108 protein-coding genes, 1 tRNA gene, 1 pseudogene and 2 riboswitches (2 of these 112 cut by a window edge) are annotated in these 110,749 nt (G+C 71.3%); of the genes and pseudogenes, 72 read left to right on the top strand and 38 right to left on the bottom strand.

Going from position 1 to position 110,749, the window contains the following annotated elements; translation table 11 throughout:
- Both J8J14_RS01295 and J8J14_RS01290 read left to right on the top strand, forming a co-directional pair.
- Positions 1-181, top strand: partial view of a hypothetical protein gene (locus J8J14_RS01295; protein ID WP_209377595.1) — the 3' portion only. It extends 23 nt beyond the left edge of the window; 181 of the gene's 204 nt are visible here — the last part of the coding sequence; its start codon lies beyond the left edge, outside the window; the stop codon is at positions 179-181.
- 3 nt (positions 182-184) lie between these two features.
- On the top strand, positions 185-400 hold the full coding sequence (locus J8J14_RS01290) for a hypothetical protein (protein ID WP_209377594.1): 216 nt from the start codon (positions 185-187) through the stop codon (positions 398-400).
- Between the two features lie 104 nt (positions 401-504).
- Here the strand turns inward: J8J14_RS01290 and J8J14_RS01285 are convergent, their stop codons facing one another.
- Both J8J14_RS01285 and hemF read right to left on the bottom strand, forming a co-directional pair.
- Positions 505-1,479 (bottom strand): Bug family tripartite tricarboxylate transporter substrate binding protein, encoded by a 975-nt coding sequence (locus J8J14_RS01285; RefSeq protein ID WP_209377593.1) that lies wholly within the window; start codon positions 1,477-1,479, stop codon positions 505-507.
- A 77-nt stretch (positions 1,480-1,556) separates the two neighbouring features.
- Complete coding sequence (hemF, locus tag J8J14_RS01280) at positions 1,557-2,477, bottom strand: oxygen-dependent coproporphyrinogen oxidase (RefSeq protein ID WP_209377592.1); 921 nt, start codon at positions 2,475-2,477, stop codon at positions 1,557-1,559.
- A 222-nt stretch (positions 2,478-2,699) separates the two neighbouring features.
- Here hemF and petA point away from each other — a divergent pair, with 222 nt between their 5' ends.
- Genes petA through J8J14_RS01265 form a run of 3 tightly spaced genes read left to right on the top strand, consistent with a single transcriptional unit; the run spans position 2,700 to position 5,464 of the window.
- Complete coding sequence (gene petA, locus J8J14_RS01275) at positions 2,700-3,299, top strand: ubiquinol-cytochrome c reductase iron-sulfur subunit (protein WP_209377591.1); 600 nt, start codon at positions 2,700-2,702, stop codon at positions 3,297-3,299.
- Positions 3,300-3,311: 12 nt separating this feature from the next.
- Positions 3,312-4,637, top strand: coding sequence for a cytochrome b (locus tag J8J14_RS01270; protein WP_209377590.1), 1,326 nt, complete (start codon positions 3,312-3,314; stop codon positions 4,635-4,637).
- Complete coding sequence (locus J8J14_RS01265; RefSeq protein ID WP_245215232.1) at positions 4,637-5,464, top strand: cytochrome c1; 828 nt, start codon at positions 4,637-4,639, stop codon at positions 5,462-5,464. Before J8J14_RS01270 ends, J8J14_RS01265 begins: the two co-directional genes overlap by 1 nt.
- A 108-nt stretch (positions 5,465-5,572) precedes the next feature.
- Here J8J14_RS01265 and J8J14_RS01260 read toward each other — a convergent pair whose 3' ends face one another.
- The gene (locus tag J8J14_RS01260) at positions 5,573-7,396 is read right to left on the bottom strand and encodes a putative bifunctional diguanylate cyclase/phosphodiesterase (protein ID WP_209377589.1); all 1,824 of its coding nucleotides are present in this window, start codon (positions 7,394-7,396) and stop codon (positions 5,573-5,575) included.
- Between the two features lie 165 nt (positions 7,397-7,561).
- Between J8J14_RS01260 and J8J14_RS01255 the strand changes: the two genes are divergently transcribed.
- Complete coding sequence (locus J8J14_RS01255; RefSeq protein WP_209377588.1) at positions 7,562-8,449, top strand: S-methyl-5'-thioadenosine phosphorylase; 888 nt, start codon at positions 7,562-7,564, stop codon at positions 8,447-8,449.
- 67 nt (positions 8,450-8,516) lie between these two features.
- On the opposite strand, the gene J8J14_RS01250 is transcribed toward J8J14_RS01255, so the two are convergent.
- Both J8J14_RS01250 and J8J14_RS01245 read right to left on the bottom strand, forming a co-directional pair.
- Positions 8,517-8,708 (bottom strand): hypothetical protein, encoded by a 192-nt coding sequence (locus J8J14_RS01250; protein ID WP_209377587.1) that lies wholly within the window; start codon positions 8,706-8,708, stop codon positions 8,517-8,519.
- A gap of 12 nt (positions 8,709-8,720) precedes the next feature.
- Positions 8,721-9,383, bottom strand: coding sequence for a dienelactone hydrolase family protein (locus tag J8J14_RS01245; RefSeq protein ID WP_209377586.1), 663 nt, complete (start codon positions 9,381-9,383; stop codon positions 8,721-8,723).
- Between the two features lie 38 nt (positions 9,384-9,421).
- Here J8J14_RS01245 and J8J14_RS01240 point away from each other — a divergent pair, with 38 nt between their 5' ends.
- A complete protein-coding gene (locus tag J8J14_RS01240) occupies positions 9,422-9,610 on the top strand; it encodes a DUF4169 family protein (protein ID WP_209377585.1) in 189 nt (62 codons plus the stop codon).
- Between the two features lie 7 nt (positions 9,611-9,617).
- Here J8J14_RS01240 and J8J14_RS01235 read toward each other — a convergent pair whose 3' ends face one another.
- The 6 genes from J8J14_RS01235 to J8J14_RS01210 all read right to left on the bottom strand — a co-directional run bounded on the left by J8J14_RS01235 (position 9,618) and on the right by J8J14_RS01210 (position 14,270).
- A complete protein-coding gene (locus J8J14_RS01235; RefSeq protein ID WP_245215231.1) occupies positions 9,618-10,049 on the bottom strand; it encodes a phasin family protein in 432 nt (143 codons plus the stop codon).
- 87 nt (positions 10,050-10,136) lie between these two features.
- Positions 10,137-10,898, bottom strand: coding sequence for a TetR family transcriptional regulator (locus J8J14_RS01230; protein WP_209377584.1), 762 nt, complete (start codon positions 10,896-10,898; stop codon positions 10,137-10,139).
- A gap of 31 nt (positions 10,899-10,929) precedes the next feature.
- A complete protein-coding gene (locus J8J14_RS01225) occupies positions 10,930-12,165 on the bottom strand; it encodes an MFS transporter (RefSeq protein WP_209377583.1) in 1,236 nt (411 codons plus the stop codon).
- 180 nt (positions 12,166-12,345) lie between these two features.
- Entirely contained in the window at positions 12,346-13,158 is an 813-nt protein-coding gene (gene proC / locus J8J14_RS01220) for a pyrroline-5-carboxylate reductase (RefSeq protein ID WP_209377582.1), read from the bottom strand.
- 56 nt (positions 13,159-13,214) lie between these two features.
- Complete coding sequence (locus J8J14_RS01215) at positions 13,215-13,718, bottom strand: type III secretion system chaperone family protein (protein ID WP_209377581.1); 504 nt, start codon at positions 13,716-13,718, stop codon at positions 13,215-13,217.
- 138 nt (positions 13,719-13,856) lie between these two features.
- Positions 13,857-14,270 (bottom strand): accessory factor UbiK family protein, encoded by a 414-nt coding sequence (locus J8J14_RS01210; protein ID WP_209377580.1) that lies wholly within the window; start codon positions 14,268-14,270, stop codon positions 13,857-13,859.
- Positions 14,271-14,437: 167 nt separating this feature from the next.
- On the opposite strand from J8J14_RS01210, the gene rfaD reads away from it, so the two are divergent.
- From rfaD to J8J14_RS01175, 7 genes are all read left to right on the top strand, one after another.
- Positions 14,438-15,415 carry an ADP-glyceromanno-heptose 6-epimerase gene (gene rfaD, locus J8J14_RS01205; protein WP_209377579.1) on the top strand — a complete coding sequence of 326 codons (978 nt, stop codon included), beginning with the start codon at positions 14,438-14,440 and terminating at the stop codon, positions 15,413-15,415.
- A complete protein-coding gene (gene lgt / locus J8J14_RS01200; RefSeq protein WP_209377578.1) occupies positions 15,412-16,221 on the top strand; it encodes a prolipoprotein diacylglyceryl transferase in 810 nt (269 codons plus the stop codon). Before rfaD ends, lgt begins: the two co-directional genes overlap by 4 nt.
- A 5-nt stretch (positions 16,222-16,226) precedes the next feature.
- Positions 16,227-17,216: a class I SAM-dependent methyltransferase gene (locus tag J8J14_RS01195; protein ID WP_342452367.1), complete on the top strand. Its 990-nt coding sequence runs from the start codon at positions 16,227-16,229 to the stop codon at positions 17,214-17,216.
- The gene (pgeF, locus tag J8J14_RS01190) at positions 17,213-17,980 is read left to right on the top strand and encodes a peptidoglycan editing factor PgeF (RefSeq protein WP_209377577.1); all 768 of its coding nucleotides are present in this window, start codon (positions 17,213-17,215) and stop codon (positions 17,978-17,980) included. The genes J8J14_RS01195 and pgeF overlap by 4 nt, the downstream gene beginning before the upstream one ends.
- 146 nt (positions 17,981-18,126) lie before the next feature.
- Entirely contained in the window at positions 18,127-19,077 is a 951-nt protein-coding gene (locus J8J14_RS01185) for a hypothetical protein (RefSeq protein WP_209377576.1), read from the top strand.
- 172 nt (positions 19,078-19,249) lie between these two features.
- Entirely contained in the window at positions 19,250-20,182 is a 933-nt protein-coding gene (locus tag J8J14_RS01180) for a ribose-phosphate pyrophosphokinase (RefSeq protein ID WP_209377575.1), read from the top strand.
- 153 nt (positions 20,183-20,335) lie between these two features.
- Positions 20,336-21,499 (top strand): ABC transporter substrate-binding protein, encoded by a 1,164-nt coding sequence (locus tag J8J14_RS01175; protein WP_245215230.1) that lies wholly within the window; start codon positions 20,336-20,338, stop codon positions 21,497-21,499.
- A gap of 63 nt (positions 21,500-21,562) precedes the next feature.
- On the opposite strand, the gene rnhA is transcribed toward J8J14_RS01175, so the two are convergent.
- From rnhA to ispH, 3 genes are read right to left on the bottom strand one after another with little or no spacing between them, the layout of a single operon-like run.
- Positions 21,563-22,030: a ribonuclease HI gene (rnhA, locus tag J8J14_RS01170; RefSeq protein WP_209377574.1), complete on the bottom strand. Its 468-nt coding sequence runs from the start codon at positions 22,028-22,030 to the stop codon at positions 21,563-21,565.
- The gene (locus J8J14_RS01165; RefSeq protein WP_209377573.1) at positions 22,020-22,994 is read right to left on the bottom strand and encodes a homoserine kinase; all 975 of its coding nucleotides are present in this window, start codon (positions 22,992-22,994) and stop codon (positions 22,020-22,022) included. Before J8J14_RS01165 ends, rnhA begins: the two co-directional genes overlap by 11 nt.
- A gap of 58 nt (positions 22,995-23,052) precedes the next feature.
- The gene (ispH, locus tag J8J14_RS01160) at positions 23,053-24,060 is read right to left on the bottom strand and encodes a 4-hydroxy-3-methylbut-2-enyl diphosphate reductase (protein WP_245215228.1); all 1,008 of its coding nucleotides are present in this window, start codon (positions 24,058-24,060) and stop codon (positions 23,053-23,055) included.
- Between the two features lie 142 nt (positions 24,061-24,202).
- Here ispH and J8J14_RS01155 point away from each other — a divergent pair, with 142 nt between their 5' ends.
- Positions 24,203-24,760, top strand: coding sequence for a hypothetical protein (locus J8J14_RS01155; protein ID WP_209377572.1), 558 nt, complete (start codon positions 24,203-24,205; stop codon positions 24,758-24,760).
- A gap of 39 nt (positions 24,761-24,799) precedes the next feature.
- Here the strand turns inward: J8J14_RS01155 and J8J14_RS01150 are convergent, their stop codons facing one another.
- On the bottom strand, positions 24,800-25,867 hold the full coding sequence (locus J8J14_RS01150; RefSeq protein ID WP_209377571.1) for a M42 family metallopeptidase: 1,068 nt from the start codon (positions 25,865-25,867) through the stop codon (positions 24,800-24,802).
- A 214-nt stretch (positions 25,868-26,081) separates the two neighbouring features.
- A riboswitch (glycine riboswitch) is annotated at positions 26,082-26,171 on the top strand.
- A 3-nt stretch (positions 26,172-26,174) separates the two neighbouring features.
- A riboswitch (glycine riboswitch) is annotated at positions 26,175-26,265 on the top strand.
- Between the two features lie 45 nt (positions 26,266-26,310).
- Between J8J14_RS01150 and gcvT the strand changes: the two genes are divergently transcribed.
- The 10 genes from gcvT to J8J14_RS01100 all read left to right on the top strand — a co-directional run bounded on the left by gcvT (position 26,311) and on the right by J8J14_RS01100 (position 36,905).
- Complete coding sequence (gene gcvT, locus J8J14_RS01145; protein ID WP_209377570.1) at positions 26,311-27,432, top strand: glycine cleavage system aminomethyltransferase GcvT; 1,122 nt, start codon at positions 26,311-26,313, stop codon at positions 27,430-27,432.
- Positions 27,429-27,806: a glycine cleavage system protein GcvH gene (gene gcvH, locus J8J14_RS01140; protein ID WP_209377569.1), complete on the top strand. Its 378-nt coding sequence runs from the start codon at positions 27,429-27,431 to the stop codon at positions 27,804-27,806. Before gcvT ends, gcvH begins: the two co-directional genes overlap by 4 nt.
- The gene (gene gcvP, locus J8J14_RS01135) at positions 27,803-30,706 is read left to right on the top strand and encodes an aminomethyl-transferring glycine dehydrogenase (protein WP_209377568.1); all 2,904 of its coding nucleotides are present in this window, start codon (positions 27,803-27,805) and stop codon (positions 30,704-30,706) included. The genes gcvH and gcvP overlap by 4 nt, the downstream gene beginning before the upstream one ends.
- Before the next feature lie 117 nt (positions 30,707-30,823).
- A complete protein-coding gene (locus J8J14_RS01130) occupies positions 30,824-31,420 on the top strand; it encodes an NUDIX hydrolase (protein WP_209377567.1) in 597 nt (198 codons plus the stop codon).
- On the top strand, positions 31,417-31,866 hold the full coding sequence (locus J8J14_RS01125) for a GNAT family N-acetyltransferase (RefSeq protein ID WP_209377566.1): 450 nt from the start codon (positions 31,417-31,419) through the stop codon (positions 31,864-31,866). Before J8J14_RS01130 ends, J8J14_RS01125 begins: the two co-directional genes overlap by 4 nt.
- Positions 31,773-32,813 (top strand): alpha/beta hydrolase family protein, encoded by a 1,041-nt coding sequence (locus J8J14_RS01120; RefSeq protein ID WP_245215226.1) that lies wholly within the window; start codon positions 31,773-31,775, stop codon positions 32,811-32,813. Before J8J14_RS01125 ends, J8J14_RS01120 begins: the two co-directional genes overlap by 94 nt.
- 87 nt (positions 32,814-32,900) lie before the next feature.
- Positions 32,901-33,665, top strand: coding sequence for an SDR family NAD(P)-dependent oxidoreductase (locus tag J8J14_RS01115; protein ID WP_209377565.1), 765 nt, complete (start codon positions 32,901-32,903; stop codon positions 33,663-33,665).
- Positions 33,666-34,310, top strand: a complete 645-nt coding sequence (locus J8J14_RS01110; protein WP_245215225.1) for a ribonuclease HII — start codon at positions 33,666-33,668, stop codon at positions 34,308-34,310. It begins immediately after the preceding gene.
- Between the two features lie 113 nt (positions 34,311-34,423).
- Positions 34,424-35,512 (top strand): site-specific DNA-methyltransferase, encoded by a 1,089-nt coding sequence (locus tag J8J14_RS01105; protein WP_209377756.1) that lies wholly within the window; start codon positions 34,424-34,426, stop codon positions 35,510-35,512.
- Between the two features lie 76 nt (positions 35,513-35,588).
- Positions 35,589-36,905 carry a GAF domain-containing sensor histidine kinase gene (locus J8J14_RS01100; protein WP_209377564.1) on the top strand — a complete coding sequence of 439 codons (1,317 nt, stop codon included), beginning with the start codon at positions 35,589-35,591 and terminating at the stop codon, positions 36,903-36,905.
- Here the strand turns inward: J8J14_RS01100 and J8J14_RS01095 are convergent.
- Entirely contained in the window at positions 36,902-37,795 is an 894-nt protein-coding gene (locus J8J14_RS01095; RefSeq protein ID WP_209377563.1) for a LysR substrate-binding domain-containing protein, read from the bottom strand. The genes J8J14_RS01100 and J8J14_RS01095 overlap by 4 nt on opposite strands.
- Before the next feature lie 106 nt (positions 37,796-37,901).
- Here J8J14_RS01095 and J8J14_RS01090 point away from each other — a divergent pair, with 106 nt between their 5' ends.
- Positions 37,902-38,897 carry a Bug family tripartite tricarboxylate transporter substrate binding protein gene (locus J8J14_RS01090; RefSeq protein WP_245215224.1) on the top strand — a complete coding sequence of 332 codons (996 nt, stop codon included), beginning with the start codon at positions 37,902-37,904 and terminating at the stop codon, positions 38,895-38,897.
- A 110-nt stretch (positions 38,898-39,007) separates the two neighbouring features.
- Here the strand turns inward: J8J14_RS01090 and J8J14_RS01085 are convergent, their stop codons facing one another.
- The gene (locus J8J14_RS01085; RefSeq protein ID WP_209377562.1) at positions 39,008-41,188 is read right to left on the bottom strand and encodes a sensor domain-containing phosphodiesterase; all 2,181 of its coding nucleotides are present in this window, start codon (positions 41,186-41,188) and stop codon (positions 39,008-39,010) included.
- Positions 41,189-41,286: 98 nt separating this feature from the next.
- Entirely contained in the window at positions 41,287-42,291 is a 1,005-nt protein-coding gene (gene ftrA / locus J8J14_RS01080) for a transcriptional regulator FtrA (protein WP_209377561.1), read from the bottom strand.
- An 82-nt stretch (positions 42,292-42,373) separates the two neighbouring features.
- On the opposite strand from ftrA, the gene J8J14_RS01075 reads away from it, so the two are divergent.
- The gene (locus J8J14_RS01075) at positions 42,374-42,766 is read left to right on the top strand and encodes a rhodanese-like domain-containing protein (RefSeq protein WP_209377560.1); all 393 of its coding nucleotides are present in this window, start codon (positions 42,374-42,376) and stop codon (positions 42,764-42,766) included.
- A 356-nt stretch (positions 42,767-43,122) separates the two neighbouring features.
- Here J8J14_RS01075 and J8J14_RS01070 read toward each other — a convergent pair whose 3' ends face one another.
- Both J8J14_RS01070 and J8J14_RS01065 read right to left on the bottom strand, forming a co-directional pair.
- Entirely contained in the window at positions 43,123-43,644 is a 522-nt protein-coding gene (locus tag J8J14_RS01070) for a biotin transporter BioY (protein WP_209377559.1), read from the bottom strand.
- Entirely contained in the window at positions 43,641-44,774 is a 1,134-nt protein-coding gene (locus J8J14_RS01065) for an A/G-specific adenine glycosylase (RefSeq protein ID WP_245215223.1), read from the bottom strand. Before J8J14_RS01065 ends, J8J14_RS01070 begins: the two co-directional genes overlap by 4 nt.
- Between J8J14_RS01065 and J8J14_RS01060 the strand changes: the two genes are divergently transcribed.
- Genes J8J14_RS01060 through J8J14_RS01050 form a run of 3 tightly spaced genes read left to right on the top strand, consistent with a single transcriptional unit; the run spans position 44,761 to position 50,206 of the window.
- Positions 44,761-45,381, top strand: coding sequence for a DUF721 domain-containing protein (locus J8J14_RS01060; RefSeq protein WP_245215222.1), 621 nt, complete (start codon positions 44,761-44,763; stop codon positions 45,379-45,381). The genes J8J14_RS01065 and J8J14_RS01060 overlap by 14 nt on opposite strands.
- Positions 45,382-45,419: 38 nt before the next feature.
- Positions 45,420-46,028: a DsbA family protein gene (locus J8J14_RS01055; protein ID WP_209377557.1), complete on the top strand. Its 609-nt coding sequence runs from the start codon at positions 45,420-45,422 to the stop codon at positions 46,026-46,028.
- Positions 46,028-50,206, top strand: a complete 4,179-nt coding sequence (locus J8J14_RS01050) for a chromosome segregation SMC family protein (RefSeq protein ID WP_245215221.1) — start codon at positions 46,028-46,030, stop codon at positions 50,204-50,206. Before J8J14_RS01055 ends, J8J14_RS01050 begins: the two co-directional genes overlap by 1 nt.
- Before the next feature lie 149 nt (positions 50,207-50,355).
- Here the strand turns inward: J8J14_RS01050 and J8J14_RS01045 are convergent, their stop codons facing one another.
- Both J8J14_RS01045 and J8J14_RS01040 read right to left on the bottom strand, forming a co-directional pair.
- Complete coding sequence (locus tag J8J14_RS01045) at positions 50,356-50,559, bottom strand: cold-shock protein (protein ID WP_209377556.1); 204 nt, start codon at positions 50,557-50,559, stop codon at positions 50,356-50,358.
- A 306-nt stretch (positions 50,560-50,865) separates the two neighbouring features.
- Positions 50,866-51,873 (bottom strand): KpsF/GutQ family sugar-phosphate isomerase, encoded by a 1,008-nt coding sequence (locus J8J14_RS01040; RefSeq protein WP_209377555.1) that lies wholly within the window; start codon positions 51,871-51,873, stop codon positions 50,866-50,868.
- 292 nt (positions 51,874-52,165) lie between these two features.
- Between J8J14_RS01040 and upp the strand changes: the two genes are divergently transcribed.
- A complete protein-coding gene (gene upp / locus J8J14_RS01035; RefSeq protein WP_209377554.1) occupies positions 52,166-52,810 on the top strand; it encodes a uracil phosphoribosyltransferase in 645 nt (214 codons plus the stop codon).
- 50 nt (positions 52,811-52,860) lie between these two features.
- Positions 52,861-53,940, top strand: coding sequence for a YeiH family protein (locus tag J8J14_RS01030; protein ID WP_456307500.1), 1,080 nt, complete (start codon positions 52,861-52,863; stop codon positions 53,938-53,940).
- Here J8J14_RS01030 and J8J14_RS01025 read toward each other — a convergent pair.
- Positions 53,903-54,829 (bottom strand): LysR substrate-binding domain-containing protein, encoded by a 927-nt coding sequence (locus tag J8J14_RS01025; protein ID WP_209377751.1) that lies wholly within the window; start codon positions 54,827-54,829, stop codon positions 53,903-53,905. The two genes, J8J14_RS01030 and J8J14_RS01025, sit on opposite strands and share 38 nt — an antisense overlap.
- A gap of 13 nt (positions 54,830-54,842) precedes the next feature.
- Positions 54,843-55,457 carry a flavin reductase family protein gene (locus J8J14_RS01020; RefSeq protein ID WP_209377553.1) on the bottom strand — a complete coding sequence of 205 codons (615 nt, stop codon included), beginning with the start codon at positions 55,455-55,457 and terminating at the stop codon, positions 54,843-54,845.
- Positions 55,458-55,628: 171 nt separating this feature from the next.
- On the opposite strand from J8J14_RS01020, the gene J8J14_RS01015 reads away from it, so the two are divergent.
- The 9 genes from J8J14_RS01015 to J8J14_RS00975 all read left to right on the top strand — a co-directional run bounded on the left by J8J14_RS01015 (position 55,629) and on the right by J8J14_RS00975 (position 67,174).
- On the top strand, positions 55,629-56,681 hold the full coding sequence (locus tag J8J14_RS01015) for a M29 family metallopeptidase (RefSeq protein WP_209377552.1): 1,053 nt from the start codon (positions 55,629-55,631) through the stop codon (positions 56,679-56,681).
- Between the two features lie 58 nt (positions 56,682-56,739).
- Positions 56,740-57,951 (top strand): ABC transporter substrate-binding protein, encoded by a 1,212-nt coding sequence (locus J8J14_RS01010; protein WP_209377551.1) that lies wholly within the window; start codon positions 56,740-56,742, stop codon positions 57,949-57,951.
- Positions 57,952-57,981: 30 nt separating this feature from the next.
- Positions 57,982-59,823: an ABC transporter permease gene (locus J8J14_RS01005; protein ID WP_209377550.1), complete on the top strand. Its 1,842-nt coding sequence runs from the start codon at positions 57,982-57,984 to the stop codon at positions 59,821-59,823.
- Positions 59,820-60,578 (top strand): ABC transporter ATP-binding protein, encoded by a 759-nt coding sequence (locus J8J14_RS01000; protein ID WP_209377549.1) that lies wholly within the window; start codon positions 59,820-59,822, stop codon positions 60,576-60,578. Before J8J14_RS01005 ends, J8J14_RS01000 begins: the two co-directional genes overlap by 4 nt.
- Position 60,579: 1 nt before the next feature.
- Positions 60,580-61,281, top strand: a complete 702-nt coding sequence (locus J8J14_RS00995; protein ID WP_209377548.1) for an ABC transporter ATP-binding protein — start codon at positions 60,580-60,582, stop codon at positions 61,279-61,281.
- Positions 61,281-61,757: a (2Fe-2S)-binding protein gene (locus J8J14_RS00990; protein WP_209377547.1), complete on the top strand. Its 477-nt coding sequence runs from the start codon at positions 61,281-61,283 to the stop codon at positions 61,755-61,757. The genes J8J14_RS00995 and J8J14_RS00990 overlap by 1 nt, the downstream gene beginning before the upstream one ends.
- Positions 61,754-65,266 (top strand): molybdopterin cofactor-binding domain-containing protein, encoded by a 3,513-nt coding sequence (locus J8J14_RS00985; protein WP_209377546.1) that lies wholly within the window; start codon positions 61,754-61,756, stop codon positions 65,264-65,266. Before J8J14_RS00990 ends, J8J14_RS00985 begins: the two co-directional genes overlap by 4 nt.
- A gap of 64 nt (positions 65,267-65,330) precedes the next feature.
- Positions 65,331-66,482: an FAD-dependent monooxygenase gene (locus tag J8J14_RS00980; protein ID WP_245215220.1), complete on the top strand. Its 1,152-nt coding sequence runs from the start codon at positions 65,331-65,333 to the stop codon at positions 66,480-66,482.
- Positions 66,482-67,174, top strand: coding sequence for a TetR/AcrR family transcriptional regulator (locus tag J8J14_RS00975; protein ID WP_209377545.1), 693 nt, complete (start codon positions 66,482-66,484; stop codon positions 67,172-67,174). Before J8J14_RS00980 ends, J8J14_RS00975 begins: the two co-directional genes overlap by 1 nt.
- Here J8J14_RS00975 and J8J14_RS00970 read toward each other — a convergent pair.
- From J8J14_RS00970 to J8J14_RS00955, 4 genes are all read right to left on the bottom strand, one after another.
- Entirely contained in the window at positions 67,166-68,173 is a 1,008-nt protein-coding gene (locus J8J14_RS00970; protein WP_209377544.1) for an alpha/beta fold hydrolase, read from the bottom strand. The genes J8J14_RS00975 and J8J14_RS00970 overlap by 9 nt on opposite strands.
- A 67-nt stretch (positions 68,174-68,240) precedes the next feature.
- On the bottom strand, positions 68,241-69,245 hold the full coding sequence (locus J8J14_RS00965) for a Bug family tripartite tricarboxylate transporter substrate binding protein (RefSeq protein WP_209377543.1): 1,005 nt from the start codon (positions 69,243-69,245) through the stop codon (positions 68,241-68,243).
- A gap of 90 nt (positions 69,246-69,335) precedes the next feature.
- Positions 69,336-69,533, bottom strand: coding sequence for a hypothetical protein (locus tag J8J14_RS00960; protein ID WP_209377542.1), 198 nt, complete (start codon positions 69,531-69,533; stop codon positions 69,336-69,338).
- A gap of 111 nt (positions 69,534-69,644) precedes the next feature.
- Positions 69,645-70,667, bottom strand: coding sequence for a zinc-binding alcohol dehydrogenase family protein (locus J8J14_RS00955; RefSeq protein ID WP_209377541.1), 1,023 nt, complete (start codon positions 70,665-70,667; stop codon positions 69,645-69,647).
- A 100-nt stretch (positions 70,668-70,767) separates the two neighbouring features.
- On the opposite strand from J8J14_RS00955, the gene J8J14_RS00950 reads away from it, so the two are divergent.
- The 4 genes from J8J14_RS00950 (at position 70,768) to J8J14_RS00935 (ending at position 77,445) form a co-directional block, all read left to right on the top strand.
- A complete protein-coding gene (locus tag J8J14_RS00950) occupies positions 70,768-71,124 on the top strand; it encodes a winged helix-turn-helix transcriptional regulator (protein WP_209377540.1) in 357 nt (118 codons plus the stop codon).
- A gap of 56 nt (positions 71,125-71,180) precedes the next feature.
- A complete protein-coding gene (locus J8J14_RS00945; RefSeq protein WP_209377539.1) occupies positions 71,181-72,788 on the top strand; it encodes an ABC transporter substrate-binding protein in 1,608 nt (535 codons plus the stop codon).
- Positions 72,785-74,491 (top strand): gamma-glutamyltransferase family protein, encoded by a 1,707-nt coding sequence (locus tag J8J14_RS00940; protein ID WP_209377538.1) that lies wholly within the window; start codon positions 72,785-72,787, stop codon positions 74,489-74,491. Before J8J14_RS00945 ends, J8J14_RS00940 begins: the two co-directional genes overlap by 4 nt.
- 137 nt (positions 74,492-74,628) lie before the next feature.
- Positions 74,629-77,445, top strand: a complete 2,817-nt coding sequence (locus J8J14_RS00935) for a phosphoenolpyruvate carboxylase (RefSeq protein ID WP_209377537.1) — start codon at positions 74,629-74,631, stop codon at positions 77,443-77,445.
- A gap of 172 nt (positions 77,446-77,617) precedes the next feature.
- Here the strand turns inward: J8J14_RS00935 and J8J14_RS00930 are convergent, their stop codons facing one another.
- Entirely contained in the window at positions 77,618-77,815 is a 198-nt protein-coding gene (locus J8J14_RS00930) for a hypothetical protein (protein WP_209377536.1), read from the bottom strand.
- A gap of 33 nt (positions 77,816-77,848) precedes the next feature.
- Here J8J14_RS00930 and mdoH point away from each other — a divergent pair, with 33 nt between their 5' ends.
- The 4 genes from mdoH to J8J14_RS00910 all read left to right on the top strand — a co-directional run bounded on the left by mdoH (position 77,849) and on the right by J8J14_RS00910 (position 82,056).
- Positions 77,849-79,669, top strand: coding sequence for a glucans biosynthesis glucosyltransferase MdoH (gene mdoH / locus J8J14_RS00925; RefSeq protein WP_209377535.1), 1,821 nt, complete (start codon positions 77,849-77,851; stop codon positions 79,667-79,669).
- Positions 79,662-80,456: an amidohydrolase family protein gene (locus tag J8J14_RS00920; protein ID WP_209377534.1), complete on the top strand. Its 795-nt coding sequence runs from the start codon at positions 79,662-79,664 to the stop codon at positions 80,454-80,456. Before mdoH ends, J8J14_RS00920 begins: the two co-directional genes overlap by 8 nt.
- A complete protein-coding gene (locus tag J8J14_RS00915; protein WP_209377533.1) occupies positions 80,453-81,421 on the top strand; it encodes a LysR family transcriptional regulator in 969 nt (322 codons plus the stop codon). The genes J8J14_RS00920 and J8J14_RS00915 overlap by 4 nt, the downstream gene beginning before the upstream one ends.
- Before the next feature lie 98 nt (positions 81,422-81,519).
- A complete protein-coding gene (locus J8J14_RS00910; protein WP_209377532.1) occupies positions 81,520-82,056 on the top strand; it encodes a hypothetical protein in 537 nt (178 codons plus the stop codon).
- Between the two features lie 46 nt (positions 82,057-82,102).
- Here the strand turns inward: J8J14_RS00910 and J8J14_RS00905 are convergent, their stop codons facing one another.
- Positions 82,103-82,768 carry a Fe2+-dependent dioxygenase gene (locus J8J14_RS00905; RefSeq protein ID WP_209377531.1) on the bottom strand — a complete coding sequence of 222 codons (666 nt, stop codon included), beginning with the start codon at positions 82,766-82,768 and terminating at the stop codon, positions 82,103-82,105.
- 101 nt (positions 82,769-82,869) lie between these two features.
- Positions 82,870-83,589, bottom strand: a complete 720-nt coding sequence (locus J8J14_RS00900; RefSeq protein ID WP_245215219.1) for a haloacid dehalogenase type II — start codon at positions 83,587-83,589, stop codon at positions 82,870-82,872.
- A gap of 149 nt (positions 83,590-83,738) precedes the next feature.
- Between J8J14_RS00900 and J8J14_RS00895 the strand changes: the two genes are divergently transcribed.
- The 3 genes from J8J14_RS00895 (at position 83,739) to J8J14_RS00885 (ending at position 87,784) form a co-directional block, all read left to right on the top strand.
- A complete protein-coding gene (locus tag J8J14_RS00895) occupies positions 83,739-85,184 on the top strand; it encodes an O-antigen ligase family protein (RefSeq protein WP_209377530.1) in 1,446 nt (481 codons plus the stop codon).
- 132 nt (positions 85,185-85,316) lie between these two features.
- Complete coding sequence (locus J8J14_RS00890) at positions 85,317-86,417, top strand: AI-2E family transporter (protein ID WP_209377529.1); 1,101 nt, start codon at positions 85,317-85,319, stop codon at positions 86,415-86,417.
- 626 nt (positions 86,418-87,043) lie between these two features.
- Positions 87,044-87,784: a hypothetical protein gene (locus J8J14_RS00885; RefSeq protein ID WP_209377528.1), complete on the top strand. Its 741-nt coding sequence runs from the start codon at positions 87,044-87,046 to the stop codon at positions 87,782-87,784.
- Between the two features lie 58 nt (positions 87,785-87,842).
- Here the strand turns inward: J8J14_RS00885 and htpX are convergent, their stop codons facing one another.
- A complete protein-coding gene (gene htpX / locus J8J14_RS00880; protein WP_209377527.1) occupies positions 87,843-88,826 on the bottom strand; it encodes a zinc metalloprotease HtpX in 984 nt (327 codons plus the stop codon).
- A gap of 43 nt (positions 88,827-88,869) precedes the next feature.
- Here htpX and J8J14_RS00875 point away from each other — a divergent pair, with 43 nt between their 5' ends.
- Complete coding sequence (locus tag J8J14_RS00875) at positions 88,870-89,028, top strand: DUF1674 domain-containing protein (RefSeq protein ID WP_209377526.1); 159 nt, start codon at positions 88,870-88,872, stop codon at positions 89,026-89,028.
- Positions 89,029-89,360: 332 nt separating this feature from the next.
- Here the strand turns inward: J8J14_RS00875 and J8J14_RS00870 are convergent, their stop codons facing one another.
- The 6 genes and pseudogenes from J8J14_RS00870 to J8J14_RS00845 form a co-directional block, all read right to left on the bottom strand.
- Positions 89,361-90,470, bottom strand: a complete 1,110-nt coding sequence (locus J8J14_RS00870; protein ID WP_209377525.1) for a glycosyltransferase family 4 protein — start codon at positions 90,468-90,470, stop codon at positions 89,361-89,363.
- Between the two features lie 59 nt (positions 90,471-90,529).
- Complete coding sequence (locus J8J14_RS00865; RefSeq protein WP_209377524.1) at positions 90,530-91,777, bottom strand: RsmB/NOP family class I SAM-dependent RNA methyltransferase; 1,248 nt, start codon at positions 91,775-91,777, stop codon at positions 90,530-90,532.
- Positions 91,778-91,915: 138 nt separating this feature from the next.
- Positions 91,916-92,836: a DMT family transporter gene (locus J8J14_RS00860; protein WP_209377523.1), complete on the bottom strand. Its 921-nt coding sequence runs from the start codon at positions 92,834-92,836 to the stop codon at positions 91,916-91,918.
- Positions 92,833-93,078, bottom strand: coding sequence for a hypothetical protein (locus J8J14_RS00855; protein WP_209377522.1), 246 nt, complete (start codon positions 93,076-93,078; stop codon positions 92,833-92,835). Before J8J14_RS00855 ends, J8J14_RS00860 begins: the two co-directional genes overlap by 4 nt.
- 94 nt (positions 93,079-93,172) lie before the next feature.
- Positions 93,173-94,009: pseudogene (folD, locus tag J8J14_RS00850) on the bottom strand (bifunctional methylenetetrahydrofolate dehydrogenase/methenyltetrahydrofolate cyclohydrolase FolD); the annotation flags it as partial.
- Between the two features lies 1 nt (position 94,010).
- Entirely contained in the window at positions 94,011-94,313 is a 303-nt protein-coding gene (locus tag J8J14_RS00845; RefSeq protein ID WP_209377520.1) for a YggT family protein, read from the bottom strand.
- Between the two features lie 184 nt (positions 94,314-94,497).
- Here J8J14_RS00845 and J8J14_RS00840 point away from each other — a divergent pair.
- From J8J14_RS00840 to phnE (J8J14_RS00750), 19 genes are all read left to right on the top strand, one after another.
- A tRNA-Ala gene (locus tag J8J14_RS00840) sits at positions 94,498-94,573 on the top strand.
- Between the two features lie 504 nt (positions 94,574-95,077).
- Positions 95,078-95,332, top strand: coding sequence for a GlsB/YeaQ/YmgE family stress response membrane protein (locus J8J14_RS00835; RefSeq protein WP_209377519.1), 255 nt, complete (start codon positions 95,078-95,080; stop codon positions 95,330-95,332).
- A 311-nt stretch (positions 95,333-95,643) separates the two neighbouring features.
- A complete protein-coding gene (locus tag J8J14_RS00830) occupies positions 95,644-96,240 on the top strand; it encodes an HdeD family acid-resistance protein (protein ID WP_209377518.1) in 597 nt (198 codons plus the stop codon).
- A gap of 81 nt (positions 96,241-96,321) precedes the next feature.
- Positions 96,322-96,615, top strand: a complete 294-nt coding sequence (locus J8J14_RS00825) for a YciI family protein (protein WP_209377517.1) — start codon at positions 96,322-96,324, stop codon at positions 96,613-96,615.
- Positions 96,612-97,022, top strand: a complete 411-nt coding sequence (locus J8J14_RS00820) for an EVE domain-containing protein (RefSeq protein WP_209377516.1) — start codon at positions 96,612-96,614, stop codon at positions 97,020-97,022. The genes J8J14_RS00825 and J8J14_RS00820 overlap by 4 nt, the downstream gene beginning before the upstream one ends.
- Positions 97,019-97,366, top strand: coding sequence for a Rieske (2Fe-2S) protein (locus tag J8J14_RS00815; RefSeq protein WP_209377515.1), 348 nt, complete (start codon positions 97,019-97,021; stop codon positions 97,364-97,366). The genes J8J14_RS00820 and J8J14_RS00815 overlap by 4 nt, the downstream gene beginning before the upstream one ends.
- A gap of 153 nt (positions 97,367-97,519) precedes the next feature.
- Complete coding sequence (locus J8J14_RS00810) at positions 97,520-97,858, top strand: hypothetical protein (protein WP_209377514.1); 339 nt, start codon at positions 97,520-97,522, stop codon at positions 97,856-97,858.
- Between the two features lie 146 nt (positions 97,859-98,004).
- Positions 98,005-99,942, top strand: coding sequence for an acetate--CoA ligase (gene acs / locus J8J14_RS00805; RefSeq protein ID WP_209377513.1), 1,938 nt, complete (start codon positions 98,005-98,007; stop codon positions 99,940-99,942).
- Positions 99,943-100,139: 197 nt separating this feature from the next.
- On the top strand, positions 100,140-101,114 hold the full coding sequence (locus J8J14_RS00800) for a tripartite tricarboxylate transporter substrate-binding protein (protein ID WP_209377512.1): 975 nt from the start codon (positions 100,140-100,142) through the stop codon (positions 101,112-101,114).
- Between the two features lie 32 nt (positions 101,115-101,146).
- Complete coding sequence (locus J8J14_RS00795; RefSeq protein WP_209377511.1) at positions 101,147-102,418, top strand: flavin-dependent oxidoreductase; 1,272 nt, start codon at positions 101,147-101,149, stop codon at positions 102,416-102,418.
- Positions 102,419-102,475: 57 nt separating this feature from the next.
- Entirely contained in the window at positions 102,476-103,192 is a 717-nt protein-coding gene (locus J8J14_RS00790; RefSeq protein ID WP_209377510.1) for an isochorismatase family protein, read from the top strand.
- Between the two features lie 77 nt (positions 103,193-103,269).
- On the top strand, positions 103,270-104,466 hold the full coding sequence (locus J8J14_RS00785; RefSeq protein WP_209377509.1) for an MFS transporter: 1,197 nt from the start codon (positions 103,270-103,272) through the stop codon (positions 104,464-104,466).
- A gap of 351 nt (positions 104,467-104,817) precedes the next feature.
- Positions 104,818-105,981 carry a DegT/DnrJ/EryC1/StrS family aminotransferase gene (locus tag J8J14_RS00780; RefSeq protein ID WP_209377508.1) on the top strand — a complete coding sequence of 388 codons (1,164 nt, stop codon included), beginning with the start codon at positions 104,818-104,820 and terminating at the stop codon, positions 105,979-105,981.
- Positions 105,981-107,006 (top strand): DmpA family aminopeptidase, encoded by a 1,026-nt coding sequence (locus tag J8J14_RS00775; RefSeq protein ID WP_209377507.1) that lies wholly within the window; start codon positions 105,981-105,983, stop codon positions 107,004-107,006. The genes J8J14_RS00780 and J8J14_RS00775 overlap by 1 nt, the downstream gene beginning before the upstream one ends.
- Positions 107,007-107,041: 35 nt before the next feature.
- On the top strand, positions 107,042-107,830 hold the full coding sequence (gene phnC / locus J8J14_RS00770) for a phosphonate ABC transporter ATP-binding protein (protein ID WP_209377506.1): 789 nt from the start codon (positions 107,042-107,044) through the stop codon (positions 107,828-107,830).
- A gap of 11 nt (positions 107,831-107,841) precedes the next feature.
- The gene (gene phnD / locus J8J14_RS00765) at positions 107,842-108,828 is read left to right on the top strand and encodes a phosphate/phosphite/phosphonate ABC transporter substrate-binding protein (protein ID WP_209377505.1); all 987 of its coding nucleotides are present in this window, start codon (positions 107,842-107,844) and stop codon (positions 108,826-108,828) included.
- A 2-nt stretch (positions 108,829-108,830) separates the two neighbouring features.
- The gene (gene phnD / locus J8J14_RS00760) at positions 108,831-109,805 is read left to right on the top strand and encodes a phosphate/phosphite/phosphonate ABC transporter substrate-binding protein (protein ID WP_209377504.1); all 975 of its coding nucleotides are present in this window, start codon (positions 108,831-108,833) and stop codon (positions 109,803-109,805) included.
- Positions 109,802-110,689 (top strand): phosphonate ABC transporter, permease protein PhnE, encoded by an 888-nt coding sequence (gene phnE, locus J8J14_RS00755; protein WP_209377748.1) that lies wholly within the window; start codon positions 109,802-109,804, stop codon positions 110,687-110,689. Before phnD (J8J14_RS00760) ends, phnE (J8J14_RS00755) begins: the two co-directional genes overlap by 4 nt.
- A protein-coding gene (gene phnE, locus J8J14_RS00750) for a phosphonate ABC transporter, permease protein PhnE (RefSeq protein WP_245215218.1) crosses the window boundary here: on the top strand, positions 110,686-110,749 show its beginning. It continues 830 nt past the right edge of the window; only the first 64 of its 894 coding nucleotides appear in the window; its start codon is at positions 110,686-110,688; its stop codon lies beyond the right edge, outside the window. The genes phnE (J8J14_RS00755) and phnE (J8J14_RS00750) overlap by 4 nt, the downstream gene beginning before the upstream one ends.

The following is a 110,749-nucleotide window of genomic DNA, read 5'->3' as shown; positions in this document are numbered from 1 at the left end:
CGTTCCGCCCGAGAACCAGGCCCCGCATGGGGGCGGCAACACCCCGGGCCAGGGTGACGTGAACCCGAAGGAGGCCAAGAACACCGCGGCCAACCGGGGCAAGTATGATCCGGGCCAGCAGGGCATCACCGGCGGAACCGGGATCAACACCCACCACCAGGGCTACCAGCAGGATCGTTGAACCATGGTCAAGGGAACCGAGGAGAAGAGCCGCTCCGGCGGCGGGCCCGGTAGCAGCCACCAGGGCGGCAGCCATGGCGAGGCGCATCGGGAAAAGGGCAAGACGGCGCCCGGCCCGGCCACCAACAGCAGCAAGAGCCAGGTTTCGGGCGGCGGTGGCGAGCGGGACAGCCATCACACCCATGACCCGGAGCTGAAGGGCGACCGCACGGGTTATTAAGGCCCATTGGGGCCAACAGGTCCGGAAGGGGCCGGGGCGGATGATCCGCCCCGGCCCTTTTTCATCGGGCTATCCCAGGCGTGGCCCTTGTCAGGCCGCGCGGGTCAGTCCGCGCGCGCCCCGCTGATCTTCACGGCTTCCTGCCACATCGGCCGTTCCTTCCGGCCGCGCTCCGCCGCCTCCTCCGGGGTGGAGGAGATGGCCTTTGCGCCGATCTGCTGGAAGCGGTTCTTCACCGTTTCATCCTCGGCCACGGCCCGCATCGCGGCGTTCATGCGGTCGATGATCGGGCGCGGCGTGCCGGCGGGGGCGACGAAGGCCGCCCAGGAGGTGACGACGAAGTCGGGGATGCCCGCCTCCGCCATGGTCGGCACGTCCGGCATGGTCGGCACGCGCTCCGCGCTCGTCACGGCCAGGGCGCGCATGCGGCCCTCCTGGATGACGGGCACGTAGGAGGAGAGGTTGTCGAGCGCGAAGGTCACGTCGCCCGACAGCATGGCCGGGATGGTCTGCGCCGCGCCACGGAAGGGCACATGATCTGCCTGCAGTCCGGTCCGGGACGCGAAGAGCGCGCCCGACAGATGCGGCGTGGTGCCCACGCCCGGGCTGCCAAAGCTCAGGCCGCCCTGCTTCTGCTTCGCCCAGGTGACGAAATCCGAGAGCGTCCGGGACGGGACATGCTGGCTGCTGACGACCAGGGCGTTCGGCAGCTCCCAGGTCAGGGCGACGGGAACGAGGTCCTTGTCGATGTCCCAGGGCATGCGGGAATAGAGATACTGGTTGATCGAGAAATGCCCGATCGTGGCCGAGCCGAAGGTGTAGCCATCGGGCGCCGCCTTCGCCACGGCGTCGATGCCGATATTCCCGCCCGCGCCCGCCCGGTTCTCGATCACGAAGTTCTGCCCCAGCCTGGCCTGGAGGCGCTCCGCGATGATACGGGTGAGCACATCGGTCGAGCCCGCCGGCGGGTAGGGGACAATGATCCGCACCGGGCGGCTCGGCCATTCGGACTGGGCATGGGCCGGGCGGATGAAAGGCAGGGCGAGCCCTGCGCCGAGCAGGGGGCGGCGAGCGATCATGACGCTTCCTGAGCTGTTGTCGTTCCGTCCAGCCTAACCGGTCCTGCCTCCCCCCGGCCAGGGGCCAGAACCATGCGTCACGGCCAGCGCACCTCGGGCGGCATGGACATGAGGATGGCCTCCACATTGCCCCCGGTGCGCAGGCCGAAGAGCGTGCCGCGGTCATGGAGGAGGTTGAACTCCACGTAGCGGCCCCGGCGGATCAGCTGCTGCTCGCGCTGGGCCTCGGTCCAGGGCTCGTGCATCCGGGCGCGGATGATGGCGGGATAGGCCGCCAGGAAGGCCTCCCCCACGTCCCGGGTGAAGGCAAAGTGATCGGGCAGGCGCGATTCATCCGGATCGTCGCGGCCCAGCCAGTCATAGAAGATGCCGCCCAGTCCCCGGGGCTCGTTGCGGTGGGGCAGGAAGAAGTATTCGTCGCACCATTTCTTGAAGCGCGGATAGTAACCTGGGTCATGCTTCTCGCAGGCGGCCCGGAAGGCGGCGTGGAAGCCGGCGGCATCGGCCTGGGACTCCGGCGAATCGGGGAACATGGGCGTGAGGTCCCCCCCGCCGCCGAACCAGCTGCGGCGGGTGGTGATGAAGCGCGTGTTCAGATGCGCCGCCGGCACGAGGGGGGAGCGCATATGCGCCACCAGCGAGACGCCGGTGGCCAGGAAGCGCGGATCCTCCTCCGCCCCCGGGATCTGCTTGCGGAATTCCGGGCTGAACTCGCCCCAGACGGTGGAGACGTTCACTCCCACCTTCTCGAACACCCGGCCCTTCATGACCGACATCACGCCGCCCCCGCCCTCCGGGCGTTCCCAGGGGGTGCGGATGAAGCGGCCCGGGGGCAGGGCGGCATGGGGGCCCGTGGTGCCCTCGTCCTCGATGACCTCGAAAGCCCCGCAGAGGCGATCCCGCAGCCCTTCGAACCACGCCCGGGCGGGTGCCGCGAACGGATGATGGCCGGGGTGGGAGCGGTCCTCGGGCAGGCCCGAGGCTTGGCAATGTGTCATTCGTGCCCATTGGTATGTTGCGGCGCGGGGGGGCGCCGTTGCCACCCCAGGTCCCACGCCGTTATATGGCGCCATCACCGGCTTGGCACCGCGCCCGCGTGCGCCCGGCCCATGCCCCGCCTGTCCGGCGCCCGCCGGCCCCGTGGGGAAGGATGCAACGGCCTCACCTGGCGCCCCCAATCGGCGGCGGGAAAGGGGACGGAGAACAGGACGAGCGATCGAATGGCCGATGTGCTGGCTAACCTGCCGAAGACGAGCCCCTCTGGACCCGGGCCGGGCCATGTCGACCCGGCCCATGGGGAAGGGCCGGTCCGCCGCGACTTCCTGAAACTGGCTGCGGGCTCCTTCGCAGCCGTGGGCACCGTGGTGATGGCTTGGCCCTTTATCCACTCCATGAATCCCAGCCAGGACGTGCTGGCGCTGGCGAGCACAGAGGTGGACCTGACCCCGATCGCCGAGGGTCAGGCTGTGACGGTGATGTGGCGCGGCAAGCCGGTCTTCGTGCGCCGCCGCACGCCGCAGGAGATCCAGGAGGCCCGCTCGGTGCCCGTGAGCGAGCTGCGTGACCCGGCTACCGACCAGTCCCGCGTGAAGGCGGGCAAGGAGCAGTGGCTGGTCGTGCTGGGCGTCTGCACCCATCTGGGCTGCGTGCCGCTGGGTCAGAAGCCCACGGATGCGCGCGGCGATTACGGCGGCTGGTTCTGCCCCTGCCATGGCAGCCACTACGATACGGCTGGCCGTATCCGCCGCGGACCCGCGCCGACGAACCTCGCGATCCCCGATTATTCCTTTACCTCCGACACCCGCATCCGGGTCGGCTGAGGAGCGCACGACATGGCCGCAGGCCCTCACGAGCAGCACAAGCTGAGTGACCCGGACAACGACGTCCGGCACCTGCACGACTCCAAGGTGGAGAACCCGGTGCTGCGCTGGATCGACCAGCGCATGCCCGTCATCTCCATGATCCAGCTGGAGTATGGCAGCTTCCCCACTCCGCGGAACTTCAACTACTTCTGGAACTTCGGTGCGCTGGCGATGGTCACCCTCGCGATCATGATCGCGACGGGTGTCATCCTCTCCATGCAGTACACCGCCAACACGCATCTCGCCTTCGACAGCGTTGAGCGCATCATGCGCGACGTGAACTATGGCTGGCTGCTGCGCTACGCCCATTCGAACGGCGCCAGCATGTTCTTCATCGTTACTTACATCCATATGTGGCGAACGCTCTATTACGGTTCCTACAAATCGCCGCGCGAGCTGCTCTGGATGCTGGGCGTGGTCCTGTTCATCCTTATGATGGCGACGGCCTTCATGGGCTACGTGCTGCCCTGGGGCCAGATGTCCTTCTGGGGCGCCACCGTCATCACGAACCTCTTCTCCGCCCTGCCCCTCATCGGCGAGCACATCGTGACCTGGCTCTGGGGCGGCTTCTCGGTGGATAACCCCACCCTCAACCGCTTCTTCTCGCTGCACTTCCTGCTGCCGTTCCTGATCGTCGGCGTGACCTTCCTGCATGTGGTCGCGCTGCACATCACGGGCAGCAACAACCCGCTGGGCATCGAGCCGAAGACGAAGAAGGACACCATCCCCTTCCACCCATACTACACGGTGAAGGACAGCGTCGGGATCGTGGTCTACTTCATTGTCTTCGCCATCCTCGTCTTCTTCATGCCGAACTATCTCGGCCATCCGGACAACTACATCCCGGCGAACCCGCTGGTGACGCCCGCCCATATCGTGCCGGAGTGGTACTTCCTGCCCTTCTACGCGATCCTGCGCGCGGTGCCGGACAAGCTGGGTGGCGTGGCGCTGATGGGTGGCGCGCTGGTGATCCTGTTCTTCCTGCCCTGGCTCGACGGCTCGCCGGTGCGCTCCATGCGCTTCCGCCCGATCGCCAAGTGGCTCTTCCTGCTCTGGACCGTGAACTTCTTCGTCCTGGGCTGGGTGGGCGGCAAGCCGGCCGAGCAGCCCTACATCCTGATCGCCCAGATCGGCACCGCGTACTACTTCGCCTATTTCCTCGTGCTCCTGCCGCTGCTGGCGAAGTTCGAGAAGCCGCTGCCCCTGCCCGAGAGCATCGCGAGCGCGGTGCTGAAGCGCCGGGGCGGTGGGCCCCTGCCTGCCGGCGCAACTGCCAAGCCGATGGAGAAGGCGTGATGCGCCGCCCCATGTTCAACCTGATCCCGACCCTGAAGGCGGCCGCTGTCGCGGCTGCCCTCGCCCTGGCGCCGGCTGCCCTCGACACGGGCGCCCGTGCGGCGGAAGGCGGCCCTGGCTCGGGCCATGACGTGATCCGGATCCCCGACACGAAGTTCACCTTCGACGGGATCTTCGGCACCTTTGACCGCGCCTCCGTCCAGCGCGGCTTCCAGGTGTACAAGGAGGTCTGCTCCGCCTGCCATTCGCTGCGGCAGCTCTCCTATCGCCACCTGACCGGCATCGGGCTCACCCCGTCGCAGGTCGCGGCCATCTCGTCGCAGTTCCAGGTGCAGGACGGGCCGAACGACAACGGCGAGATGTTCGAGCGGCCCGCGCGCCCCTCGGACCGTTTCCGCCGCCCCTTCGCGAATGACGCGGCCGCCCGCGCGGCCAATAATGGCGCGCTGCCGCCCGACCTGTCGGTGATGGTGAAGGCGCGCGAGGGCGGCGCCGACTACATGCATGCCCTGCTCGTCGGCTATGAGGAGCCGCCCCCGGGCGTCACCGTCATGGAGGGGATGCACTACAACAAGTACTTCCCGGGCCATCAGATCGCCATGGCGCCCCCGCTGAACACGGATGGGCAGGTGACCTATGCCGATGGCACCACCGCGACGGTGGACCAGATGGCAACCGACATCGCCAGCTTCCTCGCCTGGGCGGCGGAGCCGGAGCTGGAGCAGCGCCGCGCCATGGGTGTGCGGATGATCGTCTTCCTGACCATCCTGGGCGGCCTAGTCTATGCGGTGAAGCGCAAGATCTGGTCCAACCTCCACGGCGAGTGATCGCCGGAAGGACGCCAGCCCCATGAAAAAGGCCCCGCCCCGGTGATCCCAGGGCGGGGCCTTCTTCTTTCGCGGATTCCGTAGCGGGAGAGGGTAGGCGCGGCCCGATCAGGGGCTGGTGCTGGCCCGCTGTTCGGCGAGCGCCGCGCGAATACGCGCGGGAACGCCTTCCGCCGCCTCCTCAAGCCTTTCCCAGGCCACAGGGCGGGAAACGAGGAAGCCCTGCGCCCGGTCCACGCCGCAGCGCGACAACAGGGCAAGCTGTTCCGCACTCTCCACGCCCTCGGCCACGGCCGGAACGGAAAGGGCATGGGCCATGTCGGCCACTGCTTCCATCAGCGCGGTTCCCTGTGCGTCCCGCGCGCAATCCGCCACCAGGGAACGGTCGATCTTGATGGCGTCGAAGGGGTAGCCGCGCAGCCGGGCCAGGGTGCCGTGGCCGCCGCCGAAATCGTCCAGCACCACACGCACGCCGATCCGCGCCAGCTCATGCATATTGGCCAGGGCCGCATCGGGGTCCCCGGCCAGGGAGCCCTCGGTCATCTCGATGATCAGCCGGTCCCCGGCGATGCCATGGGCGCGCAGGATCGCCTCCACCTGGGCATCGAAGCCCGGCACCCCGAAGCTGGTGGCCGAGGCGTTGACGGAGATGGTGTAGGGCGGGTGGCCCAGCGCGATCAGCCGGCAGGCCTCGCCCACCACCCAGCGGTCCAGCGCGCCGGAATAGCCCATGCCCTCGATCACCGGCAGCACATCGGCCGGGCGAAGGGAAAGGCCGCTATCGGTGCGCCAGCGCAACAGCGCCTCCACGGAGCGCACCTTGCCCGTCCTCAGATCGGCAATGGGTTGGAAGACAAGATGGAAGGGCACCGTGCCGCCCGGGGCGAAGGCCTCGCGCAGCCAGGCCTGCAGCGCGGTGCGGCCCACCGCCTCCCCGCCCTGGAACGCATCGGCCGAGCGGGTGACGCCGCGCCCGGCGCGCTTGGCGGTATAGAGCGCCGCATCCGCGCGCTCCATCAGGGTGGAGATGTCGCTAGCGTGCCAGGGCGTGGCCGCGAAGCCGATGGATGCCCGGAGCGGCACGGCGGAGCCGTTCAGGATGAAGGTATCGGCCAGGGCCGAGTGGATCCGGTTGGCAAGGCCAAGCCCGGCCTCCGGCCGCTCCACCTCCCGCAGCAGAACGACGAACTCGTCGCCGCCCAGCCGGGCCACGGTGTCCCTCGCGCGCACCGTTTCCCGCAGGCGCCGGGCCACCTCTGCCAGCGCCCTGTCCCCGCCCGCATGGCCATAGGTGTCGTTGATCGGCTTGAAGCCGTCGAGGTCGATCATCAGCAGGCCGAGGCGCTGCGGGTCGGCCTCCGCCAGGATCTCCTCGAGTCCCTTGCGGTTGCACACGCCCGTCAGCGTGTCGGTCCGGGCGGCGCGGTGCACCTCCCGGATCGCCTGGCGCAGCGAGAGGGCGGCCGAGACGCCGCGGGCCAGGTCCTGCAACCGTTCCACCATGGTGGGGGTGAGTTCGCGCGGAACCCGGTCCATCACGCAGAGCGTGCCCACGGCATGCCCCCGGCTGCCACGCAGCGGGGCGCCGGCATAGAAGCGCAGGCTCGGGTCGCGGGTGACGAGGTCGTTGTTCTGGAAGCGCGGGTCCGCCGCCAGGTCGGGCACCACCATCACCTCGTCCGGGTTCATGATGGCGTGGGTGCAGAAGGCGTTGTCGCGCGGGGTGGAGCCGGCTTGCAGGCCCTTGATCGCCTTGAAGAACTGCTCCTCCTCGCCCACCAGGGAGACGCCGGAGATGGGCACGCCGACAAGGTCGCTGGCCACGCGCACGAAGGCGTTGAGCAGCTCCTCGGTCGCCCGGTCGAAGGAGGCGATGTCCGTGACATCGATCAGGCGTTCGGCTTCGTCCGCAGGCCGTGGAAGCGGCGTCATCCCCGTCTATCCCCGTGAGCAGAATCGCATGGGCCCAGAGTGCAACTCGCGGTTGCCTCGCGCAACTGCCGGTTGATCCATTTTCGTCTGCCCTGGTGCGCGCGCCGCCGCTCCGCTAATCCACCGCCCGGCCGGGGAAGGCGCCGGCCGAGAGCGGAGCGCATGATGTCCGAGCAGATCACCCCCGTCATCGGCCTGATCGGCGGGTCCGGCCTCTACGATATCGAGGGGCTAGAGGACCGGCGCTGGGAACGGGTGGAGAGCCCCTGGGGCGAGCCCTCGGACGAGCTCCTCTTTGGCACACTGGCCGGGGTGCGCTGCGTGTTCCTGCCGCGCCACGGCCGCGGCCACCGGGTTCCGCCGAGCGAGCTGAACTACCGTGCCAATATCGATGCGATGAAGCGTGCGGGCTGCACCGAGATTCTCTCCCTCTCGGCGGTCGGCAGCCTCAATGGCGACCTGCCCCCGGGCACCTTCGTCATCGTGGACCAGTTCATCGACCGCACCTTCGCCCGGAAGAAAAGTTTCTTCGAGACGGGCTGCGTGGCGCATGTCTCCATGGCGCATCCGCTCTGCCCCCGGCTGGGCGACGCGCTGGAGGAGGCGGCGCGCGGCATCGGGCTGAAGCACAGGCGGGGCGGCACCTATCTCGTCATGGAAGGCCCGCAGTTCAGCACCAAGGCGGAGAGCGAGCTGTACCGCGCCTGGGGCTGCGACGTGATCGGCATGACGAACATGCCCGAGGCCAAGCTCGCCCGCGAGGCGGAGCTTTGCTACGCGACCGTCGCCATGGTGACGGATTATGATTGCTGGCACCCCGACCATGACCACGTGACCGTGGATGCGGTGGTGAAGGTGCTGCTGGAGAATGCCGGCCGCGCGAAGGACCTGGTGCGGGCCGTGGTGCCGATGCTGGGCAAGCCGCGCGGGCTATGCCCCTCAGGCTGCGACCGGGCGCTGGACGCGGCGATCGTCACCCCGCCCGAGAAGCGCGACCCGGCGCTGGTGGCGAAGCTGGACGCGGTGGCCGGGCGACTGCTGCGCGCGGCCTGAGCCGCGCAAGAACACGAAGGGCGGTTTCCCTGCCGGGAAGCCGCCCTTTTGCATGGCCGCGCCCTGCTCAGGCGCTGGAGCTGGTTCCCCAGCCGCGGGCGCGGCGCTTCCGGCCTACGAGGAAGGCCACCACGGCCGCGATGGCCAGCAGGACCACCATGGGCAGCGGGGTTTCGGAGAAGCCGTTGGGCCAGACATAGGGAAGGCCCGCCAGCAGGGCGAGGAAGATGACAATGCCGATGATGGTCTTGAGGACCATGATTCGCTCCTTCTAGCCCAGCCTGGACGACAGGAATGCCAGGGCCCGCTCCTCGGCCAGGGCGGTGGCCGTGGGATCGTAGCTCGAACGGTCCTCGCAGGCGAAGCCGTGGCCGGCGCCGGGATAGACATGGATCTCCACATCCGGTTGCGCCTCGCGCACCAGCTCCACATCGGAAAGCGGGATACCCTTGTCCTGTTCCCCGAAATGCAGCTGCACCGGGCAGTTCGGCGCCTCGTTCCGCGTGGGGGCGATGCCGCCGCCATAATAACCCACGGCCGCGCCGAAGCTGCTGGACCGGGTGGCGCCCCACCAGGCGATGGTGCCGCCCCAGCAATAGCCGATGATGCCCCGCGCCGCGCCCGCGGGCAGGGCGGCCGCTGCGGCCTCGATGTCCAGCATCACCGCCGCTTCCGGCACCTTGGCGCGCAGGGCGAGGCCACGGTCCCGGTCGGCCGCCTCATAGCCCAGCTCCACGTCGCGCTCGGCGCGGTCGAAAAGGGCGGGGGTGATCACGGCCCAGCCGAGGCTGCCGAGATGGTCGGACAGGCGGCGCATATGCGGGTTCACCCCGAAGATCTCCTGCACCACCACCAGGGCGCGGCGGGCATCCGCGGGGCCGGTGCGCCAGGCGGACAGGCGGTGGCCATCCGCCGCCGTCAATTCGATCCTCATGCATGGCTCCGCTGCAATCGCCGGGCTATCCTGGGCCGATGGCCGAGATCGTCAACCTGAACCGCGCCCGCAAGGCGCGTGACCGCGCGGAAGCCGGGGCCCGCGCGGCGGCGAACCGCGCGGCCCATGGCCGCACCAAGGCGGAGAAGGCGAAGGACGCCGCCGCCCGGGCGAAGCGCGACGCCCTGCTGGACGGCGCGCGGCTGGAGGAAGGGCCGAAGGACTAGGAGGGCCTCAGCCCTCCTTCTTGGCCACCATCCCGCGCACCTCGTCCATTGCCTCGGAGAAGCGCTTGTTCAGCACCGTCAGCGCCTCGGCGTTGGATTTCTGGATGAGGTCGGCCAGTTCCTTCATGTTGGTCACCGCGCGCTCATAGCTGGCCTTCACGATCTCGGCCTGCTTGGCGGCGCGGTCCTGCGGGTCCGTGCTGGCGGAGGTGCCGCGCACGGCATCCGTCATCTCCGACATGGATTGCTGCAGGATTTCCATGTGGCGGCGGGCAACGGCCTGGGCGCCTTCCAGCGCCACGCGGTTGGCGGCGGAAAGGGCCTCCAGGTTGCGGCGCTGCGCGGCGGCCAGCGCCTCAACATCCACCATGGGCACTCGCATCTCGGACAGGAGGCGCATCGGGTCCATCTCCGGCGGGAAGGTAAGGCGGTCGGACATGGGCATTCCTCCGTTCTGGATTCGGCGCCATCCTGGCCCTTCCCGCCCTGCCGCCGCAAGCATCGCCAGATGTCAGTCGCGTGTGCTCTAGGCCGGGCGGAGATCGCCGGGGCTGTCCGGGAGGTCCGACGGGCCGGAGCCGGGCGGCATTCCGTCCTCCCCGGCCTCGGCCGAGGCCACCATGATCCCGGTATCGGCCAGCGGCGGGTCCACGATATCGGGCGGGACGGCGTCCCCACCCTCCACCGGGCCCTGGGGTGGCATCTCGTGCTCCGAGAGGCGCAGGGTGCGGGCCACCTTTTCGGCCCGGTCCAGCGCACGGTCCAGCGCGGCCATGGTGGCCCCGAGATCGATGCTCTCGTCGCCCTCCCAGGCGCGGGCGGCGGAAAGCCATACCCCGACCAGCCCCTGCACGCGCAGCGTGCCCTGGAACCCGGCGGTGGAGACGCCCGCGCCCTCCAGGGTCCAGGCCATGGAGGCCATGAGCATGGGCGAGAGCAGCAGGGCGGAGATCGGGTCCCGCATCAGGTCCCGCTGAAGGCGCAGCACGCCCTCGCGATGGGGGGCCAGCGCGTCGAAGCGGCGCATCAACAGGTCGAAGACTCGGTCCCGCGCCGTGCCGAAGCTCATCTGGCCCGGCACGGTCCCCTCCAGCACCGCCTGGTCCACGGCGCGGTGATAGGCGCGCAGCAGATCCACCGGGGTGGCGTAGCGGCTGCGCAGATCGGCCAGGCTCTCCCCGCTCTCCTCCGCGATGCGGGCGAAGGTGGTGCCGTGCCAGCCATGCCGCGCGACCACGCGCCAGAAGGCATCGAACAGGGCCGGGGAGGGGGCGTCAGGCGTATTCATCCCCTGCAAGATGGCCCATCCGGCGGATGGATCAACTGCGCCCCGCCGCCGCCCGCCCTGCCAGTGCCGCGCCGATGGCCGCCAGCTGGATCGCGCCCGCCGCCACGAACAGGGCGGGCCCGCCCCCGACCTCGCGGAGCAGCCCGAACAGGGCGGGGGCGAAGGCATAGCCGGCCTGGCTGGTGGCGGTGATCAGCGCCACCACGCGGCCCGTATCCGCGGCGCGGAACTCCACCTGCGCGATCAGGGGCGGCAGGGAGGTGGCGTTGCCGATGCCCAGGCCGAACAGCGCGATCCCCGCCAGCATGGCCGGCGCATCGCCCCCCGCCAGCAGCACGACCAGCGACCCGGCCACCTGAACGCCATAGCTGCCCACCGCTGCCAGGCGGCGATCCGCCCCGGGGCGGAGGATGCGCCCCAGCAGCGTGCGGCCCAGCACCGCGCAGGCCGTGGCCATGCCCATGGCCAGCCCCGCTCCTTCCGCGCCCAGCACGGGGACGAGGACGGAGAAGAGATGCGCGATGAGCCCGATCTGCGCGACAAGCCCGAGGCACATCAGCGCGGCGAGAGTAAGGAAGCGCCGCTCCCGCCAGGGATTCGCCAGGGGCAGGGCGGCGGGCGGCACGGGCCGGGCGGTGAGGCCGGGGGTGCTTTCGGCGGGGCCGCCATCGGGCTGTTGCCCCATCCCCTCCGGGCTGCGGCCGAGGACCCGCCCGGCGAGCCACCACAGGGTAAGCGCCATTGCCGCCCCCACCAGCGCCGCCGCGGCCGGCAGGCCCATCAGGGCGATCAGCGCCACCCAGAGCGGCGAGAACACCACGCCGCCGATGCTGGCCCCGTTGAAAGCCGCCGAGAGCGCCGCGGGGCGCCGGCGCACGAACCAGGGCGCCACGAAGGCGTTGATCGCCGCCGCCCCCGTGGCTGCCCATCCCGCCCCGCTGACCAGGGTGGCGGCGAAAAGCTGCCAGGGCTCGGCGGCCAGGGCCCAGCCCAGCACCCCGAGCGCCGAGGCGACCCCGCCCGCCCGCGTGACCGCCGCCAGCCCGAAGCGCGCATGCAGGGCCGGAAGCCGCGCCACCACCAGCGCCCCCAGCAGGAAGTGGCAGGTGATGGCGGCCGAGATCACCGGAACTGGCCAGCCCCGCGTCTCGTGCAGCGCCTGCAGCAGCACCGGAGGCCCGTAGAAGCCAACCCCCCAGCCAAAGGCCGCGACGGTGAAGGCCGCCCAGACCACGCGCCACCCGAAGAACTCCGGCCTGCTTTCCATCCGCCACGCCCCCTGTCGGCCAAGGCCGCACCCTGCCGGCAGAAGCGGCGCCGGTGCTGCGGTGCGGCCCGAAACATCAGGGCCAACTTCTATGGGGGTGCCGGCACGGGGGCCTTCGCGAGGTTGCGCCGGAATCCCGCCCCGCAGGGGAAGGCGCCGCTTCCCCCGTGGCCGGCAGCCCTACTGCGCCAGCTCGCGCGACCGCTTCGTGGCCGCGTCGATCGCGCGGGAAACCAGGTCCGGCCAGGCCCTTTCCCCCATCAGCACGGCCAGGGCCTGTTCCGTGGTGCCCTTGGGGGAGGTGACGTTCTTCCGCAGCACCGCCGCGTCCTCGGCGCTGCGGCCAAGAAGGGCGCCGGAGCCGGTGATGGTGGCGCGGGCCATGCGGCGGGCGAGTTCGGGCGGGACGCCCTGCTCGATGCCCGCCCTCTCCAGCAGTTCGGCGAGGAGGAAGACATAGGCCGGGCCGCCACCGGAAATGGCGGTGACGGGATCGATCAGGCTCTCGGCCTCCACCCAGTCCACTTCCCCGGTGGCGGTGAGGAGGCGGTCGGCCAGGTCCTTCTGGGCGGAGGAGACGCGGCGCCCGGCGCAGGCCACGGTGAAGCCCTGGCCGATGGCGGCGGGGGTGTTGGGCATGGCGCGGACCACGGCCGCGCCATCCAGCATGGCGTCCAGCCCGGAGATGGTCTTGCCGGCCATGATGGAGAGGAACAGGGCGCCGCCGCGGGCGAAGGGGCGGTAGGCGGGCAGGGCATCCTCGGCCTGCTGGGGCTTGGTGGCGAGCACCACGGCCTCGGGCACGAAGCCGGAGGGGATGGACTGGGCGTCCGGCACCACCTCCACCCGGTGGGCATAGGCCTCGGTGGAGGGCCTGTGGGGCTCCACCACCACGGCGCGGGAGAGGCCGCGCTCCAGCCAGCCGGCGAGCAGCGCGCCACCCATCTTGCCGCAGCCGACCAGGAGGACGGGCGGCAGAACCTCAGCGGACATCAGGCGATCCCTCGAAACATCAACGGCCCCTCCAAGGGGAGGGGCCGTGGAAGGTTTCAGGCTTCGCCGACGCAGTCCAGCATGGCCGCCGCCAGAGCCTCCGACGGGGGCTTGCCGCCCCACAGGACGAACTGGAAGGCGGGGAAGAAGCGCTCGCACTCGGTGATGGCGATGTCCACCATGTCCTCGAGGCTCTCGACGCTCGCGGCGCGGGCGCCGCGGAGCAGGACGGCGTGGCGGAAGACGGGAACACCCTCCTCCCCCTCCAGGCCGAAATGCCCGATCCAGAGCTTCTCATTCGCCAGGGCCAGCAGCTCATGGAGCTTGCCGCGGGCCTCGGGCGGCACCTTCATGTCGAAGGCGCAGGTGAAGTGCATGGCGCTGATTTCGGTGGACCAGGCGAAGTGCAGGCCATAGTCGCACCACTTGCCGGGAGCCTCGGCGGCCATCTCTCCATCGGAGCGACGGTCGAAGGCCCATTCGTTGGCCGACACGATCTGCTCGACAACATCGAGCGGATTGGCGGCCCTGTCCCGGTTGGCAGCGAGGGTGGCTGACATCGAGTCACCTCCTATCCCGAGACGGGCAGACCCCCCGAGTCTGGTATCGAATCGGCCAGGTCAGCCCCAACAGGTTGATACTGCGATGGCGAACGCAGCGGCAAGGCCGAAGGCTGCAGCTTGCGTGCCAGCCGGGAGCTATTCTCCTTCGCTGGTGCCGGATTGCCCTTCCCCGCCGCTGCCGGCGCCGGCCTCGAAGGGCGCGGCCGCGGGGGCGGACGCGGCGGGCATGGCATCCAGCCGCGCCTCCAGCGCCGCCACGCGGGCGGAGAGGCTCTCGGCCTCCTCGCGGGCCCGGCGGGCCACTTCCAGCGCGGCGTCCAGCTCCTCGCGCTTCACTAGGTTCAGGCGCGCGGTCAGCGCCTCCGTCTGGGCCTGGACCATCGCCTCCAGCTCGGCCCGGGCGCCGGACAGCACGGAAAAGGCGCCGCCCGCCACCCCGGCCAGGTCATCGAAGAACTTGCCGCGGCCGCCGAAGGGACCGCTGCCGGAGCCCTTGCCGAAGGGGCCGCTTCCGAAAGGACCCGAAGAGCCCTGTCCACCTTCCTGCATGCGTGCCTCCATCCGAATCACGCCACCAACATGGCCCCGCCGGGGCGCGCGGCGTAGTCCCCGGGGAAAGTTTTCCCCGGATGGGGCGCTTCACCGTGGCGGCATTTCCCGCCGGGGGCGATCGGCCCTATACCCCCGCCGCCCTGAAACCACGCGATAGGCGGCGCATGTTCCTCATCACCGGCGGCGCCGGGTTCATCGGCTCCAACCTCGTCGCTGCCCTCTCCGCCCGCGGGGCGGAGGTGATGGTCAGCGACCGCCTGAGGGACGGGCCGAAATGGCGGAACATCCGCGATGCGGTGATCGCCGGCATCGTGGCGCCCGAGGACCTGCCGCGCTGGCTGGACGGCGCGCCGAAGCTTGAGGCGGTGTTCCATCTCGGCGCCGTCTCCGCCACCACGGTCACGGATGGCGACCTGGTGGCCGGGAGCAACCTGAACCTGACGCTGCGGCTGTGGGACTGGTGCGCGCGGCACCGCGTGCCGCTGATCTACGCCTCCTCCGCCGCCACCTATGGCGACGGCGCGGAGGGATTCGACGACGACATGGATCCGCGCGCGCTGTCCCGCCTCAAGCCGCTCAACCTCTATGGCTGGTCCAAGCACGCGACGGACCGGCGCATCGTGCAGATGCTCGGCCGGGGGCAGCCGGCGCCGCCGCAATGGGCGGGGCTGAAATTCTTCAACGTGTATGGACCGAACGAGGCGCATAAGGGGCGCATGGCGAGCGTGGTGCTGCACAAGTGGCGCCAGGTGGCGGCCGGCGAGCCCGCGACGCTCTTCGCCTCGGATCGCCCGGAATTCCCCGATGGCGGGCAGCTGCGCGACTTCGTGCATGTGGATGACTGCGTGGCCGCGATGCTGTGGCTGGCGGAGAATCCCGGCGTGAGCGGGCTGTTCAACATCGGCACGGGCACCGCGCGCAGCTTCGCGGACCTGGCGCGCGCCATCTATGCGGCGCGCCAGCAGCCGCCCGATATCCGCTACGTGCCCATGCCCGAGGACCTGCGCGGCAAGTACCAGTATTTTACCGAGGCGCGCATGGACCGGCTGCGGGATGCGGGCTTTGATCGCCCGCCCACCTCTCTGGAGGAGGGGGTGGCGCGCTATGTGCGCCAGCTCGATTCCGCCGAGGTGCCCGCATGATTCCCGCCATCATGTTCCCCGCGATCGACCCGGTGGCCTTCGCCATCGGGCCTTTCGTCGTGCGGTGGTACGCGCTGGCCTATATCGCGGGCATCGTCATCGGCTGGCAGTTGGCGCGGCGGCTGGTGACGAAGCTGCCCGTGGCGGGCACGCCGGAACAGGTGGACGACTTCGTGACCTGGGCCACGCTTGGCGTCATCCTCGGCGGGCGCATCGGCTATGTACTGTTCTACCGGCCCGACATCATCCTGAGCGCGCCCTGGGAGATCGTCTATCTCTGGCATGGCGGCATGTCCTTCCACGGCGGCGCGGCGGGCGTGATCATCGCGCTCATCCTTTTCTGCCGCCGCCAGGGCATTCCCTTCCTGCTCTTCTCGGACCGCATCACCAGCATCGTGCCGATCGGGCTCGGCCTCGGGCGCATCGCGAACTTCATCAATGGCGAGCTCTGGGGCCGCACCACGGATGTGCCCTGGGGCATGATCTTCCCGCATGCGGGGCCGGAGCCGCGCCATCCGTCGCAGCTCTACCAGGCGGCGATGGAGGGCCTCATTCTCCTCGTCATCCTGCAATGGATCGTGCGCACGCCGCGGCTGCGCGCGCGGCCCGGCTTCACGGCGGGCGCCTTCCTCGCGGGCTACGGCATGGCGCGGATCATCGGCGAGTTCTTCCGCCAGCCCGATCCGCAGCTGGGCTTCCTTTTCGCCGGGGCCACCATGGGGCAGCTGCTCTCCATCCCGATGGTGTTGTTCGGCATCTGGCTCATGGCCCGCAGCCGGCCGGTGGTGGAGGCGCCCGCGGCGTGAGCGACGTGCCGGAGCGGCTGGACGCCTTCATGGCGCGCGCCAATGCGGCCTATTACGCCGGGCGCGATCCCCTGGGCGCGGCGGGTGATTTCACCACCGCGCCCGAGATCACCCAGGCCTTTGGCGAATGCCTCGGACTCTGGGCGGCCGTCACCTGGACGCTGATGGGGCGGCCGGACCCGGTGATCCTGGCCGAGGCCGGGCCGGGGCGCGGCACGCTGATGGCCGATGCGCTGCGCGCTATCACCCAGATGATGCCGGATTTCGCCCGTGCCGCCCGGCTGCACCTGGTGGAGACATCGCCCCTGCTGCGGGAGGCGCAGCGCGCCCGGCTGCCGGATGCGATCTGGCACGAGGATGTCGCTGCGCTGCCGGCGGGGCCGGCGATCCTGCTGGCCAATGAATTCCTGGATGCGCTGCCGATCCGCCAGTTCATCCGGCGGGGCGGGGCCTGGATGGAGCGCTTCGTGGCGGATGGAGCCTTCGCCGAGCGGCCCGCGCCGGATGCACCGCTGCCCGATGCCGGGGAGGAGGGCGAGATCCGCGAGGTGAACGAGCCCGCCCGCACCATCGCCGCCGCCCTGGGGGCAAGGCTGGCTGCCCAGGGCGGGGCCGCGCTGTTCATCGACTACGGCCCGGCCGAGAGCGGCCCGGGCGACAGCCTGCAGGCCATCCGCAACCGCGAGGCGGCGGATCCGCTGGGCGATCCCGGCGCGGCGGACCTGACGGCGCATGTGGATTTCGCCGCCCTGGCGCGGGCGGCGCGGGCGGCCGGTGCAGCGGCCCATGGGCCGATCCCCCAGGGCGTGTTCCTGGCAAGGCTGGGCCTGCACAGCCGCGCGGCGGCGCTGGCGGCGTCCGATCCCGGCCGGGGCGCCCGGCATGTCGAGGCCGCGGCTCGGCTGACCGCCCCGGAGGCGATGGGCCGCCTGTTCAAGGCGCTGGTCCTGTGCCACCCCGGGCTTTCCACCCCGCCCGGTTTCGAAGCTGCATGACCGCTGAATTCCTGACTGCCCCCGCCCTGGCCGGGATGCCGCATGGCTTCTTCACCCGGCGCGGTGGGGTCTCCGCGGGCCGCTTCGCCAGCCTCAACTGCTCCCTCTCCAGCCCGGACGAGCCGGACGCGGTGCAGGAGAACCGGGCGCGGGCCATGCGCGCCATCGGCCGGGCGCCGGAGAGCCTGTCGGGCCTTTATCAGGTGCATGGCGTCGATGTGGCCGTGGTCGAGACCCCGTTCGCGCATGATGGCCGCCCCCGGGCGGATGGGGCGGTGACCAACCGGCCCGGCGTCACCCTCGGCATCATCACCGCCGATTGCGGGCCGGTGCTCTTCGCCGACGCGCGGGCGGGGGTGGTGGGGGCCTGCCATGCGGGCTGGCGCGGGGCGCTCGCCGGGGTGCTGGAGGCGACCATCGCCGCCATGGAGGGCCTGGGTGCCCGGCGGGAGGGCATCGCCGCCGCCCTGGGCCCCTGCATCCGCCAGCCGAGCTATGAGGTGGGGGCCGACCTGCGGGCCGAGCTTCTGGCGAGCGACCCGGAGGGGGAGCGCTTCCTGGCGCCGGGCAGGCGGCCGGACCACTGGCAGTTCGACATGGCCGGGCTGATCCTGGCCCGGCTGCGCGCCGCCGGGGTGGCGGCCGAGGCCCTGCCGAACGACACGCTGGTGGAGGAGGACCGGTTCTTCTCCCATCGGCGCCGCACGCTGGAGGGAGGCGGGCCGATCGGGCACCAGCTCTCGGCCATCGGGCTCCCCGGCTGATCCGCTCTGGCTTTATCGGCTCTGGCGCTGCGGCCCGGGGCCGTGGATAAGGCCGTCACCCATGCCCTACATCTTCATCTTCGTGGCGCTGATGTTCCTGACGCTCATGGCGTCCTGCGTGTTCATCTGAGCCGATGCGCCGCTTCATGACCTCCCTGCTGCCGCTGGCGCGGCTGGCCGTGCTCGGCCTGCCCGTGGCGCTCCTGGCCTGCGGGCCGCTGCCCCAGCCCTTCCGGGGCAACCCCGGCGCCGAGGCAAGGCGGCTGGCGGCGCCTCCGGCCTATCGCATCGCCGTGCCGCGCCCGAATGCGGCGCTGCTGCCGGATGTCGCCTCCTCGGATTTCGCGGTGGTGGTGGCGGAGGCGCTGCAGGCGGCCGAGGTGCCGGCCGTGGCCGGGCCACCCGCGCCGCTGGACTGGCGGCTGGACATCAAGGCCGAGCAGGACGGGCGGAGCGTGACCCCGGCCTATGCCGTGGTGGACGCCGATGGGAAGGTGCTGGGCGAGGCACGCGGGGCCGCCGTGCCCGTGCGGGAGTGGAGCGAGGCCCAGGGTGCCATGCTGCGCCGCGTGGCCCAGCGGGATGCCACCGTGGTGGCGGGGCTGCTGGGCCGGGGCGAGGCCGCCCGGCGCGCGGCCGAGCCGGTGGCCTTCAACGGCTCCGGCGGGCCGCCGCGCGTGCGCTTCCTGGGGGTGAAGGGCGCGCCGGGGGATGGCAACCAGTCCCTGGCCATGCGGATGCGCGAATTCCTCTCCACCAGGGGCTTCGTGGTGCAGGAAGGCTCGGATGGCGCCGCCTTCGCCCTGACCGGCGAGGTGACCATGACACCCGTGGCGGACCGCAAGCAGCGCGTGGAGATCCAGTGGCGCGTCTCCCGCCGAGACGGCCATGACCTCGGCCTGGCGGCGCAGATCAACGAGGTGCCCGCGGGCACGCTCAACGGCCTCTGGGGTGACGTGGCCTATGTGGTGGCCGAGGAGGCGGCGGTGGCGGTGCGCGACATCATCGCCAATGCAGGTGGCCTGGGAGAGGAAGCGGCCCGCCGCAACGCCCCCCCGGCCAGCCCCGCTGGAACGGGCGCTCCGGCCCCGCGGTAACATCGGTGTGGGGTGGCTGTTCCTGGCATGCGTCCTGCGTAGACCGGCCCTGACTCGCTGATGGCATGGACTTGGCGGCCCGTGGTTGCTATCCCGCCGCCGCCCTGACGCTGCCTCGACCGGACTCGCCCGCCGGTGAAGATCGGGCGGCGCGCCCGGAGAATCCACGCGGATGAAGATCCTCGCCTGCAACAGCAACCGCCCGCTCGCCGAGGCGGTCGCCGCGGCCCTCAACCTGCCGCTCACCCAGGCATCGGTCCGCCGCTTCGCCGATCTCGAGATCTTCGTGGAGATCCAGGAGAACATCCGCGGCGAGGACGTGTTCGTCATCCAGTCGACGAGCTTCCCGGCGAATGACAACCTGATGGAGCTGCTGATCACGCTGGACGCGCTGCGCCGCGCCTCCGCGCGCCGCGTGACGGCCGTGATCCCCTATTTCGGTTATGCCCGGCAGGACCGGAAGTCCGGCCCGCGCACGCCGATCTCGGCCAAGCTGGTGGCGAACCTCATCACCCAGGCCGGCGCGGACCGCGTTCTGACGCTGGACCTGCATGCGGGCCAGATCCAGGGCTTCTTCGACATCCCCGTGGACAACCTCTTCGCCGCGCCGCTCTTCGCGCGCGACATCCAGGAGCGGTTCAAGGGCCGTGACCTGATGGTGGTGTCCCCGGATGTCGGCGGTGTCGTGCGCGCCCGCGCCATCGCCACCCGCCTGCACACGGATCTGGCCATCATCGACAAGCGCCGCCCGCGGGCCGGCGTCTCAGAGGTGATGAACGTGATCGGCGATGTGCAGGGGCGCGACTGCATCCTGATCGACGACATCGTGGATTCCGGCGGCACGCTCTGCAACGCGGCCGAGGCCCTGCTGAAGAACGGCGCGAACTCCGCCAGCGTCTATGTCACCCATGGCGTGTTCTCGGGCGGGGCGGTCGCGCGCATCGGCGCGGCCCCGATCGAGCACATGATCACCACGGACAGCATCCAGGCCACCGAGGCGGTGCGCGTCTCCTCCAACATCCGGCAGCTCACCATCGCGCCGCTGCTGGCCGAGGCGATGCGCCGCATCAGCGAGGAAGCCTCGGTCTCCACCCTGTTCAACTGAAGCGAACCCGGCCCGGCGGGCCGGGGCGGATGATCGCCGCCCTGGCCTGAGCCGGCGCCCCGGGCCCGGAGAGGGCCAGCCCTTCGCAGGGAGGCGGGCGGGGAGCTGCCCGGCTCCTCCGCCGGGAACGCCATGGGGCTCCATGGGGCTGCCATGCCGCTCCTGTCGCGCTATCTCTCGCCCATGCCCGCCTCCACACGCCGCGTCGCCCTTGCCCTGGCTGCCAGCGCGTTGGCAGCGGCCTCCATCCGGCGCGGATCGGCCGCGGGATGGCCGCGGCAGGTGAAGGACATGCTCGGGCGGGTGGTGACCATTCCCGCCCGGCCCCGTGCGATCCTGCTGGGCGAAGGCTTCCAGCTCCTCAACCTGGCGCTGCTTCATCCCGATCCCGCCTCGCTGCTCGTGGGGATGGGGGGTGACCTGAGGCGGCTGGATCCGGTGAGCGACGCCGCCTTCCGCCGCCGCTTCCCCGCGCTGGAGAAGGTGCCGGAGATCACCGCGCAGGTGGGGCAGGGCTTCCCGGCGGAGCGGGCGCTGGCGCTGAAGCCCGATCTCGCCATCCTCAGCAGCTGGCAGGCGGGATCGGAGGAAACGCGGCAGGCCGTGGCCCTGCTGGAGGGCACGGGCGTGCCGGTGGTCTATGTCGATGTCTTCCGCAATCCGGGCGAGAACACGCTTCCCACGATCCGGCTTCTGGGCGCGCTGCTGGGGCAGGAAGATCGCGCGGAGGCCTATGCGCGCTTCTACGAGGAGCGGCGCGACCGCCTGGTGCGGCGCGTGGCGGAAAGCGGCAGGCCCGGGCCGCGCGTGCTCCTCACGGCCTTTCCGGGCCGCTGGCCCTGCTGCTGGGCAGCGGGCGGTGAGGGCGGCAGCGGAGAGTTCCTCACCCTCCTGGGCGCGCGGAACCTTGCGGCGGGGCTGACGGCCGCGCCGCAGGGCGGGAACCTTGCGGTGGAGCAGGTGCTGGTTTCCCGGCCCGAGGTCTTCGTGGGAACAGGCATCCACGTCCCCGGCGACCCCACGGGCATACAGCTGGGCGCCGGGGCTTCGCCGGAGATGGCGCGGGCGAGCCTGGAGGCGGTGCTGCGCGCGCCGGAACTGGCCGCCCTGCCGGCGGTGCGGGACCGCCGCGCGCATGGGCTGTGGAACCCCTTCAACGGCGCGCTGATCAACATCGTCGCGCTTGAGGCGCTGGCGCGCTGGATCCGGCCCGAGCTGTTCGGGGATGTGGATCCGGGTGCGACCCTGGCGGAGATCAACGCGCGCTTCGCGGCCATCCCCTATGAGGGAACCTACTGGACCAGCCTGCAGGGCTGATGCCGCGGCCGGCGCTGCCTGGCCGGCCATCGCCTTCCGGCCCCGGCGCGGCCGGGTCCGGGGCTACCGCCCCAGCCCCATCCGCGCGGCGGTGGCCAGCTTGTCCGCACGCTCGTTCATCACGTCGCCCGCATGGCCGCGCACCCATTTCCACTCGATCTGGTGCGGCTTGGCGGCCGCCAGAAGGCGCTGCCACAGCTCGTAATTCGCCACGGGGTCCTTGGCCGCGTTGCGCCAGTTGTTGCGCACCCATCCATGGACCCAGCGCGTGACGCCGTTCTTCACGTATTCGCTGTCCGTGTGGATCACCACGCGGCAGGGCTTCTTCAGCGCCTCCAGCGCGGAAGCGGCCGCGGTCAGCTCCATGCGGTTGTTGGTGGTGGCGGGCTCGGCGCCCATCATCTCCCGCTCATGCGCGCCGAAGCGCAGGATGGCACCCCAGCCGCCCGGGCCGGGATTGGGCTTGCAGCCGCCATCCGTCCAGATCTCCACCACCGCCTCGGGCGCGGGGCCCGCTTCTTCAGACGCCATAGGCGGCAACTCCTGTGGCCTGGGCGTGGAAGCGAAGGCGGCGCAGGTATTCGAGAGGGTCCTTGCGGGTCACGAGGGCTCCGGCAGGCGTGTTGGTCCAGTCAAAGAGGCGCGTGAGAAGGAAGCGCAGCGCGGCCCCGCGGCACAGCACGGGAAGCGCGTCCATCTCGGCGCGGGACATCGGACGGGCGGCGTTGTAGCCCGCGAGAAGGGCGCGCGCCTTGGTGACGTTGAAGGAGAGGTCCTGCTCGAAGCACCAGGCGTTCAGGCAGATGGCGACATCGTAGGCCAGGATATCCGTGCAGGCGAAGTAGAAGTCGATGAGGCCGGAGACGCGCGGCTTCCCGCGCTGCTCCTCCAGGAAGAAGACGTTGTCGGGGAAAAGGTCCGCATGGATCTGGCCGCGCGGCAGGTCGCGCGGCCATTCGCGCAGGATGGAATCCAGCTGCCCGTCCAGCTCGGCGCAGAGGCCGGGTTGCACCGTGTCCCCGTTCGGGCGGCAACGATCGAGCAGCGGGCCCCAGCCATGGGGCCCCAGCGCGTTCGGGCGCTCGGCGGTGAAGCCCTGGCCGGCGGCGTGCAGGGCGGCCAGCGCGCTGCCCAGCGGGCCGCAATGGGCCACCGAGGGGCGGCGTGGCCAGACGCCGGGCAGGAAGGTGCAGATGGCGGCGGGCCGGCCCGCCAGCTCGCGCAGCGCCTCGCCGTCGCGCCCGGCGACCGGCTCGGGGCAGGCGAGCCCGCCGGCGGCCAGGTGGCGCATCAGCCCGAGGAACCATGGCAGCTCCGTGGGGTCCACGCGCTTCTCGTAGAGGGTCAGGATGAAGTCGCCGCTGCCGGTCTTCAGCGCGTAGTTGCTGTTCTCCACGCCCTCCGCGATGCCGCGGAAGGCGACCAGCTCGCCCAGATCATAGCCCGCGAGGAAGGCGCGTAACGCCTCGTCGGACACCTCGGTATAGACAGCCACCGAACCCCCCCGGAACCCAAGACGCCGGGGGATGCCCCAGCGCGGGCGGGGTGGCAAGCTACTCCGCGGCGGTCGGGGCCGGGGCGCGCAGCGGGCGGGGCAGGTTGAAGACAATCCGCTCCTCCGCGACCGTGACATCCTCGGTCACCACGTCGAATCGTTCGCGCAGGCGGGCGATCACCTCCTCCACCAGCACCTCCGGCGCGCTGGCGCCGGCGGTGATGCCGATGGTGGAAAGGCCATCGGCCAGGCTGGGATCGAAGTCCCGCCCGCGCTGGATCAGCACGGCGCGCGGGCAGCCGGCCTTCTCCGCCACCTCCCGCAGCCGGACCGAGTTGGAGGAGTTCGGCGCACCCACCACCACGATCAGCTCGCAGCGCTCCGCGATGGCCTTCACCGCCGCCTGACGGTTCGTGGTCGCGTAGCAGATATCCTCCTTCACCGGGGCGGAGAGATGCGGGAAGCGCGCACGCAGCACGTCCAGCACCTCGGTCGTGTCGTCGATGGAAAGGGTGGTCTGGGTGGCATAGGCCAGCGGCCCCTCGGGCGGCTGCACGGTCGCGGCGGCCTCGGCATCCTCCACCAGGGTCACGCTGCCCTCCGGCAGCTGGCCCATGGTGCCGATCACCTCGGGGTGGCCGGCATGGCCGACCAGCAGGATATGGCTGCCGCCGGCATGGTGGCGCTCGGCTTCGCGGTGGACCTTGCTCACCAGCGGGCAGGTCGCGTCCAGGAAGAGCATCTGCCGGGCCTCCGCCGCGGCGGGGACCGACTTGGGCACGCCATGGGCGGAGAAGACGACGGGCTGGCCGTCATCCGGGATCTCGTCCAGCTCCTCGACGAAGACGGCGCCCTTGGCCTGCAGCCCTTCCACGACGAAGCGGTTATGGACGATCTCGTGCCGGACATAGACGGGCGCGCCCCAGCGATCGAGCGCCTGCTCGACGATCTTGATGGCGCGGTCCACCCCGGCGCAGAAGCCGCGCGGGCCGGCCAGCAGCACCTTCAGGGCAGGTCTGGGTGCCCCCTGGTTCATCGCCTCGGGCTGGTTTGCGATCTGGTCCATGGCGTGCCACTTGGTCCTTCGGTGCCGGCGAGAACAGCCCCTGGGCGGAGCGTGGGCGCGCCTTATCTAGCGGCCCGCGGCCCCGCCGCCCAGGGCCGGGATGCAGGCCCCCCGTGGCACCGGCCGAAACGGAGTGATCGCCTTGGTCCGAAGCACCTTCCTCGCCCTTTCAGCCCTTGTCGCGCTGGCCGGCTGCAATGGTGGGGCCACCCCGGCCGCCGGTCCCGCGCAGGCCGTGGCCGCCGGCCAGGCCCAGTGCCCCCGAGTCTCCGTGCTGGAGGAGGGGGCCGTGCTGACGCGCCACCGGGCCGGGGCACGACCGGGACCCCGGGCAGTGGAGCTGGAGGCCCGGCTGGCCGACATCCGGCCCCGCTGCGAGCTGGCGCCGCGGAATGCCGGGCTCGATGTCACGCTGGTGGTGCAGGTCCAGGCCCAGCGGGGCCCGGCCCTGGCCGGGAGGGAGGCCGAGTTGCCCTATTTCATCGCGGTCACGGATGCCGAGGGCGGGCGCGTCCTGAATCGCGGCTCGGACAGCCTGCGGGTGAGCTTCGGCGGCGATGGGCGTGCCACGGCGGAGGGGGAGGAGATGATGGTCCGCATCCCCGGCGACCCGCGGCTGGCGGCGGAGCGGGTGATCCTGGTTGGCTTCCAGCTGACGCCGGAGCAGCTGGAAGCCAATCGCCGCCGGGCCGGGCGCTAGAAGGAAGGCGGAGGCGGCCGCCTCCGCCTGGATCCGGGCCTACCAGGGCGTGAAATCCGTCTCCGGCGTGATGCGGCGGCAATAGGCCGCCAGCAGCCGGGCAGCATTCTCCAGGTCGGTCAGGCTCAGCACCTCGCAAGGTGTGTGCATGTAGCGCAGGGGAATGCCGACCAGGGCGGTGGCCATGCCCGCGCCATTGATCTGCATGGCGTTGGCATCCGTGGGCGTGCTGCCCGGCGCGATCCGGATCTGGTGGGGGATGTCGTCCTCCCGCGCGGACCTGCATAGCAGATCGAACACCACAGGGTTCGTGTTGGCGCCGCGCAGGATGCTCGGCCCCTTCCCGACATCCAGCCGGCCATACTCCGCGGGGCTGACGCCGGGATAGTCGATGGCGTGCTCCATATCGACCGCGATGCCGGTCTGCGGCTTGATCCAGGTCGCTGAGGTCTGCGCCCCGCGCGAGCCGATCTCCTCCTGCACGGTGCCCAGGCCATAGACGCCGACCCCCGGCCGTAGCCCGCCCTCCTGCTTCAGCAGGCGCATGGCTTCCGCCACGATGAAGAGACCGGCCTTGTTGTCGAAAGCGCGGGCCACCGCGCGGTCGCCCAGCAGTTGCTGGAAGTCGTGCTGGAAGGTGGCGACATCACCGAGCCGGACCACCTCCTCCGCCTCGGCGCGGGATGCGGCGCCGATATCGATCCACATCTCGCTGATCTTCGGCTTGCTCTTGAGCTCATCGGGGCCGAGGAGATGGATCGCCTTCCGGCCGATCGCGCCGGGGATACGCCGCTTGCCATGCACCCAGACCGTCTGGCCGACCGGTATCGCGCTGTCATGCCCGCCGATGGTGCTGAAATGGAGGAGGCCTTCCTCGCTGATGTGGTGGATGATGAATCCGATCTCATCCATATGCCCGGCCAGCATGATCCGCATCGGCGCCTCCGGGTTCAGGATGGCCGAGACATTGCCATGCACATCGGTCTTGATGTCGTCCACATGCTCCCGGGCATAGTCGCGGTAGAGCTTCGCGACCTCGTGCTCGAAGCCGCTGGGCGAGGGCGCGTTGATGAGCGCTTCCAGGAAGCGGAGTGACTGTTCGCGCATGGTCTGGGCATTCTCCCGAGTCAGACAGCGCGGTTCCGCTCGCGCCTGCCCCGGAAGGGCAAACTCGCGGCGCGGGGTTGGGGTTGGGGCTGCTGCGGAAAAGAGCTCCTCCCGGATCGGGGAGGGGCGGCTCGGCCAGGGCGCCGATTCCGCCCGGCGCCGCGCGATCACGGTTGCGCGCGGCGGCGCATTCGGGCACCACTCTCCCACCCGCTGATCCCGCGCGGGAGAGAGGGGCGACCACCCCCGCCGAAGGCGCAACCGGCCCCCGGAAACGCTCAGGCAGAAGGACCGCGTGGGGAAGGGGCCTCTGGAAAGCCCAGGACCCGCAAGGGAACTGGCACCGACGGAGTAAAGGAAGCCCTGCTTCCTGAATCTCTCAGGTCTCGGGACAGAGGGGGGCCACGATCTGAACCGGCCGCATCCGCGGCCCTGGGGGATGCGTGGCCGATACCGAATCCTTGCTTGAAACGCCGCTGGCCGGCCTGCACCGCGAGATCGGCGGGCGCATGGTGGGCTTCGCGGGCTATGCCATGCCGGTTCAGTACCCGGCCGGCATCATCGCCGAGCACCAGGCCTGCCGCGCGGGCGCCGCGCTGTTCGATGTCTCCCATATGGGCCAGGCGGAGCTGCGCGGCGAAGGCGCCGCGGCCGCGCTGGAGCGCGTGACGCCCGCCGAGATCCAGGCCCTGAAGCCCGGCCGCCAGCGCTACGCCCTGCTGATGAACGAGTCGGGCGGCATCATCGACGACTTCATGGTCGCCAATCTGGGGGACCGCCTCTTCCTGGTGGTGAACGCCTCACGCAAGGCCATGGATTTCCAGGAGATCGGCGCCGCCCTGCCGGCTGGGGTGAGCATCGTGCCCCGGCCCGACCGGGCCCTGCTGGCCCTGCAGGGGCCGGGCGCCGAGGCCATGCTGGCGCCGCTGGCGGAAGGCAACGTGGCCGCCATGCCCTTCATGGGAGTGCTGGAGAGCCCGGTGGCCGGGGTTCCGGCCCTCATCACCCGTTCCGGCTATACGGGCGAGGACGGGTTCGAGATCGGCATTCCCGCCGAGGGCGCGGAGAAGGTGGCCCGTGCCCTGCTGGCCGCCGGTGCCAGCCCGGCGGGGCTGGGCGCGCGGGACAGCCTGCGGCTGGAAGCCGGGCTGCCCCTCTATGGCCAGGATATCGACGAGACCACCTCTCCGGTGGAGGCGGCGCTGACCTTCAGCCTCGGCAAGCGCCGCCGGATCGCCTGGGACTTCCGCGGCGCGGAGAGGGTGCGGGAGGAGCTGGACAGCGGCCCCAAGCGCCTGCGCGTCGGCATCCTGCCGGATGGCCGCCAGCCCGCCCGGGCGCATACGGAGATCGCGCTCGGTGGTTCGACCATCGGCGAGGTGACCTCGGGCGGCTTCGGCCCCTCCCTGAACGCGCCGGTCGCCATGGGCTATGTGGCCCGCGCCCATGCGGGCGATGGCACGGCGCTTGAACTCATGGTGCGCGGCCGGGCCATCCCCGCCCGAATCGCCCCCACCCCCTTCGTTCCCCATCGCTACAAGCGCACCGCAGGAGCCTCTGCATGAGCCAGACCCGTTTCGCCGAGAGCCACGAATGGGTCCGCCTGGATGGCGAGACCGCGGTGGTCGGCATTTCCGACCATGCCCAGAACGCGCTGGGCGACGTGGTCTTCGTGGACCTGCCGGAGGTCGGCCGCGAGGTGGAGGCCGGTGAATCCGTGGCGGTGGTGGAGAGCGTGAAGGCCGCATCCGACATCTATGCGCCGATCGCGGGCACCATCGCCGCGGTGAATGCCGCACTGGTGGACAATCCCGGCCAGGTGAACAGCGACCCGATGGGCGAGGGCTGGTTCTTCACCATCACGCCGCGCGATGCGGGGGATATCGGCAAGCTGATGGATGCCGATGCCTATGCCCGCCATGCGGAGGCGGGGCATTGAGCGCGCTCGACCAGCTCGCGGCGCTCGAGGAAACCGCCGCCTTCGCCAGCCGGCATATCGGGCCCAGCGAGGAGCAGGTGGCCGCGATGCTGCGTGTCGTCGGCGCTGAGAGCCTGGAGGCCCTGGCCGCCCGCACAGTGCCCGCCGGCATCCGCGACAGCCACCTGGACGCGCTGCCCCCGCCGGTGGGCGAGGCGGCCGCGATCGCCGAGCTGCGCGCCATTTCCGAGAAGAACGCGCGGGTGAAGTCGCTGATCGGCTGCGGCTATCACGGCACCCACACGCCCCCGGTGATCCTGCGCAACGTGCTGGAAAATCCGGGCTGGTACACGGCCTACACGCCCTATCAGGCGGAACTCGCCCAGGGGCGGCTGGAAGCGCTGCTGAACTTCCAGACCATGGTCTGCGACCTGACCGGGCTCCCGGTCGCCAATGCTTCCCTTCTTGATGAGGCGACGGCGGCGGCGGAGGCGATGGCGCTGGCCCTGGCCTCCTACAAGGGCAAGTCCACCACGCTGGTGGCGGCGCCGGACCTGCACCCGCAGACCCTGGCCGTGCTGCGCACCCGCGCCGAGCCGCTGGGCATCGCGATCCATGTCACGGATGACGCTTCGGCCCTTGCCGCGCTGAAGCCCTTCGCCGTCGTGCTCTCCTATCCCGGCACCACGGGCGAGGTGCGCGACATCGCCCCCGCCATCGCCGCCGCCCAGGCGGCGGGCGCGCTGGCCATCGTCGCGGCCGATATCCTTGCGCTCACCATCCTCACCCCGCCCGGCGAGATGGGCGCGGATGTGGTGGTGGGCAGCACGCAGCGCTTCGGCGTGCCGATGGGATATGGCGGCCCGCACGCGGCCTTCATGGCGGTGAAGGATGCCTATAAGCGCCTGATGCCGGGCCGGCTGGTGGGCGTTTCCGTCGATGCCGCCGGGCGCCCGGCCATGCGCCTGGCGCTCCAGACCCGCGAGCAGCATATCCGCCGCGAGAAGGCGACGAGCAATATCTGCACCGCCCAGGTGCTGCTGGCCGTGATGGCGAGCATGTATGCCGTGTGGCACGGGCCGGAGGGGCTGACCCGCATCGCCCGCCGCACGCATCTCCTGGCGAGCCTTCTGGCCGATGCGGCCATCCGCGCGGGCTTCACCCTGCGGCATGAGAGCTTCTTCGACACGGTGGCGATCGAGGCGGGGGCCAGGGCCGATGCGCTGATGGCCGCCGGGCTGAAGGCCGGCTTCAACCTGCGCCGCGTGGACCAGGGCTGCGTCTCCATCGCGCTGGACGAGACGGTGACGCGCCAGGACCTGATCGCGCTGGACACCGCCCTCTGCGAGGCGGCGGGGCATGAGCGCGTGGGGCTGGGCGAGCTCACCGTGGCGGAGCGGCTTCCGGCCGCGCTGGCGCGCCGCACGCCCTTCCTCACCGCCGCGGTCTTCCGTGCGCATCATTCCGAGCACGCGATGCTGCGCTACCTCAAGAAGCTTGAGGACAAGGATGTCGCGCTGAACCGCAGCATGATCCCGCTGGGATCCTGCACGATGAAGCTGAACGCGACGGCGGAGATGATCCCGGTCACCTTCCCCGGTTTCTCCGACATCCATCCCTTCGCGCCCGCCAACCAGGCGCGCGGCTATATCGAGATGATCAAGCGTCTCGAAGCCTGGCTTTGCGCCTGCACGGGCTTCGCGGCCGTCTCGCTGCAGCCGAATGCGGGCAGCCAGGGCGAATATGCCGGGCTTCTGGCGATCCGCGCCTATCACAGGGCGCGGGGCGAGGGGCATCGCGATATCTGCCTCATCCCGTCCTCCGCGCATGGCACCAACCCGGCCTCGGCCGTGATGGCCGGCATGCGCGTCGTGGTGGTGGGCTGCGACCGCCAGGGCAATGTCGATCTCGACGACCTCCGCGTGAAGATCGACCAGCACGCGGCGAATCTCTCCGCGCTGATGGTCACCTATCCCAGCACGCATGGCGTGTTCGAGGAGGCGATCCGCGAGATCTGCGGCGCCGTTCATGCGGCGGGCGGGCAGGTGTACATGGATGGCGCCAACATGAACGCGCAGCTGGGCCTCACCAGCCCCGCCGCGATCGGCGCCGATGTCTGCCACCTGAACCTGCACAAGACCTTCTGCATCCCGCATGGCGGCGGTGGGCCGGGCGTGGGGCCGATCGGCGTGGCGGCGCATCTGGCGCCGCATCTGCCGAACCACCCGATGCTGGCCGAGGCCGGGCCGGAGACAGGCTTCGGCCCTGTTTCCGCCGCGCCCTTCGGCAGCGCCAGCATCCTGCCCATCTCCTATGCCTATATCCGCATGATGGGCGCGGCCGGACTGACGCGGGCGACGCAGGTGGCGATCCTCAACGCCAACTACGTGGCCAAGCGCCTGGATGGCCATTTCCCCGTGCTGTATCGCGGCAAGGAGGGGATGGTGGCGCATGAATGCATCCTCGACTGCCGCGGCTTCCAGCAGGGCGGCGGCGTGCTGGTGGAGGACATCGCCAAGCGCCTGCAGGATTACGGCTTCCACGCCCCGACCATGTCCTGGCCGGTGGCGGGCACGCTGATGGTGGAGCCCACCGAGAGCGAGCCGCAGGAGGAGCTGGACCGCTTCATCGACGCCATGGTCGCCATCCGCGCCGAGATCCGCGCGGTGGAGCAGGGCAGGGCGGACAAGCAGGACAACCCGCTGAAGAACGCCCCGCACACCGCAGAGGAGGTCACGGCGGAGAACTGGTCCCACGCCTATTCCCGCCAGGAAGCGGCCTTCCCGCTGCCCTGGATCGCGGCCCACAAGTACTGGCCGCCGGTGAAGCGCGTGGACAATGTCTATGGCGACCGCAACCTCGCCTGCACCTGTGCGCCGCTGGAAGCGTATCAGGACGCGCCGAAGGTCGCGGCGGAGTAGCATCCGGTGCCCGGCCGGCGGTCATTCCGCCGGCCGGTCCCGCTTTCGCCCCCGTGCTGATCTTTCGCCAGGCTTGCATGCAGCCCTGGCGAGCTTCTTCCGGCATGCTCCCGCGCCATGAGCGATTCGCAGCCGCCAACCAGTCCGCCCCTCTGGGAGGTTCTCTCCTCCCGCACGGTGCTCCAGGACCGCTGGATCCATGTCACGGCGGATGCCGTGCGGGACTCCAAGGGCAATGTGCTCGATCCCTTCTACAGCCTCTCCTATCCGGACTGGGTGCATGTGGTGGCGATCACGCCGGCGGATGAGCTGGTGCTGGTGCGCCAGTACCGCCACGGCGCCCAGGCCTGGACGCTGGAGCTGCCCGCCGGCGCGGTGGACAAGGCCGACGGCGACCCCACCCTGGCCGCCGCGCGCGAGCTGCGGGAGGAGACGGGTTATTCCGCGCCCGAGTTCCGCTACCTCCACTCGCTCAGCCCCAACACGGCCACCCATCGCAACCGCGCGCACACGGTGCTGGCGCTGGACGCCACCCTCACCCATGCCACGGCGCATGAGGTGGGGGAGGACATCACGGTGGAGCTCTGGCCGCTCGCGCGGCTGCTCTCCGAACTCGGGAGCGGGGTCCTGCCCCAGGCCATGCACACCGCTTCCCTGCTGCTGGCGCTGAAGGCCGCCGGCCGGATCGACCTCACGCTGAAGGACAAGCCATGAGCGAGCTGCGCATCGTTCCGCTCGAAGAGCGGCACCACGAGGACTGGAACCGGCTCTATGCCGGCTATGCGGAATTCTACCGCGTGACCCAGACCCAGGAGATGCGCGACCGCGTCTGGTCCTGGATCCACGATCCCGGACACGAGACCAGGGCCTTCGTGGCCGAGGACGCGAATGGCCGTGCCGTGGGCCTGGCCCATTACCGGCCCTTCGCCCGCCCGCTTTCCGCAACGACCGGCGGCTATCTGGACGATCTCTTCGTCGATCCCCAGATGAGGGGCCAGCGCGTGGCCGACGCGCTCATCGCAGCCCTTGCCGAGGAAGGCCGCCGTCGCGGCTGGAGCGTCATCCGTTGGATCACAGCCGAGGACAACTACCGCGGTCGCGCGGTGTACGACCGCGTGGCGAAGCTCACGCCCTGGCGGACCTACGACATCGCCCTCTAGCACGCCGGGCGCTGCTCGCGGCGCCCGCCCTGCTGCCCTTCCTGGCGGCGCCGGGCTGCGCCGCCGCTCCTTCGGCCGTATCCCGGCCGGGGGAGGCCCGCATCACCGAATCCCGAACTGTCTGGCGCGACGCCGCGCGTGCGCGCGACATTCCCGTCCTCATCCGTGAGCCGGCGGGCAGCGGCCCCGCGCCCACGGTCTTCATCTCCCACGGCCTCGGCGGCTCGCGCGAAGGCCTGGCCTATCTCGGCCGGGCGCTTGCCGAGAACGGCTATCTCGCCATCCATCTCCAGCATATCGGCTCGGATGACAGCCTCTGGCGCGGGGGCGGGGACCGGATGGTGGGGCTGGCGGCCGGGGCGCTGAACGTGCAGGCGGCACTGGACCGGCTGCTGGACGTGAAGTTCGCGCTGGACAACCTGCCCCGGCGCGCCGACCCGGAGCGCCTGGCCGTTGCCGGCCATTCCTTCGGCGCCTGGACCGTGCAGCACATGCTGGGCGAGCGCCTGCCGGGCGGCGACCGCGGCCTGGGCCTGCCCGATCCGCGCCTCAAGGCCGGGGTGGCGCTTTCCCCCATTCCCGCCATCGGCCTGCCCCCGCGCCTGGCCTATGGCGGCTTCGCCGTGCCGATGCTGCACATCACGGGCACCGAGGACCACGGCTTCATCGAGGGCATCCGCGCCCCCGCCCGCCGCGCACCCTTCGAGCAATCCACCAATCCCGGCGCGCTCGTCGTGCTGGCCGGTGCCCTCCATGCATCCTTCGCGGATGAGCAGGAGGCCGGCGGGCGCTATGCCGAGAGCACCTACCACGCCCGCGCCGCTTCCCTGTCGGTCACCTTCCTCGATGCCGTGCTGCGCGGGGATGCGGCGGATCGGGCGGTGCTGCGCAACGGCGCCACGGGGCTGCTGGGGCCGGGCGATACCTTCGTCTCGCGCGGGCTGTAATTCCCGGCCAGGGCGCGAGACCGCGCCTACCCCCTTCCCCCCGCCGCCGAGCCCGGCGATTCTGCGGGGCCAGGGAAGGACCAGACCATGCCACGTCCACGTTATGATCTCGCCGGCCGCGCCGCGCTGGTGACCGGTGCCGCCTCCGGCATCGGCCTGGCCGCCGCGCAGGAACTGGCCGCGAATGGCTGCGCCGTGGCGGTGAACTTCCTGCCCGGCGATCCGCGCGGGCCCGAGGCTGTCGCCGCCATCCGCGCCACGGGAGCGACCGCCGTGGAAGCCCCGGGTGCCATCGGCAGCGGAGAGGAAGCGGCCATGGTGCAGGCCGCCGTGGCCGCGCTGGGCCGGCTGGACCTGCTGGTGAACAATGCCGGCACGCCCGGCGCCAGCCGCACCATCCCGGGGAATGCGCTGGACGAGATCACCGACGATCTCTGGGACCGCATCCTGGACACGAATCTCGTCGGCCTGTTCCGCGCCACCCGCGCGGCGGTGCCGGCGCTGCGGGAAACGCGCGGCGCGGTGGTGAACATCGCCTCCGTGGCCGGGCTTTCGGGCCGTGGCTCCTCCATGGCCTATGCCTCCAGCAAGGCGGGGGTGATCGCGCTGACCAAGCATCTGGCGCGGGGCCTGGGGCCGGAGGTGCGCGTGAACGCCGTGGCGCCGGGCGCGGTGGACAGCACCTGGCAGATCGAGTGGACCGATGCGCAGCGGGCGCAATCGATCCAGAACTGCCCCATGGGCCGCCGCTGCGTGCCGGAGGATATCGCGGAGGCCATTCTCTTCCTGGGCTGCGCGGGCTCTATGATCACCGGGCAGACCCTGGTGGTGGATGGAGGCCTGATTCTCTAGATGGCGCGCCGGATGGCCCCGCGGCCGGATTTCTCGCTGGAAGCCGCGCATCCCGGCCCCGTGGCCGGGGTGGACGAGGCCGGGCGCGGCCCGCTCGCCGGACCGGTGCTGGCCGCTGCCGTGATCTTCCCCGGCCAGCCGCCGGAGGAACTGGCCGCGCTCCTGGATGACAGCAAGCGGCTGGATGCCGCGAAGCGGGAAGCGGCCTATGCCGCCCTGATCGGGGCCCGGGCGGCCGGCACCGCGCTGATCAGCGTCGGCGCCGCCAGCGCGGGGGAGATCGGGCGGCTGAACATCCTGCGGGCGACGCATCTCGCCATGCTCCGCGCCGTCTCCCGCCTGCCGGTGGCGCCGAGCCTGGCCCTGGTGGACGGCAATGCTCCGCCGCGCCTGGGCTGCGCGGTGCGCTGCGTGGTGGGCGGAGACGGGCTCTCCCTTTCCATTGCCGCTGCATCGATCATGGCCAAGGTTGTGCGGGACCGGGCCATGGCGCGGCTCGGTGCGCGCTGGCCGGATTACGGCTTCGCGCGCCATGCTGGCTATCCGACGCCGGCGCATCGGGAAGCCCTGGCGCGGCTGGGCCCGACGCCGCATCATCGGCGCGGATTCAGCCCCGTCGATCAAGCCGTTCTGGCGCTTTCTTGACCCGAAACTTGACCGGGCGACTCGGCCATGGGCATCTTGCCGCGGGGGCAGGGCCCGGCGCGACGCGGGGGCGTGGCGCCGCGACCGGCGATTTACCGGGGGATGTGGTGCGCGTGGGAACGACGGGTCTGGACCTGCCGCTGGACAGCGTGCTGCGCGGAGACTGCATCGAGAGCCTGAAGCGGCTGCCGCCGGCCTCGGTGCACGCCATCTTTGCCGATCCGCCCTACAACCTGCAGCTCAAGGGTTCGCTGCGCCGTCCGGACGACAGCCTCGTCGACGCGGTGGACGACGAGTGGGACCGGTTCGACGACCTCGCCACCTATGACCGCTTCACGCGCGAATGGCTGACCGAATGCCGCCGCGTGCTGCGGCGGGACGGCACCATCTGGGTGATGGGCTCCTACCACAACATCTTCCGCCTCGGCGTCGCGCTGCAGGATCTCGGCTTCTGGATCCTGAACGACGTGGTCTGGCGCAAGTCCAACCCCATGCCGAATTTCCGCGGCCGCCGCTTCACCAACGCGCATGAGACCCTGATCTGGGCCGCGCGTGGGGAGGAGAGCCGCTACCGCTTCAACTACGCCGCCATGAAGGCGATGAACGACGACAAGCAGATGCGGAGCGACTGGCTCATCCCGCTCTGCACCGGCCATGAGCGGCTGCGCGGAGAGGATGGCGCCAAGCTGCATCCGACCCAGAAGCCGGAGGCGCTGCTGCACCGGGTGATCCTCTCCTGCACCGCGCCGGGCGAGGTGGTGCTGGATCCCTTCCTCGGCACCGGTACCACCGCCGCCGTCGCGAAGCGCCTGGGGCGCCGCTATATCGGGCTGGAGCGCGACCCCGGCTATGCCGATGCCGCCGAGGCGCGGCTGGCCGGGATCGAGCCCCTGCCGGAGAGCATCGCCCTTTCCCTGCCCGCCAAGCGCGAGCAGCCCCGCATTCCCTTCGGCGCCCTGGTGGAGCGCGGGCTGGTGCCGCCCGGCACGAAGCTGTGGGACCGCCACCGCCGCTGGCAGGCCGAGGTGGGTGCCGATGCCACGCTGCGCTGCGGCCGCATCACCGGCAGCATCCACCAGGTCGGCGCCGCCGTGCAGGAGGCGCCCTCCTGCAATGGCTGGACCTTCTGGCATATCGAGCGCCGGGACGGCACGCTGCGGGTGATCGACGAACTCCGGGCGGAGCTGGCACCGGGGTCCTGAGCCCCGCTCCACTCCCCCGCTCTGTTCCACGGAACGTTTTCAACTTCCGCCCCGATATGGCAGCCTGCCCGGCATCATGCTTCCCGATCCGAAGTCCGGCGCCGGCCGGGGCGATCCGATCCGCGACCCCGAGCGCCTGGAAGCGCTGCGCCGCACCGGCCTGCTCGACACCCCGCCCGAGGAGGTGTTCGACCGGCTGACCCGGCTCGTCTGCCGCCTGCTGGGCGTGCCCGTGGCCCTGGTCTCGCTGGTCGAGGCGGAGCGCCAGTTCTTCAAGAGCGCGGTGGGCCTGCCGGAGGTCTGGGCGATCCGGCGCGAAACCCCGCTCTCCCACTCCTTCTGCCAGCATGTGGTGGCCAGCGGCGCGCCGCTGATGGTGCAGGATGCGGGGCGTCATCCTCTGGTCTGCGACAACCTGGCGATCCCCGATCTCGGCGTGGTCGCCTATCTCGGCATGCCCCTCACCACGCCGGAGGGCCATGTCCTCGGGTCCCTCTGCGCCATCGACACGGTGCCGCGGGACTGGACCACTGCCGATGCCGCCGCGCTGCGCGACCTGGCGGCCATGGCCGTGGGTGAGATCTCCATGAGGCGGTTGGCTCAGGAGCTGCGCGGACGGGCGGCGCAGGAGGTGGCGGAAGCGGCCCCCCCGGGATGGCAGGAACGTGCCGGCCCGCTGGAGGCGTTGGGGCAGCTCGCCGGCGGCGTGGCGCATGATTTCGCCCGCCTGCTTCAGGCCGTGCGCAGCGGCGTGCAGATGGCAGCCGCCCAAATTGAGGAGAACCCGGCCGCCGCGCGCCAGCTCCTGGGCATGGTGGATGGGGTGGCGCAGCGCGGCGCCTCCGTCACCGACCTGCTTCTCTCCTTCACGCGCCAGGGCGCGCTGGGCCTGCAGCGCGTGCGGCCCGCCGCCCTGTTCCAGGAACTGGCCGAGGCGCTGGCGCCCCCGCCAGGCGGCCCGCTGCAGGTGGTGATCGAGGCGCCGCCGGACCTGCCCGCCCTGCTGACCGACCGGGGGGAGCTGGAGGCCGTGCTGGCCCATCTGGCCGGCAATGCGCGGGATGCCATGCCGGGCGGCGGCACCCTCACCTTTTCCGCCACGCCGGACGAGGTGGCGCCGGGTGCGGATCATCCCGCATCGCTGCGGCCGGGCCGCTATCTGCGCCTCGGCGTGGCCGATACGGGTGCGGGGATGGATGCGGATACCCTGGCGCGGGCCATGGAACCCTTCTTCACCACGAAGGATGGCTGCACCGGGCTCGGCCTTTCCATGGCGCGGGACTATGCCGAGGGGGCCGGCGGGGCGCTCTCGATCGCGAGCGGGGCAGGGCAGGGAACACGCGTGACGCTCTGGCTGCCCTGGGCCGGGCGGCAGGGGGGCCGACCCGTCTAGGCCAGCCCCGGCCATTCCTGCCGCAGCACCGCCAGCACCAGGTCCCGCGCCGGGTTTTCCGCCTCTGTCCAGGCGAGCAGCAGGTCGGCCGTCAGGGGCGGCGTGCCGCGCAGCGGGCGCAGAGCCACGTCCAGCGGCCGCAGCCGCTCGGCCGCCTGGGGCACCAGGGCGAAGCCGATCCCGGCGCCGACCAGGGCCAGGATGGAATGCGTCTGGCTGAGATGCTGCATCCGCCCCGGCGTCACCCCGGCCAGCCGCAGCACGGAGAGCACCAGGTCGTGCAGGTAGCGCCCCTCCACGGGCGGATAGGTGATGAGGGGCTGGCCATCCAGCGCCGCGGGATCGACCGATGCCTGCTCCGCCAGGGGATGGTCCAGCGGCAGGGCCAGCAGCATCGGCTCCCGCTCCAGCCGCAGGGCGCGGAGGTCGGGGCCGGTGGCGGGCGGGCGCAGCAGCCCGGCATCGATCCGGCCGGCGCGCAGCGCGCTCAACTGCTCCTGCGTGACCATTTCCCGCAGGTTCAGTTCGATCCCGGGCGCCCCCCGGCGGATGATGGAAACCAGGCGCGGCAGCACCGCGTAGCTCGATGCCGCGGTGAAGCCGAGCGTGATGCTGCCGACTTCTCCCTGCGCCACGCGCAGCGCCTCCTGCACCGCTCCTTCGGCCATGCGGAGCATGCGCCGCGACTGGTCCAGGAAGACCTGCCCGGCCGGGGTGAGCCGCACGGCGCGGCTGCTGCGATGGAACAGGGCGAAGCCCAGCTCATGCTCCAACACCTGGATCTGCCGGCTGAGGGGCGGCTGGGTCATGTTCAGCCGGGCGGCGGCGCGGCGGAAATGCAGCTCCTCCGCCACGGCGACGAAGCAGCGGAGCTGGCCCAGTTCGAACATTGATCCAGTTTGCGTATCGATTGATCTGCATTCAAGCTTGGACAAGCATCGGTGCGGTCCGTTACGCCAGTGGATGCGAGACGGCCCCGAAGGGCCGCGAGAACGCATGAGGGAAACGATCGAGATGAAGCGCCGCGACCTCCTCCGCACCAGCCTCGCCGCCAGCGCCCTCACCGCGCTCGCCGCGCCCGCCGTGCGGGCCCAGAACTTCGACCGCCCGCTCCGCATCATCGTGCCCAACGCGCCGGGCGGCACCAGCGACATCCTCGCCCGGCTGATCGCGCAGGAGCTCGGGCGCGCCGTGGGGCAGAGCGTGGTGGTTGAGAACCGCGCGGGGGCGGGCGGCAATATCGGCGCCGATGTCGTGGCCAAGAGCCAGCCGGATGGCCACACCCTGCTGCTGATGGACGTGACGACCATCGCCACCAACCCCGCGCTGTTCCCCCGCCTGCCCTTCGACAATGCGAAGGACCTGGCGCCGGTGACGATGCTGATCTACGCGCCCTACATCCTTGGCGTCGCGAATGCGCTGCCGGCGCAGGATGCGCGGGCACTGGCCGCCCATGCGAAATCCGCCCCGCGGCCGCTGAATGCCGGCAATTCCGGTGTCGGCACCGCCTCCCACCTCACCCTGATCGAGCTTGCCGATGCCTGGGGGCGGGAGATGACGCATGTGCCCTATCGTGGCGGCGCCCCGGCGCTGACGGCCGTGGTCTCGGGCGAGGCGGACCTGACCATCGCCGGCGCCACCCAGGCCCAGCCCTATGCGGTGAACAACCAGATGCGTGCCGTGGCCGTGACCGGCCAGCACCGCCTGGCCTCCCTGCCCAACGTGCCCACCTTCCGGGAACTGGGTTGGCCGGCGGTGGATGCGGGCACCTGGCAGGGCATCATGGTGCAGGGCAACACGCCCCGCCCGGTGATCGAGCGGCTGCACAAGGAACTGCAGGCGATCGTGGCGATGCCCGCCATCGCCGCCCGGCTGAAAGACCTGGGCGCCGAGCCGCGCACCGAGGGGCCGGACGCCTTCCGCAACTGGCTGACCGAGACGACCGATACCTATACGCGCCTGATCCGCGCCAACAACGTGCGGCTGGACTAGCGGCCGCCGGGCGGTGCCTGCCGGGCGCCGCCCCCGTTCTCAGCCGATGCGTCCCGGCCGGCGGGCGCTCCGCCGCGCGGCTGGGCGTGGATGTGGCCCTGCTGGCCTGGTCAGGCGGCGTTCCGCCTCTGGGCGAGCCGGAGCAGATCCCCCGCCGGCATCGGCTTGCCGTAGCGGTAGCCCTGGCCCAGCTCGCAGCCACGGGCGCGCAGCCAGGCTTCCTGCTCGGCCGTCTCGATCCCTTCCGCAATCACCTCCATCCCGAGGCTGCGGCCAAGGCTGATCATGGCATCCACGATCGCGGCGTCGTGCCGGTCCTCTCCGAGATCGGTGATGAAGCCACGGTCGATCTTGATGCGGTCCAGCGGAAAGCGCTTCAGCGTGGCGAGCGAGGCATAGCCCGTGCCGAAGTCGTCGAAGGAGAGGCGTATGCCCAGGGCATGGAGCCGCTGCAGCGGTTCCAGCTCGGATGCGGCCTGGCGCAGCACGATGGTCTCGGTCAGCTCCAGTTCCAGCGCCTGGGGCGGCAGCCCGTGGCGCGCCAGGGTCGCCCCGACCTTCCTGTCGAGGTCGCCTTGCCGGAGCTGCTCGGCGAAGAGGTTCACGCCCACCCGCAGCGCCAGGCCCGCGGCCTGCCAGGCGGCCGCCTGGCCGCAGGCTTCCTCCAGCGCCCATTCGCCCACCCGGCAGGCCAGCGGGCTCGATTCGAGCACGTCGAGGAAGGCGCCGGGCGTCAGCAGGCCTTGCCGGGGATGGTTCCAGCGCAGCAGCGCCTCCACCCCGATGATGTGCCCATCCGCCAGCCGGACCTGCGGCTGGTAGAACAGGGTGAACGCCCCGGTTTCCACCGCTTCGCGCAGCTCGGTCTCCAGTGTGCGCCTGGCCTGGTATTCGGCCCGCATGGACGGTTCATAGGCCACCCCGGCACCGCGCCCGAGGGCCTTGGCCCGGTTCAGGGCCAGGTCGGCATTGGCCAGCAGGGAATCGGCCTGCAGCCCGGGCGCGGTGGCCCGGCCGGTGCTGACCTGCAGATGGAAGCTCTGGCCGCGCAGCCGGAAGACCTCCGATGTCAGGCTTTCGCGCAGTTCCCGATCCATTGCCGCCGCCGCCTCGGCATCGCCGCGCAGCAGCACCGCGAACTCGTCCCCGCCCAGCCGGGCAAGCAGGCCGCGCTGGTCGATGCAGCGCTCCATCAGCGCGGCCGCTTCCTGCAGCAGCGCATCGCCCACCTCATGCCCGAAGGCGTCGTTGACATGCTTCAAGCCATGGAGGTCGAGCACGATCATCGAGCAGGGGCTGGAGCGGGGCGAGCGCTGCAGCGCCTCGGAGAGCAGCACGCGGTTGGCGAGGCCGGTGAGGGGATCGTGATGCGCCAGGTGGCGCAGGCGGCGCTCCGCCTGGCGGCGCTGCGTCACGTCCCGGATGATGGCGGCCGAGGCGGTGCGCCCGCCGCCTTCCTTCCAGCAGGCCAGCGTCATCTCGGCGAGGAAGATGCCGCCGTCGCGCCGCTGGAGGGTGATCTCCATGGGCTGGTGCTCGGGCGGCCCGCCATTTTCCGCCAGCCGCAGCAGCCGCGCGGCGTGGGAGGCGCGGTCCGAGGCCGGCAGGATCCGATCCGCCGGGCTGCCGATCGCCTCCGTGGCCGGCCAGCCGAACAGCTTCTCCGCCGCATTGTTCCAATGCGTGACGCGGTTCTCGTGGTCCGCGCAGATCACGGCGCCCGGCATGGCGGCGGTGACGCGGGTGAAGCGCGCCACGGCATCCCGCCGCTCACCCTCCAGCCGCCGCATCTCCATGCGGTCCATGACCAGCCCGGCCAGGCTGCCCAGAAGGTTGCTCGCGTCCTCGTCCAGCATCGGGCGCGGCTGGGTGTCGATGACGCAGAGGGCGCCGATGCGGTTCCCGCCAATGGGGCTGATGAGCGGCGCGCCGGCATAGAAGCGGATGCCGGGATGTCCGGTGACCAGCGGGTTCCGGGCGAAGCGGAGGTCGCACGCCGCATCCGGCACGACCATGGGCGTGCCGGACCGGATGGTCTGGGCGCAGAAGGCATGGACCCGTTCCACATCCGGCAGCCCGGTGCCGTGCCAGGCGGTGATGAGCATGCGCTCCTCCGCCATGATGGTGATGAGGGCGATCGGGGAGCGGAACAGCTTCGCCGCGATGGCGGCCATATGGTCCAGGTCCGCGCCCCGTTCCGCGTTCACGGCCTGATAGGCCGCCACGGCCACCAGCCGCTCCGCTTCCTCTGCTGTCCTCACCGGGATCTCGCCGCGGGCGGGGGGCTCCATGGGGATGCTTGGTCCTTCCTAACGCCCGCTTCCGGGGGCAGCCTCAGGCGTCCCGGCAGGGCTTGGTCCTGAAAGCGTAACTATGCATGGGCGCTGTCCTAAGTCTGCGGAGCGGGTGATGAGGATCCCGTGAAGCCCAGCCGCCATGCCGCCGGCGCCATGCCCGTGCGGGCCCGGAAATGGGCGCGCAGCGAGGCGGGGCTGCCCAGGCCGCATTGCGCGGCCACCGCCTCCATTCCCAGGCCCGTGCCCTCCAGCAGTGCCTGGGCATGCCCGATTCGCGCGGCGTTGAGCCAGGCGGCCGGGCTCTCCCCGGTCGCGGCGCGGAAATGGCGGATGAAGCTGCGGCGGCTCATCCCGGCTTCGGCGGCCATGCGGTCCACCGGCCAACTCTCGGCAAGCCGCCCCCGCATCCGGTCCAGCAGCGGGGACAGGCGCGATCCCTCCGCCGTGCCGGGCACGGGGCGTTCGATGAACTGGGCCTGCCCACCCTCCCGGTGGGGTGGCACCACCAGCCGGCGCGCCACCTTGTTGGCGGCCGCCACGCCATGGTCGCGGCGGATCAGGTGCAGGCAGAGATCAATTCCCGCCGCCGTTCCGGCCGCGGTCAGCAGGGCACCCGAATCGACATAGAGCATGTCGGGCATCACGGTGATGGCCGGGTGCCGCGCGGCCAGGGCCCCGGCATAGCGCCAATGAGTCGTCGCACGGCCACCATCCAGCAGCCCGGTCGCGGCCAGCACGAAGGCGCCGGAACAGAAGGACAGGATCCGCGCCCCGCGCCCATGGGCGGCGCGCAGCGCCTCGATCAGCGCGGGCGGCACGGGGGCCTCGATACCGCGCCAGCCCGGCAGGATCACCGTGCCGGCCTGGGCCAGCAGCTCCATCCCGCCATCGGCGGAGACGCGCAGCCCGCCCATGGCGCGCATCGGCCCTTCCTCGATGGCAGCGGTGGCGAAGCGGTACCAGCCCGGCCCCATCTCCGGCCGGGGCAGGGCGAAAACCTCCACGGCCACGCCGTACTCGAAGGTACAGAGCCCGTCATAGGCGATGGCGACCACGAGCGGGTTGGCGGGCGGTGCGGGGCGCGGCGTCTTTGGCATGATCCTGACGCTAATCGGCCCTCGTGCCACTCACCAGCCCGCCCGGCGGTCCGGCAGCCTCGGGCGTGGAAGGAGCCCGAGCATGACCAATCCCGTCACCGCCATCCCTGCCGCGCCGAGCACCGAGGCGGAATCCCATTTCGCCCGTCGGCTTTCGCTGGAAACCGACTGCGCCGATGTGCACGCCGCCATGGCCTCCGGCGATCCAGGCTTCGTGCTGCTGGATGTGCGCGGCCCCCATGCCTTCGCGCGCGGCCACCTGCCCGGCGCGCTGAGCCTGCCGCATCGGGAGATGGAGCCCGCCCGCATGGCCGTCTGGCCAGCGGAGACGCTCTTCGTGGTCTACTGCGCCGGGCCGCATTGCAACGGCGCGGACCGCGCGGCGCTGCGCCTGGCCCGGCTGGGACGGCCGGTGAAGATCATGATCGGCGGCGTGACGGGATGGGTGGATGAGGGTTTCGCGTTGGATGGCTGATGCGGGTCCCCCTCGGAGAGGGCTCCGCCTTCTCCGGATGTTCGAGGAGGTGCATCGAACCCCGCGAGGGGCCTGAGGCCCTTGAAACCCCGTCTGGCTGCCGCGGACAGGGTGCAACACGGAGTCTCTTGTTCCCCACCCGGCCGTTGCAGTCGCCTCCGGTCATGGACCGGAGGCGCACCGTCAGCCGAACCGCTCCAACTGATAGAAGAAGATGAAGGTGAGGGGTCCGGGGAGAGGAAGAATTCCTTCTTCCTCTCCCCGGGGACCAGAGGTGACGAAGGACCCGAAACGCGAACCGCCCGCCCCGGGGCTGCCGGGGCGGGCGGTTCGTCTTTTCCGAAAGGCCGCGCGGATCAGCCGCGGCGCAGGGCCCGCAGGGTGGCGAAGGCCAGGGCGGTCTTTACGGCGGTGCCGGGCACGAAGAGGAGGAAGCCGGCCATCCAGGCCTTTTCCAGCCCCACGAAGGAGGACAGCCAGAGCACGCCCGGCACGAAGACCGCGAGATGGGCGATGGTCAGCACCCCGGCCTGGCGGAGCGCGCCACGGCCGGCGAGGCCCGCGATCCAGGCGGAGGCGACGAAGCCCAGCAGGAAGCCCGCGGTCGGGCCCATCAGCACGGCCGGGCCGGAGGTGCCATGGGCGAAGACCGGCAGGCCCATGGCGCCTTCCGCCAGATAGAGCAGCACCGCGGCGGCGCCCATGCGCGAGCCGCCCAGCGCGCCCAGCAGCAGCACGGCCAGGGTCTGCAGCGTGGCGGGGACGGGCCACATCGGCAGGCTGATCTGGGCCGAGGCGGCCAGCACGGCCGAGCCCATCAGGGCCATCGACCAGAAGCGGAGCGCCGGCCGCGCGGCGAAACCCTGGATGGCGTTCATGCTTGCATTCCCTTCTTCCGGGCGCCACGCGCCCGGGAAGCGCCGCTTGCCATGCCGGCCGGGCCTTCGGCAAGCGGGGGGTCCGCCAGTGGAAGCAGGCGGCGGATGGCGGTGGGCAGGGCCGCGCGCGCGGTGTCCGATTCCATCCACACCATCCCGGCCGGGGCGGGCTGCGCCGGGGCGGCGGCTTCGGCCAGGCGCATGTCCAGGTCCATATGCGTGAAGCCATGCCGGGCGAGTCCCGGCCGGAGTTGCCAGGAGAGGCCGGCAAGGGGGGCGTGGGGCAGGGCCTCCTCCAGGCTCCACGGCTTCTCCTCGCGCCAGGGGGCGCCAGGGATTTCCAGCATGCCGCCCAGAAGGCCTTCCGGCGGGCGGTGGCGAAGCAGCAGGCGGCCGGCGGGGTCCCGGGCCAGGAAGTGCAGGCCGTGGCGCAGCTTGCGCGCGGCTTTCGGCAGCTTGGCCGGCAGTTCTTCCTGAATTCCCTGGCGCTGCGCGGCGCAATCCTCCCGCCAGGGGCAGAGGGCGCAGGCCGGGCGGCGCGGCGTGCAGAGGGTGGCGCCGAGGTCGAACAGGGCCTGCACGAAGTCGCCGGGGCGGGCGCGGGCCTCCGCCTGCTCCATGAAGCGGGCGGCGATCGGGGCGATCAGGCGCCGGGCGCCGGGCAGGGGCTCCCGCACGGGAACCAGGCGGGCCACCACCCGCTCCACATTCCCATCCACCGGCACGGTAGGGCGGTTGAAGGCGATGGCGGCCACGGCGGCGGCGATGTAGGCGCCGATCCCCGGCAGTTCGCGCAGCCCGGCCTCGGTATCCGGGAAGCCCCCCCGCGCCGCCACCGCCCTGGCGGCCGCGTGCAGGTTCCGGGCGCGGGCATAGTAGCCCAGCCCCGCCCATTCGGCCGCCACATCCTCCCAGGGTGCGGCGGCCAGGGCCTCGACGGTAGGGAAGCGGGTGAGGAAGCGGGCGTAGCGGGGGCCGACGGCCGCGACCGTGGTCTGCTGGAGCATCACCTCCGAGAGCCAGATGCGGTATGGATCGGCTTCGCCACGCCAGGGCAGGGTCCGGCGGTGGCGGTCATACCAGGCCAGGAGCGGGCCGGCGGGCGGGGGATCGGGGATGGCGGAGGACAAGGCAAGGGCAGGGGAAGGCGTGACGGGCGCGGAGGCAAGCCCCCCCGCGCCGCGACCGCGCGCCCGCCGCGCGGCCACGTCCAACCCCGTGGCCCCCGCCCCGGTGGTTCCCGGCCCTGTGGCATCAGCCGCCGGGCCCGGGGCAGGGAGGATGCAGGGTGAGCGCCGCCCCGATCTTGGCCTGCGGCCGCTCGGCGGCTTCATTCCCCGGCTGACCCGCCCCGCCTTCAAGCGCCGAAGCCCGGCGGGCGCGCTGCTGATGGCGGATTGGGCCCAGGTGGTGGGCCCCGCCATTGCCGCCGTGACCGTTCCGAAGCGCCTGAGCGGGGGTACGCTGACCATCGGCTGCTCCGGCCCGGTGGCGATGGAGCTGCAGCACCTGGCGCCGCAGCTGATCAGCCGGGTGAATGCCGCTCTGGGCACCGTGACGGTGGAGGCGCTGAAATTCGTCCAGCAGGCCCCTTCCGCCCGGCCGGCCCCGCGGCGGCAGGCCGATGCGCCCTTGCCTGATACGGTTCGTGGCGCGCTGGATACGGTCGGTAGCCCCGGATTGCGGGATGCCCTGGCAAGATTGGCCCGCGGGGTCTATCGAGCCCCGCAGAAGTGAATCTTCGACAGCCCCACCAGGACGGGACCCCCGGACCGATGAGCATTGCCCGCCGCAGCCTTCTCCTCGCCGCCCCCTCGGCCGCGCTGATCCCCGGCCTGGCGTTCGCCCAGGCGGCCGACGCGCGCCTGGGCGAGCGTTCCTCCGGCAAGCCGGACGCCCCGGTGACGGTGATCGAGTATTTCTCCCTCACCTGCTCCCACTGCGCGTCCTTCCACAACCAGACCTGGCCGCAGGTGAAGGCGAAGCTGGTGGAGACGGGCAAGATCCGGATGGTGTGGCGGGACTTCCCGCTGGACCAGATCGCGCTGGCCGCCGCCATGGTGGCGCGCAGCCTGCCGGCGGAGCGCTATGAGGGCTTCGTCAGCGCCCTGTTCGCCAGCCAGGACCGCTGGGCCTTCACCCGCGGTGGCGACCCGGTCGCCGAGATCGCCAAGATCGCCGCCCTTGCCGGGATGAGCCGCGCCCAGGTGGATGCCGCCCTGGCCGACCAGGCCCTGCAGCGCGGCATCCTGGAGATGCGGGTGAAGGGGCAGCAGGAGCACAATGTGAGCTCCACCCCGACCTTCGTGTTCAACGGCCGCTCCCAGGCGGGCGCCCTGACCTATGAGCGCTTCGCCGAGCTTGCGGGCGTTTCCGGCACCTGATGGATACCAACCCCGTCGAGATGGCCGGGGCCGCGGCCCTGGAAAGCCCGGCGGGGGAGGCGCTGCCCGACCCCGTGGCGAAGCACGGCGCCCCCTCCGCCGAAGGCGTAGCGGCGCCGGATGGCATGGCGGATGGCGCGGAGGACGAGGCGCCGGAGGATGACGGCCCGCGCAAGCCGCGCACGGCCACGCTGTCCCGCCTGCGGATCGCCGGGTTCAAGTCCTTCGCCGAGCCCACCACGGTGGAGGTGTTGCCAGGGCTGACCGGCATTGTCGGCCCGAATGGCTGCGGCAAGTCCAATGTGGTGGAAGCCCTGCGCTGGGCGATGGGCGAAACCAATGCCCGCGCCATGCGCGGCGGGGAGATGGACGACGTCATCTTCGCCGGCACCTCCACCCGCTCCGGCCGCAACCAGGCCGAGGTGACGCTGAGCCTGGAGGAGGCCGCAGGCCTTGCCCCGCCCCCGAATGCCGAGGCGGCGGAGCTGGAGATCACCCGCCGGATCGAGCGCGGGGCAGGCACGGGCTACCGCATCAACGGCAAGGAGGCGCGCGGGCGCGACGTTGCCACGCTCTTCGCCGATATCGGCTCGGGCGCGCGGGCCTCGGGCATGGTCAGCCAGGGGCGCGTGGCCGCGCTGATCGGCGCCAAGCCGGAGGAGCGGCGGGGCGTGCTGGAGGAGGCGGCGGGCACGGCCGGCCTTCGCGCCCGCCGGCACGAGGCCGAGCTGAAGCTGCGCCAGGCCGAGACCAACCTGACCCGCGCCGATGACCTGCGGGCACAGCTGGAGACGCAGCGGGAAAGCCTGAAGAAGCAGGCGAAGCAGGCCGCGCGCTACCGCAATCTGTCCGGCCTGACCCGCGCCGCCGAGGCGGAGTGGATGTCCATCCTGGCCGCCAGGGCCGAGGGGCAGCTTCTCTCCGCCCGCCATGCGCTGGACGCTGCGAAGCAGGCCACCAAGGCGGCGGAGGCGGCGGCGGAGCTGGCCACCCGCCGTGCCCATGCCGCCGACATGGCCCTGCCCGGCCCGCGCGCCGCCGAGGCCGCCGCCCGCACCGCGCTGGAGCGCCGCCGCGTGGAGGGCGAGGGGCTGGCCGCCGCCGAGGCCCGCGCCCGTGCGGCGCTGGACGCCGCGACGAGCCGCCTGGCCCAGATCCAGGCGGACCACGCCCATGCGGCCAGCGTGGTGCATGACGCCGAGACCGCCGAGGCGCGGCTGAAGGCCGAGGCGGAGGAGATTGCCGCCGCCCTGGCCGGGCTGCCGGCACGGGCCGAGGCGGCCTCCGAGCGCCTGACCCTGGCCGAGGATGCCGCGCGCCAGGCCGAGGCGGCAGCCGAGCGTGCCGCCGAGGCGGCATCGGAAGCCGCACTGGCCTTCGAGCGCCTGCAGGATGCCCGCCGCGCCGCCGATGCCGATCTGCGCCGCCTTGCCGCCGAAATGGCAAGGATGGAGGAGGAGCGGGCCAAGGCCATGGCGGCCAATGTGTCGCCCGAGGCGCTCGCCTCCGCCGCGGCCGAGGCGGAGAATGCGGATGCCGCCCTCGCCACCGCCCGCGCGGATTTCGAGCGCGCCGAAACCGCCCGCGCCGCCGCCGCCGCCGCGGAGGCCGAGGCAAAGCGCGCCGCCGCCGCCGCCGAGGCGGAGGAGGCAAGGGCTCGTGAGGCCTCCCGCGTGGCCATGGAGCGCGCCCGCCGCGCCGCCGAGGGCCATGACCGGCTGAAGCGGGAGCATGAGGGGGCCCAGGCCGCCTGCGTTCCCGCCGAAAGGCTGGACGCCGCGCGCCGGGAGGAGGCCGAGGCGGCCCGCGCCATCGAGACCGTGGGCCAGGCGCTCGCCGAGGCCGAGACGGCCCGTGCCGCCGCCTCCGCCGCCCTTGCCCGTGCCCGTGCCGCCGAATCCGAGGCCGGGGCCACCCGTGCCCGCGCCGCCGCCGAGGTGCAGGGCCTCGCCGCCCTGCTGCGAGCCGGGGAGCGCGGGAATGCGGCGCCGATCCTGGATTCCGTCGCCGTGCCGCCGGGGCTTGAGGCGGCGCTGGGCGCCGCGCTGGGCGAGGGGCTGGATTACCCCGCCGATCCCCGGGCACCGCGCCACTGGCGCGCCATGCCGCCGCTGGCGGGCGCCCGCCCCCTGCCCGAGGGGGTGACGCCGCTTTCGGATCTGGTGCAGGGCCCGCCGGAGCTGGCGCGCGCCCTTTCGCAGATCGGGCTGGTGGAGGATGAGGCAAGCGGGCCGGCGCTGCAGGCGGCGCTGGCGCCGGGCCAGGCGCTGGTGGCCCGTAGCGGCGGCTTTTGGCGCTGGGACGGGCAAGGGGCCAATCCGGGCGCGCCCAGCCCCGGGGCCGAGCGGCTGAAGCAGCGCAACCTCCTGCGGGCGCGGGAGGCGGCGCGCGACGCCGCCGAGGCCGCGCTGGCCAAGGCTCGCGCCGAGGCCGAGGCCGCCAGGACAGCCGAAACCGCCGCCTCCGCCGCCGAGAACGCGGCCCGCAACACACGCCGCGAGGCCGAGGCCAGGCTGACCCGGGCGCGGCAGGAGGCCTCGCGCCTCTCGGCCAGCGCGGCCCTGGCCGAGAGCCGGCTGGCCGCCCTGGTGCCCGCGCTGGAGCGTGCCGCGGCCGAGCGGGCCGAGGCGGAGAAGCTGCTGGAAGCCGCGAAGGCGGCCCAGGCCGCCCTGCCCGATGCCGCCGCCGCGCGCGCGGCACGCGACGGGGCCGTGGCGGCGCTCCGCCATGCCATGATGGCCGAGGAGACCGCCCGCCAGGCTCGCCGGTCCGCCGAGAACCGGCTGGACGCGGCCCGCAACGCCCAGTCGGCCCTGGCCGCCCGGGCCGCGGCGGCGGAAGGCCGGCTGGCAGCGCTGGAGCCGCAGATCGCCCGCCTGGCCGAGCAGCGCAGCGAGGCCGAGGCCGCCCGCGCCGCCGTGGAGGAGGCCGGGGCCGCCAATCCGGATCCTGAGCTGGCCCGTGCCGGGGCGCAGGCCGCCCGCACCGCGCTGGCCGAGGCCCGGCGGGAGGAGGCCGAGGCGCGTGCCGCCCGCCTGGCGTTGGAGGCCGAGGGAGAGCGGCTTGCCACCCGCCGCGCCGCGCTGGAGGAGGAGGCCGCCTCCTGGGCCAGCCGCCGCGCCGATGCCGCCGCACGGCTGATCGAGCTGGCCGCGCGCCAGGAAGCCGCCGCCATCGAGGCCAATGCCGCCGCCGAGGCGCCGGAGGAGGCGGCCGCGCTGCTGGCGAGCGCGGCGCGGATGCTGGCCGAGGTGGAGGCGGCCCATAGGGAGGCCGCCGAGGCCCTGGCCGCCGCTGAGACCGAGGCCCGCGAATCCGCCGAGGCGCGCAGGCTGGCCGATGCCGCCTTCGCCGCCGCGCGCGAGGCCCAGGCCCGCGCCGATGGCGCCGCCGCCCGGGCCGAGGACGAAGGGCGGGCCGTGGCGACGCGCATCCTGGAGCGCCTGGGCCCGGACACCGAGCTGCCGGAACAGCCCGAGGATCTCTCCGACGCCGCCGAGGAGAGGGCCCGCCGCAAGGCCGAGCGCCTGGCGCGCGAGCGCGAGGAGATGGGCCCCGTCAATCTCCGCGCCGAGGTGGAGATGGCGGAGGTGGAGGAGCGCCTCGTCAACCTGGAGAAGGACCGCGAGGAGATCGGCCATGCCATCGCCAAGCTGCGCGGTTCCATCGGCCATCTGAACCGCGAGGGCCGCGAGCGCCTGCGCGCCGTGTTCGAGCGGGTGGACAGCGAGTTCCGCGCGCTGTTCACGCGCCTGTTCGGCGGCGGGCGCGCGCATCTGGCGCTGGTGGGCTCGGAGGACATCCTCGAGGCGGGGCTTGAGATCTATGCGGAGCCGCCGGGGAAGAAGCTCTCCTCCCTGTCGCTTCTCTCGGGCGGGGAGCAGGCGCTGACGGCGCTGTCGCTGATCTTCGCCGTGTTCAAGTGCCAGCCCGCGCCGGTCTGCGTGCTGGACGAGGTGGATGCGCCGCTGGATGACGCGAATGTCGAGCGGCTATGCAATCTGCTGGAGGCGATGACGGAAGGCGGCACGCGCTTCCTCGTCGTCACCCATCACCCGCTGACCATGGCGAAGATGCACCGGCTCTACGGCGTGACGATGCAGGAGCGCGGCGTGTCACGCCTGCTGAGCGTCGATCTCGGGCGGGCGGTGGAGATGGCGGAGGCGGGGGCGGCCTAGCGCCCCGGGCTCCTGTCCCGCCTTCCCATCAGGGCCGCGGCGGACGCAAAACGCCCCGGCCGGATTTCTCCGGCCGGGGCGCAAAGCCTTCCGCGGCGCATGCGCTACGGCGTATTCTCAGGATGGCGACGGTTCCCGCCGCTCGATCCTCAGGCCTGGCGGAGATTGCCGGCCGAGAGCTTGCCCTGCTGGCCGCTCTGCACGTCGTATTCGAGCTTGTCGCCCTCGCGAACGTCCAGGCCGGCGCGCTGAACATCGGAGATGTGCAGGAACACGTCCTTGGAGCCGTCCTCGGGCTGGATGAAGCCGTAACCCTTGGTTGCGTTGAACCACTTAACAGTGCCGATGGCCATGAACCGATTCCGATCAAAACGGAAAACCGACGCACAACATTATGCGCCGAATCATCTTCACTTTGAGACGGAAACCAACCCCTACCCAAATGAATGGGCAGGCCGAGCAAACCGCAACAACGAACCTGACCCCGCCAATATGGGCGCCGCTTCCGCGGTTTCCAAGCTTTATTTGGGCTGTCTGGAACGATCAAACCGATTTGAACATCCCGGCGAATGGAACGAGAGCGGCGTTTCTGCGCGGGGCCGCCGCGGACAGGGCGACTTGAGGACGCGGGCGAGGCATTCCCCCTCGCGGCGGCAGCCTCAGGCCACCCCGATCCTGAGCAGGTCGTGCAGGTGCAGAATTCCGGCGGGCCGACCGTCCTCCAGCACGAAGAGGCTGGTGATGCGGCGCTCATTCATAAGGGAGAGGGCCTGTTCCGCCAGCGCGTCGGGTCCGATGGTGCGGGGCTGGCGCGACATGGCCTCCTGCACCGGGCCATCGACGAAGCCGGCCTGGAAGGCGCGGCGGAGGTCGCCGTCGGTCACCACGCCGATCAGCCTTCCCTCGCCATCCACCACGGCGGTGGTGCCGAAGCGCTTGCCCGTCATCTCCATGATGGCCTGGGAGAGGGTGGCCTGCGCCGGGATGGTGGGCACGGCGTCGCCGGTATGCATCACCTCGCGCACCTTGCGCAGCTGGGAGCCGAGCTTGCCGCCCGGGTGGAAGCGCCGGAAATCCTGTGCCGAGAAGCCGCGGCGCGAGAGCAGGGCCACGGCCAGCGCATCGCCGATAGCCATCTGCATGGTGGTGGAGGTGGTGGGGGCCAGGCCGTTCGGGCAGGCCTCCTGCATCACGGGCAGGATGAGGGGAATATCGGCCGCCGAGCCCAGGGCGCTGGTGGCGCGGGAGGTGATGGCGATGAGGGTGATGCCCCAGCGGCGGGCATAGGCGATGGTATCCGCCAGTTCCGGCGCTTCCCCGGACCAGGAGAGGGCGAGCACCACGTCGCTGTCCCCGATCATGCCCAGGTCGCCATGGCTGGCCTCGGCGGGGTGCACGAAATAGGCGGGCGTGCCGGTGGAGGCGAGGGTGGCCGCGATCTTGCGGCCCACATGGCCGGACTTGCCCATGCCGGTGACGATCACCCGCCCGCCCGCCTGGGCGATGGCGGAGACGGCCTGGTCGAAATGCTCGCCCAGGGGGCCATCGAGCGCGAGGCAAAGGGCGTTCAGCCCCTCCGCCTCAAGGCGCAGGGTCTTGCGGGCATCATCCAGGGCGGAGGGCGGCGCGAGGAAGGCCTGCGCCTGCGTTTCCGTCTGCTGGTCCATTGGCTGATCCTTGGTGATCCGGGCCCGGCACGGGGCACCGGTTGCGTCCTGTGCCGGGGCGGTGGGAGGCCCGGCGCGCCTTGGGGCCGCCGGTATAGCCCCGGCGGGGCGCCGGTGGCGACATCCGGCCTTGCATGGTCGGGCAGCGGGTTTCGCCGGGCGGCTTCGCCACTGGTGACGGTTGGCGGCTTCGCCGCTGGTTTCGCTAGGCGGCTTCGCCGCGGGCGCCTGTCGCGCTAAGGGGGCAGGGCGCCCCACAGCCCCGGGGCGGGCGAGAGGGAGCGGCGCGACCATGGACCAGGCCATCCATCCCAGGCTGACCGTGCTCATCCACCCGCTGGTGCAGCATAAGCTGACCATCATGCGGCGGCGGGAAACCTCCACCGGCGAGTTCCGCTCCCTGGCGCGGGAGGTGAGCCTGCTGATGGCCTATGAGCTGACGCGGGACCTGCCGATCGAGCGCGTGCCGATCGACACGCCGCTGGAGCCGATGATGGCGCCCTCCATCGCGGGCAAGAAGCTGTGCATCGTCTCCATCCTCCGCGCCGGGGATGGCATTGCCTCCGGCATGCTGGACCTCATGCCCTCCGCTCGTGTGGGCCATATGGGGCTGTACCGCGATCCCGCGACGAAGCGCCCGGTGGAGTACTATCTGAAGCTGCCCGAGGACGTGGCGGAGCGGCTGGTGATCGTGGTGGACCCGATGCTGGCCACCGGCCATTCGGCAGCCGCCGCGCTGGCGCGGCTGAAGAAGGCGGGCTGCCACAACCTGCGCTTTGCCTGCCTGCTGGCCGTGCCGGAGGGGCTTTCCGTGTTGGCGGCCGAGCATCCGGACGTGCCGGTCTATGCCTGCGCCGTGGACCGGATGCTGGACGACCACGCCTATATCCGCCCCGGGCTGGGCGATGCGGGGGACCGCCTGTTCGGCACCAAGTAGCCGCCCGCGAATGATCGATGTGACAGTTTGATTTCATCGGTCCCATCTGTTTGTTCGATCGCATCGGCGGGGGCAGCTTCCGGGCCATGCCGCTGCCCCAACAAATCTCCCGCCTGCTTCCCGGCGTCCTGCTCTGCGCCGCCGTGACCCTCGCCGCGCTGGGGCTGGCGCGGATGGAGGAGGCGGTGTTCGGGCGGGCTTGGCTGGAGGCGCTGGTGCTGGCGATCCTGCTGGGCACGGTGATCCGCACGGCCTGGAAGCCCGGCCCGCGCTGGAAGCCCGGCATCGATTTCTCGGCCAAGATGCTGCTGGAGGTGGCGGTGGTGCTGCTCGGCGCCTCGCTGAGCGTGGCGACCATCCTGGCCGTGGGGCCCGCACTGCTGCTGGGCATCGCGCTGGTGGTGGCCGTGGCCATCATGGCCAGCTACGGCATCTGCCGCCTGCTCGGACTGCCCGCGCGGATGGCGGTGCTGGTGGCCTGCGGCAACTCGATCTGCGGCAATTCGGCCATCGCCGCGGTGGCGCCGGTGGTAGGGGCTGATAGCGAGGACGTGGCCTCCTCCATCGCCTTCACCGCCGTGCTGGGCGTGGTGGTGGTGCTTCTCCTTCCCCTGCTGGTGCCCGCGCTGGGGCTGAGCCTGGAGCAGTACGGGGTGCTGGCCGGGCTCACCGTCTATGCGGTGCCGCAGGTGCTGGCGGCCACGGCCCCGGTGGGCGCGCTGAGCGTGCAGGTCGGCACGCTGGTGAAGCTGGTGCGCGTGCTGATGCTGGGTCCCGTCGTGGTCGGCCTCTCGCTCCTGGCGCCGCGGCTGCGGGCCGAACCCGTGCCGCCGGGCGAGGTCGTGGCAGGGGGGCGGCCACGGCTCTCGCGCCTCGTGCCCTGGTTCATCATCGGGTTCCTCGGCATGGCGGTGCTGCGCACGCTGGGCCTGCTGCCCCAGGCGCTGCTGGGGCCGATCGCGATGCTCGCGACGGCGCTGACCATTCTGTCCATGGCCGCGCTCGGCCTGGGGGTGGATGTGCGCACGGTGGCACGTTCCGGCGGGCGCGTGGTGGCGGCGGGCGTGGCCTCGCTGCTGCTGCTGGGAGTGATCAGCCTGGGGCTGATCCGGCTCCTCGGCGTCGCCTGAAGGGCGCCTCGGCGGGCAGCAGGGCGAGGAGCGCCTCGGCCGCGCGGCTGGGCGGGCGTTCCCGGTGCCACAGCACCTGGAATGCGCGCTCGGGCAGGGCGATAGGCACGCGATGCAGCAGCCCGGCCTCGATGCTCGGCGCGGCGACGGAAGCGGAGATGGCGGTGGCGCCCAGCCCCGCCTCCACCGCCCCGCGGACGGATTCGTTCGAGGGCAGTTCCAGCGTCACCGCCAGCGCGCCCGGGTCGAGCCCGGCGGCATGCAGGGAATCCTCGAAGGCGGAGCGGGTGCCGGATCCGGGCTCGCGCAGGACCCATTCCCCCTCCCGCACGAGGGTGGCGAGATCGGCGGGCGGGCGAGACGCCCAGGGATGAGAGGGGGCGACGACCACGACGAGCTGGTCCATCGCCACGGTGCGCGCGATGAAATGCGGGTCCTCCACCGCGCCCTCCACGAAGCCCAGCTCCGCCGTGCCGGCGGCGACCGCGGCGGCCACCTGCGCGGTGTTGCCGATGGAGAGCGGCACGGTGATGCCGGGATGGGCGCGCCGGAAGGCGACGAGGTGGCGCGGCAGCCAATAGCTGGCGATGGTCTGGCTGGCATGGACGGGCAGGGTGCCGCGGGCGAGCCCGGCGAGCTCGGCCAGCACGGTCTCGGCGGCCTCCGCCCGGGCAAGGACGGCGCGCGCCTCCGCCAGGAAGGCACGGCCCGCCCCGGTCAGCTCGATGCCGCGCCCGACACGATCAAAGAGGCGGACGCCGCTGCGGGTTTCCAGCGTGGCGATGGCGGCGCTGGCGGCGGATTGGGTGAGGTGCAGCGCCTCCGCCGCGCGGGTGACATGCTGGCGCTCCGCGACCGCGACGAAGACACGGAGCTGTTCGAGCGTCAGCCGCATGGGGTGCTCAGGCCGTGCTGGGGCGGATCATCTCGAACATCTCGCCGATCTCCGCGTAGTCGCCGCGATAACCGCAGCGGCCGATGGGGCGGGCGGCCTTTGTGTCGAAGATGCCGTTCTTCAGATAGGCGCGGTCGATATGCACACCGACGACCTGGCCGAGGACGAGATGCGTGTTCAGTTCCGTGCCCTCCAGGTTCTTCAGTGGCACGATCTGCAGCAGGCGGCATTCCAGCGCGGCGGGGGTGTCGGCCACGCGGGGCGGCTTCACCAGCCGGGAGGGCGCGGCCTCGATCCCGGCGAAGCGCATCTCCGATTCGCCATGGGGCAGGGGTGCGCTGCTGCGGTTCATCACCTCCGCCAGCGGGCGCGTGGCGAGGTTGCAGACGAATTCGCCGGTCGCCTCCACATTGCGCAGGCTGTCCTTGCGCCCCTCACTGGCGAAGCCGACGATGGGCGGATTGGAATTGAAGGCGTTGAAAAAGCTGTAGGGCGCCAGGTTCACCTGCCCTTCCGCATCCACCGTCGTGATCCAGCCGATGGGGCGCGGCGCGATGATGGCCTTGAAGGGATCATGGGCAAGGCCGTGGCCAAGGCGCGGTTCGTAGAAATGCGGGTCCATGGGCAGTCCTTTCCCTGGGCAGGAAATGATCACTTGTCCTGCAGATTGCATAGAGGATGGGCGGGGCAGGTGCGGGCCGGCCGGGAATGCTGCGATGCAGTGTGGAATTCCGCTTCCCGGCGCCGATTTCATAACTGTACGCTCAGTTAGTTCCAGCGGAAAGGCACAGCCATGGCCATCAGCGACGCGGACATGATCGAGGCCTGGAGGAAAGTTCTCACTCTCTCCCAGCTGAAATCGGGCGAGGTGGTGACGGTGCTGACCGGGCCCGCCACGCATCCCCAGACCCTTTCCACCGCCATGATCGCGGCGCGCGGCATGGGTGCCATCGTGAACCGGCTGGACCTGCCGCCGGTGAATGGCGAGGCGTCGCTGAGCCGGGATGCGCTGGCCTTCGTGGGCGACACGCCGCTGACGGGGAATCCGGCCGGCATGGCGGCGCTGAAGGCGAGCGATCTCGTGCTCGACCTCATGCTGCTCCTCTTCTCCCCGGAGCAGGGCGAGATCCTGGAATCCGGCACGCGCATGCTGCTGGCGGTGGAGCCGCCGGAAGTTCTGGCGCGGCTGGTGCCGACGATGGAGGACAAGATCCGCGTGAAGGCGGCGGCGGAGAAGCTGAAGGCGGCGAAGGAGATGCATGTCACCTCCGCCGCCGGCACCGATCTGCGCTGCGCGCTGGGCGAATACCCGCTTCTGGAGGAATACGGCTTCGTCGATGCGCCCGGGCGCTGGGACCACTGGCCGAGTGGCTTCCTGGCGACTTGGCCGAATGAGGGCAAGTCCAACGGCACCATCGTGATCGACCGCGGCGACATCCTGCTGCCGCAGAAATCCTATGTGTCGGAAAAGATCACCCTGACCGTGAAGGACGGCTACGTCACGAAGGTCGAGGGCGGGCTCGACGCCGAGCTGCTGCAGGACTACATCGACAGCTTCAAGGATCCGGAAGCCTGGGCCATCTCCCATATCGGCTGGGGTCTGCAGGACCGGGCGCGCTGGTCCGTCCTCTCGCTCTATGACCGCGAGCAGACCATCGGCATGGATGCGCGGGCCTTCGCGGGCAACTTCCTCTTCTCCCTCGGTCCGAACACCGAGGCCGGCGGCACGCGCAACACCCCGTGCCATATCGACATCCCCCTGCGGCGCTGCACCGTGCGCCTGGATGGCGAGATGGTGACGAGGGATGGCAAGGTGCTGGACCAGGTCGCGCTGGCGGCCGAGTGAAACCTGGCCGGGCCCAGCGCCCGGCCCACTTCCTTCCCTACCGACCAGGAGTAGCACCATGCCTCTGTCACGGCGCCTCGTTCTCGGCGCGTCCGGCGCGTTCGCGATGCCCGGGCTCCTGCGCGCGCAGGGAAGCAATCCCATCCGCATCGGCGAGATCAACAGCTACACCTCGCAGCCCGCCTTCACCCTGCCATACCGGAACGCGATGCAGCTGGCGGTGGAGCAGATCAACGCCAGGGGTGGCGTGCTCGGCCGGCCGCTGGAGCTGATCACGCGCGATGATGCCGGGCGGCCGCAGGATGCGGTGCGGCTGGCGGGCGAGCTGTACAACGACCAGAAGGTCGATGTTCTGGCCGGCGCCTTCCTCTCCAATGTCGGGCTGGCGCTGAGCGAGTACGCGCTGCAGAACAAGCGGATCTATATCGGCGGCGAGCCGCTGACCGATGCGATGGTGTGGGATCGCGGCAACCGCTACACCTTCCGCCTGCGCCCCTCCACCTACATGCAGGCCTCGATCCTGGCGGAGGAGGCGGCGAAGCTGCCGGCCAAGCGCTGGGTGACGGTTTCGCCGAACTACGAATATGGCCAGTCCGCCGTGAAGTGGTTCAAGCAGATCCTCTCCTCCAAGCGGCCCGATGTGCAGTTCGTGGCGGAGCAATGGCCGGCGCTGGGCCGCGTGGATGCGGGCGCTACCGTGCAGGCGCTGGAGCAGGCGCGGCCGGAAGCGATCTTCAACGTGCTCTTCGGGCCGGACCTGACCAATTTCGTCCGCCAGGGGAACACGCGCGGGCTGTTCGAGCGGCGCTCCGTCGTCTCCATGCTCACGGGCGAGCCCGAATACCTCGATCCGCTGGGCGATGAGGCGCCGGAGGGCTGGATCGTCACCGGCTATCCCGGCGAGGCGATCGATACGCCGGCCCACAAGGCCTATGCGGCCGCGTACCGCCAGAAGTTCAACGCCAAGCCCATGTGCGGCTCGCTGGTGGGGTATTCGCTTATCAACTCCATCGCGGCCGGCGTGGCCAAGGCGGGATCGACCGAGGCGGAGAAGATGGTGGAAGGATTCCGCGGCGCCAGCTTCGAAACGCCTGCGGGTCCGGCGCTCTACCGCGCCATCGATCACCAGGGCACGCTGGGCGTCTATGTCGGCAAGACCGCGCTGCGCCGGAACGAGGGCGTGATGGTCGATTGGCGCTACGTGGACGGCAAGGACCTGCTGCCCGCGGATGACGTGGTGCGCGGCATGCGCCCGGCCAGCGCGACCTGAACCAAGAGCCGGCGAGCGCCCCGTCAGACAATGGACAGCATCATTCCGCAGTTGCTGACGGGGCTCGCCGGGGCCTCGTCGCTTTTCCTCGTGGCTTCCGGGCTGACCATCATCTTCGGCGTCACCCGGATCGTGAACTTCTCCCACGGCTCGCTGATGATGCTCGGTGCCTATATCGGCTGGAGCATCCTCACGCGCCTGCCGCGTGATCCCGAATGGTTCATCCTGGGGCTGGTGCTCACCGTGCTCGCCATCGCGCTGATCGGCGTGGTGCTGGAAGTGGTGGTGCTGCGCCGCGTCTATCGCGCGCCGGAGCTGTTCCAGCTTCTGGCCACCTTCGGCGTGGTGCTGGTGCTGCAGGATGTCACGCTCTGGATCTGGGGCGCGGTGGAACTGCCCCTGCCGCGGCCGCGCTGGATGCGGGGCTTCGTGGAGATCATGGGAAACCGCTTCCCCTTCTACGACCTGATCCTGATCTTCGTCGGCCCCGTGGTGCTGGGGCTGCTCTGGCTGCTGATGAACCGCACGCGCTGGGGCACGCTGGTGCGCGCAGCCACGCTGGACCGCGAGATGGTGGCGGCGCTGGGCGTGAACCAGCGCACGCTCTTCACCTCCGTCTTTGCGCTCGGCGCGGGGCTGGCGGGGTTGGGCGGCGCGCTCTCCCTGCCCAATTCCTCGGCCAATCTGAACATCGACCTTTCCATCATCACCGATGCCTTCGTGGTGGTAGTGGTCGGGGGGCTGGGCAGCCTGACCGGCGCCTTCCTGGCCAGCCTGCTGATCGGCATCCTCCAGGCCTTCGGCATCGTGCTGGTGCCGAAGATCACGTTGGTGCTGGTCTTCCTGGTGATGGCGGTGGTGCTGGTCTTCCGCCCGAACGGGCTGATGGGCCGCCCGCAGGCCGAGGCGCGCGAGGCGACGGTGGCCGCCCCCGTAATCCGTGCCGCGCCACGGGAACTGCGGATCCTGGGGCTGGTGGCGCTTGCCCTGGCCGTGGCCGCGCCCCTCGTGGTGGGCGACTACTACCTGACCGTGCTGACGGATGCCTGCGTGGCCATCATCTTCGCCACCTCCCTGCATTTCATGATGGGGCCGGGCGGGATGGCGAGCTTCGGCCATGCCGCCTGGTTCGGCATCGGCGCCTATGCCGCCGGACTGCTGATGCAGTGGATCGGGGCGCCCATGCCGGTGGGGATGCTGGCCGCGCCTGTTGCCGCCGGGATCGTGGCGGCGCTGTTCGGCTGGTTCGTGGTGCGTCTCTCCGGCGTGTATCTCTCCATGCTCACCCTCGCTTTCGCGCAGATCGTCTGGGCCATCTCCTTCCAATGGGTGGAGGTGACGGGGGGCGACAACGGGCTGCTCGGCCTCTGGCCTTCCGAATGGGCGCGCGATCCCACGATCTTCTACTGGATCGCGCTGGTGCTGGCCGTTGGCGTGGCGCTGCTGCTGCGGCGCGCGCTCTTCGCCCCCTATGGCTATGCGCTGCGGGCGGCACGGGATTCGGCCACGCGGGCGCAATCCATCGGGCTGGACGTGAAGCGCCTGCGGATCGTGGCGCTGGTGATCGCGGGGGCGGCCTGCGGGCTTTCCGGTGCCATCTTCTCCTACAGCAAGGGCGGCATCTTCCCGACCTACATCTCCATCCCGCATTCGGTGGAAGCGCTGCTGATGGTGCTGCTGGGCGGGCTGCAGACCGTGGCAGGGCCGATCATCGGGGCGCTGGTCTATACGGGGCTGGCCGATATCCTGGTCCGCTCCACCGATCTGTGGCGGCTGGTGCTGGGCTCGGTCATCGTGCTGCTCGTCGTCGCCTTCCCCGAGGGCATCGCGGGTGCCGCGCGGCGGCTCTGGCTGCGGGGGCGCGAGGCATGAGCGTTCTCGTGGTGCAGGGGCTGAGCAAGTCCTTCGGTGGCGTGCAGGCGGTGGGGGATGTCTCCTTCGCCGTGGCGCCGGGGGAGATGCTGGCGATGATCGGGCCGAATGGCGCGGGCAAGTCCACCTGCTTCAACATGGTGGGCGGGCAGCTGCGGCCGGATGCGGGCTCGGTGGTGTTGGATGGCAGGTCCATCACCGGCCTCGGCCCGCGCGCCATCGCGCGGCAGGGGGTGGGGCGCACCTTCCAGATCACAGCCACCTTCGGTTCCATGACGGTGCGGGAGAACGTGCAAATGGCGCTGCTCTCCCACCGGCGGGAGATCTGGCAGTTCTGGCGCCCCGTGGCCGGGCGCTATGCCGGAGAGGCGGATGCGCTGCTCGCGCAGGTCGGGCTGGAGGCGCAGGCGGAGCGCGCGACGGGCGTGCTGGCCTATGGCGACCTGAAGCGGCTGGAGCTGGCGATCGCGCTCGGCAACGAGCCGCGGCTGCTGCTGATGGACGAGCCCACCGCCGGGATGGCGCCGGCCGAGCGCGTGGGGCTGATGCAGCTGACGCGCAGGCTGGCGACGGAACGCGGCGTGGCCGTGCTCTTCACGGAGCATGACATGGATGTCGTGTTCGATGTCTCCGACCGCATCCTGGTGCTGAACCGCGGCGTCCTGATCGCCGAGGGCGACGGGGCCTCGATCCGGGCCAACCCGGCGGTCCGCGAGATCTATCTCGGCACCGGCGCGACGAGCGGGGGGCACTGAGATGCTGTCGGTCGATGGGCTGAACACGCATTACGGCCGGGCGCATATCCTGCAGGGCATGTCGCTGCAGATGGGAAGGGGCGAGGTGCGCGTGCTGCTGGGCCGCAACGGCGCGGGCAAGAGCACCACGATGAAGTCCATCATCGGCCTGGTGCGCCCCACCAGCGGGCGCATCAGCTTCGATGGGCAGGAGATCGCGGGCGAGGAGCCGCACCGCATCGCGCGCCGGGGGCTGGGCTATGTGCCGGAGGACCGGCGCGTCTTCGCCGACCTGACGGTGATGGAGAACCTCGAGGTCGGGAAGCAGACCGCGCGGGGGGGAATGCGGGGCTGGACGCCGGAGCGGCTCTTTGAGCTTTTTCCCAATCTCGGGCGCATGCGCGACCGCCCGGGCGGGCGGATGAGCGGCGGCGAGCAGCAGATGCTGACCATCGCCCGCACGCTGATGGGCAATCCCCGCTTGGTGCTGCTGGACGAGCCCAGCGAAGGCTTGGCCCCCGTGATCGTGGAGCAGATGGCGAAGGCCATCCTGGCGCTGAAGGGGGAGGGGCTGACCATCCTCCTGGCCGAGCAGAACCTGCATTTCGCCGGCGGCGTGGCCGACAGCGCGACGGTGGTGGAAAAGGGCCGCGTGGTCTGGTCCGGCACCATGGCCGAGCTGCGGGCGGACGAAGCCGCGCGCACCCAGTACCTGGCGGTGTGATGCCGGCGCCGCGGGAGATCGCGCTGGAGGTGAACGGGCGGCGGCAGGTGCTGCATCTCGATCCCTCGGCGCCACTCCTGATGGTGCTGCGGAACGACCTGGAGCTGAACGGGCCGAAATATGGCTGCGGGCTGGGCGAATGCGGCGCCTGCGCCGTGCTGCTGGACGGCCGGGCCGTCCGTTCCTGCGTGCTGCCCCTCTCCCGTGCAGAGGGCCGGCGGGTGGTGACGCTGGAGGGGCTGGGCACGATGGAGGCACCGCATCCCGTGCAGGCCGCCTTCATCGCCGAGCAGGGCGCGCAATGCGGCTACTGCCTGAACGGCATGATCATGGCGACGGTGGCGCTGCTGGAGCGGAACCCCAGCCCGAGCGAGGCGGAGATCCGGGACGCGCTGGCCCACAACCTGTGCCGTTGCGGCACGCATGTGGAGATCCTGGCCTCCGTGCGCCGCGCCGTGGCGGAGCGGGCGGCATGACCATGCGCGCGCGCCAGGAGACCAGCCGCCAGGAGCTTCTGCGGCAGGATGGCGTCCTTGCCATCACCCGCGGGCGGGCGCCCACGCCGGGCACGGAGCCCGGCGCGAATGAGCGGGACGAGGAGGACATCTTCGTCGCCGTCTTCGACGATGGCAGCGTGGCCGCCTTCAACGGGCATGTGGACCTGGGCACCGGCATCCGCACGGCACTGGCGCAGATCGTGGCCGAGGAGCTGGATGTCCGGCTGGACCAGGTGAACATGGTGCTCGGCCATACGGAGCGCGCGCCGGACCAGGGGCCGACCATCGCCAGCGAGACCATCCAGATCTCCGCCGTGCCGCTGCGCCAGGCGGCGGCGGAAGCGCGGCGCGCGCTGCTGGCCCTGGCCGCCGCGCGGCTGGGAACCGGGGCGCTGGAGGTGTCCGAAGGCATCGTCCTCGCCCCTGATGGCCGGAGCGTCTCCTATGGCGCGCTGTTGCGGGGCGCGAGGGAGAGGGTGCCGCTGAGCGGCGCAGCTCCGCTGAAGCGGGTGGAGGATTACCGGATCGTCGGCAAGCCCGTGCCGCGGGTGGATATCCCGGCCAAGGCTACGGGCGGACTGATCTTCGTGCATGACATGCGCGTGCCGGGCATGCTGCATGGCCGCGTGGTGCGGCCGCCCTATGCGGGGCTGGATGCCGGCGCCTTCATCGGCAACAGCCTGCTCTCGGTGGACCGGGATTCCGTCTCCCACATTTCCGGCGTCGTGGATGTGGTGGTGATCGGCGACTTCATCGGCGTGGTGGCGGAGCGCGAGGAGGCGGCGGCCCGCGCCGCGCGGGAACTGCGCGTGGCCTGGAAGGCCTTCACGGCCCCGGCCAGCCTGGACGATGTGGAGCAGGCGCTGCGGGAGAACCCTTCCACGCGCCGCGTGCTGAAGGATACGGGCGATGTGGATGCGGCGCTGGCGGGCGCCGCGAAACGCATGCCCCGCACCTATTCCTGGCCCTACCAGATGCATGGCTCCATCGGCCCATCCTGCGCCGTGGCCGATTGCAGCGAAGGGCGGCTTCGCCTTTGGTCGGGCACGCAGAACCCGCATATGCTGCGCACCGCCCTGGCGCAGCTCATGGCCATGCCGGAGGCGCGGATCGAGGTCACGCGCATGGAGGCGGCGGGCTGCTATGGCCGCAACTGCGCCGATGACGTGTGCGGGGATGCGGCGCTTCTGTCCCGCGCCGTCGGGCGGCCGGTGCGCGTGCAGCTCACGCGGGAACAGGAGCATCTGTGGGAGCCGAAGGGCGCGGCGCAGCTCATCGATGTGGATGGCGGGCTGGATGCGGCGGGGGAGGTGGCCGCCTATGACTTCGTCTCGCGCTATCCCTCGAATGATGCGCCGCTGCTCGGGCTGTTGCTGACCGGGGTTGTGAAGCCGGAGCCGGCGGTCCTGCAGATGGGGGACCGCACGGCCATCCCGCCCTATGACTATCCATCCCTGCGCATCGCGGTGGAGGACATGCCGCCCATCGTGCGGGCTTCCTGGATGCGGGGCGTGTCCTCCCTGCCCAGCACCTTCGCGCATGAATCCTGGATCGATGAATGCGCGGCGGAGGCGGGGGTGGACCCGGTGGAGTACCGGCTGCGCTACCTGCGCGACCCGCGTGCGATCGATCTGGTGAAGGCCGTGGCCGAGCGCGCCGGGTGGGAGCGCCGCACCGGCCCGCGCATGAAGGCCGAGGGCGACATCCTGCGCGGTCAGGGCTTTGCCTATGCCCTTTACGTCCACAGCAAGTTCCCGGGCTATGGCGCCGCCTGGGCGGCCTGGGTGGCCGAGGTGGAGGTGAACCGCCGCACGGGCGAGGTGACCGCAACGCGCATCGTCACGGGCCATGACGCCGGGCTGATGATCAACCCGGACGGCGTGCGCCACCAGGTGCATGGCAATGTCATCCAGGCCACGAGCCGCGCGCTGAAGGAGCGCGTCTCCTTCGAGAACGGGCTGGTGGCCAGCCAGGAATGGGGCGGCTACCCCATCCTCGATTTCCGGGAGGTGCCGGAGATCGAGGTGCTGATGATGCCGCGGCCGGAGGAGCCGCCCCTGGGGGCCGGTGAATCCGCCTCGGTGCCCAGCGCCGCCGCGATCGCGAACGCCATCTTCGACGCGACCGGCGTGCGCTTCCGCAAGGTGCCCTTCACGCCGGAGGTGATCCGGGAGGGGCTGCAGCCCGCGCTGAAGACTGAGGCGGGGAGGAAGCGGCGGCGCTGGTTCGCGGGGCTGGGCGGGCTGGCGGGCGGGCTGGTCGTGGCGGCGGGTGCGGCGATGGGCTGGGCCTCCGCCATCGCGCCCGCCAGGCCGCCGGGCGCGGATGTGTTCTCCGCCGCGCAGATCGAGCGCGGTCGGCTTCTGGCGGCTGCGGGCGATTGCGCCGTGTGCCACACGGCGCCCGGCGGCGCGGTGAATGCGGGGGGGCTGGCGCTGGACACGGGGTTCGGCCGGATCTGGTCCACCAACATCACCCCCGACGTGGAAACCGGGATCGGCGCCTATTCCTTCGCGGCCTTCGAGCGTGCCATGCGCCAGGGCATCGCGCGGGACGGGCGGCATCTCTACCCCGCCTTTCCCTACACGACCTATTCGAAGATGACGGATGAGGACCTGCTGGCCCTCTACGCCTATCTCATGGCGCAGGCCCCGGTGCGCTCGGTCGTGCCCGAGACGAAGCTGGCCTTCCCCTACAACATCCGTCCGCTGATGGCGGGGTGGAACCTGCTCTTCCACCGCCCCGGCGCGATGGAGCCGGACCCGGCCAGGTCGGCCGAGTGGAACCGGGGCAACTACCTGGTGAACGCGCTGGGCCATTGCGGCGCCTGCCACACGCCGCGCAACGCGCTGGGCGCCGAGAAGCGTGGCGCCGCCACCTTCGCCGGAGCCATGGTGGAGGGCTGGGAAGCGCCCGCGCTGAACAGCCTGTCCCGCGCGCCCCTGCCCTGGACGGAGGCGGATTTCCACGAGTATCTCCGCACCGGCCATTCGCAGCGCCATGGCGTGGCGGCCGGTTCCATGGCGCCGGTGGTGGCAAATCTCCAGGTGCTGCCGGATTCCGACATCCGGGCCATGGCGCACTATCTCGCCTCGCTGAACCCCTCGCCTGCGGAGCGGCATCCGGCGCCGCTGCTGGCCGCCGCCGCTCCCGGCCCGCGCCAGGGCGGCAGCGAAGGCGCGCGCCTCTTCCAGGGGGCCTGCGGCGCCTGCCATGGCGGCGGCGCGCAGGAGGGGCCCGAGGTGGCCCTGGCGCTGAACAGCAACGTGCATGGCGACCGGCCGGACAACCTGCTACGCGTGATCCTGGACGGCATCCGCCCGACCATTCCCGGCCATGGCGAGATGCCGGGCTTCCGCGACAGCCTGAGCGACCGGCAGGTCGAGATCCTTCTCCGCTTCATCCGCGAGAACTTCGCCCCGGGCCACGCCGCCTGGCCGGACCTGCCCGGCGCCATCGCCCGGGCGCGGAAGCTGGCGGCGCATTGAAGATTGCGCTTCCGTCTAACTGAACGTGCAGTTAAATACTTGGAGCGGCCCAGGAGACCGGATCATGAGCAAGCCTCGCATCGCCATCGTCGGAGCCGGGCTCGGCGGGATCGCCGCCGCGCTGCTCCTGCGCGAGGAGGGCTTCGACGCCACGCTGTATGAGCAGGCCCCTGCCTTCTCCCGCCTCGGTGCCGGCATCCATGTCGGGCCCAACGTGATGAAGATCATGCGCCGCATCGGGCTGGAGCCGGCGATGGAGGCGATGGGTTCGCATCCGGACTACTGGTACAGCCGGAACTGGGATGATGGTGCGATCCTCTCCCAGATCCCGCTGGGCGACTTCGCCCGCAAGGCCTATGGCGCCTCCTACCTCACCGTGCATCGCGGCGATTTCCACAGGCTGATGGTGGATGCGGTCCCGGCCGGTTCGCTGCGCTATGACAAGCGCCTGACCGCCATCGCGGATCGCGGCAAGGATGTGCTGCTGCGCTTCGCGGATGGCAGCACGGCCGAGGCGGATATCGTCATCGGCGCCGATGGCGTGAACTCCGTGATCCGCGAGCACATGCTGGGCACGGAACTGCCCCGCTACACAGGCTGGGTCGCGCATCGCGCTGTCTTCCCGGCCTCCGCCCTGGCGAAATACGGCTACAGCTTCGACCAGTGCGTGAAGTGGTGGTCCGAGGACCGCCACATGATGGTCTATTACGTCACCGAGCAGCAGGACGAGTACTACTACGTCACCGGCGTGCCCCAGGCCGAATGGGACATGAGCAAGGCCTGGGTGGAGAGCAGCCAGGAGGAGATGCGCGAGGCCTTCGCCGGCTATCACCCCATGGTGCAGTCCCTGATCGATGCCTGTTCCGAGATCACCAAATGGCCCCTGCTGGAGCGCGACCCGCTGCCGCTCTGGAGCCGCGGGCGGCTGGTGATGCTGGGCGATGCCTGCCACCCGATGAAGCCGCATATGGCCCAGGGCGCCGCCATGGCGATCGAGGATGCGGCCATGCTCGCCCGCTGCTTCAAGGAAGTGGGCACGGAGGATCACGAGACGGCCTTCGCCCTGTATCGCGCCAACCGGATCGACCGGGCGTCCCGCGTGCAGAAGGTGTCCCATGACAACACCTGGCTTCGCACGAACGAGGATCCGGCCTGGGTCTTCGGCTATGACGTCTTCAACGTGCCACTGGTCGAGCCGACCCGCGCGGCGGCCTGATGGCCGCCGGCGCCGCCCCGCCGCGCCGCCGGATCGGGCGCCGCCCGGCCGATCCGGAAGGTGTCTCGACGCAGGACAACATCCTGGCCGTGGCCGAGCAGGTCTTCGCCGACCATGGCTATGTCGCGGCCTCCCTGCGGGAAATCGCGGAGCGCGCGGATGTCACCCAGGCGCTGATCATCTACTATTTCGGCAGCAAGCAGGGGCTGTTCGAAACCCTGTTCAAGCGGCGTGGCCTGGAGGTCTCGCACGAGCGCCAGGCGCTGCTCGATGCGCTTCTGGCCCGCCCCCGGCCGCCCACGGCGCGGGAGCTGGTCACGGCCTATCTCACCCCGCAGTTCCGGCTGCGTGAAGGCGGGGCGCAGGCCATGGCCTTCGTGCGGATGCAGGCGCGGCTGCACCATGAGCCGGACGAGCTGGCGCTGCGGCTGCGGCGGGAGGTCTATGACAGCTCCACCCGCAACTACATCGCCGCCCTGCAGCGCGCCCTGCCCGGGCTGGACGCGGCGGATGCGCATTGGCGCATGATGTTCGCCGTGGGCACTTATCTCTACATGCTCTCGGGCTTCGACCGGCTGGCCGAGGTGTCCGAGGGCCGCTTCACCACGGATGACACGGGGGAGGTCGTGCGGCGGCTGACGGATTTCCTCGTCGCCGGCTTCACCGCCCCGTCCAGCGGGTCCTCAGCCTAGCCACTCATCCACGCAGCGCCGGAGAAAGGCCGTGTCCTCCGGGTTGTCCAGCGGATTGCCGGCGCGGTGGCCCCAGATGCTGGGGATGGGGCGCAGTTCGGCGTGGCGCAGATGCGGCAGCTCCGCCTCGTTGTCGGCCACGCGGAAATAGATGTCGGTCTCGCCCGGCATCAGCAGGACCCGTGCCCGGATGGCGCGGAGCGCGGCGTGCAGGTCCCGCCCGTAGGTCTCGTTGTCGCTGATGTCGCCGGCATTCCAGCAGCGCATCTGCGCCAGCAGGTTCGCCGCCTTCTTCTGCAGGTAGCGCCCGTCCCAGACGGCCAGGTAGGATTCGAGATCCGGCGTCTGCGGCGTGATGTGCAACCCGGCGCGGTAGAAATCCTGGCTCATCGCATAGCCTGCATAGTTGCGGCCGAAGGCGCGCAGCGCGGCCAGGGGCTGGGCGGAGAAACCGCCCTTGCCGTCATGTTCCGGCGCGGATTCCAGGATGGCCATCTGCGCCCGGGTGAAGACCTGGTTATGCACGGCGGTCCGGGCGCTGCCGCAATTGATGAACACCGCCTCCACCGCATCCGGGAACAGCGCCGCCCAGTGATAGGCCTGCTGGGCGCCCATGGACCAGCCATAGACGGCGCGCAGCCGCTCGATCCCCAGCACATCCCGCAGCAGGCGGCGCTGGGCATGGACATTGTCATGGGCGGTGACGAGGGCGGGATAGCCGGGCGTATCGGCCGGGGAGGTGGAGACGCCGTTCCCGAACATGTCGATCTGCACGATGAACCAGCGCGCCGGGTCCAAGACGCCATCCGGCCGGATCAGCCATTCCAGCTCCGCCGCCGTGGCTCCGTAGCTGGTGGGGTAGAGGATGACGTTGTCGCGTTCGGGCGACAGCGTTCCATGCGTCTTCCAGTTCAGCATGGCGCCCGGAATCATGCCGCCCTTCACTACGGGCAGCTCACCCAGCGCGTAGCGCCCGGTCCGGGTGGGCCATGTGGTCATCGATCATCTCCGGCGGCAGCCCCGGCAATGCAGCCGATGCCGGGGCCCGTCGCAAGATGGCCGTAGCCTAGTCGAGCTTCAGCCCGATCCGCTTCACGATGTTCTGGTACAGCGCGTATTCGCGATCCAGGAAGGCCCGGGTGGAAGCCGGCGTGCTGTCCAGCATCGGGGTGGTGCCGGTGCTCTCCAGCCTCTCGCGCACGCGCGGCTCGGCCAGCGCCGCGTTGGCGGCCTTGCTCAGCGCCTGCGCCACCTCGTCCGGCAGGTCCTTCGGCCCGACCATCGCGGTCCAGGTCGTCAGCTCGTAATCCGGCAGCGCGGCCTCCGCCACGGTGGGAACATCGGGGAAGTTGGAATCGCGCGTGCGCGTGGTCACGGCCAGCAGGCGCAACGCCCCGTCCCGGATCTGGCCGACCACGGAGCCGAGCTGGTCCACGGCATAGAGCGTCTCGCCCTTGATCAGCGATTCCGCGGTCTGCGATCCGCCGCGATAGGGAATGTGCTGCGCGGAGGTGCCGGCCAGGTTGGCCAGGTAGTCGGCGCCCAGATGCGAGACGCCGCCGACGCCCGAGGAGGCATAGGTGACGCGCCCCGGCTCGGCCTTCAGCCTGTCCACGAGCTGCTTCAGCGTCGTGACGCCGGAATTGGTGGGCACCACCACGCCCAGCGGGCTGGTTCCCACGACGGTGAGCGGCGTGAAGTCCTGGGTGGGGTGGTAGCGCGCCGCGCTGGCGCCGGCGGCGGGCGCCACGGCGAGGGTGGAGGCGGAGCCGACCAGCAGCGTGTAGCCATCGGGCCGGGCGCGCCGGACATATTCCGCGCCGATCGCGCTGCCGCCGCCCGGGCGGTTCTCCACCAGCACCCTGCCCTCGGGGTGCAGCAGCGGGCCCATGCGGTCGGCCAGCAGGCGCCCGGCCAGGTCATTGGCGCCGCCGGGGGCGAAGGGCACGACGATGGTGATCGGCCGGTCCGGGAAGCGGCCCTGCGCCAGGGCGGGGCGGGACAGCGCGGCCCCGGCGGCGGAAAGGGTAAGGGCGGCGGATCGGCCGCCGAATTGGCGTCGGCTCAGCATGGGCGTGTCTCCTCGCCGGCCTCGTTCCGGGCCGGTCCTGCGCGTCCATACTGGCCCAGCCCCGGGGGAGGCGTCACCCCTTGGCGGGCGTCAGGCGTCGCCCACGGTCACGGTCACCATGCCCGTGCCTTCACATTCCGGGCAGGGCTTGTTCTCCAGCCGGCCGGAACCGCCGCAGGCCGGGCAGGTATTCGGCGCGGTCTGGGAGGCCGCGGGATCGGTCTCGTCCCCGGGGCGCCCGCTGCCGCTGGCGGGCACCGGAATGCCGGTGCTGGTCGGGTCGCCCATGATTGCAAACCTCCCGGTAGCCTGGACCGTAGCCCGGCCCGGGGGTGAACGCCGCGGGCGGGGCGGCGTTGCCGGGCCGGGCGCCGCGGGCTGGGGCGCCCGGCCCGGGCTTCAGGCCCCGAAGCCCTCCAGCACGACCTTGCCGCGCGCCTTGCCGCTCTCGATCAGTGCATGGGCGCGGCGGAGATTGGCGGCGCTGATCGTGCCGAAGCTCTCGCCCAGCGTGGTGCGGAGCGTGCCCGCATCCACCAGCCGCGAAACCTCGTCCAGCAGCGCCGCCTGCTCCGCGATATCGGCCGTGCCGAACATGGAGCGGGTGAACATGAACTCCCAGTGCAGGGAGACGCTCTTTCGCTTCAGCAGGGAGACATCGAGCGTGGCGGGATCGTCGATCAGGGCGAAGCGGCCCTGCGGTGCGATCAGCTCCGCGATCTGCGCCAGGTGCCGGTCGGTCTGGGTGGTGGAGAAGACGAAAGCCGGGGCGCCGATGCCCAGCGCCGCCACCTCCGCGGCCAGCGGCTTCGAATGGTCCACCACATGATGGGCGCCCAGTTCCAGCACCCATTCCCGCGTCTCCGGACGGGAGGCGGTGGCGATGACGGTAAGATCCGTCAGCTTGCGCGCAAGCTGGATGGCAATGGAGCCAACCCCGCCCGCGCCGCCGATGATGAGGATGGCCCGTGCGGCGCCCGGCACCGTATGGGCCTTCACCTGCAGCCGGTCGAACAGGGCTTCCCAGGCGGTGATGGCGGTCAGCGGCAGGGCGGCGGCCTCGGCGAAGCCCAGGCTCGCCGGCTTGGCGCCGACGATCCGCTCATCCACCAGGTGCAGTTCGGCATTGGTGCCGGGGCGGGTCAGGTCACCGGCATAGAAAACAGCGTCGCCCGGACGGAAACGGGTGGCATCCGGGCCCACGGCCTTCACGATGCCGGCCGCGTCCCAGCCCAGCACCTTGTGCTGCCCCGCATCCGGCCCGGCGCGCATGCGGACCTTGGTGTCCACAGGGTTCACCGAGACGGCGCGCACCTCCACCAGCAGGTCGCGCCCGCGGGGTTCCGGGGCGGGTAGATCGATATCCACCAGGGATTCGGCTTCCGTGATGGGCAGGGTCTTCGCGTAGCCGATGGCGCGCATGGCGCATCTCCATTCCGTTGCTGGCAGCCGAGATGCGCGATAGCGTCAATACCCGCAAGAACGCACATTCAAAGCCCATAGTGTCGAAAAGGATACCGTGATGGCCCGCACCCGGCACCAATCCCTGGCCTGCAGTCCGGGCTGCGCGGTGGAGGCAACGCTCGCCCTGATCGACGGCAAGTGGAAGGGCGTGATCCTGCACCATCTCGGGGAGGGGACGATGCGCTTCAACGAGATCCGGCGGCGCCTGCCCAACGTCACCCAGCGCATGCTGACCAACCAGCTCAGGGAGTTGGAGGCGGATGGGCTGATCACCCGCCGCGTCTATGCCGAGGTGCCGCCGCGGGTGGAATACAGCCTTTCCGAGCGCGGCCGCAGCCTGGCGCCGGTGATCCGGGCGCTGAAGGAATGGGGCGACCAGCATGTCATGGGGGGGCTGGCGGCAAAGGCGGCCTAGGGCCTAGCCTTCCGCCCCGGATGCGGCGCCTTCGCGCCGGGATGGGGCTCCTTGGCATGAGAACACGCAGGCTTCTGGGCGGCTTGGCCCTTTCCGTCGCGGCATTCTTCGCAACGGGAGCAGGAGCGCAGCCGGCACCCGCCAGCCTGACCGTCGCGGTGGAGTCGCCCTTCGGGATCGATCCGCATTTTCTCTTCGTCGGCCCCAACATGGCGGCGGCGCGCCACATCTATGACAGCGTCATCAACCGCGATTCCGAAAGCCGCTTCGTGCCGGGCCTCGTGGAATCCTGGGAAGCGCCGGACGACACCACCTGGCTGTTGAAGCTGCGCCAGGGCGTGACCTTCCACGATGGCAGCCCTTTCACGGCCGAGGACATCGCCTTCTCCATCGCGCGCGTGCGCGCCGTGCCGAACAATCCCGGCCCCTACACCTCCAACCTTCGCACCATCGCCGCGGTGGAGGTGGTGGATCCCTTCACCGTGCGGATCCGGACGGACCGGCCCAACCCCACGCTGATGGGGCAGCTGACCAATATCTTCGTCGTCTCCCACATCGCCGCGCGGGGGGACGGCACGCCGGCCGGCGCCAGCACGGCCGATTTCAACAATGGCAAGGCGGCGATCGGCACCGGCCCCTTCCGCCTGGTGCAGATGCGCGGCTCCGAGGGCATGTCGCTGGAGCGCAACTCGACCTATTGGGGCCCCGCGCCGGCCTATGGGAAGGTGGAGCTGCGCGTCATCGGCAATGATGCCGCGCGCCTGGCCGCGCTTCTCTCGGGCGATGTGGACCTGATCGAGAGCATGCCGCCCGGCGACGTGGCGCGGCTGGAGCGCGAGCCGCGCGTGAGCGTTTTCCGCCGCAACTCCGACCGCATCATGTACCTCATCCCGCATGTGGGCGCCGAGCGGCTGGCGATGCTGACGGATGCCGATGGCAAGCCGCTGGACCACAACCCGCTGCGCGACCTGCGCGTGCGCCGCGCCCTTTCCATGGCGCTGGACCGCACGGCGCTGGCCACCCGCGCGCTGGACGGGCAGGCGGTGCCCACGGGCCAGATGGTGCCGCAGCAATTCGGCGCCTACGACCCTGGTCTCGCCGTGCCGGCCGCGGATCCCGAAGGCGCGAGGCGGCTCCTGGCGGAAGCGGGCTATCCGCGCGGCTTCGGCCTGACCGTCGCCTGCTCCAACAACCGCTTCGTCAACGATGCGCGGGTCTGCCAGGCGGTGGGCCAGATGTTCACCCGCGCGGGCTTCCAGGCGAAGGTGGAAACCATGCCCGGAACCGTCTTCTTCCCGCGCACGGTGGAAGGGAAGAACGAGTATCCCGTGATCCTCTTCGGCCTCTCGCTCTCATCCTCGCGCGATGCGGCCTATATCCTCTCCACCGCCGTGCACACGCGCAATGTGCGCGAGGCCTATGGCCAGGGAAATCGCGGCAGCTTCTCCGAGCCGGAGATGGACCAGGCCATCCAGGCCGCCATCACGCGCCGCGGAGAGGGGCGCGAGGAAGGGCTGCGCCAAGTGATGCGCACCGCGATCGACCGCGCGCCGATCATCCCCATGTACAACCAGGTCACGCTGGTCGCCGCGAAGCGGGGCGTGGTCTACGAACCGCGCATGGATGAGCAGCTGCTGGCCCAGCAGGCGAGGCCCGCGCAGTGAGCACCACCACCCGCCCCCTCGTCTCCGGCCCGCGCCACGCGGTCAGCGCCGGGCATTACCTCGCCACCGGTGCCGGGCTCGCGATCCTGGAAGCGGGCGGCAACGCCATCGATGCCGGCGTGGCGGCAGGGCTCGTCCTGGGCGTGGTGCAGCCGGACATCGTGAATTTCGGCGGTGTCGCGCCCATCCTGATCCGCCGCGCCGATGGGCGGGTCGAGAGCATCGCGGGGCTGGGCCATTGGCCCATGTCCCTGCCGCGGGACATCTTCATGCGCGAGCATGGCGGCAAGATGCCGCGCGGCGTGCTGCGCACCGTGGTGCCGGCCGCACCGGATGCCTGGATCACCGCGCTGCAACGGCACGGCACCATGGGCTTCGCCGATGTGGCCGGCGCCGCCATCCGCTTCGCGGAGGAAGGCTTCCCGGTCTATCCCATGTTCGCGGAGAGCATCGCCTCGCACGCGAAGGACTATGCCGGCTTCCCGACGAACGCGGCGATCTTCCTCCCTGGCGGCAAGCCGCATGCCGTGGGAGAGCTGTTCGTCCAGAAGGACCTTGCCGCCACCATCCGCCACATGGCCGATGAGGACCGCCGCGCGGCGGCGAAGGGCGGGCGGGAGGCCGGGCTCCAGGCCGCGCATGACGCCTTCTACAAGGGCGAGATCGCGCAGCGCATCGTGGCCTTCATGAAGGAGCAGGGCGGCTATCTCTCGGCCAGCGACCTGGCGGGTTTCCGCTCCCGCATTGAGCCCGCCGTCACGCGCGGCTGGCGCGGCCACCAGGTGACGACAAGCGGCCCCTGGTGCCAGGGCCCGGCTCTTCTGGAAGCGCTGCTGCTGATGGAGAAGGCCGGCTTCGACGGCATGGCGCATAACAGCCCGGACTACCTGCACCTGCTGGCCGAATGCCTGAAGGTGGCGATGGCGGACCGTGAATACCATTTCGGCGATCCAGCCTTCCGCGATGTGCCGCTGGAGGCGCTTCTGGGCGAGGACCACCTGGCCGCGCGCGCCGCGGCGATCGACCCGGAGCGCGCGCATCCCGGCATGCCCGGCCCCCGGCTGAACGACGGCACGGGCAAGCATGAGCGCAGCGAGCGGCTGGTCGCGGCGATCGAGCCCGACACCTCCTATGTCGCCGTGGTGGACCGCGAGGGCAACGCCTTCTCCGCCACGCCTTCGGACGGCACATGGAACGTCCCCGTCATCCCCGGCCTGGGCTTCGTCGCTTCCCCGCGCGGCACCCAGTCCCGCCCGGATCCCGCGCATCCTTGCGGCGTGCGCCCCGGCGCGCGGCCGCGCCTGACGCCGAACCCGGCGCTGGTGGTGACGCGGGAAGGCGCCGTCATCCCGCTCGGCACCCCGGGCGGCGATGTGCAGATCCAGGCCATGCTGCAGGTGATCCTGAACCACCTGCATTTCGGCATGGACCTGCAGGAAGCGGTGGAGGCGCCGCGCGTGGCGACCTATTCCTTCCCCTCCTCCTTCGCGCCCTATGACTACTTCCCCGGCCGCCTCGCGGTGGAAGGCCGCATCCCCGCCGCGACGCGCGATGCGCTGCGCGCGCTCGGGCACGAAATCCAGGACTGGCCGGAATGGACCTGGCTGGCGGGCAGCGTGGAAGCGGTGCGCTACGATCCCGCCACCGGCGTGAAGATGGGCGCCGCCGATCCCCGCCGCCCGGCCTATGCCATGGCCATGTAGCGGCGCCGGCCAGCCTGGCATCACGAGGCCGCGCCCTCGGCTTTGTGCGGGGGGGAAGGGCTTTGCCAAACCCCTTCGCGGCTGCAGCATCACCTGCCCGGCGGCCTTGCCCTGGGCAGGAGCAGCGGAGTCCGACCATGGCCAAACCCGCGAAGCGGCAGGATCCAACGCCCGACCTGCCGGCCCTGGCCGCCGCCGCCCGCGCCCAGGCGGATGGCGATCCCTTCGCCAGCCCCGCCCTGGCCATGGCTCTCACCCTCAGTCGCCGGCTGGATAGCGGGGAGCTGGACCTGCCCACGCTGCGGGAGGCCCTGCGGCGGATCGGCGACCTGGCCTTTGCCGACCGCGCGGCCCGCCTCGGGCGCCAGGTGGGCGGCACGGATGCGGCCGCCACCGATGCCGCGCTGATCGCGGTGGCGCAGCGCGCCGCCCGCCCGGATCCCGCCGACAGCCCCGTGCCCTTCGCCGCCTTCCGCGCCGCCTGCGAGCGCCCCCGCGCCGCGGCGGTCTTCACCGCCCACCCCACCTTCTCCCTGCCGCGCGCCACCAACCACGCCCTGGCGGAGGCAGCCTCGGGCGGCCCCGTGCCGGAAGGCCTTCCTCTGCGCCCCGTGCCGCCGGACCTGGAGGAGGAGTTCTCCCAGGCCGTGGCGGCCATCACCAACGGGCGGGACGCGCTGGACCGGCTGGCCGCCGCCTTCCTCGGCGTAGCGCGCGAAACCTGGCCGGATCGCTGGCGGAGCCTGGTGCCCACCCCTGTCATCCTCTCGTCCTGGGTCGGCTACGACACGGATGGGCGCACCGATATCGGCTGGCAGGACACGCTGCGGCTGCGGCTGCGGATGAAGGAACTCGGCCTGGCCCGGCTGGAGGCGCAGATCGCCGCCCTGCCGCCGGAGGGCACGCAGCCCCTGCGGGATCGCCTCGCCCTGGCGCTGGAGGCCGTGCGCATGCAGATCGCCGCCTGCCCGCCGCCCGGCGCGCCGGAGCCCGAGGCGGCGCAGCGCTTTGCCCATCTCCTGGTCGGAAGGCGGGAGGATGCGCTGACCACGCCCGAGCCGCTGCTGGAACTGTTCGGCGGCGCCATCGCGGCCGCGCCGGACGACCAGGCGCGCCTCGCCCTCTGTGTCGCGCGCGCCGGGCTGGTGGCGCATGGGCTCTCCCTCGCCCATACCCATGTGCGGCTGAACTCGGCGCAGCTGCACAATGCCGCGCGGCTGCGCGCGCCCGATCTCGGCGGCGCGCCGGATGACGCCGCCCGGCGCCGCGCGCTGTTCGGCGCGATCAACGCCGCGCTGGACGAGGCGAGGCCGGAGCCCGTGGACACGGGCGGCCTCCTCTCGGAGTCCGCCAGCGCCATGCGGCTGATGATGACGGTGGCGCAGATCGCCAAGCATATCGACGCCTCGCAGCCCGTGCGCTTCCTCGTGGCGGAGACGGAGAGCGGCTTCACCCTTCTCGCCGCGCTTCTCGTCGCGCGGCTCTGCGGGGTGGAGCGGCATGTCGAGATCAGCCCGCTTTTCGAGACCGCTGAGGCGCTGGAGCGCCGTGGCGAGCGCGTGATCGAGGAGGCGCTGCGCTCCCCGCATTGGCGCGCCTATCTGCGCGGCCTCGGGCGGCTCTGCCTGCAATTCGGCTATTCGGATTCGGGCCGCTATGTGGGCCAGCCCGCCGCCTCGCACCTGATCGAGCGCCTGAAGCTGCGCGTGGCTGATCTCCTCGCCCGCCACGGCCTCGCGGATCTCGAAGTGGTGCTGTTCGACACGCATGGCGAAGGGCTGGGCCGCGGTGGCCATCCCGACGGCCTCGCCGCGCGCTTCGACTATCTCGACCCGCCCGCCGCGCGCGCGGCCTTCGCCGCGCACCGCACCCCCACGCGGCTGGAGACGAGCTTCCAGGGCGGGGATGGCTATCAGCTCTTCGGCACGCCCGCCCTGGCCCATGCCGCGGTGGCCCGCATCGCGGAACACGCCTTCGCCCCGCCGCCGGGCGAGGTGACGGACCTTGTCTATGCCGAGGCCGGCTTCGCCGCCGATCTCTTCGCCGGCATGCGCGGCGCCATGGCCGGGCTGGTGGAGGACCCGGGCTATGCCGGCCTTCTCGGCGGCTTCGGCCCGGCCCTTCTGGACCGCACGGGATCACGCCCCGCCGCGCGCCAGAGCGACACGGGCGGCCCCGCCGCCATCCGCCACCCGCGCGAGCTGCGCGCCATCCCGAACAACGCGGTGCTGCAGCAGCTCGGCTTCCTGGCGAACCTGACGCATGGCCTGGGCGCCAATGCCTCGCGCGAGCCGGAGGGCTTCGCGGAGCTGCTGCGGAAATCGCCGCGCTTCGCGGGCGCCATGGCCTTCGCGCGGGCCGGGCTCAGCCTGTCCGATCCGGACATCCTGCGCGGCTATGTCGCCACGCTGGATCCGGGCATGTGGCTGGACCGCGCGGCCCATGCGCGCAGCCCGTCGAACGCCTCGGCACTCGGCGCGGTGGCGACGGCGCTGGAGGAGCAGGGCCTGGGCGATTCCGTCCGCCGCACCTTCCGCCGCCTGCTCGCCGATGACAGTGCCCTGCGCGGCGCATGGCCCGGCGATGACGGGGAACAGCCCCGCATGTCGGACCGGCTTTTCGCCGTGCATGCGGTGCGGCTGCTGCTGGTCCACCGGATCTGGCTACGCGCCGTGAACATCCCCGAATTCTCCCCGCGCCACGGCGTGACGCGGGACGGGCTGCTGCGCCGCCTGCTGCGCCTGGATGTGGAAGAGGCGGCGACGCTGCTCGATTCCGTCTTCCCGGCGCATGAGCCGCCCAGCGCCGCGCTCGATTACGGAGAGCCGCCCTCGCCGCGCCGTGGCGGCTATGGCCGCGAGCATGCGGAGCTGATGGAGCCCCTGCGCGATCTCTTCGCGATGGTGAGGGAGGCGAGCGCGGTGGTTTCGATGGAATGCGGGGCGCACGGATAGGGGCGCCCCGCCGCTTCGCTCAGGCGGGTTGCCGGCCGGTCCGCATCGGCTCGCGGAAGGCGAAGCGGCAATACGGGCCGCCCCCGCGAAAACAGTGCCTGACGCCGCCGCCATCGATCGCGATCTATCTCAGCCCAAGATATCTCGCGATCAGTCGCGCCGAAGGGCGTGCCTATGGGGACTGCGGCTTCTTCGCCTCGGCCACGCTGTCCTTCTCGCGGGACTCGCCGGTCCATTCGTCCGTGATCATCCCCTGCTGCTCGCTTAGCCTGTCCAGCTCGGCCGGGGAGGGCGGGCGGGGGATGGTGCCGCCGCTGGCTTCCTCGGCGGTGAAATCGGCCTTCGGGCCTTCTGGCGCTCTGGCGGTCATCTGGGCCTCCCATATCCGGTCCTCCGGTCAAACGTGGCCCGGCGGCGAAGGTTAGCCCGCCCGCCGCGCCACGCTTCCGCCACGCCGCGCACCCATCCTGTCCGCGTGACACCGCCCCCACCCTGGCCCGGGGAACGGCCCGCCATTCGGCGCGCCGCCTTCCTCCTCCTCTGCCTTCTGGTCGCCGCCCCGCTGCTGGCGCTGCTCTGGCGCGTGCTGGCCCCTGGCGGCTGGACGGGATGGGAGGTGGCGATCGCCGCCCTCTATCTCGGCACCCTGCCCTGGACGGCGATCTGCGTGGCCAATTCCCTGATCGGCCTGGCCTTGCTGCTGGGAAAGGAGGACGCGCCCAGCTTCCTGGTGCCGCAGACCGCCGCCCCGCCCGCCGGACAGGCGCTGCGCACCGCCATCGCCGTCTGCATCCGCAACGAGACGATGGAAACCGTGCTGCCCCCCCTGGCGCGGCTGCTGGATGGGCTGGAAGCGGCGGGGGAGGGGGGGCGCTTCACCCTCTGGTTCCTTTCCGACACGCGCGATCCCACCCATGCGGAGGCCGAGGATGCGGCCATCGCCGCCTTCTCCGCGCGGCGGGCCGGCGGCATCCCCATCCGCCACCGCCGCCGCACCGACAATGCCGGCTTCAAGGCCGGCAATGTCATGGACTTCCTGGACCATCATGCGGATGGCCATGACCTCGCCCTGATGCTGGACGCGGATTCCGAAATGTCGGCCGCTGCCGTGCTGCGGCTGGTGCGGGGGATGGAGGCCGATCCGCGCCTCGCCCTGATCCAGCAGCTGATCGTCGGCCGGCCGGCGCCGCGCGCCTTTCCGCGCCTGTTCCAGTACGGCATGCGCGCGGGGATGCGCGCCTGGGCCACGGGGCAGGGCTGGTGGCAGCTGGATGACGGCCCCTATTGGGGTCACAACGCCATCCTGCGCATCGCGCCTTTCCGGCAGCACGCGCGCCTCGCCCCGCTGCCGGATGGCAGCTCCATCCTCTCGCATGACCAGGTGGAGGCGGTGCGCCTGCATGCCGCCGGCTGGCGCGTGCGCTGCCTGCCGGCCGAGGATGGCAGCCTGGAGGGCAATCCGCCCGCCCTTCCCGAATTCCTGGCGCGGGATGTCCGCTGGGGCGCGGGCAACATGCAGTACCGCCACCTCATCCTGCGCCCGGGCCTGCGCCCGATGGGGCGCTGGCAGATGGCGCAGGCCATGCTGCTCTTCCTCTGTGCGCCGTTCTGGGTGGGAATGCTTCTGGCGGCGCTGGGCAATGCGCTGTCGGGCGGGGGCGCCGCCACGCCGATGGGGTCCCTGGCCGCGCTCCTGGTGCTCACCTGGCTTGGCAATGCCGCGCCAAAGCTCTGCGGCTTTGCGGAACTGCTGCTCCGCCCGGAGCGCGCCGCGCCCTATGGCGGCCGCGCCGCCGTGCTGCGCGGCGCGGGGGCGGAGATCCTGTTCTCCCTGTTGATGGAGCCGGTGAGCCTCATCAACAAGAGCATCGCCCTGGCAAGGCTTGCCTTCGGTGCGCGGAACGGCTGGGCGCCGCAGAACCGGGCCGATCGCGGCGTGGCATGGGGCGATGCGGCACGGCTTCTGTGGCCCCACACTCTGCTCGGGCTGGGAAGTGCCCTGGCCCTGGCCCAGGTTTCGCTCCCCGCCCTGCTCTTCGCGCTGCCTTTCATCGCCGGGCCGGTGCTGGCGGTTCCCCTCTGTGTCTGGACCGCCTCGCCCGGCTTGTCCGACTGGCTGGTTCGGCACCGCATCGCCGCCACGCCGGAGGAACGGGCCGCACCGGTGCCGCAACCCCTGGCCCCCGCGGGGCTGCGCGCCCAGGATGCGGCCCGCCATGGCTGATTCCCTGCCCCCGCGGATCGTGGACACGCACCACCACATCTACGATGCCCGCATGACGGCCTATCCCGGCACGCGCCCACCGCCGGATGCGCCGCTTTCCGCCTATGCCGCCCTTCGCCGGCGCCTGGGCATCACGCATCACGTCCTCGTCCAGCCCTCCACATATGGCCTCGACAACGCGCTGCACCTCGCCGCCCGTGCCGAGGCCCCCGCCGCTTCCCGCGTCGTCGCCGTCATCCCGCCTGGAACGGGCATGGCGGAATGCCGCCGCCTGACAGCGGCAGGGGTGGTCGGGCTGCGGGCGAATCTGGCCCATCCCGTGCCCCTGGCGCCGGGCGATGTGCCCGCCCTCGGCCGCCTCTGCGCCGATCAGGGCTGGCACCTTCAGGTCTTCGCCTCCGCCGATCTCCTGGCGGAACTGGCGCCGGCCCTGCGCGCGCTGCCCTGCCCGCTGGTGCTGGACCATTTCGCCATGCTGCCGCCCGAAGGCTTCGCCGCGCATCCGGCCTGGCCGCTGGTGGCCGATCTCCTGGCTGCCGGCCGGGCCTGGGTGAAGCTTTCCTCCCCCTATGCGCTGCCACCGGGCGATCCCGCGCCGCTGGTCCGCGCCCTGGCCGGGGTGGGGGAGGGGCAGCTTCTCTGGGGCACCAACTGGCCCCACCCCAACTCCACCCAGCCCCAGGATGAGGCCGCGCTGCGCGAGGCCGCCCTCGCGCCTCTCAGCCCCGCGCAGCGCGCGGCCGTGCTGTGGGACAATCCCGCGCGCCTCTACGGCTTCGCGGCATGAAGGATCTTTCCGCTTTCGACCTGAACCTGCTCCGCGTGTTCGACGCCGTGGCGCGGGAACGGCATGTCACCCGCGCGGCGTCGCGGCTCAACCTTTCCCAGCCCGCCGTTTCCAACGCGCTGAACCGGCTGCGCGCGGCGCTGGGGGACGAGCTCTTCCTCCGCGCCCCGCAGGGGGTGGAGCCGACCAGCCTGGCCCTGGCGCTGATGCACCCGGTGGAGGAAATGCTGGACCGGTTGCAGGAGACACTGGCGGCCACCGCGCCCTTCGACCCCGCCACCAGCGACCGCGCCTTCACCCTCGCCCTCTCGGAATATGCGGAATCCATCCTCGCGCCACCGCTCTTCGCGCGGCTTTCGCGGGAGGCGCCGAACATCCTCGTCGCCATCCGCCACGCGGACCGGACCAACGCGAATGCCCTGCTGGAGAACAACGAGGCGCAGCTCGCCATCGCCATGCTGGGCGAGCCCACCGCGCTCTACACCCGGCTGCGCCTGCTGCCCGAGGCCTTCATGGTCCTCGCCCGCCCCGGCCATCCCGCGCTGGAGGGCGAGCTGACGGCAGAGCGCTACATCGCCTATCCGCATCTCCTGCACTCGCCCAACGGCTCGCGCGATGGCGCCATGGACCGGGTGCTGCGGGAACTCGGCCATTCGCGCCGCCTGGGGGCGGTGGTGGCGCATCTCTCCGCCGTGCCGGGCGTCCTGCTGCACACCGACATGCTGATGACGCTTTCGGGGCGGCTCGCGCGGCAGCTCTCGGCGGCGCATGGCCTGGCCTTGCGGCCGCTTCCCGCGGAAGTGGCGGCGGCCACGAAGCACACCCGCCTTTCCATGATCTTCCACCGGCGCTTCGAGGCGGACCAGGGCCATGCCTGGTTGCGCCGCCTGGTGCTGGCCCTGGCGCGGGAGGTGGTGGCCGATTGCCCCGCCGATGGGAAGAAGGCGAGCCGGGAGGCGGACTAGCCGGCCGCCGCAACGGCGCGCCCCGGGCGGCGTTGGACTGGTCCGGCCTCGTGCATGGCGCCCGGCGCCCGCCACGGGTCCGACCACGGAGGAACCCGATGCGCGCGAAACTTCCGCTCCTGGCCGCCCTGCCGGCGATGGGCCTCGCCCTGCTCTCCTTCGCCCAGGTCCAGGCCCAGACCACCCAGCCTGAAACGGCCCGGCAGAACCAGGCGACGCCAGGCCAGGCCCCGACGGTCGCCGATCCGAACCCGCACACCCCCACCCCGCGCGCGCCGGACATGCCCACCTATCTTGGCATGCTCGAAAAGGCCGAGCAGGACCTGCGGCAGCAGATCGCGCGGACCGAAGGCGGCGTGCAGCCCACCCAGAACGGCGCCATGTCCCCGGACATCATCCACCTGATGCAGGTGGCGCGGAATTCCTGGCAGATCGCGGAGCGGGCACCCCAGCCCTTCGCGGGCGGCGACGCCCATACGCGGGCGATGCAGGAGATGCGGCACCGCGTTTCCGAGATTGACCATCAACGCCCGACCCTGCCGCCGCCCGAGGCGATCAGCGCGGCGCGCGGGGTGCTGCAATCGCTGGAAAGCCTGCGCCAGGCCGCCGCATCATCGCCCGCGGCCCGGGGCTGAGACCCGGGCAGGCCGGAGCCGGGCCCGGGCGGCCCGGCGCCGCGCCTCAGATGTCCGCCCACATGCGGTAGAGATTGGCGAAGCTGCGCGAGAGCAGGTCGAAATTCCCCGTCTTGCCATCGGCCTCGTAGATCCGGCGCCGCAGCGTCTCCAGGTCGAACAGGATCTGGCGCCGGGCGGGGTCGCGCACCGCGCTCTGCACCCAGCTCACCGCCGCCAGCCTCTCGCCGCGCCGCACCGGCTCCACATGGTGCAGCGATGAGGAGGGGTAGAGGAACAGGTGCCCGGCCGGCAGCTTCACCCGCGTTTCCGGTTCCCCCTCCACCACCAGCTCCCCACCGTCATAGCTGTCGGGATCGCTGAGGAAGAGGGTGAAGGACAGGTCGGAGCGGACGGGCGGCCAGCCCGACATCACCGCATTGTCCACATGCGTGCCGTATTCCATCCCCTCCTTGTAGCGGCTGAACAGGATGGGCTTCATGTTCACGGGCCGCGCCGCCATCTCGAACAGCGGATGCCGGAGGAGCAGGCTGCCCATGGCATCCTGCAGCGGCTTGATCTGCGGGTTCTGGTCAGCCTGCTCGTTGCGCTTCACCGCGCGCGCATAGACCCCCGCGGTCAGGCTTCCATCGACGAAGGAAAGGCGCTGCAGGTCGTTCCGGAGCTGCTGCACCTGCGCGGTGGTCAGGACCTCTGGGATGCGGATCATCATGGCGACGGATGTCCTTCGCTTCTGAGCCCCGTGGACAGCATGGGGACAAGCGGACTGCCAAGCCGCAATCCGCATTGTTGCGCAGGTTTCACACGGCCGGTTCAGAGCCCGAGGCGGGCAGCCAGCGCGTTGAAATCATCCGCGACCAGATCCCAGTCCTGTTCGGGCTCAAGGTCCCGGTCCTGCCCGGGCCCGTGCTCGCGCGGGCGCGGCACGAAGGCGGTGCGCAGGCCGCAACGCCGGGCCGCCGCCAGATCCCCGTTATGGGCGGCGACCAGGCAAACCTCCCCGGGCTGCATGGCCAGCACCTCCGCCGTGCGGAGATAAGCCTCGGGTGAGGGCTTGTAGGCCCGCGCCACCTCCGCCCCCAGGATGGCGTCCCAGGGAAGGCCGGCGCGCTTGGCCATGTTCGTCATCAGGATGATGTTGCCATTGGAGAGCGGCGCGATGATGTAGCGCACCCGGAGCCGGGCGAGGCCGGCCACCGCATCCGGCCAGGAATCCAGCCGGTGCCAGGCGAGGTTGAGCGCATCCAGCTCCCCCGCCGGCACGCGGGCGGCATCCATCCCGAAATCGGGCAGCACGGCTTCCAGGTTTTCACGATGCAGCACGTCCAGCCGCGTGAAGGGGCGGCGCCCGCCGCGGATCTCCTCCATGGCAGGCTGGTAGCGGCGGCGCCAGGCATCGGCGAAGGCATGGGGATCGGCACCCGGCGCATGGCGCGCCAGGAAGGGCGCTGCCTCCCGGGCCACGCCGCTCCGCCAGTCCACCACCGTGCCGAATACGTCGAACACCAGTGCGCGCACGCCATCCAGGGGCAAGGGCCGTCCTCCTACTGCACGGGCGGTCCCGCCGGGCCGGGGAGCGCTGCCCCCATGCTTGCCCCGGATCCGGCCGGCGTCGAGAGGCCGTGGAGGATGGAAGGGAATGGCGCGATGCGCGCGCCCGGCTTCCCTGGCAGAATGGAGACATGATGTTTCAGCCCGGACGCATCGTCATCCCGCCCGCGAGCCCGGGCGCCCCCGCCCCGCCAGTTCACGGTGCGCCCGCTGGGCGGGACTGGGGCGGGCCTGGTCGTCTTCACCTGGCCTATGTCGCGCTTGGCATCTTCTTCTATTCGGGTGCCCAGATCGATCTGGAGGGCACGGGGACCCAGGGCGAGATCGGCAGCGTCAACCCGTTCAGCACCGTCATCCAGCTCACTCTGCTGCTGGGGGGCATGGCGCTGGCCCTGCGCTACCACCGCCGTTGCCTGGCGGTGCTGCCGCGGCTGTGGCCAATTCTGCTCCTGCTGGCGGTGATCGGGCTTTCGGTTCTCTGGTCCGCGCAGCCCGCCTCGACCATGCGGCGCTCCGTCAGCGCGCTGGGCCTTACCCTGTATCTGGTCACCACCTGCGCGACCTTCGGCGCGCAGCGCTTCATGCGGCTGGTGCTGCTGACCCTTGTTGGCACCGCCATCGCCGGGCTGGCCGAGGCGGTGCTGCGGCCGCAGGTCGGGATGGATGTGGGCGACTACGCCAATGCAGTGCGCGGGCTCTACTACCAGAAGAACGCGCAAGGCATGGCCCTGTTCGGCGCCGCCCTCGCGCTCTGCTACCTCGTGCTCGACCGCGGGAGGATCCTGGCCCGCGACCTCGCCTTCGTCGCTTTCCTCCTCGTCACCCTCGTCCTCTCCCGGTCCACCACCTCGCTTCTGCTGACCATGCTGGCCTTCGGCCTGACCGCGCTGGTCTTTCTCTTCGAGCGGGGCGGCGCATGGCGGCTGCTGGCGGTTACCGGCATGGTCATGGCGCTCCTGCTCCTGCTCCCGCTGCCCGCCGCGCTCACCGTCGAGGATCTTTTCGATCTCATCGGCAAGGACGCCTCCCTCACCGGGCGCACCTTCATCTGGGAGGAAGCCTGGAAGGCCGTCCAGAACCGGCCACTCCTGGGCTATGGCTATTCGGCCTTCTGGGTGGCCGATTCCGACCGGGTGCGGGCCATCCAGCGCGTGGTGGACTGGAACGTGCCCACCGCCCATAGCGGCTATCTGGACGTGATGCTGCAGTTGGGCTGGCTGGGGCTTGCCGTGCTGCTGGTGATGCTCGGCTGCACCCTGTACCGCACCGCCCGCGGCATGGCGCGGCCGCCGCGCCACGTCGCCTTCTGGATGGTGATCTTCGTCCTGCTCCAGGCCGTGCTGAGCAACAATGAGTCCTCGCTGCTGCTGCTGGACCTGAACCTGGTCATGTGGATGTTCGTCACCTACGTCCTTGCCACCCCGGCCCCGGCCCCGGCCCCGGCTCAGGCGCCTGCCCTGGCGCCTGCCCTCGGGCGATCCCTCCAGGCGGGGCCGGCGGTCCTGGTGCCGCAGGGCGCGAAGCTGTCCCCGCCGGAGCCCATCATGCTGCGGAGACGTCGCGAGGTCCCGTTCTGAGCTCTCCGGCGTTCCGGCGGATCGCCAGCGCGGCAAGGTGCCTGCGGCAGCGGTGCCGCCGTTTCTTCACCCGCCCATCGGCAACCCGCGACCCCGGGTGCCGCTGCTGCATGGAAGAGGCGGAGAGGGCCGATGCGGGAAGCCGGTGGGAGCGAGGATGCGGCGGGGGGCTGGCGGGCCGAGGTGGCGTTCCTTCGCCGCGTCCTCATCGTCGTGGCCGTGCTCTGCCTTGTCCTCGTCCTGTGGTGGGTGCGGGAGGCGCTGCTCATCGCCTTTGCCGGGGTGGTCGTGGCGGTGCTGCTGCTCGCCCTCGCCAAACCGCTGGAGGCCCGGCTGGGCCTGTCGCGCACCTGGTCGCTGCTGGCTGTCGGCCTCGCGCTCGGCGCCCTGATCGGCCTGGCCGGCTTCCTGGTCGGTGATCAGGTGCAGGGGCAGATCGCCGGGCTGGGCGAGCAGCTGCCGCGCGCCGTGAGCGTGCTGGAGGAGCGCTTCGGGATCGATATCCCCCCGCTGGAGGGCATGATCCAGGGGGGCGGTCAGGATGGCGAGAGGGGGCCCGGCGGGATGAATGCCTCCCTCATCGGCACCATCGCCGGGCATGTCGCGGCGGCCGGGCGGCTGGTCGTCAGCGCGCTTTCCGCCCTGGTGCTGGTGGTGGTGGGCGGGTTCTTCCTGGCGGCGGACCCTGCACTCTACCGCCGCGGGGCCGTGAAGCTCGTACCGGAAAGCCAGCAGGCGCGGGTGGAGGATGCCCTGCTGGCCAGCGGCGAGGCGATTCGCCTCTGGCTCGGCGCGCAGCTCGTCTCCATGGTCATCGTCGGGCTGCTGACCGGGATTGGAAGCTGGCTGGTCGGGCTCCCTTCGCCCCTGGCGCTGGGGCTCTTCGCGGGTCTGGTCGGGGTTGTGCCGCTGGTGGGCGCCGTGGTCGGTGCGGTGCCCGCGCTCATCCTCGCCGCGGCCACGGGCGGCAGCACCCTGCTTTGGACCGCCATTCTCTTCATCGGGATCCAGCAGGTCGAATCCAACATGATCATGCCCCTGGTGGAGCGGCGCATGGTGAGCCTGCCACCCGCGCTCATCCTCTTCGCCGTGGTCGCGGTCGGGCTCCTGTTCGGCGTCCCGGGCATCCTGCTGGCCGCGCCGATGACGGTGGTGGCCTTCGTTCTCGTCAAGAAACTCTATGTGCGCGAAACGCTCGGCCAGCGCACGGAGGTGCCCGGCGAGGATCCTTGAGGCCCGCAGGGGCACGCCGCGCAAGGTCAGGCGCAGCGCGGCATGGCAGGGCGGCGGTCATCCACCACGACCAGCCTGGCCGCGGCGGATCCTTTCCTCGGCAGCCTCGCTGGCCGTCCTGGCCCCCGAACCAGGGACATGGCGGCTTCCGGCCCGTGGGCCGGCACGTCGCTCCGCGTCGCGTTCCCTGACCCGGCGGGAGCGGTTCTCGCGCCACTCGCGGCTGCTGGTTGGGGCTGAGGCCATCCGCCGGGTTCGACCTGGAAACGCGCATCGGGTCCACATGGCTGTGCTTTTCGTCCCGCTCGCCCCGCTGCCGGCGCGCTGGCTGACCCGCGAACTGGTGCTCACCGCGCCGTCCACGTGGGACTGACGCGGCCCTGCAGCAGCAGCTCCGTAACAGTTTGTGGCAACAATACGGCAAAGCCGGCAAAACTATGGCACCCGCAGCCGGTTAATGCCTCCGTCGCCTATCACGGCGGCACCGACACCCCTCGCGCGGCTTTCTGATCGCGGACTGAGGGTGGGCCGCACGCTCCGGCACGATTTGCCCGAGCGCGTCAGGGTCCATGGGGGGGCCGGCTCCCGGCCTTCCCGCAACCCCAACGGCATCAAGGATATTTCCCATGAAGACGCTTGCTTCGACCACGGCGCTCGCCAGCATCCTCGCCCTTGGCCTGTCTGGCGCCGGCCTGGCCCAGAACACGAATTCTGGCATGAATTCGGGCATGAATTCCGGCGCGAATGCCGGGCAGACCGGCAACGCCTCCGGCGGCGTGCTGGCGCAGGCTGGCCAGTCCGGCTCCGCGCATTCCGGCATGGGCCAGCAGGCCAACACCTCCGGCCAGGGCGGCACTGCCCAGGGCGGGATGAACCAGCAGAACGGCACGGCCGGCCGCAGCCAGGCACAGACGGGCCAGCACGGCAGCACGGCCTCCACCATGGGCCAGCAGGGGCATGCCGCCTCCACGGCCGCACAGGGCGCCGGCACGCAGGCGAACCAGGGCCAGCAGGCCGGCCGCATGGGCGAGGGGCAGGTGCGCTCCGCGCTGAACGCCCGCGGCTATTCCGACATCAGCGGCCTCAAGCGTGAAGGCGACACCTTCCGGGTCAGCAGTGCCAAGCGCTATGGCGAGGAGGTGAAAGACCTGCGCGTGGATGCCCGGACCGGGCAGGTGCGCGATGAGCAGCGGCTGAACGAGGACCAGGCCCGGAACCTGATCCGCGCGAATGGCTACGAGAATGTCCGGGATGTCCGCCGCGACGGCGACACGATCCGTGCCAAGGCGAAGCAGGGCGACCGTGAGGTGGATCTGCGCGTCGATGCCCGCAACGCGACCGTGACGCGCCAGCAGGCCAGCAACTAGCGCCTGGCGGCCCGACGGCAGGGCGGGGTGGCGCCATCTGCGCCACCCCGCTTCCGATTCAGGCCCATGGGCCTGGGCGACGGCCCCCCGGGCGTTCCCATGGCCGCCCGGCCGCACCACGGGGCGCCCCGCCGCTCCAGGGGCCCCGCGCGGCCGGCGGGGCGGGCCTGCGATACCCGCCGCCTGCTCCGCCGGGCGGCATGCCGCCGGCCAGCTCCATCAGCGCCCGCACCCGGTTCTCCGTGCTGGGATGGGTGGAGAACAGGTTGTCCATCCGCGCTCCGGAGAGCGGGTTGACGATGAAGAGATGCGCCGTGGCCGGATTGGCCTCGGCGGCCTGGTTGACGAAGCCGTGCCGCGCCCCTTCCAGCCGCAGCAGCGCATTGGAAAGCCCGCCCGGGTCCCCCGCGATTTGCGCGCCCAGCCGGTCCGCCTCGTATTCGCGGGAACGGCTGATGGCCATCTGCACCAGCATCGCGGCCAGCGGCGCCACGATGATGGCAAGCAGCAGCCCGATCCCGCCCAGCGGGTTGTTGCGGTCACGATGGCCGAAAAGCCCGCCGAACTGCGCCAGCATGCCGATCGCGCCGGCAATGCTCGCCGTCATCGTCATGATCAGCGTGTCGCGGTTGCGGATATGGGCCAGCTCATGGGCTACCACGCCGGCCACTTCCTCCTCCGGCATCATGGCCAGCAGGCCGCTGGTGACAGCCACCGCCGAGCGTTCGGGGGAACGGCCGGTGGCGAAGGCGTTGGGCTGGTCCTCATGGATGACGTAGAGCGCCGGCATGGGCAGCCCCGCCCGCGCCGCCAGGTTCGCGACCATCGCATGAAGGCGGGGATGCTCCGCGGGCCCGATGGGCTCGGCATGGTGCATCCGCAGCACCATCCGGTCCGAGTTCCACCAGGCGAAGACATTCATGCCCACGCCAAAGAGGAAGGCGATGACCATCCCCTGCTGCCCGCCCAGCAGCAGCCCAACCCCCGCAAAAAGGGCCACGAGGCCCGCCATGAGGATCGCGGTGCGCGCATAACCTGACACGGAGCCTGTTCCTCCTCTGCCCTTCCAACCCTATCTGGGATGCATGAGCGACACCAACGAGACCAAGACCCAGCCCGCCCCGCCGGTTGCGCCCCCGAAGCCGGAAACGCCGCCCAGGCCGGCCGAGATCGGCGGCCCCACCGGGCCGGAGCCGACCCGCTATGGCGACTGGGAACGCAAGGGGCGCGTGAGCGATTTCTGAGCCGTTCGCGCTGGCAGCCTGGCCGATCCCGCGTCGTTCTTCCTGATCTGCTGGTTCCCGGAGAGGGCTCTGCCCTCTCCGGACCTCGCCCGCCAAGGGCCTGAGGCCCTTGGAACCCCGTCTGGCTGCCGCGGATGCGGTGCAACACGGGGTCTCTGCCTCTACTCCTGCCCTTGCAGTCGCCTCCGGTCATGGACCGGAGGCGCACCGACAGCCGAACCTCTCCAGCTGATAGAAAAAGATGATGGTGAGGGGTCCGGGGAGAGGAAGAATTCCTTCTTCCTCTCCCTGGGGGCCAAGAGCGCCACAGCCCCGAACCGCAACCTCCGGGATCAGAGCCCGAGCAGATCCAGCGTCCGCTCCACCACCCGCTTCTCGTCATAGAGGTCCAGGGCCCGCGCCCGCCCGGCCTCGCCCATCCGGGCGCGCAGCTTCGCGTCGCCTGCCAGGGTGTTCAGCGCCGCCGCCAGGGGCTCCACCGTGCCCGGCGGCACCAGCAGCCCGGTCTCGCCGTCCAGCACCTGCTCCCGCGGCCCGCCGATGCGGGTGGCGACCACCGGCAGGCCCGTCAGCATCGCCTCGATGACTGACATGGGCAGGCCCTCGAAATGGCTGGGCAGGCAGAAGATGTCGGAGGCGGCGAGGACCCGCTCCGTGTCATGCCGGTAGCCCAGGCGGCGAAGGCGCGGGCCGAGCAGTGCCGCGGCGCGGGCGAAATCCGGTTCCAGATCGGCGCCGTGATCGCTGGCCAGCCGCTCCCCCACTACCCAGAGCGTGGCGCCGGGCACGGATTCCATGGCGCGCAGCAGTTCCGGATAGCCTTTGTGGCGCACGAGGCGGGAGACGGCCGTCACGACCACCTCGTCCGGTGCCGCGCCCAGTTCCGCGCGGATCGCGGCGCGGGCCTCGGGGTCCGGGCGGAAGCGCGCGGGGTCGCGGCCATTGCGCACGGCCACGGGGTTCCCGTGGATGCGAAGCCGCCTTGCGTCGCCGGCCTCCTCCTCGCTCACGGTCAGGAAGGTGTCCGTCATCCGGCCGCCCAGCCATTCCAGCGCCAGCGACAGCCCGCGCCGCCAGGGAGGGCCGGGCTGGTTGAACAGGAAGCCGTGCACCGTATAGGCCGTGCGCGACCTGCCCCCCATCCGTGCCGCCAGCCGCGCCAGCAGGCCGGAGATGGGGAAATGCGCATGCACCAGATCCGGCCGCGTCTCCCGGATCACCTGCCGGAGCGCGCGGAGGGCGCGCCAGTTCGCGCGCGGGGAAAGGCTGCGCGCGACAGGCACGGGGATGACCGTGAAACCCTCGGCGCGCGGCGCGTCCAGCAGCGGGCCATCGGCGCAGGCGGCCAGCACCTCATGCCCGCGCGCGCGGGCACCGCGCATCAGGGGCAGGAGGAAGTGGCGCAGCGCGAAATCGACATTCGCAACGAAGAGAACCCGCATGGCGCGCTCTTAGAGCAGATCGCCGCGGCGCGGGATGGCCCGCGGGGCTGAACCCGGCCCTAGTGGCGGCGGAAACGCGCGACGAAGAACCCGTCCATCCCGCCTTTTTCCGCCCAGAGATCGGGCCGGGTCCGCAGCGCCCCTTCGCGGGTGACCGCTTCCTCCAGCCCCGGAACCTCCCCGGGCTGCACCGGCTCGGGCTGAAGCCCCAGCGCGGCGATGCGGGCCAGATGCGCCTCGCCCTCCTCGGGCTGGAGGGAGCAGGTGGCGACCACCAGCCGCCCGCCCGGCGCCAGCAGCCCCGCCGCGGCCTCGATCAGCGCGGCCTGGGTGGCCGCCAGCTTCGGCACGTCCCGCTGGCGGCGCAGATGCGGCACCTCCGGATGGCGGCGGATGGTGCCGGTGGCGGTGCAGGGGGCGTCCAGCAGCACGGCGTCATAGGTGCCGCGGCGCTCGGCCGCCCAGGGGATGGCATCGGCCACCGCCAGCTCCGCCTCCATTCCCAGCCGCGCCAGGTTCTCGCGCAGGCGGGTGGCGCGGGCGGCCTCCTTCTCCACTGCCGTCACCTGGGCGCCCATGGCGACGAGCTGCGCCGTCTTGCCGCCCGGCGCGGCGCAGAGATCGGCCACGCGCTGGCCGGGCCGCGGGGCCAGCAGCCGCGCGGGCAGGCTGGCGGCGGCGTCCTGCGCCCAGAAGGCCCCTTCCGCGAAGCCGGGGATCTCGGTGATGCGCGTCCCGGGCGGGAGGCGCGCGGTGCCGTTCGGCAGCACCTCCGCCCCCTCCGGCACGGCCGCGCCGGGCTTGAGCGAGAGGTCCAGCGGGGCCGGATGCGTATGGGCCTCCGCGATCGCGCGCACCTTCGGCCCATAGGCGGCATGCCAGGCGGACCAGAGCCAGGCCGGCGTGTCCAGCCTTGCCATGTCCAGCCCCTCCAGCGCCGCGGGGCCGTCCGCCGCCACCTTGCGGAGCACGGCATTCACCAGCCCGGCGAAGGGCTTCGGCGCCAGCGCCACCGCATTCCCCACCGCCGCATGGGCAGGCGTGCCGAGGAGCAGCAGCTCCGCCGCGCCGATGCGCAGCGCCTGCAGGGCGGGCGGGGAGGGCTCCCGGCGAAGATAGGGTTCCAGCACCGTGTCGATGCTGCCGAGGTGCCGGAGCACGGCGGCCGCGATTCGGTGCGCGGCGGCGCGGTCACGCGGCTGCACGCGGGCGGGAAGGGTATCCAGTGCCTCATCGAGAGCGCGGCGGCGCTCCAGCACGGCGGAGACGAGGGCGAAGGCGGCGGAACGGGTGGGATTGGCAAGCATCGGGGCGCGACTTCGCTCATTTCTCGGCCGGTGTGCAGCCCTAAACGCGAAAAGGGCCGCCGGCTTTCGTCGGCGGCCCCGTTTCCGGTGGCTTTTCCGGTGCCCGCTGCCGGAACCGGCGGCCTTGCCGCCGCGCGGCTAGCCCGGCGCGGCCTTGCGGACGGCGGCCCTGGTTTCTGCCGCGCGGGCGCGGAAGAGCAGCATCAGCCCGCCGAGGGTCAGCATGCCGCCGGCCAGGTCGGCCCAGCCCAGCACCTCCCCCAGCACCGCCCAGCCCAGCACCGCCGCCACGGGCGGGGCGAGGAGCTGCAGGGCGGCGGCGGTGGAGGCGGGGAAGCGGCGCAGGGTCATGAAGAGCAGCGCATAGCCGCCGATCCCGACGACGGTGACGCTGTAGGCCAGCCCGAGCCAGACCTGCGGGCTACCGCCGCTGGGCGGTGCGCCTTCCAGCGCCAGGGCAAGCAGCAGCAGCAGCGCGGCGCTGACCACGCTCTGCCCCGCGCTGGCGGACCAGAGATCCACCCGGCTGCGTGCCGGGGCGAAGACCAGCAGCCCTGCGGCCTGGGAGGCCGCGCCCAACAGCGCAAGGCCCACGCCCAGCGCCTCGGTCAGCCCTTCCGCCTCCCCGAAATGCCCGGACAGCCGCGCCCCGCCAAGCACGGCCACCCCGGCCCAGCCCAGCCCCAGCCCGGCCCAGGCCATGGCGGAGGGCAGCCGGCCCATGAACACCGCCTCCCCCAGGGCAACGACCAGCGGCGTGGAGGCCGTGACCAGCGCGACGAGGCCCGAGGGGATGAGCGCCATGGCCCACCAGGAGAAGGCGAGATACCCGCCCGTGCCCAGCAGCCCCATCAGCACCACCCGCCCCAGGTCGCCCCGCGCTGGAAGGCGGGAACGCGTGGCCCAGGCGATGCCCAACAGCAGCGGGGCGGTAAGGCAGAACCGCAGGGCCAGGGCCCAGAAGGGCGGCCATTCCAGCACGACGAAGCGCGCCGCGTTGAAGGCCGAGCCCCAGATCAGGACGAAGCTGGCGGCGATGAGGAGGTCGGTAGGCCTCATTCCCGCCCGGCCTGGCTCTCGATCCGCGCCAGCAGCGCGGCCTGGCTCGCCTCCAGCCGGCGCAGCATCAGCCCGATCCGGCCCATGGCCAGCAGGCTGAGCGCCGAGATCGAGCCCGCCCCGGCATAGAGGATGCGCGCGCGCGACCATTCGGGGCCGAGGAGCGGCGTGCCCTGCAGGGCCAGGACCGCGCAGGCCAGTAATGCCAGGATGCCCACGCTCTGGAGGATGCGGAACAGCATCGGCTCAGGCCAGACCGGGGCCGTGGCCGTAGGACTGCTCGGGCGTGGCCTGCAACTCCGCCACCCCGCCATTGGGCTGCAGTTCCTCCTTGCCGCGGCGGGCCAGGGCGGCTTCCAGCGTGTTCTCCAGCAGGCAGGCGATGGTCATGGGGCCGACGCCGCCGGGCACGGGGGTGATCGAGCCCGCGCGCTCCCGCGCCGCGCCGAACTCCACATCGCCGGTCAGCTTGCCGTCGGGCAGGCGGTTGATGCCCACATCCACCACCACGGCGCCCGGGGCGATCCAGTCGCCGCGCACCATGTTCGCCCGGCCCACGGCGGCCACCAGCACCTCCGCCCGGCGGCATTCCTCCGCGATGTCGCGGGAGCGGGAATGCAGCATGGTCACGGTGGCGTCGGCGGCCAGCAGCAGCGCCGCCATGGGCCGCCCGACGATGGCGCTGCGGCCGAGCACCACGGCGCGGGCGCCGGAAAGCTTCACCCCGGCCTCGGCCAGCAGATGCATCACCCCCTTCGGCGTGCAGGGCACCAGCCCCGGCAGGCCCGCGGCCAGGCGGCCCGCATTCACCGGATGGAAGCCGTCCACGTCCTTGGCGGGGTCCACCGCCTCCAGCACCGTCTGCGGGTCGATATGCTTCGGCAGGGGAAGCTGGACGAGGATGCCATCGACCGCCGGATCGGCGTTCAGCCTGCGCACGACTGCCAGAAGCTCCGATTCCGCCACCGTCTCCGGCAGGAGGATGGTCTCGCTGTCATAGCCCGCCTCCTTCGCCGCCCGGTCCTTGGAACGGACATAGACGACGCTCGCGGGGTCGTCCCCCACGCGCACCACGCGGAGGCCGGGGCGGAAGGAGAGGGCGGCGACGCGCTCCGCGAGCCCCGCGCGGAGCAGCGCGCCAATCGCCTTCCCGTCGAGGAGCCGGGCCGTCATCTCAGGCGGCCAGCCGCAGCATGGCGGGATAGACCGTGATGCTGAGGAAGATCTGCAGCGCCTGGAGCAGCAGGATCAGCACCAGGGGAGAGAGGTCCACGCCCCCCAGGTTCGGCAGGATGCGCCGGATCGGCCGCAGGGCGGGTTCCGTCACGCGCCAGAGGAAGTCCCCGATCGTCCAGACCAGGCGGTTGCGCGTATCCAGCACGTTGAAGGCGGTGAGCAGGCTGAACACCGCCGCGATGATCAGCACCCAGATGTAGAGACCGATCAGCCTGTCGATCAGCCAGAAAAACGCCGTCATACCGCCCCCGAACCCGTGTCGCGCCCCTGGTGGCGCGCCCTGCGGCGCCCCAATGGCGCCGGCTGTGTATGGCCCGCGCCGAACGCCGTCCAGCATGACCCGCATGCAGACGCTTGACGTGGAACCTCCGCCGGGGAATAAGCCGCCGGCGCGCTGGTCCCCAAGCCTGCGCGGCGATGGTTAAGGGGCTGTAGCTCAGTTGGGAGAGCGCGTCGTTCGCAATGACGAGGCCAGGGGTTCGATTCCCCTCAGCTCCACCATCCCTCTCCCGCCGAAATCCTGATCCCGTGCCAAAGCCTGGATGCAATGCACCCGGAGCGGGTGAGCCTGTCCTGGGGACCGGCCATGGCGGCCCGCCTTATCGCCAGGGCACGGGGTCTGAGAGCTTGGCGGCCTGGGGCTGTTCATCCTCGCTGGTCTCGCGTGGCGTGTTCCGGCGAGTGGCGGAATTGTGCCTCGGGGAGCCTCGCCTGGAGGCGCTGCGGGATGGCCGGCCGTTGCTCGCGCAGCCCGTCAGCGCCAACAGCCCGAATGCCCCGAAGGCCAGCAGGTTTCGCCGCATGTAATCCTCCACCGGGGGAGGGCAACGCACCCGGGCATGGCCGGTTGCCCGCCCCGGACGGGTCGCTGTGGCGCGCCCAGGCCGGGCAGGTCGGCGCCGCGATGGCACACGCCCCGATGATCGACCGGACACGTCGATACGCTATGAAACTTGATGCTGCCCTTGACGCTCCTTGGGACATAACCATCGGGAGCACCGATCTATGGGCATTATCATCACTATCATCATCGGCCTGCTGGCCGGCGCGGTCGCCAAGCTGCTGATGCCCGGGCGCGATCCGGGCGGCTTCATCATCACCACCATCCTCGGCATCGTGGGCGCGCTTGTCGCCACCTATCTCGGCCAGGCGATCGGCTGGTACCGCGCCGGCGAAGGCGCCGGCTTCATCGGCGCCGTGGTCGGGGCGATCATCGTGCTCGTCATCTACCGCATGGTGGCTGGCCGCCGGACGGTCTGATGCGCCGTGCCCCTGTCCCCCGCAGGGATCGGGGCATGGCGTTCGGAGGGGCGAAACTTATCCGCCCCTCCAGCGTCTCTGCTTTTGCGGTACGATGGTGGGGCCAGAGGTGGTTCCAGCAAACCCGTCCCCATGGGGTTCACCCCCCTTACGACGCGGCCATCGTCCGATACCCACGCCCGTAGCTATTTCGGCCCAAAGCGTGGATACCGGAGCGTGCCGCCATCGCGGCGCTCCGGAAGCCGGCCAGCCAGGCGCAACCTTCCATCGCCCTGGCCGCTCCTGGGCCAGTTCCTCATGGAGCGCCACGCATGTCCGCCACCGTCATCCCGCCTGCTGCGGAGGGCCGTTTCCGCGTCATCCGCGCCCTGGCAAGCGGCTGGTGGCTGCTGCTGCTGCGCGGCATCGCCTCTATTCTTTTCGGCATCTTCGCCTTTCTCGCGCCCGGGCTGGGGCTGGCGGTCATCCTCGGGGTTCTGGCAGCCTGGCTTGCGCTGGATGGCGTGTTCACTCTCTGGCAGGCGATCACCGGCCGCCCGGCCATGTTGGGCAACGCAAGGCCCGGCACCGGATGGCTGTGGCTGGATGGCCTGCTCTCCCTTGTCGCCGCGGTGCTGCTGCTGGTCATGCCAGTCGCCTCGGCCTTCGCGCTCGTTCTTCTCGTCGCCGTCTGGTCCGTCGTCACGGGCATCTTCCGCATCCTCCTGGCCTGGCGCAGCGGAAGCTGGCTGCTGGGGCTCTGGGGCGTTCTGGGGGTGATCGTGGGGCTGTGGCTCGTTGCCGCGCCCGGGCCGGGGCTGCTGGCCCTGATCTGGGTGGTGGCGATCAACGCGGTGGTCGGCGGCGGGCTTCTGATCGGCCTGGCGGTCCGGCTGCGCCGCGTGCATCACGACCCCACGCCGGGCTAACTCCCGGTTGCGTGATCCGCCCATCAGGCGCTTCCATGCGCGCCGCCCCGGCCACTGATTCGCCGGGCGAGGGGGACGGCCATGCTCTTCGCCATCATCAGCCACGACAAGCCGGACGCGCTGGAGCGCCGCCTCGCCGCCCGGCCGAAGCACCTGGTCTGGCTTGAGGCCGCCGGCCCCATGCTCCGCTATGTCGGCCCGCTGCTGGACGAGGACGGCAAGCAGCGCGGCAGCATCGTGGTGACCGAGCAGCCGGACCTCGAAACCGCGAAGGCCTTCGCCAAGGCCGACCCCTTCTGGGAAGCCGATGTCTTCGCGACGCAGACCGTGCACGCCTTCCGCGAGGTCTTCCGCGACGGGCTGCGCGTGGCGTGACCGCCTATTGGCTGGTGAAGAGCGAGCCCGACGCCTTCTCCTGGGATGAGCAGGTGCGGAACGGGGTGGAACCCTGGACCGGCGTGCGCAACGCCCAGGCCGCGAAGAACCTGCGGGAGATGAAGGCGGGCGACCACGCCTTCTTCTATCACTCCAACGAGGGCCGCGAGGTCGTGGGCATCGTCGAGGTGGTGCGCGAGGCCTATCCCGATCCGACCGATGAGACCGGCCGCTGGTGCTGCGTGGACATGCGCGCCGTGAAGCCGGTGCCGAGACCCGTCACCCTCGCCGCCATGAAGGCCGAGCCGCGGCTGGAAGGGCTGGCGCTGATCCGCCAGTCCCGCCTCTCCGTCGTGCCCGTCTCGGCGGAGCATTGGGCGGTGATCTCCGCCATGGCCGGGCTTTGAGCCTCACGCGCCGTCTCTGCCGGCTGGAGGACATCCGGGATGGCGAGGCGCGCGGCTTCCCGCCCGGGCCGGGCGGCTTCACCGGTCTCGTCGCCGTGCGGCGGGGCGATGCGGTCCATGTCTATGTGAATTCCTGCCCCCATATCGGGATCCCGCTGGAGAGCCTGCCGGACCGCTTCCTGGACGGGCCGCGCCGGCATCTCGTCTGCACCGCCCATGGCGCCCGCTTCCGGGTGGAGGACGGGTTCTGCGTCGCCGGCCCCTGCGCCGGGGATTCGCTGGAAGCGGTGGAGGTGCGGATCGAGGACGGGGCGGTGCTGGTGCCCGAGGATGCGGGGTTGTGAAAGGGGGTTGCGACCGGCCCGGCCCGGCCTTGTCACCTTTCGCGACACGCCGCCTCCGCCCCGCCGCAATCCGGTCGTGACCCCGCCCGTATCGGGGCGTTTCCTGATGCAGTGAAAGGGCCTTCCCTGGCCTGACGCAGAAAGGATGCCATCATGCGAGACACCCTCGCCAAGATCGGTGCCTGGGGGCGGCGGATCGCCATCCTGGCGGCTTTGCTGGGCGCGCCCACCCTGCTTGCCGCCCCGGCGGCCCAGGCCCAGCCCGTTGGTTCCGTGACCATCTCCACCGGCCAGCCCATGGCGGCCATGCCTGTCCAGTGGGGGCCGCCGCCACGCCCCTACTACTACGGCCCGCCGCCCCGCCGGCATTACCACGGCCCGCGCCACTGGCACCGGCCGCCGCCGCCGCCCCATTGGCGCCGCCACCATGCCTACCGGGGCTATCCGCCGCCGCCGCCGAGGCACCACCGGCGGCACTGGCACCGCTACTGAGAGGGGCCGAAGGGCCGGGGAGGGGAACCTTCCCGGCCCTTTCCTTCTGGACTGTCCAGGCCTGGCGCGATCCCCGGCCTTGACGGCCGGGGGAAGGCGGCGACGATGCTTCCCGAGAAGGGCCCAGCCCCGGAGGACCGCCGCCAATGACCGACCAGACCCTCATCGCCGTAAAGCCCGAGATCGCCGCAGGTAGCCACGCCAATGCCGAGCGCCGCGAGGCCATGGTCGCCGAGGCCGCCCGCGACCCCGAGGGCTTCTGGAAGCGCGAGATGAACCGCCTCGCCTGGATGCGGGCGCCGACGAAGATCAAGAACACCAGCTTCGAGGGCGATGTCTCGATCAAGTGGTTCGAGGACGGCGTCCTCAACCTGACCGAATCCTGCCTGGACCGGCATGTCGAGGGCGGGCGTGGAGACCAGGTGGCCATCATCTGGGAAGGCGACGACCCCAAGAGCGACGCCCATGTCACCTACCGCCAGCTGCTGGAGCGCGTCTGCCGCCTGGCGAATGCGATGAAGCAGCTGGGCGTGCGGCGCGGTGATCGCGTCACGATCTACCTGCCGATGATCGTCGAATCCGCGGTGGCCATGCTGGCCTGCGCGCGCATTGGCGCGGTGCATTCGGTGGTGTTCGGCGGCTTCTCGCCGGAGAGCCTGGCCAGCCGCATCCAGGATTGCGAGAGCACGCTGCTCATCACCGCCGATGAGGGCCGCCGTGGCGGCCGCACCGTGCCGCTGAAGGCGAATGCGGACGAGGCGCTGAAGTCCTGCCCCACGATCAAGAACGTGATCGTGGCGAGGAACACGGGCGGCAAGATCAGCATGCAGGGCGATCGCGACCATGACTGGGCGACCCTCTGCGACGCGCGATCCGCCGAATGCCCGGCCGAGCCGATGGGGGCGGAGGACCCGCTCTTCATCCTCTACACCTCCGGCTCCACCGGAAAGCCGAAGGGCGTGCTGCACACCACCGGCGGCTACGGCGTCTGGGCCGCCTTCACCCACCAGCTCGTCTTCGACTACCGCCCGGGCGAGGTCTACTGGTGCACGGCGGATGTGGGCTGGGTGACGGGGCACACCTACATCGTCTACGGCCCGCTCGCGAACGGCGCGACGACGCTGATGTTCGAGGGCGTGCCGAACTGGCCCGATTCCAGCCGCTTCTGGCAGGTGATCGACAAGCACAAGGTCAACATCTTCTACACCGCGCCCACCGCGATCCGCGCGCTGATGCGGGAAGGCGAGGCGCCGGTGAGGAAGGCGTCCCGCCAGTCGCTGCGCATCCTCGGTTCGGTGGGCGAACCCATCAATCCGGAAGCCTGGCTCTGGTATTACCGCGTGGTGGGCGATGAGCGCTGCCCGATCGTGGACACCTGGTGGCAGACCGAGACGGGCGGCATCCTGATTTCCCCGCTGCCCGGCGCGGTGGCGCAGAAGCCCGGTTCCGCGACTTTGCCGCTGCCCGGCGTCGTCCCCGCGCTGGTGGACAATGACGGCAATCCGCTGGAGGGCGCGACCGAGGGCAACCTTGTCATCACCGACAGCTGGCCCGGCCAGATGCGCACGGTGTTCCGCGACCATGAGCGCTTCATCCAGACCTATTTCTCCACCTTCCCCGGCAAGTACTTCACCGGTGACGGCGCGCGGCGCGACGCGGATGGCTACTGGTGGATCACGGGGCGCGTGGACGACGTGCTCAATGTCTCCGGCCACCGCATGGGCACGGCCGAGATCGAGAGCGCGCTGGTGGCCCACCCGAAGGTGGCCGAGGCCGCCGTCGTCGGCATGCCGCATGAGATCAAGGGCCAGGGCATCTACGCCTATGTCACCCTGAAGCTCGATGAGGAGCCGACGGAGGAGCTTCGCAAGGAACTGGTGGCCTGGGTGCGCAGGGAGATCGGCCCCATCGCCAGCCCCGATGCCATTCAATGGGCGCCGGGCCTGCCCAAGACGCGTTCCGGCAAGATCATGCGCCGCATCCTCCGAAAGATCGCGGCGAATGAGACGGACAGCCTCGGCGACACCTCCACCCTGGCGGACCCGACCGTGGTGCAGGACCTGATCAGCAACCGGGTGGGCTGATCCGGCCTGCCCCGCCCGGCGCCGCCGATTGACAAAAGGCGGCGCCACGGCAGGCTGACGGCAAGGAAGCGGCCCGGGCATCCACCGGGCCGGAATGCCGGGACCGTCCGCCTCGCCCATCGCCCCCTGGCCTGTGCGCGGCCGCGTTCCCGGTCCGGAAAAACGAACAGGGAGAGGCACGCAGCATGTCGCGTGGAATGATGGGGCGTCGTTCGGCGCTGGCGGGCCTGGGCGGCGCGGCGCTCGTCGCCGGCCTCGGCCCGGCCGCGGCCCAGACAGGGCGCGCGGGCCGCGCCATTGTCGGCTTTCCTCCCGGCGGCACCGCCGACAGCGTCACCCGCCTCTATGCCGAGCGGCTGCGCGCCCAGGGCGCCGCGCAGATGGTGGTGGACAACCGCCCCGGCGCGGGTGGGCGGCTGGCGCTGGAATTGCTGAAGGGCCTTCCGCCCGATGGCTCGGCCTTCGCGATCACCCCTGCCTCGATGATCACGATCTACCCGCATCTCTACCCGACATCGCTGCGGTACGACCCGCTGAAGGATTTCACGCCCGTCGCGCCGGTCTGCCTCTTCTCCTTCGGCCTCGCGGTCGCGGCCCGGCATCCGGCGCGGACGCTCGAGGAATTCCTGGCCTGGGGAAAGACACAGCGCGCCGTGGACTGGGCCGCGCCCGTGCCGGGCTCCGTGCCCCATTTCATGGGAGTGGAGCTGGCGCGGAAAACCGGGCTGACCATGAACCACATCCCCTATCGCGGCTCCGCCCCGGCGGTGACGGACCTGCTCGCCGGCACGCTGCAGGCCGTGATCCTGCCGCTGGGGGAGCTGACCGCCTTCCATCGCTCGGGCGATGCGCGGCTGCTGGCCGTCTCCTCTCCCCAGCGGCCGCCGCGCCTTCCGGATCTGCCCACCTTCGCGGAATCCGGCTTCCCGGAGCTGGTGCATGAGGAATGGTACGGCGCCTTCCTGCCCGCCGGCGCCTCCCCCGCCACCGTCTCCGCGCTGCATGATGCCCTGGCCACCGCCGCCGCCAGCGCTGAGGTGAAGGAGGTGCTGACGAAGATCGACCTGGACCCCACCATCATGCAGCCCGCCGCCTTCCGGGAGCGGATCGCCCGCGAGCTGGAGGGCTGGGGCCCGATCGTCGCCGCCTCCGGCTTCAAGCCGGACCAGTGACCGTTCCGCCGGGACAGGGGAGGAGGCGCGCCATGCACATCGTCATTTCCGGCGGCGGGATCAGCGGGCTGACCCTGGCCATGGCGCTGCACCAGGCCGGAATCGGGGTGGAGGTGCATGAGGCCGTCTCCATGCCGAAGCCGCTCGGCGTCGGCATCAACCTCCTGCCCCATTCGGTGCGGGAGCTGACGGAGCTGGGTCTGGGGGAGCGCGTCCTGGCCGCCGGCGTGCCGACGCGCGATCTGCTCTACGCGACCAGGCGCGGCGAGGAGGTGTGGCGCGAGGATCGCGGCCTGGCCGCCGGCTATCGCTGGCCGCAGGTGAGCATCCATCGCGGCACGCTGTTCATGCTGCTGCTGGAAGCGGCGCGGGAGCGGCTGGGCGATGCCATTCATCTCGGCTCGCGCGGGATCGCGGCGGAGTCGGATGCGGAAGGCGCGACCCTGCATCTGGAAGGCGGGGGCAGGGCGCGCGGCGACGCGGTGGTGGCGGCGGATGGCATCCACAGCGCCATCCGCGCCACCTGGCACCCGCATGAGGGCGCGCCGCGCTGGAACGGCAGCCTGATGTGGCGCGCCGTGTCCGAGCACCCGGGCTATCTCACCGGCCGCACCATGGTGCAGGCGGGCAGCAGCGAACTGAAATTCGTGTGCTACCCCATCCGGGAAGCCACGGCGGAACGCCCGGCGCTGATCAACTGGATCGCCGAGCGTCGCATGGATCCCAGCACCCATTGGGCGCGGGAGGACTGGAACCGCCCGGGACGGATCGAGGATTTCCTGCCCGATTTCGCCGGCTGGGAATGGCCCTGGCTCTCCGTGCCCTCCCTCATCCGCGCCGCGCCCGCCGTGTGGGAATTCCCGATGGTGGATCGCGACCCCCTGCCGGAATGGACGCGGGGCCGGGTGACGCTGCTGGGGGATGCGGCGCATCCGATGTACCCGATCGGCTCCAACGGCGCTTCCCAGGGCATTCTCGACGCCCGGACCCTGGCCTTCCACCTGGCGACCGAAGGGGAGGTGACGGCCGGGCTGCGCGCCTATGAGGCGACGCGGCGGCCCGCCACCTCCGCCCTGGTGCAGGCGGCGCGTGGCCAGGGGCCGGACCTGGTGCTGGACCTGGCCGAGCAGCGCGCTCCCCAGGGCTTTGCCGCCGCGGGCGGGCGGGAGTCGGTGCTGCCCATGGCGGAGCTGGAGGGCATCGCCCGCGACTACAAGCGCAAGGCGGGCTTCGATCCCGTGCTGCTGAATGCCCGGCCCAGCCTATCCGCGCGGCTCGGCTCGCCCAGCCTCGCGCGCCACTGACCGGATGGGCCGGCGCCGCGCTGGACGCGGCGCATCCTGCGGCGCAGCATGGCGGGGATGACCGACCGCGCCCCCCAGGATCTTCCGCGCGTGGAGGGGGACCTCCTCCTCCAGGCCGAACCCGAGCCCTTCCCGCTGCTGCCCGCCCGCACCGCGCTGATCGTGGTGGACATGCAGAACGCCTATGCGTCGAGGGAAGGCTATCTCGACAAGGCAGGCTTCGACCTGTCGGGCGCGCAATCCGTGATCGACAAGGTGGCGCAGGTGGTGGCCGCGGCCCGGATGCTCGGCATCACCATCGTCTGGTTCCAGAATGGATGGGACCCCGAGGGGATCGAGGCGGGCGGCCCCGGCTCGCCCAATCACTGGAAGTCCAACGCCCTGCGGCTGATGCGCGAGCAGCCGGAGCTGGAAGGCACGCTGCTGGCCAAGGGCAGCTGGGACTACGCGCTGCTACCGCAGATGCAGCGCGCCCCGGGCGACATCCTGATCCAGAAGCCCCGCTATGGCGGCTTCAGCGGCACGCAGCTGGAGATGATGCTGCGCGCCCGCGGCATTCGGGACATCCTGTTCTGCGGCGTTGCCACCAATGTCTGCGTGGAGAGCACGCTGCGCGAGGCCTTCCACCGGGAGTTCTGGCCCGTGCTGGTCGAGGATGCCTGCTGGCAGGGCGGCCCGCGCTTCGTGCATGACGCGACCGTGTTCAACGTGCGCAGCTTCTTCGGCTGGGTGGCGAAGACCGAGGCGCTGACGAGCCTCGCCCGGAAGGGCTAAGGAAAAAGGCGGCCGCATCGCAGCCCCGCGCGGGCAGGGGTGGCGGCCCCGCTCCGGCCGCCGCAGCATGGGCCCGCATGTCCGTCCCCACCGATGACCCAGCCCGCACCCGCCGGCTCATCACCCTGTATGGCCTGGCGGCCTTCACCACCTCCCTTGCCTCCCGCAGCCTGGATCCCATCCTGCCGGAGATCGCGCGGGATTTCGCAGTGGCGACGGATGCGGTGGCGCTGCTCGCCTCGGCCTTCGCGCTGCCCTATGCGCTGGTGCAGCCCCTCCTGGGTCCGGTGGGGGACGCGCTGGGCAAGCGGCGGATCATCGCCTACGCCACCCTCCTCACCGGGTTGGCCCTGGTTGCCTGCGCCCTGACCCCCAGCCTCGGCCTGCTCTTCGTCTTCCGTGCCCTGGCCGGGGCGGCTGCGGGAGGCATCTACCCGCTGGTGATCGCCACCTTCGGGGACCGGGTATCACAATCCGCGCGGCAGGTGGCGCTCAGCCGGCTCCTGGCCTTTTCCACCGCCGGGCAGATCACGGGCGGCGTCGCCTCCGGCCTGATCCATGGCTTCGTGGACTGGCGCGGCATCATCGCCGGCGGGGCGGTGGCGGTGCTGGCCATGGGCTTCGTCCTCTGGCGCGACCTGCGGCGGGAACCCGATGCGCCGCCGGGGCGCCTGGATGCCGGCTCGGCCTTGCGCCGGTACCGGGAAATCGTCGCCCTGCCCATGGCGCGGCGTCTCTACGCCTCCGTCGCCACGGAAGGTCTCTTCGTCTTCGGGCTGTTCCCCTATCTCGCGGCGCTGATCGCCGGCTGGGGCCTGGGCGGAGCGGTGGAGGCGGGCTTCGCCATCGGTGCCTTCGGGGCCTCCGGCGTCGCCTATACCTTCATCGCCGGGCCGATGCTGTCCCATCTCGGCCTGCCCCGGATGCAGCGCCTGGCCGGCGTGGTGGTGGCGCTGGGCTTCCTCTCCATCGCCTCGGTGGGGTGGAGCGCGCCGCTGGGCGCCCTGCCCGTGATCCTGGGCATGTTCGCCATCGGCCTCGGCTATTTCACCATGCACAACTCGTTGCAGATGCGGGTGACGGAGATCGCGCCCCGGGCGCGCGGCTCGGCCGTGGCCCTGCACGCCTTCTCCTTCTTCGTGGGGCAGTCCCTTGGGCCGCTTCTCTTCGGCACGCTGCTCGCGGGCCTGGGGGCCGGCCCGGCGCTGCTGGTGAGTGGCACCGCCATGCTGGCGCTGGGGATGATGCTGTCCCGTGTGATGCGGGCGCGATAGGGCGAGGCCGTTGCTGTTGGCCCCGGGGAGAGGAAGAAGGAATTCTTCCTCTCCCCGGACCCCTCTCCATCATCTTCTTTTAGTAGTTTGGAGCGGTTCGGCTGGCGGTGCGCCTCCGGTCCATGACCGGAGGCGACTGCCAGGGCAGGAGCAGGGGGCAGAGACCCCGTGTTGCACCGTATCCGCGGCAGCCAGACGGGGTTCCAAGGGCCTCAGGCCCTTGGCGGGTGAGGTCCGGAGAGGGCAGAGCCCTCTCCGGATTTCCACCACCGGCCGGAGGGGAGGGGGCGTAACCCTCCGACACGATCCTTGATTTCGACGCATCGCCCGCTTTGCGCTAAGGGGCGCGCCATGCCGCAAGACAACGCTGCCCTTCCCCCCATCGGCCTCTTCGATGTCCGCGCCCAACAGGCGCTGATCCGGCCAGAGATCGACCGGCGCATTGCCGCCGTCCTCGATTCGGGCCGCTTTGTGCAGGGGCCGGAGGTGGAGGAGCTGGAGAAGGCGCTGGCCGCCTTCGCCGGCGTTGGCCATTGCGTCGGCGTTTCCTCGGGCACGGATGCGCTGCAGATCGCGATGATGGCCGAGGGGATCGGGCGCGGCGATGCCGTGTTCCTGCCCGCCTTCACCTACACGGCCACCGCCGAGGTGCCGCTGGTGCTCGGCGCCACGCCGGTCTTCGTGGATGTGGATCCGGCGACCTACAACATCGACATCGCCGACCTGCGCCGCCGCATCGATCTGGTGAAGGCCGAGGGCCGGCTGCGCCCCCGCGCCGTGGTGGGCGTGGACCTCTTCGGCCTTCCCGCCGATTGGCCCGCCATCGAGGCCATCTGCGCGGAGGAAGGCATGTTCGCCCTGGATGACGCCGCCCAGGCCTTCGGCGGCGCGCTGGGTGGCAGGCGCCTGGGCCAATGGGCCGGCGCCGCCGCCCTGTCCTTCTATCCCACCAAGACGCTGGGCTGTTACGGCGATGGCGGCGCCCTGCTGACCGACAGCGCCGAGAAGGCCGATCTCTACCGCTCGCTCCGCACCCATGGCGAAGGCAAGACCCGCTACGAGGTGATGCGCACGGGGATGAACGGCCGCCTCGACACGATCCAGGCCGCCATCCTGCTCTGCAAGCTGCCGCTGATGGAGGATGAGCTGGCCGCCCGCGCCCGCGTGGCGGCGGGCTATGACGCCGCCCTGGCCGGGAAGGTGCAGATCCCCGCGAAGCCCGAAGGCGCCGAGAGCGCCAATGGCCTCTACTCCATCCTGCTGAAGGATGAGGGCCAGCGCAGCCGCGTGCAGGAGGCCTGCAAGGCCCGCGGCGTGCCGACCGCGGTCTATTACCCGCTGCCCCTCCACCACCAGCCCGCCTATCGCGAGGCCCATGCCGCCGCCATCGGCCAGGCCCCGCCGCTGCCGGTCAGCGAGAGCCTGTGCAAGCGCATCCTCGCCCTGCCGATGCATCCCTACCTGGATGACGCGCAGGTGGCGCGGGTGACGGAAGCGGTGATCGCCGGCCTCTGATGCGGGCCCGGGAACTCGGCCTGGCCTGGGGCGACCTGCCGCCGGGCGCGCGCAACGCCATCACCGATGTGCCCGGCGTAAGCGTCGGGCACGCCACGCGGATCGAAGGTGATTCGATCCGCACCGGCGTCACCGCCATCCTGCCCCATGGCGGCAACATCTTCCGGGAGAAATTGCCTGCCGCCGTGCATGTGGTGAACGGCTTCGGCAAGAGCGCGGGGCTGATGCAGGTGGAGGAGCTGGGCGAGATCGAGACGCCCATTCTTCTCACCAACACCTTCGGCGTGCCCGCCTGCGCGGAGGCACTGATCCGCCACGCCATTGCCGCGGAGCCGCGCATCGGGCGCGGGACCTCGACGGTGAATCCCGTGGTGATGGAGTGCAATGACGGCCATCTGAACGACATCCAGGCCCTGGCCGTGAGGCCGTGCGATGCCGAGGCCGCCATCGCGGCCGCCGCCCCGGAGATGGAATCCGGCGCGATCGGCGCCGGCACGGGGATGAGCTGCTACGGGCTGAAGGGCGGCATCGGCACCGCCTCCCGCCGCCTCTCGATCGAGGAGGAGGATTTCCATCTCGGCGCCCTCGTGCTCGCCAATTTCGGGCGGCCGGGCGACCTCCGCCTGCCCGACGGGCGCCGCATCGATCCGCGCGCCGAGGCGCCGCCCGAGCGCGGTTCCGTGATCGTGGTCCTGGCCACGGATGTGCCGCTGGAGGGGCGCCAGCTTCGCCGCATCGCTGCCCGGGGCGGGGCGGGGATCGCCTGGACCGGATCCTTCTGGGGACATGGCAGCGGCGACATCGCCCTGGCCTTCAGCACGGCGCACCGGCTGCCGCATGAGCCCGGGGGCGCCTTCCTCCCGCCGCGCCGCGTGCTGGCCGAGAACCGCATCGACCTCCTCTTCCGCGCCGCCGCCGAGGCGACGGCCGAGGCGGTGATGGACGCGCTGGCCGCGGCCGGGCCGATGCGGGGCTTCGCCGGCCACAGCCGTGGCGCCTTGCGGGACCTGCTCTCCAACCCGTAACGCCCTATACTGGCCGGGCAGAGACAGGGCCCCGGATGCTCGAACTCAAGAACCTCACCCGCCGGTTCGGCGAGCGTGCCGCGGTTGACGGCGTTACCCTGGCCATTCCCCAGGGCCAGATGGTGGGCATCATCGGCCGTTCCGGCGCGGGCAAGTCCACCCTGCTGCGCATGGTCAACCGCCTGACCGAGCCGACATCGGGCCAGATCCTCCATGACGGCACCGATGTCACCGCGCTGCGCGGCCGGGCGCTGCGGGGCTGGCGCACGCGCTGCGCCATGATCTTCCAGCAGTTCAACCTCATCCAACGGCTGGACGTGCTGACCAATGTGCTGGTCGGGCGGCTGAACCACCGGCCCGGCCCGCTCGCCACGCTGAACTCCCTTTTGCTCCGCTTCTCCGCCGAGGAGCGCGCCATGGCGCTGGATGCGCTGGACCGCTTCGATCTGGCGGAACAGGCCTTGCAGCGCGCCGACACGCTCTCGGGCGGGCAGCAGCAGCGCGTGGCCATCGCCCGCGCCATGCTGCAGGAGCCGCGCCTGCTGCTGGCGGACGAACCCATCGCCTCCCTCGATCCGCGCAATGCGCGGGTGGTGATGGAGGCGCTGCGCGACGTGAACCGGCGCGACGGGCTGACCGTCCTGGTGAACCTGCACCACCTGGACACCGCGCGCCGCTATTGCGGCCGCATCATCGCCATGCAGGCCGGGCGCGTGGTCTTCGACGGCCCGCCCGATGCGCTGACACCGGAGCGGGTGGAAGCCATCTATGGCGTGCCGGAGGAGGCGCTGGAGGCCGAGACGCCCCAGCCCTCCGCCGCCTGACAGGAACGCCCATGCCGACCCGCCGCACCCTTCTTGCCACCCTGGCCGCCAGCGCGGCGCCGCTTCCCGCTCTCGCCCAGGCGCAACCCCGGCGCAGCGCCGATCCCGGGTTGACCTTCCCCGAGCCGGGCCGCCGCGCCTGGGCCGATGCCATCCCCGTGCTGCGCATCGGTATTTCCGGCGGAGAGAACGAGACGGACCGGCTGGCGCGCAACGAGCCCTACCGGCAGTTGCTGGAGGAGACCTTCAGGATCCCCGTCCGCCTCTATCCCGCCGCGGATTTCGCGGGCGTGGGCCAGGCCTTCGCCGCCGGGCGGATCGAGATGGCGCAGATGGGCGCCGCCAACTACGCCGGCACCTGGATCGACACCCGGGGCGCGATCGAGGCGCTGGTCGCGGCGGAAGGCGATGACGGCTCGCTCGGCTACGTGGCGGTGATGGTGGTGCGCACGGACTCCGGCATCACCGATCTCCAGGGCATGCGCGGCAAGTCCCTCGCCTGGGCCGATCCCGCCTCCACCTCCGGCTATTTCGCCCCGCGCGCGGCATTGCGGGCGGCGGGGATCGAGCCGTCCAGCTATTTCTCCCGCACGGGCTTCGCGGGCGGACATGAGCAGGCCGTGGTGGCGGTGCTGCACCGGCAATATGACGCCGGCTGCACCTGGGCCTCGGGGCAGGGGGATGCCGCCGCCGGCTATTCCCGCGGCGCGCTGCGGGTGATGGTGGAGAAGGGCATGCTCGACATGCGCGACCTGCGCGTGATCTGGAAGAGCGATCCCATCCCCGCCGGACCCATCGCCTGCCGCGCCGAGCTGCCCGAGAGCTTCAAGGAGGACATGCGCCGCTTCTTTCTGGCGCTGCCCAACACGCATCGCGCGATCTATGAGGGCATCGAGCGGGGTGGCGGCACCGGCTTCCGTACCGTCACCCATGCCGACTACGCCCTGGTGGTGAAGCTGCGCGAAGAGGAGGCGGCCGAGCGTCGCCGGAGGCGGTGACCATGCTGACCCGCCGGAATGCCCTCGGGCTGCCCCTTGCCTTCGTCGCCGGCCCGGCCCTGGCGCAGCGCCGCAGCGCCGATCCGGGCCTCGTCTTTCCCGCGCCTGGGCGCCGCGCCTGGGCGGCGCAGGTGCCGCAGATCCGCATCGGCCTGATCGGTGGCGAGAACGAGGCCGATCGCCTCGGCCGCTACGAGGGATACCGCAAGCTGCTGGAGGAGAGCTTCGGCGTGTCCGTGCGCCTCTTCCCCGCCAGCGACTATGCCGGGGTGGTGCAGGCCTTCGCCGCGGGGCAGCTCGACCTCGCCGCCGTCAGCCCCGCGGTCTATGCCGCCGCCTGGGTGGAGACGAATGGCGGGGTGGAGCCGCTTCTGGTGGCGGAGCAGGAGGATGGCTCCATCTCCTATGTCGGGGTCATGGTGGCGCGGGCGGATTCGGGCATCGCGGACCTCCAGGCCATGCGCGGGAAGTCGCTCGCCTGGCCCGATCCGAACTCCGCTTCGGGCTACCTCATCCCGCGCTTCGCGCTGCGGCGGGCGGGGATCGACCCCAACACCTATTTCGGCCGCACGGGCTTCGCCGGCGGGCATGAGCAGGCGGTGGTGGCGGTGTTGCAACGGCAATACGACGCCGCCTTCACCTGGGCCTCCGGCCAGGGCGATCCGGCCGCTGGCTATTCCCGCGGGAATCTCCACACCATGGTGGAGAAAGGGATGGTCACCATGCGTGACCTCCGGATCGTCTGGCAGACGGAGCCGGTGATCTATGGCCCGCTCATGGCCCGCCGCGCGCTGCCCGACGCCTTCAAGGAGGATATCCGCCTTTTCCACCTCGCGCTGCCCCGGGCGCATCCCGACATCTACCGCGCCATCGAGCGCGGTGGCGGCACGGGCTACCGGGAGGTGGGCCACGAGGCCTTCCAGCTTCTGATCGACATGCGGCGCGAGGAGGCGGCGGAGCGCCGGAGGCGGAACTGAGCCTCGCGCTGTCCCCCGCCATCGCGCGCGGCGAGGCAGCCTTCCAGGCGGCGCGCCGGGCGAAGCGCGCGCGGCTGCTGCTGGGCCTCGCCCTTTTTGCCGCCGCGTTGCTGGCCAGCGCCTGGATGAGCGAGTTCCACCCCGCCGCGCTTGCCGCCGGATTGCCGCGCGCGGGGGATTACTTCGCGCGCCTCCTGCCCGATCTCCGCTGGGCCACGCTCCTTGCGGGATGGGAGACGGAGGGCAGCATCGCCTTCTGGTTCTACCGGCTGGACAAGTGGGCGCTGCTGCTGGTCGAGACGGCGAACATGGCCGCGCTGGCCACGCTGGGGGGCGGGGTGGTGGCGCTGCTTCTGTCCTTCCTGGCCGCGCGCAATGCCGCGCCCGGCCCCTGGTCCTACCGCCTGGCAAGGCGCGGGCTGGAAGCGATGCGAACGGTGCCGGAGATCGTCTACGCGCTGATCCTTGTCTGGGCCTTCGGCGTGGGGCCGCTGGCGGGCATCATCGCAATCGCGCTGCACACCACGGGTGCCCTGGGCAAGCTCTTCGCCGAGGCGATCGAGAACGCCGATATGGGGCCGTGGGACGGGGTGCGCGCCGCGGGTGGAAGCTGGGCCCAGGCCTGCCGCTTCGCCATGCTGCCGCAGGTGGCGCCGAACATGGTCAGCTACCTGCTGCTGCGCTTCGAGATCAATGTGCGCGGCGCCAGCGTGATCGGCTTCGTCGGCGCGGGCGGCATCGGGCAGGAGCTCTATCTCGTCATCTCCCAGAACTACTACGAGGAGATCTCGGCCATCATCGTGCTGATCGTGGTGGTGGTGGCCATGATCGACCTGCTGTCCGAAGCCGTGCGGCGCCGCCTTGCCGGGGATGCCCGGGCATGAGCGAAGCGAAGGTCACGCCAGGCATGAGCGAAGCGAAGGTCTCGCCGGGCATGAGCGCCG

Source organism: Pararoseomonas baculiformis (genome assembly GCF_017813395.1).
In the GTDB taxonomy this organism is placed as follows: domain Bacteria; phylum Pseudomonadota; class Alphaproteobacteria; order Acetobacterales; family Acetobacteraceae; genus Roseomonas; species Roseomonas baculiformis.
Note: the sequence above shows the minus strand (reverse complement) of the source record. Positions and strands in the feature narration are given on the sequence as shown.

What these genes read in the sequence shown, in the direction of transcription:
- J8J14_RS01210 (WP_209377580.1), bottom strand. Translation starts at nt 14,270, where the DNA reads ATGCAGGAAGGTGGACAGGGCTCTTCGGGTCCTTTCGGAAGCGGCCCC.
- J8J14_RS01085 (WP_209377562.1), bottom strand. Translation starts at nt 41,188, where the DNA reads ATGGAGCCCCCCGCCCGCGGCGAGATCCCGGTGAGGACAGCAGAGGAA.
- J8J14_RS00875 (WP_209377526.1), top strand. Translation starts at nt 88,870, where the DNA reads ATGAGCGACACCAACGAGACCAAGACCCAGCCCGCCCCGCCGGTTGCG.
- J8J14_RS00920 (WP_209377534.1), top strand. Translation starts at nt 79,662, where the DNA reads ATGGCTGATTCCCTGCCCCCGCGGATCGTGGACACGCACCACCACATC.
- J8J14_RS00845 (WP_209377520.1), bottom strand. Translation starts at nt 94,313, where the DNA reads ATGACGGCGTTTTTCTGGCTGATCGACAGGCTGATCGGTCTCTACATC.
- J8J14_RS00780 (WP_209377508.1), top strand. Translation starts at nt 104,818, where the DNA reads ATGCCGCAAGACAACGCTGCCCTTCCCCCCATCGGCCTCTTCGATGTC.
- J8J14_RS00930 (WP_209377536.1), bottom strand. Translation starts at nt 77,815, where the DNA reads ATGACCGCCAGAGCGCCAGAAGGCCCGAAGGCCGATTTCACCGCCGAG.
- J8J14_RS01230 (WP_209377584.1), bottom strand. Translation starts at nt 10,898, where the DNA reads ATGAATACGCCTGACGCCCCCTCCCCGGCCCTGTTCGATGCCTTCTGG.
- petA (WP_209377591.1), top strand. Translation starts at nt 2,700, where the DNA reads ATGGCCGATGTGCTGGCTAACCTGCCGAAGACGAGCCCCTCTGGACCC.
- J8J14_RS01175 (WP_245215230.1), top strand. Translation starts at nt 20,336, where the DNA reads ATGCCGCTCCTGTCGCGCTATCTCTCGCCCATGCCCGCCTCCACACGC.
- J8J14_RS00970 (WP_209377544.1), bottom strand. Translation starts at nt 68,173, where the DNA reads ATGACCACATGGCCCACCCGGACCGGGCGCTACGCGCTGGGTGAGCTG.
- J8J14_RS01285 (WP_209377593.1), bottom strand. Translation starts at nt 1,479, where the DNA reads ATGATCGCTCGCCGCCCCCTGCTCGGCGCAGGGCTCGCCCTGCCTTTC.
- J8J14_RS01240 (WP_209377585.1), top strand. Translation starts at nt 9,422, where the DNA reads ATGGCCGAGATCGTCAACCTGAACCGCGCCCGCAAGGCGCGTGACCGC.
- J8J14_RS00890 (WP_209377529.1), top strand. Translation starts at nt 85,317, where the DNA reads ATGCGGGAAGCCGGTGGGAGCGAGGATGCGGCGGGGGGCTGGCGGGCC.
- J8J14_RS01070 (WP_209377559.1), bottom strand. Translation starts at nt 43,644, where the DNA reads ATGAACGCCATCCAGGGTTTCGCCGCGCGGCCGGCGCTCCGCTTCTGG.
- J8J14_RS01050 (WP_245215221.1), top strand. Translation starts at nt 46,028, where the DNA reads ATGGATACCAACCCCGTCGAGATGGCCGGGGCCGCGGCCCTGGAAAGC.
- J8J14_RS00895 (WP_209377530.1), top strand. Translation starts at nt 83,739, where the DNA reads ATGATGTTTCAGCCCGGACGCATCGTCATCCCGCCCGCGAGCCCGGGC.
- J8J14_RS01015 (WP_209377552.1), top strand. Translation starts at nt 55,629, where the DNA reads ATGGCCATCAGCGACGCGGACATGATCGAGGCCTGGAGGAAAGTTCTC.
- J8J14_RS00935 (WP_209377537.1), top strand. Translation starts at nt 74,629, where the DNA reads ATGGCCAAACCCGCGAAGCGGCAGGATCCAACGCCCGACCTGCCGGCC.
- J8J14_RS00915 (WP_209377533.1), top strand. Translation starts at nt 80,453, where the DNA reads ATGAAGGATCTTTCCGCTTTCGACCTGAACCTGCTCCGCGTGTTCGAC.
- J8J14_RS01290 (WP_209377594.1), top strand. Translation starts at nt 185, where the DNA reads ATGGTCAAGGGAACCGAGGAGAAGAGCCGCTCCGGCGGCGGGCCCGGT.
- phnD (WP_209377505.1), top strand. Translation starts at nt 107,842, where the DNA reads ATGCCGACCCGCCGCACCCTTCTTGCCACCCTGGCCGCCAGCGCGGCG.
- J8J14_RS00835 (WP_209377519.1), top strand. Translation starts at nt 95,078, where the DNA reads ATGGGCATTATCATCACTATCATCATCGGCCTGCTGGCCGGCGCGGTC.
- J8J14_RS01255 (WP_209377588.1), top strand. Translation starts at nt 7,562, where the DNA reads ATGTCCGAGCAGATCACCCCCGTCATCGGCCTGATCGGCGGGTCCGGC.
- J8J14_RS01100 (WP_209377564.1), top strand. Translation starts at nt 35,589, where the DNA reads ATGCTTCCCGATCCGAAGTCCGGCGCCGGCCGGGGCGATCCGATCCGC.
- J8J14_RS00955 (WP_209377541.1), bottom strand. Translation starts at nt 70,667, where the DNA reads ATGCGCGCCATCGGCTACGCGAAGACCCTGCCCATCACGGAAGCCGAA.
- J8J14_RS01225 (WP_209377583.1), bottom strand. Translation starts at nt 12,165, where the DNA reads ATGGAAAGCAGGCCGGAGTTCTTCGGGTGGCGCGTGGTCTGGGCGGCC.
- lgt (WP_209377578.1), top strand. Translation starts at nt 15,412, where the DNA reads ATGATTCCCGCCATCATGTTCCCCGCGATCGACCCGGTGGCCTTCGCC.
- J8J14_RS00885 (WP_209377528.1), top strand. Translation starts at nt 87,044, where the DNA reads ATGAAGACGCTTGCTTCGACCACGGCGCTCGCCAGCATCCTCGCCCTT.
- J8J14_RS00910 (WP_209377532.1), top strand. Translation starts at nt 81,520, where the DNA reads ATGCGCGCGAAACTTCCGCTCCTGGCCGCCCTGCCGGCGATGGGCCTC.
- J8J14_RS01095 (WP_209377563.1), bottom strand. Translation starts at nt 37,795, where the DNA reads ATGTTCGAACTGGGCCAGCTCCGCTGCTTCGTCGCCGTGGCGGAGGAG.
- rfaD (WP_209377579.1), top strand. Translation starts at nt 14,438, where the DNA reads ATGTTCCTCATCACCGGCGGCGCCGGGTTCATCGGCTCCAACCTCGTC.
- J8J14_RS01020 (WP_209377553.1), bottom strand. Translation starts at nt 55,457, where the DNA reads ATGGACCCGCATTTCTACGAACCGCGCCTTGGCCACGGCCTTGCCCAT.
- J8J14_RS00965 (WP_209377543.1), bottom strand. Translation starts at nt 69,245, where the DNA reads ATGCTGAGCCGACGCCAATTCGGCGGCCGATCCGCCGCCCTTACCCTT.
- J8J14_RS01250 (WP_209377587.1), bottom strand. Translation starts at nt 8,708, where the DNA reads ATGGTCCTCAAGACCATCATCGGCATTGTCATCTTCCTCGCCCTGCTG.
- J8J14_RS00950 (WP_209377540.1), top strand. Translation starts at nt 70,768, where the DNA reads ATGGCCCGCACCCGGCACCAATCCCTGGCCTGCAGTCCGGGCTGCGCG.
- J8J14_RS01040 (WP_209377555.1), bottom strand. Translation starts at nt 51,873, where the DNA reads ATGGACCAGCAGACGGAAACGCAGGCGCAGGCCTTCCTCGCGCCGCCC.
- J8J14_RS01060 (WP_245215222.1), top strand. Translation starts at nt 44,761, where the DNA reads ATGGCGGAGGACAAGGCAAGGGCAGGGGAAGGCGTGACGGGCGCGGAG.
- J8J14_RS00860 (WP_209377523.1), bottom strand. Translation starts at nt 92,836, where the DNA reads ATGAGGCCTACCGACCTCCTCATCGCCGCCAGCTTCGTCCTGATCTGG.
- ftrA (WP_209377561.1), bottom strand. Translation starts at nt 42,291, where the DNA reads ATGCCAAAGACGCCGCGCCCCGCACCGCCCGCCAACCCGCTCGTGGTC.
- J8J14_RS00800 (WP_209377512.1), top strand. Translation starts at nt 100,140, where the DNA reads ATGATGGGGCGTCGTTCGGCGCTGGCGGGCCTGGGCGGCGCGGCGCTC.
- phnC (WP_209377506.1), top strand. Translation starts at nt 107,042, where the DNA reads ATGCTCGAACTCAAGAACCTCACCCGCCGGTTCGGCGAGCGTGCCGCG.
- J8J14_RS01245 (WP_209377586.1), bottom strand. Translation starts at nt 9,383, where the DNA reads ATGAGGATCGAATTGACGGCGGCGGATGGCCACCGCCTGTCCGCCTGG.
- upp (WP_209377554.1), top strand. Translation starts at nt 52,166, where the DNA reads ATGGACCAGGCCATCCATCCCAGGCTGACCGTGCTCATCCACCCGCTG.
- J8J14_RS00990 (WP_209377547.1), top strand. Translation starts at nt 61,281, where the DNA reads ATGCCGGCGCCGCGGGAGATCGCGCTGGAGGTGAACGGGCGGCGGCAG.
- J8J14_RS01000 (WP_209377549.1), top strand. Translation starts at nt 59,820, where the DNA reads ATGAGCGTTCTCGTGGTGCAGGGGCTGAGCAAGTCCTTCGGTGGCGTG.
- J8J14_RS01115 (WP_209377565.1), top strand. Translation starts at nt 32,901, where the DNA reads ATGCCACGTCCACGTTATGATCTCGCCGGCCGCGCCGCGCTGGTGACC.
- J8J14_RS01260 (WP_209377589.1), bottom strand. Translation starts at nt 7,396, where the DNA reads ATGACGCCGCTTCCACGGCCTGCGGACGAAGCCGAACGCCTGATCGAT.
- J8J14_RS00790 (WP_209377510.1), top strand. Translation starts at nt 102,476, where the DNA reads ATGACCGACCGCGCCCCCCAGGATCTTCCGCGCGTGGAGGGGGACCTC.
- ispH (WP_245215228.1), bottom strand. Translation starts at nt 24,060, where the DNA reads ATGGACCAGATCGCAAACCAGCCCGAGGCGATGAACCAGGGGGCACCC.
- J8J14_RS00870 (WP_209377525.1), bottom strand. Translation starts at nt 90,470, where the DNA reads ATGCGGGTTCTCTTCGTTGCGAATGTCGATTTCGCGCTGCGCCACTTC.
- J8J14_RS01235 (WP_245215231.1), bottom strand. Translation starts at nt 10,049, where the DNA reads ATGTCCGACCGCCTTACCTTCCCGCCGGAGATGGACCCGATGCGCCTC.
- J8J14_RS01075 (WP_209377560.1), top strand. Translation starts at nt 42,374, where the DNA reads ATGACCAATCCCGTCACCGCCATCCCTGCCGCGCCGAGCACCGAGGCG.
- J8J14_RS00830 (WP_209377518.1), top strand. Translation starts at nt 95,644, where the DNA reads ATGTCCGCCACCGTCATCCCGCCTGCTGCGGAGGGCCGTTTCCGCGTC.
- J8J14_RS01010 (WP_209377551.1), top strand. Translation starts at nt 56,740, where the DNA reads ATGCCTCTGTCACGGCGCCTCGTTCTCGGCGCGTCCGGCGCGTTCGCG.
- phnD (WP_209377504.1), top strand. Translation starts at nt 108,831, where the DNA reads ATGCTGACCCGCCGGAATGCCCTCGGGCTGCCCCTTGCCTTCGTCGCC.
- J8J14_RS00795 (WP_209377511.1), top strand. Translation starts at nt 101,147, where the DNA reads ATGCACATCGTCATTTCCGGCGGCGGGATCAGCGGGCTGACCCTGGCC.
- acs (WP_209377513.1), top strand. Translation starts at nt 98,005, where the DNA reads ATGACCGACCAGACCCTCATCGCCGTAAAGCCCGAGATCGCCGCAGGT.
- J8J14_RS00960 (WP_209377542.1), bottom strand. Translation starts at nt 69,533, where the DNA reads ATGGGCGACCCGACCAGCACCGGCATTCCGGTGCCCGCCAGCGGCAGC.
- hemF (WP_209377592.1), bottom strand. Translation starts at nt 2,477, where the DNA reads ATGACACATTGCCAAGCCTCGGGCCTGCCCGAGGACCGCTCCCACCCC.
- J8J14_RS01045 (WP_209377556.1), bottom strand. Translation starts at nt 50,559, where the DNA reads ATGGCCATCGGCACTGTTAAGTGGTTCAACGCAACCAAGGGTTACGGC.
- J8J14_RS00775 (WP_209377507.1), top strand. Translation starts at nt 105,981, where the DNA reads ATGCGGGCCCGGGAACTCGGCCTGGCCTGGGGCGACCTGCCGCCGGGC.
- J8J14_RS00825 (WP_209377517.1), top strand. Translation starts at nt 96,322, where the DNA reads ATGCTCTTCGCCATCATCAGCCACGACAAGCCGGACGCGCTGGAGCGC.
- J8J14_RS00905 (WP_209377531.1), bottom strand. Translation starts at nt 82,768, where the DNA reads ATGATGATCCGCATCCCAGAGGTCCTGACCACCGCGCAGGTGCAGCAG.
- J8J14_RS01005 (WP_209377550.1), top strand. Translation starts at nt 57,982, where the DNA reads ATGGACAGCATCATTCCGCAGTTGCTGACGGGGCTCGCCGGGGCCTCG.
- J8J14_RS01185 (WP_209377576.1), top strand. Translation starts at nt 18,127, where the DNA reads ATGACCTCCCTGCTGCCGCTGGCGCGGCTGGCCGTGCTCGGCCTGCCC.
- J8J14_RS01150 (WP_209377571.1), bottom strand. Translation starts at nt 25,867, where the DNA reads ATGCGCGAACAGTCACTCCGCTTCCTGGAAGCGCTCATCAACGCGCCC.
- rnhA (WP_209377574.1), bottom strand. Translation starts at nt 22,030, where the DNA reads ATGGCGTCTGAAGAAGCGGGCCCCGCGCCCGAGGCGGTGGTGGAGATC.
- J8J14_RS00985 (WP_209377546.1), top strand. Translation starts at nt 61,754, where the DNA reads ATGACCATGCGCGCGCGCCAGGAGACCAGCCGCCAGGAGCTTCTGCGG.
- J8J14_RS00975 (WP_209377545.1), top strand. Translation starts at nt 66,482, where the DNA reads ATGGCCGCCGGCGCCGCCCCGCCGCGCCGCCGGATCGGGCGCCGCCCG.
- J8J14_RS01125 (WP_209377566.1), top strand. Translation starts at nt 31,417, where the DNA reads ATGAGCGAGCTGCGCATCGTTCCGCTCGAAGAGCGGCACCACGAGGAC.
- J8J14_RS01215 (WP_209377581.1), bottom strand. Translation starts at nt 13,718, where the DNA reads ATGTCAGCCACCCTCGCTGCCAACCGGGACAGGGCCGCCAATCCGCTC.
- J8J14_RS00810 (WP_209377514.1), top strand. Translation starts at nt 97,520, where the DNA reads ATGCGAGACACCCTCGCCAAGATCGGTGCCTGGGGGCGGCGGATCGCC.
- J8J14_RS00865 (WP_209377524.1), bottom strand. Translation starts at nt 91,777, where the DNA reads ATGCTTGCCAATCCCACCCGTTCCGCCGCCTTCGCCCTCGTCTCCGCC.
- J8J14_RS00995 (WP_209377548.1), top strand. Translation starts at nt 60,580, where the DNA reads ATGCTGTCGGTCGATGGGCTGAACACGCATTACGGCCGGGCGCATATC.
- J8J14_RS01180 (WP_209377575.1), top strand. Translation starts at nt 19,250, where the DNA reads ATGAAGATCCTCGCCTGCAACAGCAACCGCCCGCTCGCCGAGGCGGTC.
- J8J14_RS01270 (WP_209377590.1), top strand. Translation starts at nt 3,312, where the DNA reads ATGGCCGCAGGCCCTCACGAGCAGCACAAGCTGAGTGACCCGGACAAC.
- J8J14_RS01130 (WP_209377567.1), top strand. Translation starts at nt 30,824, where the DNA reads ATGAGCGATTCGCAGCCGCCAACCAGTCCGCCCCTCTGGGAGGTTCTC.
- J8J14_RS00945 (WP_209377539.1), top strand. Translation starts at nt 71,181, where the DNA reads ATGAGAACACGCAGGCTTCTGGGCGGCTTGGCCCTTTCCGTCGCGGCA.
- J8J14_RS01265 (WP_245215232.1), top strand. Translation starts at nt 4,637, where the DNA reads ATGCGCCGCCCCATGTTCAACCTGATCCCGACCCTGAAGGCGGCCGCT.
- gcvH (WP_209377569.1), top strand. Translation starts at nt 27,429, where the DNA reads ATGAGCCAGACCCGTTTCGCCGAGAGCCACGAATGGGTCCGCCTGGAT.
- J8J14_RS01110 (WP_245215225.1), top strand. Translation starts at nt 33,666, where the DNA reads ATGGCGCGCCGGATGGCCCCGCGGCCGGATTTCTCGCTGGAAGCCGCG.
- J8J14_RS01055 (WP_209377557.1), top strand. Translation starts at nt 45,420, where the DNA reads ATGAGCATTGCCCGCCGCAGCCTTCTCCTCGCCGCCCCCTCGGCCGCG.
- J8J14_RS01090 (WP_245215224.1), top strand. Translation starts at nt 37,902, where the DNA reads ATGAGGGAAACGATCGAGATGAAGCGCCGCGACCTCCTCCGCACCAGC.
- J8J14_RS00980 (WP_245215220.1), top strand. Translation starts at nt 65,331, where the DNA reads ATGAGCAAGCCTCGCATCGCCATCGTCGGAGCCGGGCTCGGCGGGATC.
- proC (WP_209377582.1), bottom strand. Translation starts at nt 13,158, where the DNA reads ATGTCCGCTGAGGTTCTGCCGCCCGTCCTCCTGGTCGGCTGCGGCAAG.
- pgeF (WP_209377577.1), top strand. Translation starts at nt 17,213, where the DNA reads ATGACCGCTGAATTCCTGACTGCCCCCGCCCTGGCCGGGATGCCGCAT.
- J8J14_RS00855 (WP_209377522.1), bottom strand. Translation starts at nt 93,078, where the DNA reads ATGCTGTTCCGCATCCTCCAGAGCGTGGGCATCCTGGCATTACTGGCC.
- J8J14_RS00785 (WP_209377509.1), top strand. Translation starts at nt 103,270, where the DNA reads ATGTCCGTCCCCACCGATGACCCAGCCCGCACCCGCCGGCTCATCACC.